Source organism: Pseudomonas sp. Z003-0.4C(8344-21) (assembly GCF_900104975.1).
Lineage (GTDB): Bacteria > Pseudomonadota > Gammaproteobacteria > Pseudomonadales > Pseudomonadaceae > Aquipseudomonas > Aquipseudomonas granadensis.
This window is the reverse complement of the sequence record NZ_LT629756.1, coordinates 5,607,549-5,722,891: the sequence shown is the minus strand read 5'-3', so window position 1 is coordinate 5,722,891 and position 115,343 is coordinate 5,607,549. Positions and strand designations below refer to the sequence as shown.

Here is a 115,343-nt window from a genome sequence, read left to right as displayed (position 1 = left end):
CGCGAGGGTGCGTTGCCGAGCAACGTCAGCGCCGAAGATTCACGTCTGGAGGAGCCGCTGGAACGCGCACGCCTGCGCAAAGTCTTCAGTCAGGGCTTGAACAAGGTGATTGGCCAGGTGCTGCCGCTGGCGCGTACTGCCAAGGGCGATCAATGGCAGAGCGGGCGCTGGTATCTGCGCGAGGAACATTGCCGTCTGGTACCGGGGGACTCGCCGCTCGGCTACCGTCTGCCGCTTGCTTCGCAGCCGTGGGTGAAGGCGGCGGAGTATCCGTTCATTCATCCGCAGGATCCGAATCAGGACTTCCCCGAATTGCCAGACGCCGCGCAGCTCAGCCAGCCCGGCGAGCCAGCGAGCACTGACGAGCGCGCGCCGGGCATCGACGAATCCGCCGACTGGCTGACCCGCACCGCATTCTGCGCCGAGGCGCGTGAAGGGCGTTTGTACCTGTTCATGCCGCCGCTGGAGCGGGTCGAGGATTATCTTGAACTGGTCGCGGCCATTGAGGCCACTGCCGAAGAGCTGCATTGCCCGGTGCTGCTCGAGGGCTATGAGCCGCCGAGCGATCCGCGCCTGAGCAACTTCCGTATCACCCCTGACCCCGGCGTGATCGAAGTCAACGTGCAGCCCTCGGCGACGTGGAGCGAGTTGGTCGAACGCACCGAATTCCTTTACGAGCAGGCGCGGCAAACCCGGCTGACCACCGAGAAATTCATGATCGATGGTCGCCACACCGGCACCGGTGGCGGTAACCATTTCGTGCTCGGTGGCGCGACGCCGGCGGACTCGCCGTTCCTGCGTCGCCCGGACCTGCTGCGCAGCTTGATCAGTTACTGGCACAACCATCCATCGTTGTCGTATCTGTTTTCCGGTTTGTTCATCGGCCCGACCTCTCAGGCGCCGCGGGTCGACGAGGCGCGCAACGATGCGCTGTACGAGCTGGAAATCGCCTTCGCGCAGATGCCCGCACCGGGCGAAGCCTGCGCGCCATGGCTGGTCGATCGTCTGCTGCGCAATTTGCTCATCGACGTCACCGGCAATACCCATCGCGCCGAATTCTGCATCGACAAACTGTATTCGCCGGACGGCGCCACCGGGCGCCTCGGCCTGCTGGAACTGCGCGCCTTTGAAATGCCGCCGCACGCGCGCATGAGCCTGGCGCAGCAATTGTTGCTGCGGGCGCTGGTGGCGCGGTTCTGGCGCGAGCCTTATGCACCGCCGAAACTGGCACGCTGGGGCACAGAATTGCACGACCGTTTCCTGTTGCCGCACTTTATCGAGCAGGACTTTGCCGACGTCGTTGTCGAACTCAACAACGCCGGGTATCCGTTGCGCGCTGAATGGTTCGCTGCGCACCTGGAGTTTCGTTTCCCCAAGGTCGGCGATTATGCAGTCAACGGCATCGAGCTCGAGCTGCGCCAGGCGCTGGAACCCTGGCATGTGCTGGGCGAGGAGGGCGCGGCGGGCGGCGCGGTGCGCTATGTCGATTCATCGCTGGAGCGTTTGCAGGTCAAGCTCAAAGGCCTGCCACCGCAGCGCTATCTGCTGACCTGCAACGGCGTTGCGGTGCCGCTGCACCCGACTGGGCGCGTCGGTGAGTTCGTCGCTGGCGTGCGTTATCGCGCCTGGCAACCGGCCAACTGCCTGCAACCGACGATCCCGGTGCACGCACCGCTGGTGTTCGACCTGCTCGACACCTGGATGAGCCGTTCGCTGGGCGGTTGCCAGTATCACGTTGCTCATCCGGGTGGGCGCAATTACCAGACGTTGCCGGTCAACGCCAACGAAGCGGAGAGCCGGCGCATGGCACGGTTTTTCCGCGTCGGACACACGCCGGGGAAACTTCCGGCACCCCCAGTCGAAATCACTGACGAGCTGCCGATGACCCTCGATTTGCGACGTTTCCATGTCGTGGGCGACGAGTAGATTTTTCGTCTATCCGGGCGTCATGTGCCTGCGTTAGTCTGACCGTTCCTTGCTGTCTGCCGAGCTTTCCATGCCTGACCTGCTAGACCGCTACCCGCTGAATGCGGGCACTTATCACGAACTGCTCGATGGCAGTGGAGCGGTGCGCGCGCATTGGCAGCGGCTGTTCGATCAGTTGCAGCGCAGCACCCCGGCACAGTTGATTCAGCGCCAGGCACTGCTCGCGCGGCAGATTCAGGAAAACGGCGTGACCTATAACGTCTATGCCGACCCAAAAGGCGCGGATCGGCCGTGGGAACTGGATCTGCTGCCACATGTGATTGCGGCGGATGAATGGAGGCAATTGTCCGCCGGCATCGCCCAACGCGCCCGGCTGCTCAACGCGGTACTGGCCGACCTGTACGGCCCGCAGCGGTTGATCAGCGAAGGGCTGCTGCCTGCGGAGCTGGTATTCGGCCACAACAACTTCCTCTGGCCGTGCCAGCACGTCGCAACCCCGGAACAGACCTTTTTGCACTTGTACGCGGTGGACCTGGCGCGAACTCCGGACGGGCGCTGGTGGGTGACGGCTGATCGCACCCAAGCGCCGTCCGGCGCGGGGTATGCGCTGGAAAACCGCACCATCGTCTCGCGCGCATTCCCTGAGTTGTACCGCGATCTCAAGGTGCAGCATCTGGCCGGGTTTTTCCGCACCTTGCAGGAGACCCTCGCGCGGCAGGCGCCGTGTGACGATGACGCGCCGTTAGTGGTGCTGCTCACACCGGGGCGCTTCAACGAAAGCTATTTCGAGCATTTGTACCTGGCGCGCCAGCTCGGCTATCCCCTGGTCGAGGGCGGCGATCTGACGGTGCGCGATGCCACGGTCTACCTGAAAACCCTGAGCGGCCTGCGCCGGGTGCACGCGATCATGCGCCGGCTCGATGATGATTTCTGCGATCCGCTGGAGCTGCGTACGGATTCGGCGCTTGGCGTGCCCGGTCTGCTCGAGGCAGTGCGGCAGGGCCGTGTACTGGTGGCCAATGCGTTGGGCAGCGGGGTGCTGGAGTCGCCGGGATTATTGGGGTTTCTACCCAAGATCAATCAATACCTGTTTGGTGAAGAACTGATATTGCCGTCAATTGCCACGTGGTGGTGCGGCGAAGCGCCGGTGCTCGCGCAGGCGCTGGAAAAACTCCCGGAGCTGCTGATCAAACCGGCGTTTCCCTCACAAAGTTTTGCCCCGGTGTTCGGTCGCGATTTGACTGAAGCGCAACGTCAGGAACTGGCCACGCGCATGCAGGCCCGACCGTATGCCTATGTTGCGCAGGAATTGGCGCAGCTGTCCCAGGCGCCCGTCTGGCAAGCCGACGAAGGCCAGTTGCAGCCGCGTGCCATCGGCATGCGCATGTACGCGGTGGCCAGCGCTGATGACTATCGGGTGCTGCCCGGCGGTTTGACCCGGGTCGCCGCCGAAGCCGATGCCGAGGTGGTGTCGATGCAGCGTGGCGGGGCGAGCAAGGACACCTGGGTGCTTGGTGATCGGCCGCCGAGTGGCGAACAGTGGAAGAGCCAGCGCAACCTCGGCGTTCACGATCTGGTGCGGCGTGATCCGTACCTGCCGTCACGGGTGGTAGAGAATCTGTTCTGGTTTGGTCGCTACTGCGAGCGCTGCGATGACAGCGCGCGTCTGTTGCGGATCATGCTCGCCCGCCATGTCGATGGCGATGACCCGCAAGCGCTGCAGGCCGCCGTTGACCTTGGCGAGCGGCTGTCGCTGCTGCCCGACGAAGGCGAACTGCCGGAACGCCTGCTCGCAGCCTTGCTCGGCGACGACTGGTCATTCAGCCTGCGTTCCAATCTGCAACGCTTGCAGTGGGCGGCGTCGCAGGTGCGCGGCAAGCTTTCGCGGGAGAACTGGCAAGCGCTGGTCGAATTGCAGCGCGAAGCGATGGAGTTGGAGACCGATGCGCCGGACTTTGCCGAATTGCTGGATTTCCTCAACCGTCTGGTGATGTCGCTGGCGGCGCTGTCCGGTTTCGCCCTGGATGACATGACCCGCGATGAGGGCTGGCGGTTTTTGATGATCGGCCGGCGCATCGAGCGTCTGCAGTTTCTCAGCAGCAGCCTCGCCGCATTTTTGCGCGGCGCCGGGGCTTTTGATCAGGCCGGGCTGGAATGGCTGCTGGAACTGGGCAACAGCAGCATCACTTATCGCTCACGCTATCTGGCCGTAGCGCAGTTGATCCCGGTACTCGACTTGCTGCTGCTCGATGAGCAAAACCCGCACGCGGTGTTGTTCCAGTTGAAACTGGTCACACGCACGCTGAAACGCTTGAACGATGATTTCGGCGCGCCACGGGAGGCCGGCCTGGCGGAACTGGTCGAGCGTCTGGCGCGGTTCGATCTGGGCTGCCTGGAAAATCCGTTATTCGGTGAGTCCAGCGTGCGCGCGGCGCTTGAGGGGCTGGCCGATCTGCTGCAGGACATCGCTGAGGCCAGCGGGCAGGTCTCCGATCGCCTGGCGCTGCGGCATTTCGCCCATGTCGATGATGTCAGCCAGCGCACGGTGTCCGTCTGATGAGTGCTCGCTACCAGATCTTCCATGACACCTGTTATCACTACGACAGCCCGGTTTCGCTGGCGCAACAACTGGCGCATCTGTGGCCGCGTGAATGCGCCTGGCAGCGCTGCACTGAACAGCAACTGCTGATCAGTCCGCAGCCTACGTCGCGCCGCGATGAACGGGATGTATTCGGCAATCCGCTGACCCGCCTGGCATTCGAGCGTCCGCATGACCAACTGCAGGTCGGCGCCCGGCTGACCGTCGAGGTGCTGGTGCGACCAGCGCTGGATTTCAACCAGTCGCCTGCCTGGGAACGGACCCGCGACGAGCTGACCTACAGCAGCCAGCCGTTGCCCGCCGATGTGCTCGAAGCGTGCCGTTATCGGTTCCAGTCGCCTTACGTACATTTGAAACGCAGCTTCGTCGAGTTTTCACAGAGCTGTTTTCCGCCGGGCCGGCCGTTGCTGTTGGGCGTGCAGGACTTGATGGAAAAAATCTTCAGCGAATTCACCTTCGATGCCGAGGCGACCCAGGTGGCGACGCCGCTGGTGGAGGTGCTGGAGCGCCGGCGCGGGGTCTGTCAGGACTTTGCGCATTTGATGCTCGCGTGTGTGCGCTCGCGAGGGCTGGCGGCGCGCTACGTCAGCGGTTATTTGCTGACTCAACCGCCACCGGGACAGCCGCGGCTGATCGGCGCCGATGCTTCGCATGCCTGGGTGTCGGTGTTCTGCCCGGTGCTGGGCTGGGTGGATTTCGATCCGACCAACAATGTGCAACCGGCGCTGGAGCACATCACGTTGGCGTGGGGGCGGGATTTCTCGGATGTCTCACCGCTGCGCGGGGTGATTCTGGGGGGGGCAATCATGACCCGGAAGTGAGTGTCACGGTGATGCCGTTGGACTAACGCAGATCAAACTGTAGGAGTGAGCCTGCTCGCGATGGCGGTGTGTCAGCGATGAATATCATGACTGACACACCGCCATCGCGAGCAGGCTCACTCCTACAAGGGAATCGGGGGGTTGCGCGAAGGGGGCTGTGAGGGCCGGCAGCATAACCGCCAGCCCTGTCACAAATCCGCTGGGTTCGATGCACTGATCAAACCCGGTGGGGCTCAGGCGTCGGGCGCCTGGTCTTTCGGTGCATCGGGTGCATCAACATCATCTTGCGTCGCCACTTCACCGTCAGGGTTCAGTGCCGCTTCTTCAGCGGTTTGTTTCTTGCGCTGAAGCTTTTCCTCTTTCTTCTGTTCCTTTGCCAGGTCTCGTTGACGTTTGGCGAAGGAGTAATTGGGTTTGGCCATGGGCGATCCTCTAGGTCGAAGGTGAGGTTGAGCGGCGCATATTCTGCCCTGTATCGGTGCCCGAGGGTTAACCGGGTTTTTGGTCAACCCACTTGGGCGTGACGGTCGGCCGCCATTGATCAAGGGCGTCGAGCAGGGTTTGCGGCGATTCGCTCACTTGCAGCATGTCACGGTGTGGCGCGCGAACGAAGCCTTCGCCGACGATATGGTCGAGAAAATCGGTGAGTTTGCTGTAGAAAGCGTTCACTTCCAGCAGGCCAAGCGGCTTGGGATGGTAGCCGAGCTGGCCCCAGGTCCAGACTTCGAACAGCTCTTCAAGCGTGCCGAGGCCGCCGGGCAAAGCGATGAATGCATCGCTGAGTTCGGCCATTCGGGCCTTGCGCGCATGCATGCCATCGACCACTTCCAGACGCGTCAGGCCTTTGTGACCGATTTCCTTGTCCATCAGGCTTTGCGGAATGATCCCGATCACTTCACCGCCAGCAGCCAGCGCTGCATCGGCAACAATGCCCATCAAACCCACGGCACCGCCACCGTAAACCAGCGTCAGCTGCCGTTCGGCCAGCGCCTGGCCGAGGGCCACGGCGGCTTCGCTGTAAGCCGGATCAGCGCCCGCATTGGCACCGCAAAACACACAAACGGATTTCAGAGACATGCCTTACTCCTGAGTCGATCCGTCACAGGGTAATGGCTGGCACGCCTCGAACCAAGGGCTAAACTTCGCGCTCAGGCGATTCAAACGTGCCGCTGGCGCCACAGGCGTAGGCGGCGAGCAAGCTGCGTAACAGACCGTTGATAAACATGATCGTACTCCGTCTCGGTTGATGGGCCGATCATAGGTGCAGCCGCCTGAATTGGCCGTTAGATTGTGTCCATGAGTGTCATAGCCTGAAAGTTGTATACAATTTTTGACACAAGTCATAGGAACTTGCGAAGATTTCAGGCAGTCTTTCCACCACTAGTGCTTTTGTTAACCCTGCCTTGGAGATTCACCATGTTTTCCAAAGTTGTTGCGGTATCCCTGCTGGCGCTGGCCAGCAGCCAATTGATGGCCGCCGAGTGCAAAACCACCGTTGACTCCACCGATCAGATGTCCTTCAACACCAAGGAAATCGTGATCGACAAGAGCTGCAAAACGTTCACCGTCGAGCTGACTCATTCCGGCAACCTGCCGAAGAACGTCATGGGCCATAACCTGGTGATCAGCAAAGAAGCTGACATGCAGCCAATCGCTACCGACGGCCTGGCAGCGGGTATCGACAAGAACTACCTGAAGGAAGGCGATGCGCGCATCATCGCGCACACCAAGATCATCGGCGCCAAGGAAACCGACTCGCTGACGTTCGACGTGTCGAAAGTGGCTGATGGCGGCTACGGTTTCTTCTGCTCGTTCCCGGGCCACATCTCGATGATGAAAGGCACCATCGTCGTCAAGTAATTCTGTGCGAGCCTGCTCGCGAAGAGGCCATCAGCCTCACTGAATATCGATGGCCAAAGAAAAGCCCGCTGAGGATCACTCCCCAGCGGGCTTTTTCATGCCTTCACAAGATCAAGGCGCAAACGGCATGACCCGCTTGTGGTGCGTCTTGTGGTACGTATCGACAATGATCTTCGCCGCTTCGTCACGTACCGTTTTACCGTGCAGAAACGCGTCGATTTCAGCATAGGTCACGCCATGCGCCGCTTCGTCCGGTTTGCCCGGCGAGAGATCTTCCAGATCCGCCGTCGGCACTTTCTCGACCAGCGACTCCGGTGCACCAAAGCTACGGGCAATTGCGCGAACCTGATTTTTCACCAGACCGCTGAGCGGGGCGAGGTCGCAAGCGCCATCGCCGAACTTGGTGAAGAAACCCATCACCGCTTCGGCCGCATGATCGGTACCAATCACCAAACCGCCAGCCACGCCGGCAATCGTGTACTGCGCAACCATGCGCATGCGCGCCTTGGTGTTGCCCAGCACAAAATCCACTGACGCCGCCGGCTTGCCTTCAAACGCACCCACCTGCGCGGCCAGCGCCTTGACGGCCGGGCCGATGTTCACAGTCTGAATTTCATCCGGGGCGATGCAGTCGAGCGAAGCCTGTGCATCATGCTCGTCGAACTGGGTTTCGTACGGCAGGCGTACGGCGATGAATTTGTAGCCAGTGTCGCCGGTCTTTTCGCGCAGCTCACGCATGGCGCGCTGGGCCAGCAGGCCGGCGGTCAGCGAATCGACACCGCCGCTGATGCCGAGCACCAGGGTCTTGAGCCCGGAATTGACCAGGCAATCCTGAATGAACGTCAGGCGCCGGGCGATTTCGGCCTGCAGAGCCTGATCATCGGCGAATGGCGGTTGCACCTTGAGCTGCTCAGCAATCTCACGCTGTACGGCTTGCATGAATTCACTCCTTGCTAGATAGACTGGAATCGGCAGGAACCTGGAACACGTGTCGCAAATAGGCGACGAAATTCGGGTCTTTGCAGTGGGTCTTGCCTGGCTCGTCGGAGATCTTCGCCACCGGCTGGCCGTTGCAGGCGGTCATTTTAAGCACGATGCTCATCGGTTCGACACCCGGAATGTCGCAGGTGAAGTTGGTACCAATGCCGAAGCTCACATTAATGCGACCGTGCAATGCGCGGAAAATCTCCAGCGATTTTGGCAGCGTCAGACTGTCGGAAAACACCAGGGTCTTGCTCATCGGGTCGATCCCGAGCTTGTGGTAGTGGGCGATGCATTTCTCGCCCCAGGCCACCGGGTCACCGGAATCATGGCGCAAGCCGTCGAACAGCTTGGCGAAGAACAGATCGAAATCGCCGAGGAAGGCATCGGTGGTGATGCAGTCGGTGAGGGCGATGCCGAGCAGGCCGCGGTACTCGCGGACCCAGCAATCGAGCGCAGCGATCTGGCTATCAATCAGGCGCGGACCGAGTTGCTGGTGCGCCATGATCCATTCGTGGGCCATGGTGCCCAGTGGTTTCATGTCCAGCTCGCGCGACAGGTGCACGTTGCTGGTACCGACGAAGCGGCCGGGGAAGTCGTGTTTGAGCACATTGACCACTTCGGCCTGCACGCCATAGGAGAAGCGCCGGCGGGTGCCGAAATCGGCGACTTGCAGCTGCGACAATTCGTCGGGCGAGGCGTTGGCGCTCAGCCAGTCGAACTTGCGGTACAGCTGCTCGCGTGCGCGCTCCAGCGACATGTCGTGATAGCGATGGCGGTTGCGCACTTCGCTGACAATCGCCAACAACGGTACTTCATAGAGGATCACATGCAACCACGGCCCGCGCAGGCGGATGAACAACTCGCCGTTCTCGATGCCGGTCTGCACGTAGCGCAGGTTGAAGCGAAACAGCCCGAGAAAGCGCAGAAAGTCCGGTTTGAGAAAACTGATGCGTTCAAGGAAATTCAGTTGGTCGCCGCTCAGGCTGGTTTCGGCCAGGCGCTCGATCTGAAAGCGGATCTCGGCCAGATACGGGCGCAGGTCCTCGCTGTTACGGCAGCGGAACTCCCATTCGACCTCGACGTTGGGGTAGTTGTGCAGCACCGCCTGCATCATCGTCAGTTTGTAGAAGTCGGTGTCGAGCAGGTTCTGCACGATGCGATCGGCAAACACACTCTCGCTCATAACGGGGTCTCCAGGTGCGCCGCGCCGTGGCGCGGTCTATATCGATGGCGCTAGTGGCGCATATCAACGGTGGGGATTGCCAGCATTTTTTAAGCACATCGCAGAACCCATGTGGGAGAACCCATGTGGGAGCGAGCCTGCTCGCGAAAGCGTCGGGTCAGTCACATCATCTCTAGCTGATAAACCGATTTCGCGAGCAGGCTCACTCCCACAGGGGCACCGGTGGATTTCAGGTTGGACTGTCGATCTGCTCCAGCATCCACTTCACGAAATCGCGCACCTTGGGCACTTCCGCCGCGTGTTCCGGATACGCCAGGTAGTAGGCATCCGTGCTGGGCATGGCATGCGCCCACGGAATGACCAGTTTGCCGTCGGCCAGTTCCTCTTCCACCAGAAACCGCGGCAACAGCGCCACGCCGCAGCCGACTTGCGCTGCGCGGATGCACATATAAAAGGTTTCGAAACGCGGCCCGTGGTAGCTGTGTTCGGTCTGGTAGCCCTGGCTGTCGAACCAGTCGTGCCAGGCTTGCGGGCGCGAGGCATTTTGCAGCAGGACCAGATCGGTCAGTTGCGTCGGATCAGTCAATGGCGCATCTGGCAGGCTGCCCGGTGCGCAGACCGGCACCAACTCCTCGCCGAACAGTTTCAGGCATTCAGTCCCCGGTCGCGCGCCCTGGCCGAAATAGAATGCAAGATCGCTGCGCCCTTGCAGCAGATCGTCCGCTTCCTGCTCGTTGCAGAGGTCCAGATGAATAGACGGATGGCGCAGTCGCCAGCCTTTCAGGCGTGGCACCAGCCAGCGCGCGCCAAAGGTCGACGGAGTGGAGACGCGCAGGACTTCGGTTTCGCCGCCGTAGGAGCGCAGGTAATGCGTCGACATCTCGACCTGGGTGAGGATTTTTCTCACTTCCACCAGGTACAAATCCCCGGCCGGAGTCATCTGCAAGCGCCGACGCACGCGGCGGAACAGCAAATGCTGCAGCAACTCTTCAAGCTGCGCGACCTGTTTGCTCACCGCGCTCTGGGTCAGGTTCAGTTCTTCCGCCGCGCGGGTGAAGCTCAGGTGTCGGGTCACGGCCTCGAAGCACTGCAACGCAGTGATCGAGGGCAAGTGGCGTTTGTTCAGCATGGCCAGTCCTTTTCTTGTCTTTCTATGCTCAGCATGAATAAACGGAATGATATCTGGCGTAAAGGTCGTTTGTTGCCGCCGTGATTGGACGCTACAACTAAAGGCCTGCCCGGTCGTGAAAAGGCGACCGCACACATTCAGTTTTTCGCTTGAGGAGTGACCCATGGTTGCCGCATTGCTTGATCGTCTCGGTGTGAACCCGGCCCTGTATCAGAACGGCAAAGTGCCGGTGCATTCACCGATCGACGGCAGTCGCATCGCGGCGGTGAACTGGGAGGGCGCGGCGGAAGTCGAGCAGCACATCAGTCGCGCCGATCATGCATTCGAACAATGGCGCAAGGTGCCGGCCCCGCGTCGCGGCGAGCTGGTGCGCCAATTTGGCGAAGTGTTGCGCGAATACAAGGCCGACCTCGGTGAGCTGGTGTCGTGGGAAGCAGGCAAGATCACTCAGGAAGGCCTGGGCGAAGTGCAGGAGATGATCGATATCTGCGACTTCGCCGTCGGCCTGTCTCGTCAGTTGTACGGTTTGACCATCGCTTCCGAGCGTCCGGGCCATCACATGCGCGAAACCTGGCATCCGCTGGGCGTGGTCGGGGTGATCAGTGCGTTCAACTTCCCGGTCGCGGTGTGGGCGTGGAATACCACCCTGGCGCTGGTCTGCGGCAATCCGGTGGTATGGAAACCGTCGGAAAAAACCCCGCTGACCGCGCTGGCCTGTCAGGCCTTGTTCGATCGCGTGGTGAAGAATTTCAGCGATGCGCCGGCGAGCCTTTGCCAGGTCATCATCGGTGGTCGCGATGCCGGTGAAGCGCTGGTCGATGACCCGCGTATCGCCTTGATCAGCGCCACCGGCAGCACCCGCATGGGCCGAGAAGTGGCGCCAAAAGTCGCCGCACGGTTTGCTCGCAGCATTCTCGAGCTCGGTGGCAACAACGCGATGATCCTCGGCCCGAGCGCCGATCTGGACATGGCCGTACGCGCCATTCTGTTCAGCGCCGTCGGCACCGCCGGGCAGCGTTGCACCACGTTGCGCCGGCTGATCGCCCATGAGTCGGTGAAAGAAGAAATCGTCACCCGCCTTAAAGCGGCGTATTCGAAAGTGCGCATCGGTCATCCGCTGCAAGGCAATCTGGTCGGCCCGCTGATCGACAAGCACAGCTTCGAAAACATGCAGGACGCGCTCGAGCAAGCGTTGAGCGAGGGCGGTCGGGTGTTCGGCGGCCAGCGTCAACTTGAAGATCAGTTCCCCAACGCCTACTACGTGTCGCCGGCCATCGTCGAAATGCCCGAGCAGAGCGACGTGGTCTGCAGTGAAACCTTCGCGCCAATTCTCTACGTGGTTGGCTACAGCGATTTCGAGGAAGCACTGCGCCTGAACAATGCGGTGCCGCAAGGCTTGTCGTCGTGCATCTTCACCACCGATGTGCGCGAGGCCGAACGATTCATGTCGGCGGTCGGCAGCGATTGCGGCATTGCCAACGTCAACATCGGCCCGAGCGGTGCGGAAATCGGCGGCGCGTTCGGTGGTGAAAAGGAAACCGGTGGCGGCCGCGAATCCGGCTCCGACGCCTGGCGCGCCTACATGCGCCGGCAGACCAATACGGTCAACTACTCGCTGGAGCTGCCATTGGCGCAGGGCATTACATTCGATTAAGCAGCGGCAAGCATCAAGTCCCAAGCTACAAGCAGATCGGCTTGCTGCTTGTAGCTTGAAGCTTGCAGCTGCTCCGACAGGAGCTTGGCAATGCCGTTACGCGAAGAATGTCTGTGGGAAAAGCTCACGCCACACCGCCCGGATCACACCGCGCTCAGGGGCGAGGTCAAGGTCGATGTCTGCGTGATCGGCGCCGGGTTCACCGGGTTGTCGGCGGCGCTGCACTTGCTGGAAAAAGGTAAAAGCGTCTGCATTGTCGAGGCACATCGCGCCGGGCATGGCGGGTCCGGGCGCAACGTCGGGCTGGTCAATGCGGGCCTGTGGATCCCACCGGACGAAATCGAAGCCGGCTTCGGCGAAGCGGTCGGCAGTCAGCTCAACCGCATGCTCGGTGCGGCGCCGGCGCTGGTGTTCAGCCTTGTGGATAAATACCGCATCGACTGTCAGCTGCGCCGCGAAGGCACTTTGCACATGGCGCACAACGCCAAGGGCGAGGCGGACCTGCGCAGTCGCGAGCAACAATGGCAGCGCCGTGGCGCGCCGGTCGAACTGCTGACCGGCAAGGCCTGCGAGCAAGCCACCGGTACGCAGAAAATCGCCGCCGCGCTACTCGACCGTCGTGCCGGCACGCTCAACCCGATGGCGTATGTGACCGGGCTGGCCAACGCCGTACTGAAGCTCGGCGGGCAGATGTTCGATCATTCGCCGGTCACCCGTCTCGAACGCGTCGGCCAGCAATGGTCGGTGCAGACCGGACAAGGCTCGGTGCTCACCGAGCAAGTGGTGATCGCCTCCAATGCCTACACCGAAGGCGACTGGACCGAGCTCAAGCGCAATTTTTTTCCCGGTTATTACTATCAGGTCGCTTCCGTCCCGCTGAGTGAAGACGCCGCACAGGAAATTCTCCCCGGCGGGCAGGGTTCGTGGGACACCCGTCAGGTCCTGAGCAGCATTCGCCGTGACAGGGAAGGGCGTCTGTTGCTGGGCAGCCTCGGCAATGGCAATCAGAAACCGACCTGGTTTCTCAAGGCCTGGGCCGACCGGGTGCAGCAGCATTACTTCCCCAATCTGAAGCCGGTCGAATGGGAATGCACCTGGACCGGGCGCATTGCCTTTACGCCCGATCACCTGATGCGCCTGTTCGAACCGGCACCGGGGCTGGTGGCCGTCACCGGCTACAACGGCCGCGGCGTCACCACCGGCACGGTGGTCGGCAAAGCTTTCGCCGATTATTTGTGCAATGGCGACCCGCAGTCATTGCCGATTCCCTTTGCACCGATGCAGCCCTTGGCCGGCGTCGGCTTGCGCAGTTGCCTGTACGAGGCCGGTTTTTCGCTCTATCACGCGGGCCAGTGCCTGCGCATCGTCATTTGAGTGTTGAAATTTGTTGCCGGAAGCGGCGCTTTTGCATCGAGCGACTAGCCTGTAATGGTGCGGGTTGTAGCAGTCCCGCACCAGCAGTGTGCAGTTCGGTGACGCGGGCTGTTACAGGCTGGTTGCACGTCGTTTGCCGCTGCGGTTGCAATGATGGCGCACAAGGGTTGCGCCTGAAAAAAACAATGGTTTCACCTTCCGCGGTTTAGACGGTTGCACGCCCAATGAAAATGGGAACGAAACAGTCGAAATAACAAGAAAGCAGCGACTTTTTGAAGAATAAAAAACCGCTGGCACGGGCCTTGCTCTGAGCTTTGAGTGAAGTGAAGTCGCAGTGCCAACTAAAAAAAACCTTGGAGCACCACCTCATGTCCCAGACGTTTTACAAGAAAGGCTTTCTGGCCCTCGCAGTAGCTGCTGCGCTGGGTGTTTCTGCGTTTGCTCAAGCTGATATCAAGATCGGTGTAGCGGGTCCAATGACGGGCGCCAACGCGGCGTTTGGCGAGCAGTACATGAAAGGGGCACAGGCAGCGGCTGATGCAGTCAACGCGGCGGGCGGCGTCAACGGCGAGAAAATCGTTCTGGTCAAGGGCGATGACGCCTGTGAGCCGAAGCAGGCCGTGACGGTTGCCAAGGACCTCACCAACCAGAAAGTCGCCGGCGTGGTCGGTCACTTCTGCTCTTCTTCGACCATTCCAGCCTCGGAAATCTACGACGAAGCCGGGATCATCGCGATCACCCCGGGCTCGACCAACCCGCAAGTCACCGAGCGCGGTCTGAGCGCCATGTTCCGCATGTGCGGGCGTGACGACCAGCAGGGCATCGTCGCCGGCGATTACATCGTCGACATGCTCAAAGGCAAGAAAGTCGTCGTGCTGCACGACAAGGACACCTACGGCCAAGGCCTGGCGGATGCCACCAAGGCTCAACTGGAAAAACGCGGCGTCAAACCGGTGCTGTACGAAGGCCTGACCCGTGGCGAGAAAGACTTCAGCACCATCGTCACCAAGATCCGTGGCGCCGGTGCCGATGTCGTCTACTTCGGCGGCCTGCATCCGGAAGCCGGTCCACTGGTTCGCCAGTTGCGTGAACAAGGCCTGAAAGACGTCAAGTTCATGTCCGATGACGGCATCGTGACCGACGAACTGGTGACCACCGCTGGCGGCCCGCAATTCACCGATGGCGTGCTGATGACCTTCGGCGCCGACCCGCGTTTGCTGCCTGACAGCAAGACCGTAGTGGATGCTTTCCGCAAGGCCGGCACCGAGCCTGAGGGCTACACCCTGTACGCCTACGCCTCGGTCCAGACCCTGGCAGCGGCGTTCAACGGTGCGAAGAAAAACGACGGCGAAGCGGCCGCGAAGTGGCTGAAAGCCAACCCGGTGAAAACCGTGATGGGCGAGAAGACCTGGGACGCCAAGGGCGACCTGAAAGTCTCCGACTACGTGGTTTACCAGTGGGACAAGGACGGCAAATACCACCAGCTGGAAAAACAGAAGTAAGGGCTGAGGTGATCAGTCGTCTCACTTGAAACCCTGTGGGAGCGGGCTTGCCCGCGATGGCGTCAGGTCAATCGACACACAAGTTGGCTGATCCACCGCCATCGCTGGCAAGCCAGCTCCCACAAGGTTCAGTGGTGGTCGAACTGTTCACACTCCGACATTGCTCCGACGTAAATCTGTATTTTTCCTAGAAGAACCGCGCGCCCAGGGTGCGCAGGTTCTCACTGCGTGAGATTGCGTTATGGATGGTATTTTCCTGCAGCAACTGGTCAACGGCCTGACCCTCGGGTCGGTCTATGGCCTGATCGCCATCGGCTACACAATGGTCTATGGCATCATCGGCATGATCAACTTCGCCCACGGCGAGGTTTACATGATTTCTGCTTACCTGGCGGCAATCAGTCTGGCTCTGCTGGCTTACTTCGGTATCGAATCCTTCCCGCTGCTGATGCTCGGCACCCTGATCTTCACCATCGTGGTTACGGCGGTGTATGGCTGGGTCATCGAGCGAGTCGCTTACAAACCCCTGCGCAACTCGACTCGATTGGCACCGCTGATCAGCGCCATCGGTATTTCGCTGATTCTGCAAAACTATGCACAGATCGCCCAAGGCGCCAAACAACAGGGCGTGCCTACCCTGCTGACCGGTGCCTGGCGTGTCGAAGTCGGGACCGGCTTCGTGCAACTGACCTACACCAAAGTCTTCATCCTGATCGCCGCGTTTGTCGGCATGGGGCTGCTGACCTACGTGATCAAATACACCAAGCTCGGCCGTATGTGCCGCGCAACCCAGCAAGACCGCAAGATGGCCTCGATCCTCGGGATCAACACCGACCGGGTGATTTCCTACGTGTTCATCATCGGTGCAGCCATGGCCGCACTGGCCGGCGTGCTGATCACCATGAACTACGGCACTTTCGACTTCTATGCCGGCTTCATCATTGGCATCAAGGCGTTTACCGCAGCGGTACTCGGCGGGATCGGTTCGCTGCCCGGCGCGATGCTCGGCGGGATCATCCTCGGCATCTCCGAGTCGTTGTTCTCCGGCCTGGTCAACTCCGACTACAAAGACGTGTTCAGCTTCTCGCTGCTCGTACTTGTTCTGGTCTTCCGACCGCAAGGTCTGTTGGGCCGTCCTCTTGTGTCGAAGGTGTAAGCGATGTCTTCAACAACCACTGAAAAATCCATCGATATCAAAAAAAGCCTGGTCGAAGCGATTCTCGCCGGCCTGATCGCGCTGATCGTGTTCGGACCGATTGTTGGCGTGGTGCTTGACGGCTACAGCTTCAATCTGGAATCGACCCGCGTGGCGTGGATCATTGCCATCGTCATGGCCGGCCGCTTCGCCCTCAGCCTGTTCCTGCAAACCCCCAAGGGCCTGAAAATCCTCGACAGCTTCGAAAGCAGCGGCTCCGGCGTGCACGTGCTGCCGCCGGATTACAAGTCGCGGCTGCGCTGGATCATCCCGCTGATGATTGTGCTGGCGATCATCGTGCCGTTTGTTTCCAACTCCTATCTGCTGGGGGTGGTCATTCTCGGATTGATCTACGTGCTGCTGGGGTTGGGCCTGAACATCGTGGTCGGTCTGGCCGGTCTGCTTGATCTGGGTTACGTGGCGTTCTACGCCATTGGCGCCTACGGTCTGGCGCTGGGTTACCAGTATCTCGGTCTGGGTTTCTGGACGGTGCTGCCACTGGCGGCAATCACCGCGGGCCTTGCCGGTTGCATTCTCGGTTTCCCGGTATTGCGTCTGCACGGCGACTACCTGGCGATCGTGACCCTGGGCTTCGGTGAAATCATTCGTCTGGTGCTGAACAACTGGTTGTCGCTGACCGGCGGCCCGAACGGCATGCCGGCGCCTCTGCCGACGTTCTTCGGTCTGGAGTTCGGCAAGCGCGCGAAGGATGGCGGAGTACCGTTTCACGAGTTCTTCGGCCTGACCTACAACCCGGACGTGAAGTACTACTTCATCTACGCGGTGCTGTTCCTCGTGGTGCTGGCGGTGCTGTACATCAAGCATCGTCTGGTGAAGATGCCGGTCGGCCGTGCCTGGGAAGCGTTGCGCGAAGATGAAATTGCCTGTCGCTCTATGGGCCTCAACCACGTACTGGTCAAACTGTCTGCCTTCACCATCGGTGCGTCGACCGCGGGGCTGGCCGGGGTGTTCTTCGCCACCTATCAAGGCTTCGTCAACCCGACCTCGTTCACCTTCTTCGAATCGGCGCTGATCCTCGCCATCGTCGTGCTCGGCGGCATGGGCTCGACCATCGGTGTGGTGATCGCCGCGTTCGTGCTCACCGTCGCTCCGGAACTGCTGCGTGGCTTCGCTGAATATCGCGTGTTGCTGTTCGGCATCCTGATGGTGCTGATGATGATCTGGCGACCACGCGGGCTGATCCGCATCAGCCGCTCCGGGGTCAAACCACGCAAAGGTGCCATTCACTACGAGAGGGCTGCGCCATGAGTGAAGTCGTACTCTCCGTTGAAAAACTGATGATGCACTTCGGTGGTATCAAGGCCTTGAGCGATGTCAGCCTGAAGGTCAAACGCAACTCGATCTTCGCTTTGATCGGCCCCAACGGTGCCGGCAAAACCACGGTGTTCAACTGCCTGACCGGTTTCTACAAGGCGTCGGGCGGCAAGATCGAACTGAACGTGCGCGGCCAGCAGACCAACGTCATCCAGTTGCTGGGCGAGTCGTTCAAACCGACCGACTTTGTCTCGCCGAAATCTTTCCTCAGTCGCCTGTACTACAAGATGTTCGGCGGCACCCATCTGGTCAACCGTGCCGGTCTGGCGCGGACGTTCCAGAACATTCGCCTGTTCAAGGAAATGTCGGTGCTGGAAAACCTGCTGGTGGCCCAGCACATGTGGGTCAACCGCAACATGCTCGCCGGCATCCTCAACACCAAGGGCTACCGCAAGGCCGAAAGCGATGCGCTGGACTGCGCGTTCTACTGGCTGGAAGTGGTCGATCTGGTCGACTGCGCCAACCGCCTCGCCGGGGAATTGTCCTACGGCCAGCAACGCCGTCTGGAAATCGCCCGGGCCATGTGCACGCGGCCGCAGATCATCTGCCTCGACGAGCCGGCAGCCGGCCTCAACCCTCAGGAAACCGAAGCGCTGAGCGCGATGATCCGGCTGCTGCGCGACGAGCATGATCTGACCGTGGTGCTGATCGAACACGACATGGGCATGGTAATGAGCATTTCCGACCACATCGTGGTACTGGACCACGGCATCGTGATTGCCGAAGGCGGGCCCGACGCGATCCGCAACGACCCGAAAGTGATCGCGGCCTATCTGGGCGCCGATGAAGAGGAAGTGGCATGACCCAACCCATCCTCGAACTGAAAAACCTCGATGTGTTCTACGGCCCGATCCAGGCGCTCAAGGGCGTTTCGCTGCAGATCAACGAAGGCGAAACCGTCAGCCTGATCGGCTCCAACGGCGCCGGCAAATCAACTTTGCTGATGTCGATTTTCGGCCAGCCACGCGCAGCGGGCGGGCAGATTCTCTATCAAGGCGTCGACATTACGCACAAGTCATCGCACTACATCGCTTCCAACGGCATCGCACAATCGCCGGAAGGGCGGCGGGTATTCCCCGACATGACCGTCGAGGAAAACCTGCTGATGGGCACTATCCCGATTGGCGACAAGTACGCCAGAGAGGACATGCAGCGCATGTTCGAGCTGTTTCCACGGCTCGAAGAGCGGCGCACCCAGCGGGCAATGACCATGTCCGGTGGCGAACAGCAGATGCTCGCCATCGCCCGGGCGTTGATGAGTCGGCCGAAGTTGTTGCTGCTCGACGAGCCAAGCCTGGGGCTGGCGCCGATCGTAGTGAAGCAGATCTTCGCAACGCTGCGCGAGCTGGCGAAAACCGGCATGACGATCTTCCTCGTCGAGCAGAACGCCAATCATGCGCTGAAGCTGTCTGACCGCGCCTATGTCATGGTCAACGGCGAAATTCGCCTGTCCGGCACCGGTAAAGAGCTGCTGGTGAATGAGGAGGTGCGTAACGCCTATCTGGGCGGGCACTGATTAATCACAAGTTGTCCACAAACCCCGACATGCGAATGTCGGGGTTTTTTTATCTCTAGAATCCATCACAACCCCTGTGGGAGCTGGCTTGCCAGCGATAGCGGTTCATCATTCAACCTGATGCCGGGCGTGCCGGCCTCATCGCTGGCAAGCCAGCTCCCACAGGTAAAGCAATGCCCCCCAGCAGAATTGTGGAAAACAAATCCACCAAGCTGCCAAAGCGCGACATATAGACGCTGCAAACGCCTGTTTTTCCACGGTTTTGACTTGTCCCCGTTTGCTGTGGAGCTGGCTGTGAATAACGTGGGTGTAGTCGGCTGAAGGCCTTGTATGACGGGGCTTGTAGGCGATTGATCGTTTTTTGATCGGGTGATTTTGAGGGAGCGGCAAGCGCCATTGTCAACCCTTTTATCGTGCCGCGAGCACGGCCTCTCTGCTGCACGCATGCCTGTGGATAAGTCTGTGATTAAACTCTGGAAAGACTTCGCCAAGGGCCGTCAGCACTGGCCTTGCGCAATCACTGCGCTGAGCGCTCTATCGTGAAGAATGCCCTGTCCGGCATAACTGGTACTGCCGGGTCAAGCAAAAAAATTTCTGTTTCGCCCGCAAAGCCTTGTGTGGCGTGGCTTTGCGCATGTCCACTTGCCCCCGGAAACTGTGGAACCGACTGTGGATAACATGCGCGTATATGGCTGCAAGCCACGCTGGCCGCGGCGTCGACAGGTTTGGTTGTTTTTTATACAGCTTGTGGCAGTTGCCCGTAAAAGCGCGGGCGGGCATGCTGCCTGCTGATTTTCTATTCCAAGGGCTGCCGCGGTGGCCGAAGCAAGGAGAACACGATGTCCAACACCCTGTTTATCACCGGCGCGACCTCCGGTTTTGGTGAAGCCTGTGCCCGTCGTTTTGCCGAGGCTGGCTGGAAACTGGTGCTGACCGGCCGTCGTGAAGAACGCCTCAATGTGCTGTGCGCCGAACTGTCGAAGCAGACCGAAGTGCATGGTCTGGTGCTCGATGTGCGTGATCGCAAGGCGATGGAGGCGGCGATCGCCAATCTGCCGCCGTCGTTCGCCACCCTGCGCGGCCTGATCAACAACGCCGGGCTGGCCCTGGGTGTCGACCCGGCGCCGAAGTGCGATCTGGACGATTGGGACACCATGGTCGACACCAACGTCAAAGGCCTGATGTACGCCACCCGTATGTTGCTGCCGCGTCTGATCGGTCATGGCCGCGGCGCTGGCATCATCAACCTTGGCTCCATCGCCGGTAACTACCCATATCCGGGCAGCCACGTGTATGGCGCGACCAAGGCCTTCGTCAAACAGTTCTCGCTGAACCTGCGCTGCGACTTGCAGGGTACCGGCGTGCGGGTCAGCAACATCGAGCCGGGGCTGTGTGAAAGTGAGTTCTCGCTGGTACGTTTCGCCGGCGATCAGGAGCGCTACAACGCGACCTACGCCGGTGCCGAGCCGATCCAGCCGCAGGACATTGCCGAGACAATCTTCTGGGTGATGAACACCCCGGCGCACATCAACATCAACAGCCTGGAGTTGATGCCGGTGAGCCAGACCTGGGCTGGATTTGCCATTGAGCGGAACAAGGCTTGAAACTGCGCCACTGCTGATCGCCAGCAGGCTGGCTCCCACATTGGAATATGTTCACCTGTGGGAGCGAGCCTGTTCGCGAAAGCAATTTATCGGTCAGCGCAGATATTCAGCCAGACCGCTGTAGCAAGTCGCCAAATGATAGGGCGTGGTGGAAGGCATGTCCTTGCGACTGACTTCCCCCTGCTCATCCCGACACTCATACCAGCCGCCGGCATGCAGGAACCGCTGCTGCAACGCCTGCAATTGGCGCAGCACCGCCGCTTCACTGTCCGGGCGCAATGTCAGCGCGCGCAGGTATTCCGCCTGAGCCCAGATCCGCTGAGTCGAATCCCGCGGCCGGCCGTTGCTTTCCAGATCAAGCATGGCGCGCACCGCGCCGCAGGCATCGAGCACACCGTACTGCTCTGTAAAGGCAAATGCGCGATCCAGTGCCCGGTGCAATTTCGAGTCACGTAGCAGCGGCGAGGATTGCAGCAGGAAATACCATTCGAATTGATGGCCCGGCTCGTACCAGTTATCCACAGCGCCGAGCGGCTTTTCCATCAATACGCCATATTGCGGATCGACGAAGTGCTTGTGCATCGCTGTGCATAATTCGAGCAGGTCCTTTTGGGTCTGCGGGTCTTCGCGCACGGCCAGCGTCGCGAGGAACGCTTCGGCCAGATGCATCAGCGGGTTTTGCAGCGGACCGGTTTGCAGCGTCATCCAGTCTCGATCCAGACACGCCTCATACAAACCATCGCCGGTGGCGAAGCGACGGCCGATGATTTCCAGCGCGGCATTCAATGTCGACTCGACCAGCGGATCAGCGGACTTTGCCCAGTAATGCGCGCAGGCGAACAGGATGAAGGCGTGGGTGTAGAGGTCCTTGCGCTGATCGAGCGGCTTGCCCTGGGCATCGATGCTGTAGAACCAGCCGCCGTGCTCGGCATCGTGAAAATGCCGTTGCAGCGAACGGAACAGCGCTGCAGCGCGAACTTCAGCGTTATCCACAACCCCGATCAGGCTGGAAAACAGGTACAGCTGCCGCGCGCAGGCCATGGCCCGATAGCGTTGCACGGGCAGCGGTTGCTGTGCGGCGTCCAGCGCTTCGAAGGGCAACGCCATGTCGGCGTTCCAGCCCGGACCTTGCCAAAGGGGCACGATCACGTTGACGAAGTGCTGTTGCACAGCGCCGAACAGGGCGGTCAATTCAGGCAGGGCGGTGGAGCGGCAAGCGTGGGGCATGAGCGGACGTCGTCACGGGCAAGGGCGATTGCGCGACATGGTAGCAGAGCAGCGGCCTTTAAAGGTTTGGTGTCTGATCGGCCGTCATCGCTGGCAAGCCAGCTCCCACAAGGATATTGGGTGTTCACACAATTGTGGACTTTCCCAATAACCTGTGGGAGCTGGCTTGCCAGCGATGAGGCCGGTTCAGGCGATACAGATTAGCCTGCCAGCAGCCAGGCGCCTGTGATTGCTGAGGCCGCACCCGCCAACCGCACCAGCGGCGCCGCAGCCTGCGGCAACACGCGCACCACGCCATAACCGGCGGCATGCAAAGCGGCCGTGGCGACCACGAAACCCGCTGCATACGCCCACGGACTGCTCATTTCCGGCAGTTCCAGCCCGTGCGCCACGCCATGGAACAACGCAAACAGCGCAGTCGCGGCCACCGCCATGACCAGCGGCGGACGCACCGCCAATGCTACCGCCAGACCCAGCGCCAGCACCGAGGCGGCAATGCCGCTTTCCAGCGCCGGCAACTCCAGCCCTTCAAAGCCGAGCAAACCGCCGAGCAGCATGGTGCCGACAAACGTGCACGGCAGCGCCCAGCGTGCCGCGCCTTGCTGTTGCGCCGCCCACAAACCAACGGCGAGCATTGCCAGCAAATGATCGAGGCCACCGATCGGGTGGCTGATGCCCGCGATCAGACCGCTGTCGCCATGCCCGGGATGGGCAAAGGCCAGCGCCGGGGCCAGCAGCAGCGCAAGCGCGCCAAGAATGCGTTTGAGTGTCATGGATAAGCTTCCTTGTTGATGAGTGAATCAGGCTGCGCTCAGCAGGCCCTGGCGTTCGATGAAGGCGATGATCTGCTCAAGGCCTTGGCCGGTTTTCTGGTTGCTGAAGACGAATGGCTTGCCGTTGCGCATGCGCTGGGTGTCGCTGTCCATCATTTCCAGCGAGGCGCCCACGAGCGGCGCCAGGTCGATCTTGTTGATCACCAGCAGGTCGGACTTGCAGATCCCCGGACCGCCCTTGCGCGGCAGCTTGTCGCCCGCCGAGACGTCAATCACGTAGATGGTCAGGTCGGACAGCTCCGGGCTGAACGTTGCCGAAAGGTTGTCGCCACCGGACTCCACCAGAATCAGATCGAGGCCCGGAAAACGCCGGTTCAGTTGGTCGACCGCTTCGAGGTTGATCGAGGCGTCTTCGCGGATCGCCGTGTGCGGGCAGCCACCGGTTTCCACGCCGATGATCCGCTCCGGGGCGAGGGCTTCGTTGCGCACGAGGAAATCGGCGTCTTCGCGGGTGTAAATGTCGTTGGTCACCACGGCGAGGTTGTAGCGCTCGCGCAGGGCCAGGCACAGCGCCAGGGTCAATGCGGTTTTGCCGGAACCGACCGGGCCGCCGATGCCGACGCGCAGAGGTTGTGTATTCATTTGATGTTTCTCCTAAGAGCGGAAGAGGCGGCTGTACTGGCGCTCATGGGCCATGCACGCCAGTGACAGGCCGAATGCGGCGCTGCCGAGGTGATCAGGATCGATGCGGGTCGCGTCCTGCTGCGCTTGTTGCAGCAGCGGCAGCAGTTCGCTGGTCAGGCGCTGCGCGGCTTGCTGGCCCAGCGGCAGGGTTTTCATCAGCACCGCGAGCTGGTTTTCCAGCCAGCTCCACAGCCACGCGGCGAGGGCATCCTGCGGGCTGATCTGCCAGGCACGCGCGGCCAGTGCCCAGCCGAGGGCCAGATGGGGTTCGGCGCATTGCTCAAGGAAGCAACGCGCGGGTGCGTCGAGCTCCGGCAGGCCGTTGAGCAATTGCTGCAACGAGTAGCCCATCTGCCGGCTCTCCAGATGCAGCTCGCGGGTTTCGCGACTGGCGCGATGGCGTTCGCAAATCTGCAGCAGCTCGGCCCAGTGTTCATCGGCGGCCGCCTGACAATGCGCAAGCAGCAGCGGCGCTTCGAAGCGCGCGAGATTGAGCAGCAACTGATCGCTGATCCAGCGGCGCGCGCTGTCGGGGTTGTTGACCCGGCCGTTGTCCACCGCCATTTCCAGGCCCTGCGAATAGCTGTAACCACCAATCGGCAACTGCGGACTGGCCAGGCGCAGCAGCGCCCAGGCCGGATTCACAGGCGAACGCCGAACTGATGGAGTTTCGGCGCGTAATTGAAGTCTTCGTCGCCATGGCGTGAATGGTGATGGCCGCCGCCGTAGGCGCCGTGTTCCGGTTGGAACGGTGCTTCGATGGCAACGACCTGCGCACCCAGTTGTTCGAGCATGGCCTTGAGCACGTAATCGTCGAGCAGGCGCAACCAGCCATCGCCGACTTGCAGGGCAACATGACGATTGCCCAAGTGATAGGCGGCGCGGGTCAATTCAAACGCGTTGGCGCAGGTGACGTGCAGCAATTGCTCGGGGCGGGCGCAGACCCGCACGATGCGGCCGTCTTCGGCTTGCAGACACTCGCCGTCAAACAGCGGCGGCTGGCCGCGCTCCAAAAACAACCCGACGTCTTCGCCTTCGGCACTGAAACAGCGCAAACGGCTCTTGCTGCGCGCTTCGAAGGTCAGGTGCAACTCGGCGGCCCAGACGGGTTGAGGGTCGATTCTGCGGTGAATCACCAGCATCGGAAATCTTCCAGCAATGGACAATGATCAGGCTAGAGCAAGGGCCGCGCCAATCGGCCGATCTGTAGGAAATGACTGTCGGCGCGTGGCTGATCTTTCAACAGGCGGGAAGTTTCTGGAAGGTTTTGGTGCGTGAAGAATTTGTCATGCACCAAATCAATGCGGCGCTGCTGCACCTTTGTAGGAGTGAGCCTGCTCGCGATAGCGGTGTGTCAGATAGAGATGCTTCGCTTGGCATACCGCTATCGCGAGCAGGCTCACTCCTACATGGAGATGGGGGTGGCTGCGGTTATTCGGTACTGCCCAACCCCTGCCAGTGCTTGAGGCCGATAAAGATGAAGCGCAGCTGCTGGGTGATCTTCGCCTGCGGCGTCAGATGCTCGGGCAAGGCTTCGGCGGGCGGGTCGATGATGTCCGGCAAGGTGGCGAATACTGATTTGACGATCAGGTCGGCCATCACACTCAGACCGGCGATGTCCAGATGTTGGAGTTTGGGCATCAACGCCAGGTCTGCGGCGAGGTCGGCGCTGATGTTCTCGCGCAAGCGGCCAATCGCCTGACGCACCGGCAGCGAGCCGCCGTATTGTTCGCGGGCCAGAAACAGGAATTGCGAGCGATTGGCGCTGACCACGTCGAGAAAGATCCGCACCGAAGCATCGATAATGCCGCCCATGACGAATTCGTTGTGGCGCACCAGGCGGATGGTTTCGCGGAAGGTCTGGCCTACTTCGCTGACCAGCACCAGACCCAGTTCGTCCATATCGGCAAAGTGTCGATAGAAACCGGTAGGTACGATGCCGGCGGTTTTACTGACTTCACGCAGGCTCAGGCTGCCGAAACCGCGGCCGCTTTCCATCAAGTGGCGGGCAGCGTCCATCAGGGCGTTGCGGGTCTGTTGTTTCTGTTCGGCGCGGGGCAGCATCGCAGGGCGTGTTCTTTGGCAGGACAAGCGTCGCACTCTAGCAAATCGGCTTTGCCGGCGTCGAACGGGAGAAGGTGGGGCAGGCGTTGCAGCGGGGCAGAAAAGTCAAAAGCCCAATCCGGGGATTGGGCTTTTTTTCGAGGCCGCCATGGGCTTAGCTCAAGGCACTGTTGCGTTCGATCACACGGTCACCACCGCCTTCGGCGATTGCCTGACCCAGTGGGGTTTTATCGAAACCGTCATCCGCCAGGGTCTGACCTTGTGGAGTGCGGTCGCTACCGTCGGACGCCAGGGTTTGGCCTTGTGGGGTACGGTCGCTACCATCGGACGCCAGGGTCTGACCTTGTGGGGTGCGCTCGCTACCGTCGGAGGCCAAAGCTTGACCTTGTGGGGTGCGATCGGAACCGTCTTGCACCAGGCCTTTTTCTTCCAGACGATCACGGCCGCCTTCAGCCAGGGTCTGGCCTTGGGGAGTGCGGTCGGAACCATCGGCGGCTACGGTCTGGCTGAACACCGAGTGGCTGGATTTTACTTGCGGAGTGGCCTGATCGGCAGCGGGCAGGGCGAAAGCAGTGCTGGCTAGCATCGACAGGGTAAGGCTGAGCAGTAATTGGCGTTTCATGATGGGTTGCTCCTTGGAAGGGCGATAAAGTGGGTACGAGGGCAATGCTACTCTCGATAAGTCGATATAAAAGTTCATAAACGCAATGGTAATAATCAACAGAATTGATTGTTCGCTTCGAGGGCTCTAGATCGGGCCTTTCCGGCCGGCGGTTTTGCACCGAGGTGGGTATTTTCGACTCACTCGCGCCTCGCAAAAGTGCGGGCCGCGGTAACACTGCCCGACCGATCGGTCAGTTTTGCGGGCCTTTTTATGGCTTAAACTGCCTTTCCATTAAACCTGCGGGCCTTTCGCCAGTCACAGACTGCATGAGGGCCGCTTCGGTCTGCCGTTTCAAACTGTACGTCGGGATCCAGGCGTGCGGTCGTGATCAGGAGCTTTGTGCATGACGCGCACTGGAAAAATCTTCAGCTGGACCTTCGCCACTCTCGCACTGCTCTTGGCAGTGCTGATTCTGATCATCGTGTTTTTCGACTGGAACCGGATCAAACCCACCCTCAACAGCAAAGTCTCCGATGAGCTGCACCGCGCGTTTGCCATTAATGGCAACCTGGCGGTGATCTGGCAGCGCGAGCCGGATGAAGGCGGCTGGCGCGCCTGGGTGCCGTGGCCACACGTGGTTGCCGAGGATCTGAGCCTGGGCAACCCGGACTGGTCGAAACAGGCGCAGATGGTCACCCTGAAAAAAGTCGAGCTGCGCATCTCGCCGCTGGCCTTGTTGACGCAGCGCGTGGTGATTCCGCGTATCGACCTGACCGAACCCAATGCCCAGCTGCAACGCCTGGCTGACGGTCGCGCCAACTGGGTGTTCAAGTTTGATCCGAAAGACCCCAACGCCGAACCGTCGAACTGGGTGGTCGACATCGGCGCCATCGGTTTCGACAAGGGCCATGTCACCCTTGATGATCAGACCCTCAAGACCCGCCTCGATGTGCTGATCGATCCGCTCGGCAAGCCCATTCCGTACAGCGACATTGTCGGCGCCAAAGCGGCGAAAACCGCGCAGGACAAGGGCGGTGCGCCACAGGATTATGCCTTTGCCCTGAAGGTCAAAGGCCAGTATCACGGCCAGAACCTGACCGGCCAAGGCAAGATCGGCGGGCTGCTGGCGCTGCAGGATGCGCGCAAGCCCTTCCCGTTGCAGGCGCAGGCGCAGATCGGCGACACCCGCGTCGAACTGGCCGGCACCCTCACCGACCCGCTCAACCTCGGCGCCCTCGACTTGCGCCTGAAACTGGCCGGCGCCAGCCTCGGCAATCTCTACCCGCTGACCGGCGTGACCCTGCCGGACACGCCGCCGTACTCCACCGACGGCCATCTGATCGCCAAGCTGCATGACGAGGCCGGAGCGAAGTTCACGTACGAGAAATTCAACGGCAAGATCGGCGACAGCGACATTCATGGCGACCTGACCTATGTTGCCAGCCAGCCCCGACCAAAACTCAGCGGCGCTTTGCTCTCCAATCAATTGCTGTTCGCCGATCTCGCGCCGCTGATTGGCGCCGATTCCAATACCGAGCAAAAGGCCCGTGGCGGCGCGAGCAAGCAGCCGACCGACAAGGTGCTGCCGGTCGAGGAGTTCAAGACCGATCGCTGGCGCGCGATGGACGCTGACGTCGAATTCACCGGCAAGCGCATCGTGCACAGCGAAAAGCTGCCATTCACCGACCTTTACACCCATTTGAAACTCGACGACGGCGAACTCAGCCTTGAGCCGCTGCGCTTTGGCGTGGCCGGCGGCAATCTGGATGCGCAGATCCGCCTCAATGGTCGCACCGAACCGCTGGAGGGCCGGGCCCGCTTGACCGCGCGCAAGTTCAAGCTCAAGGAGCTGTTCCCGACCTTCGAACCGATGAAGACCAGTTTCGGTGAACTCAACGGTGACGCCGATATCAGCGGACGCGGCAACTCGGTGGCCAAGCTGCTCGGCGGCGCCAACGGCAAGTTGAAGATGTTGATCAACGACGGCGCTATCAGCCGCGAGCTGATGGAGTTGGCCGGGCTCAACGTCGGCAATTACGTAGTCGGCAAGATCTTTGGCGACAAGGAAGTGAAGATCAATTGCGCTGCTGCCGACTTCGATATCAAGACCGGGCTGGCGACCACGCAGCTGTTTGTCTTTGATACCGAGAACGCAATCATCTACATCGACGGCACGGCAAACATGGCCACCGAGCAACTCGACCTGACGGTGACGCCGGAATCCAAGGGCTGGCGCCTGATCTCCCTGCGGTCGCCGCTGTATGTGCGCGGCAAGTTCATCAAGCCGGATGCCGGGGTGAAGGCTGTGCCATTGATGTTGCGTGGCGCGGGCATGGTTGCATTGGGTGTGATCGCTGCTCCGGCGGCCGGGCTGTTGGCGCTGGTCGCACCGAGCGGTGGCGAGCCGAACCAGTGTGCGCCGTTGCTGGAGCAGATGAAGCAGGGCAAGGCGCCGGTTACTGTTAAACCTACCCGGTAATTTTCAGCGCATACAAAGACGCCATCGCGAGCAGGCTCACTCCTACAGGGGAACGCATTTCAACCTGTAGGAGTGAGCCTGCTCGCGATGGCGGTATTGAATGGTTACAGGTCTTTCAGAATGTCCGCCATGTCATCGGCGTGTTCTTCTTCCTGGGCCAGGATGTCTTCGAAAATGCGTCGCGTTGTCGGGTCCTTGTCGCCGAGGTACTGGATGATCTCGCGGTAACTGTCGATGGCGATCCGCTCGGCCACCAAGTCTTCGTAGACCATTTCCTTGAGCGTATTGCCCGCCACGTATTGCGCGTGAGACAGCCGCGACAGTACGTCCGGATTGAACTCCGGTTCACCGCCCAGTTGCACGATGCGTTCGGCCAGGCGATCAGCGTGCTCGGCTTCCTGGACTGCATGCTCGAGGAATTCATCGGCGGCTGCTTTGGCTTTCAGGCCGGTGGCCATGAAGTAGTGACGTTTATAGCGCAAGGTGCACACCAGTTCGGTGGCCAGCGATTCGTTGAGCAGGCGCAGCACTTCTTCGCGGTTGGCGCTGTAGCTCTCGGTGACGGCGCCGTTTTCGACGTGTTGCCGCGCACGTTCGCGCAGGGTTTGTACATCTGACAAATGCAGGTCGTCGCTCATGTGAATCTCTCCTGGAGGCTAATCCGATGGGCGCCACGTTCTGCTGACGCGGTCGCTACCCATGCTGTGAGTGACGCGCGCGGCGAAAAGTTTTACGCGATTTGCGCCGACCGTGGCGTCAACCCGGAGCGCTGCGCTTCTTCACGCAGCCAGGCGAAAAAGGCCCGCACCGGCGGATGCCGCTCGCGGCCCGGCACGCACAAGGCGCTGTAGCCGGCGCCATCGACCTGCACCTCGCCGCGGTACGGCACCAGCACACCGCTGGCGACGCTTTGCGAAACCAGAATATTGCTCGCCAGCACCAGGCCTTGTCCGGCGATCGCCGCTTGCAGGGCGTAATGCTCTTCGTCGTATTCGCGGATGGCCGGTGTCGGGCTCAGCCAGTTCTCGCCAGACTTTGCGCACCACGCCTGCCAGCCATGCGCGTAGAGCTTCGAGTTGTACCAGTGCACGCTGATCAGCGTCGGCGTGCGCCGCGCGGCCAGCGCCACCTGCTCGGGCGAGCCGTAGACGCCGAACGACTCATCGAACAGGCACAGGCCATACAGGTTCGGGTAGTCGTCGAGGCTGTAGCGCAGCACCAGATCGACGCTGGCGTCCTGATGCAGATCGATGACTTCGCAGTGGGTGTCGAGGCGCACATTGATATCCGGATGCTGCGCATAGAAACGCCCGAGCCGCGGCACCAGCCACAGCGCGGCGAACGCCGCAGTGGTCGAGAGCGTCAGGCTGCTGCCGCTGCGTTGCGGGCGCAGGGTATCAACGCATTGCGCCACCTCCAGCAGCGCGCCGTGCAGGCTGCGAAACAGACGTTCGCCACCCTCGGTCAGGCGCACCTGGCGCGGCAGACGCTCGAACAGCGCCACACCAAGCCAATCCTCCAGGGCGCGGACCTGATGAGAAATCGCAGTAGGCGTGACGCAAAGCTCTTCGGCAGCAGCCTTGAAACTCAGCAGCCGGGAGGCTGATTCAAAAGCACGCAGGGCGGTCAGCGGCAACGAGGCGAACATGGGCAACTCCATGGGTGAAATCAATTCATCCCGACTGATTTTTGCTCATTTGAGATGAAGCAGCGGCCAGCTTCAAGCTGCAAGCGTCAAGTGGTTAAATTCTAGTCAGGAGATTTACAGATGAGCAGGATTCTTGTGGTGCACAGCAGTCCACGGGGTGAGCGGTCGACTTCGCGGCGGCTGGCGGAAGGGTTTTTGAGTGCCTGGCAGACGCGTCATTCGGGGGCGCAGGTGACTCGCCGTGAGGTGGGGCGAGCGCTGATTCCGGCGGTCAGCGAGGCGTTTGTGGCGGCGGCGTTCTATCCGGAGCCCGAGGTGCGACCGTTGGTGATGCAGGCGGATCTGGCGTTGAGTGACGCCTTGGTGGGTGAACTGTTCGACCATGATCTGCTGCTGATTTCCACGCCGATGTACAACTTCAATGTGCCCAGCGGCCTCAAGGCCTGGGTCGATCAGATTGTGCGTCTGGGGCTGACCTTCGACCACACGCTGGACAACGGCGTCGCCCAGTACACGCCATTGTTGCAGGGCAAGAAAGCCCTGATCGTCACCAGTCGCGGCGGATTTGGCTTCGGCCCCGGCGGCGAGCTGGAGGCCTTGAACCATGCCGATCCGTGGCTGCGCACGGCACTGGGTTTCATCGGCATCAATGACGTCACGGTTGTCGCCGCCGAAGGCGAGGAGTCTGCCGAGCGCACCTTTGCGGTGTCGGTGGCCGCGGCCGAGCAACGGCTGCTCGACCTGGCCCGGACATTCTGATGGCCTGGCTGTTCTTGCTGATCGCTGCCGGGTTTGAAGTGACGTTCGCCATGGGCCTGCAGTAGGCTGGTGGTCGAGTTGTCATGATCCACGTGGATGCTTGGCGGGCGTTTTGCACATCTTGCATCCACTCACGACTACAAGGATGTCCGCCGATGTCGACACGTTATCCACTGGTGCTGGTGCCGGGCATGCTCGGGTTCGTCCGGCTGGTGTTCTACCCGTATTGGTACGGCATCATCAAGGCGTTGCGCCGCACGGGGGCGACGGTGATTGCCGTGCAGGTGTCGCCGCTCAATTCAACTGAGGTGCGTGGCGAGCAGTTGCTGGCGCGAATCGATGAAATCCTGCGCGAGACCGGTGCGCACAAGGTCAATCTGTTCGGTCACAGCCAAGGGGCGCTGACGGCGCGTTATGCGGCGGCGAAACGCCCGGATCTGGTCGCCTCGGTGACGTCCGTGGCCGGGCCGAACCACGGTTCGGAACTGGCTGACTATCTTGAAACCAACTATCCCGCCGACAGCGCCCGGGGCCGCCTGCTCGAAGCCCTGCTGCGCCTGGTCGGCTGGGTCATGGCCTTGCTCGATACCGGCTACCACGGGCCGAAACTGCCGGTGGATATTCATGCCTCGCACCATTCGCTGACCACGGCGGGCGTAGCGCTGTTCAATCAGCGTTATCCACAGGGCTTGCCGCAAACCTGGGGCGGGCACGGGCCGGAAGAGGTCAACGGTGTGCGTTATTACTCGTGGTCGGGCACGTTGCAGCCGGGCAAGACTGATCGGGGCGGCAATCTGTTCGACGGGACGAATCGCAGCTGTCGGCTGTTTGCGAAAACCTTCGTGCGCGAGCCGGGGCAGTGCGACGGCATGGTCGGACGTTACAGCTCACACTTGGGTACGGTGATTGGCGATGACTATCCGCTGGACCACTTCGACATCGTCAACCAGTCGTTGGGGCTGGTTGGCAAGGGCGCGGATCCGGTAAGGCTGTTTGTCGAGCATGCGGCGCGGCTGGAGGCGGCCGGGTGTTAGCAGGCAGACCGGGTTATCGTTCATCGCGAGCAGGCTCACTCCTGCAGGGAGCGCATTTCAACTGCAGGAGTGAGCTTGCTCGCGATAGGGCCGGATCAGACGACGCCGATTTTGCGCCCCAGCACCGTGGTCCAGCGCTCAGACAACACCACCCCACCCAACGTCAGCAACCCGCCGACCAGGTGATACATCGCCAACTGCTCCTTTAACACCACTGCCGCAATCAACGCGGTAATCAACGGCAGCAAGTTGAAAAACAGCGTCGTGCGGCTCGGCCCCAGACGCTGCACTGCCTGCATCCACGCCAGCGGCGCGAGCATCGATGCCAGCAGGCAAGCGTACAGCACCAGCGGAATGTTCTGCGCGGTCAGCCCGGTTTTCGGCGAAGCGGCGTACAGCGGAAACAACACGACGATCGCCACCAGTACCTGCAAATACAACAGCACCAGCGGTGGCAAACGCAGCTGCCATTTCTTCAGCAGCGTGCTGTAGATCGCGTAGGCCAGCGTGGCGATCAGCATCATCGCATCACCCAGATTCACCCCGTGTTGCAGCAGACTGCCAAGGCTACCGGACGACACCACCACCAGCACTCCGGCGAATGACAGCACCGCGCCAACCAGCGCCCCGGCGGTCAGGCGTTGCCCGAGGCTGATGATCGCCATGGCCAGCGACATCAAGGGCATCAGCGAGAGGATGATGCCCATGTTGGTCGCAGTGGTCAGGGTCGCGGCAAAATAGGCGAGGCTCTGATAGACCGCCATGCCCAGCACGCCGAGGATGAAAATCCTGCCCAGGTTCGGGCGAATCTGCGGCCAGTGCGCAATGACTGTCTTGAGCATGAACGGGGTGAACAGCAGGCCGGCCAGCAGCCAGCGGTAGAAACCGATCTCGGCCGGGAAAATCGCCCCGACCGCCAGTTTGTTGATTACGGTATTGCCGGCCCAGATAAAAATCGCCAGCAGTGGAAACGCGTATTGCATGAGTTGAAACCAGTACGTTAATGAACGGCAATTATCCCTTGTCCGGATGCAGCCCTATACTGCGAACCGGACAAATCGCCACTGCAACCGGACAGCATGAACAGCAAACACATCGATCTGCTGGATTTCAGCGAACTGCCGTCGGCGGTGTACTTTCGCTACGCCGATTTCAATGCTCACGAATTTGCCGCGCCGCATCGACACCCGTGGGGCACGCTGGAATACGCGGCGCACGGTGTGCTGCACATGGATGTCGACGGCAACCGCTTCATGTCACCGCCGCAATACGCCGTGTGGGTGCCGCCGCAGGTCGAACACAGTTTCTATAGCCATCAACCGGTCAACTATCGCGCGGTGTGCCTCGATCCCAAGGTCTGCGCCGAGTTGCCGGCGCGGGCTTGTACTCTGGCGATCAGCGATATTCTCAAGGCGATCCTCAAGGACTTCGCCGCCCGAGATGTGAAGATCCCGCAACTGGATGCCGATCAGCGCCTGGCCCAGGTATTGGTCGATCAACTGCAGCAGGCGCCTGTGCACGAATGCTACCTGCCGTACGCCAGCAGCCCCGGCTTGCTGGCGATTCTCGACATGCTGCAAGCTGAGCCGGGCAATAATCAGCCGCTGGCCCACTGGGCGCTGCAGGTGCATGTCAGCGAGCGCACGCTGGCCCGGCAGTTTGTTCGCGAGCTGGGGATGAGTTTCGGTGAGTGGCGCCAGCGCTTGCGTTACCTCGCCGCCATCGAGGCGCTGGAAACTGCACGGAGCGTGCAGGAAATCGCTTTTGATCTCGGTTACAGCAGCGGCTCGGCGTTCATCGCCATGTTCGCCCGTCAGGCTGGGTGCACGCCGGAGCAATACCGCCGCAGCCACCTGGAAGGCAGGAAGGTGTAACAGGATTTGGCTACACTCCAGCCGAGGCCGCATCCATCGGTGCGGCAACCAGGAGAAAACTCCATGAAGATGTTGCGTGTGCCTTTGTTGATGATCGGTCTGCTCCTGTGTTCCCAGGGTTTCGCCGCCACGGCGCAACAGAACAAGATGACCACCTGCAATGCCGATGCGACCGCCAAGAGCCTGAAGGGTGACGAGCGCAAAACCTTCATGAGCACCTGCCTCAAGGCCACCCCGGCAGCGAACGACGGCAAGGTCCTGACCCCGCAGCAGCAGAAGATGAGTACCTGCAATGCCGACGCGAAAACCAAGGCGCTGACCGGCGATGCGCGGAAGGCGTTCATGAGTGATTGTCTGAAGAAGAAATAAGCGGTGCGATGGGGCGCCCAATAATGTGATCGTCTCCAGATTGACCCTCACCCTGGCCCTCTCCCAAAGGGAGAGGGCCAGGGTGAGGGAAAAATTCGCAAGCCATGCGCGAAAATCCGAAACCCCGCATATCCCTAGTGCTCTCCCCGGATCGCTGGCAGACTGCCCATCCTTTTACGCCGTTCGTTTTGAGGCTGTATGCCAACGTTTTCTCAGCGTCATGTCGTGTTCTGGGTCAGTTGCATCATCATTTTCGGCGGTCTGCTGCTGGTGCTGCCGCTGCGTTTGTTGCCGAGTCTGTTGGCCGGGTTGCTGGTGTTCGAGCTGGTCAACATGCTGACCCCGCAGTTGCAGCGCTTGATCGAGGGCCGGCGTGCGCGTTGGCTGGCGGTGGCCTTGCTGGGCACTCTGGTGGTGAGTGTGCTGGCGTTGATCTTCGCCGGCGCGATCAGTTTTCTGTTGCACGAAGCGGAAAATCCCGGCGCTTCCCTCGATAAGTTCATGGGCGTGGTCGATCGTGCGCGCGGGCAATTGCCGCCGTTCATCGATGCTTATCTACCAGCCAGTGCGGCGGAGTTTCGCGTAGCGATTGGTGAATGGCTGGGCAAACATCTGTCCGACCTGCAACTGGTCGGCAAGGACGCCGCGCACATGTTCGTCACGCTGCTGATAGGCATGGTGCTCGGTGCGATCATTGCGCTGCAACGCATCCCCGACGTGACCAAACGCAAGCCACTGGCTGCGGCACTGTTCGATCGTTTGCACCTGTTGGTGCAGGCGTTTCGCAACATAGTTTTCGCACAAATCAAGATTTCCCTGCTCAACACCTTCTTCACCGGGATCTTTCTTGCGGTGGTTCTGCCGCTGTTCGGGATCAAGCTGCCGCTGACCAAGACCCTGATCGTGCTGACTTTCCTGCTCGGCCTGCTGCCGGTGATCGGCAACCTGATTTCCAACACGCTGATCACCATCGTTGGCCTGTCGCTGTCGATCTGGGTGGCCGTTGCGGCGCTGGGCTATCTGATCGTTATCCACAAGCTCGAATACTTTCTCAACGCGCGCATCGTCGGCGGGCAGATCAGTGCCAAGTCGTGGGAGTTGCTCCTGGCAATGCTGGTGTTCGAAGCCGCATTCGGTTTGCCGGGAGTGGTGGCGGGGCCGATTTATTATGCGTACCTGAAGAGCGAACTGAAGCTCGGAGGAATGGTTTGAAAAGCAGCTTTCAGTTGCAAGCTTCAAGCGGCAAGTAAAAGCAAAGGCAAAAGCTGCAGCGGCTCTTGTTTTTGCTTTTGCTCTTACTTGTAGCTTGCAGCTTAAAGCTTGCAGCTGGCGCTAAACGCCATACCGTTTACGGGCTTCAATCGCCAGGCCGCTGCCGATGCTGCCGAAGATATTGCCTTCGACATGCCGCGCGTTCGGCAGCATCGCCGAGACGCTGTTGCGCAGTGCCGGGATGCCGCTGGAGCCCCCAGTGAAGAACACCGTATCAACCTGATCGACTGCTACGCCGGCGTCATTCAACAACTGCGTAACGCTGCCGCGCACGCGCTCGAGCAAGGCTTCGATCGCGGATTCGAACAGCGTGCGGCTTAGCTCGACGCTCAGCCCCGCTTCAATGCGATCCAGCGGCACATGGCGGCTGTCGGTGTGGGTCAGCTGGATCTTGGTTTCTTCGACTTCCATCGCCAGCCAGTGCCCGGCGCGTTGTTCGATCAGCTTGAACAGACGGTCGATGCCGCCGGTGTCTTCGATGTCGTAGCGCATGCTGCCCAGCGCCAGCGTCGACTTCTGCGAGTACACCGAGTTGATGGTGTGCCAGGTCGCCAGGTTCATGTGGTGGCTGGTCGGCATGTAGGCGCCGCTTTTCATCCGGCTGCCATAGCCGAACAGCGGCATCAGGCCTTGCAGACTCAGCTGTTTGTCGAAGTCGGTACCGCCGATGTGCACGCCGCCTGTGGCGAGGATGTCGTCGTGACGGTTATCAAGCGCGCGCCGCTCGGGCGACAGGCGCACCAGCGAGAAGTCCGATGTACCGCCGCCGATGTCGACGATCAGCACCAGTTCTTCTTTCTCGATAGTCGACTCGTAGTCGAACGCTGCGGCGATCGGTTCGTACTGGAACGACACCTCTTTGAAACCGATCTTGCGAGCGACCTCGACCAGAGTGTCTTCGGCTTCCTGGTCGGCCAGCGGATCGTCATCGACGAAGAACACCGGGCGCCCCAGCACCACTTGCTCGAATTCGCGACCGGCGGCGGTTTCGGCGCGGCTCTTGAGCTGGCCGATGAACAGCCCGAGCAGGTCCTTGAACGGCATCGCCGTGCCGAGCACGCTGGTGTCGTGCTTGATCAGCTTGGAACCGAGCAGGCTTTTCAGCGAGCGCATCAGCCGACCTTCGTAGCCTTCCAGATACTCGTGCAGCGCCAGGCGTCCGTAGACCGGACGGCGTTCCTCGATATTGAAGAAGACCACCGAGGGCAGGGTGATCTTGTCGTCTTCCAGCGCGATCATGGTGTCCATGCCGGGGCGCAGCCAGCCGACGGTGGAGTTGGACGTGCCGAAGTCGATGCCGCAGGCACGGGCTGGAGAGGCGTCTTTCATGTCTTTCGGTTCCGGTCAAAAAAACGGCCGCGCAGTGTATGTCAGTGCGCGCCAGATTCGAAGGCCGGTCATCTGCTATTTCGCATCCCGGTTGCCTTGAAACCTCGCGGTTCGCCCCAAACTTGCTGGCATGGGCCGGCAGATACACCGGCGGTCAGCAGAACCGCCGTCCACTGCCGATAAACTTCTGCGGCGCCACCCGGTCACAATCTTGAGATCGGTCAACCCGGCACGTGCCAATCGGGCGCAGGCTGGCAACGGCGCGAAATCGATAACGGATGGTGATCCTTCAATGGACTTCAAAGACTATTACAAGATACTCGGCGTGGAGCCGACAGCGGACGACAAGGCGATCAAGGCGGCCTATCGCAAGCTGGCGCGCAAATACCACCCCGATGTCAGCAAGGAAAAGGACGCCGAGGCCAAATTCAAAGACGCCTCGGAAGCCTATGAAGCGCTGAAAAGCGCCGACAAGCGCGCCGAATACGACGAACTGCGCCGTTATGGTCAGCACGGTCAGCCCTTCCAGGGGCCACCGGGCTGGCAGAGCCGTGGCGGCTTCGGCGGCGGTGGTGCCGATACCGGCGACTTCTCGGACTTCTTCAGTTCGATCTTCGGCAATCGCGGCCCCGGTTTCGGCGGCGGCGAAGGCCGGCAATCCCGTGGACGGCGAGGGCAGGACGTGGAAATGGAATTGCCGGTATTTCTTGAGGAAACCCTGTCGGACGAGTCGAAGAAAGTCACCTTCCAGGTGCCGCAATACAACGCGCACGGCCAGCACGTCAGCAACACCAGCAAGAGCCTCAACGTGAAGATTCCGGCGGGCGTTGCCGATGGCGAGCGCATCCGCTTGAAGGGCCAGGGCGCGCCGGGCGTCGGTGGCGGGGCGAATGGTGATCTGTATCTGACCATCCGCTTTGCGCCGCACCCCAAGTTCGATGTTGAAGGCGACAACCTGATCATCACCTTGCCGCTGGCACCGTGGGAGCTGGCGCTGGGCACCGAAGTGGCGGTACCGACCCTGACCGGCAAGATCAATCTCAAGGTGCCGGCCGGCAGCCAGAACGGCCAGCGCATGCGTGCCAAGGGGCACGGTTTGAAGAGCAAGAGCGGCGAGCGCGGCTATCTGTTCGTGCAACTCAAGGCTGTGATGCCGAAAGCGGCCGACGATGAGGTCAAGGCGCTGTGGCAGGAACTGGCGAAAAAAGCCGCGTTCAACCCGCGCGAGAACTTCTGAATTCGATGACGGAGTAGCCCATCATGAGCACCCCCCTGAGCGTTCAACTGGACATGGCAGAATTCTGTGAGGCGGCCGATCTGTCGGACGTCTACGTGATCGAGATCGTCGAACACGGCATTCTCGAACCTCAGGGCGGGCCGCCGCGCGAATGGCGCTTCACCGATTACGAACTGGCCCTGGCCAAACGCGCCGCCAAGCTGCGACGCGACCTGGAGCTGGAGTGGGAGGGCGTCGCCCTGGCGCTGGACCTGCTCGAAGAAGTGCGCGAGCTGCGCGCCGAAAACCGCATGTTGCGCCAGCGTCTGGGGCGCTTGCTGGTCGAATAGAGCCGCCATCCACAGTTATTGTGTGCACATGTTTTTCTGGTTTGAACGGGCGGATCGGTCTGCTAGTTTGCGCTGAGGGTCGGCATTGGACGCCGATTCCCGCGGCGCCACTGCATGCCGTGGCGCTGCGCCGTTCTTACAAGGAAACGTACTCATGCCAGTCAAACCCAAACCGCCAACGCCCGGCACGACCCGTGTCGATGTACCCCCTCGCCCGCGCACGCCGGCTGATTCAACGCCGTCCGGAGCAGAAACAACCCGGTTCACGCCTGACCCCGTGACGCGCCGAACACCTGGCGATACGCCTGAAGCTGCCGGCAGCACCGCCGATTCCTCGCAGGCAACGACCTCGAGGGTGCAGGTGCACGTATCGACGTCCGCTACCGCTGAAACCGTCAGCGCCGACCTCTCCGCGTTGCAGCAATACCTGATTCCCGCCTCGATCACCTTGCCCGATGCCGATGCGGAGGGCATCCGCACGTTCAAGGGGCGCAGGTACGCCGACATTCAGGGTGGCGGCACGGTGTTGCTTGCCGTCGATGCGCAAACCGGGCTGCACCGGGCCCGCCTGGCGAGCGAACTGCAAGCCTCGGGGCCGGTGCTGGCACATGACGCAGCCAGCAACCACTGGTATCCATTGCAGGATTTCACCATTTCCACGCCGCAGGCTGTCATGCCGCGCAAGAGCCGTCGCTCGCCTCGCCGCAGTGACGACGAGTTTGAAATGGCCCTGGAGGAATTGCCGCGCACTGATGACGGGGAATCGGAAGAGTTTTTCCTCGCCTCCGAATCCATGCCGATCAAACCCTATACGGCTCAGGAGTTGAGCACGATGCGCAGCGAAACGCGCTATTCGTTTCTCGGTAACCAGTTGGGCACTTACAACCGCGCCAACAATGGCAAATATCCGCTACGTGACGTTGCCGGCAGACCGATCCGCATTCGAAAGTTGCAGACCAAAGTGCGCTTTGAAAACGGCGATCTGTTCACCTCCGAACATATCAAGCCCTACATCAAGTACGAAGGTTATGAAGATGTGGCGATGCTCTACGAAGAAAAGTTGCAGTGGCGAGTGTTTACCGAGGCGGACATGAAAGTCCCCGGTGAAAAGGCCTTGATCGGCCAGTCCATGGTGGTGGCCAACCGGCGCATCGCCAAGGGCGAGGCCATCGGCGTCTACGGCGGTGTCATCACGCCGGCAAGGTTCGTACGGCCTTATGAACAGACGTTCAGCATGCTCGCCGGGATGCGTCTGCAATATGGCCCGGGGCGAATGCTGCCTGATCCGCTGGCGGTCCTGGGCGACAACATCATTTCCCGGATCAACTCCAATTTCGAATACAACGAAGCAGGCAAGCCGATTCGCCAGGCACCGAATGGCTATAACGTAGAAACCGTGCCGTTCGATATCGAGGCGCAACAATGGGTTGGCGATAAACAGGTGACCCGCGACTTTATTCTGAACACGCTGTTCGCTTCGCAGGACATCCCCGCAGGCACCGAGCTGCGTCTGGATTACAACTACAGCGAACAACAGATGTCGTGGGCGTTCCCTGACTGATCAGGCCGCGCTGCCGGGAATGGACGAGCGTCCGTTTCCGACAGCGCAACCGCCATCAGAACAGGAAGTAACGCTGCGCCATTGGCAAGGTTTCCGCCGGCTCACACCACAGCAACACGCCGTCGGCCTTGACCTGATAGGTTTGCGGGTCGACATCGATGTCCGGCAGGTAATCGTTGTGGATCAGGTCGGTTTTCTGCACGTCACGGCAACCTTTGACCACGGCGATTTTCTTTTTCAAACCCAATGCTTCGGGCAATCCGGCGTCTTGCGCCGCCTGACTGATAAAGGTCAGGCTGGTGGCATGCAGCGAGCCACCGTAACTGGCGAACATCGGGCGGTAGTGCACCGGCTGCGGGGTCGGAATCGAGGCGTTGGCATCACCCATCAGGCTCGCGGCAATCGCGCCGCCCTTGAGAATCAGCGTCGGCTTGACACCGAAGAATGCCGGACGCCACAGCACCAGATCAGCCCACTTGCCGACTTCCACCGAGCCGACTTCATGGCTGATGCCATGGGTGATCGCCGGGTTGATGGTGTACTTGGCGATGTAGCGCTTGGCGCGGAAGTTATCGTTGCCTTCGCCGTCCTGCGGCAGCGGGCCGCGCTGTTTTTTCATTTTGTCGGCGGTCTGCCAGGTGCGCGTGATGACTTCGCCGACACGGCCCATGGCCTGGCTGTCGGAGCTGATCATCGAGAATGCGCCGAGGTCATGGAGGATGTCTTCGGCGGCAATCGTTTCGCGGCGGATGCGGCTTTCGGCAAACGCGACGTCTTCGGCAATGCTCGGGTCGAGGTGGTGGCAGACCATCAGCATGTCGAGGTGTTCGTCGATGGTGTTGCGGGTGAACGGGCGGGTCGGGTTGGTCGAACTCGGCAAAACATTGGGGAAACCACAGGCCTTGATGATATCGGGCGCGTGCCCGCCGCCGGCCCCTTCGGTGTGATAGGTGTGGATGGTGCGGCCCTTGAACGCGCCGAGAGTGGTTTCGACAAAGCCGGATTCGTTGAGGGTGTCAGTGTGGATCGCCACCTGCACGTCGAACTGATCGGCGACGCTCAGGCAGTTGTCGATACTCGCCGGGGTGGTGCCCCAGTCTTCGTGCAGCTTGAGGCCGATGGCGCCGGCCTTGACCTGTTCGATCAACGGTTCCGGCAGGCTGGCGTTGCCCTTGCCGGTGAGGCCGATGTTCATCGGGAACGCGTCGGCCGCCTGAAGCATGCGCGCCAGGTGCCAAGGGCCGGATGTGCAGGTGGTGGCGTTGGTGCCGGTGGCCGGGCCGGTGCCGCCGCCAATCATCGTGGTGACGCCGCTCATCAGTGCTTCTTCGATCTGCTGCGGGCAGATGAAATGGATGTGGGTGTCGATGCCGCCAGCGGTGAGGATCATGCCCTCGCCGGCAATCACTTCGGTGCCGGCACCGATGGCGATGGTCACGTCGGGCTGCACGTCGGGGTTGCCGGCCTTGCCGATCGCCGCAATGCGCCCGTCCTTGAGGCCGACATCGGCCTTGACGATGCCCCAGTGGTCGATGATCAGCGCGTTGGTGATCAGCGTGTCGACCACTTCCGCAGCGAGCAACTGGCTTTGGCCCTGACCGTCGCGGATGACCTTGCCGCCACCGAATTTCACTTCTTCGCCGTAGGTGGTGAAGTCTTTCTCGACTTCGATCCACAGCTCGGTGTCGGCCAGGCGCACCTTGTCGCCGACGGTGGGGCCGAACATGTCGGCGTAGGCGCTTCTGGAAATTTTCATGCTGCGTCCTTCAGGAAAATGGTGGTGAGCCATGGACCCTCACCCTAGCCCTCTCCCGGAGGGAGAGGGGACTGATCGCGGTGAGGCGGTTATCGGTGATCGGCTCTCTATCTCGGGAGAGGGGACTGATCGCGGTGATCGGCTCCCTCTCCCTCGGGAGAGGGCTGGGGTGAGGGGCGGCGGTGCACGCCGATGTCAGAGATCACCCATGATGCGTCCGGCAAAGCCGAACACCCGCCGATGCCCGGCGTAATCCACCAGCTCGACTTCGCGGCTCTGCCCCGGCTCGAAACGCACCGCCGTGCCGGCCGGAATGTTCAAGCGCATGCCGCGGCTGGCGGCGCGGTCGAACAGCAGTGCGTCGTTGGTCTCGAAAAAGTGATAGTGCGAGCCGACCTGAATCGGCCGGTCGCCGCTGTTGGCGACTTTCAGGCTGACGGTGCGGCGGCCGACGTTGAGTTCGATGTCGCCGGGCTGGATCTGGTATTGGCCAGGAATCATCACTGGGCTCCTTGCAGAATCTTGTAGTAGAGAGCGGTCGGGCGATACGTGCCGTGGGGGTCGCAGGCGTAGTCGGGGATTTCCCCGGCGCGGCTGTAACCCAGGGCTTGATAGAAATTTTCCGCTGGCGAGCCGGCTTCGGTATCGAGATAGAGCAGGCCGCGCTGGTGTTTGCGCGCTTCGAGCTCCAGCGCCTGCATCAGCTGCTGACCGAGGCCGCGCCGCCGCGCGTGTTCGCGCACCAGCAGTTTCTGCACTTCGGCGCGATTGCGGCCGTTGGCTTTCTGGCACAGGCCCAATTGCACGCTGGCCAGCACTTGCTCGTCCTTGACCACCACCCAGAGCAGCACGCTGCCCTTGTTGACGCTGTCCTGCACCTCATCGAAATAGACGCGCGCCTGCGCTGCATCGAGGTCAGCCATGAAGCCGACGCTGGCGCCATAACCGACGGCGTCGAGCAACAGATCGATCAAGCCCTGGCGGTAATGCGCGAAGCTTTCAGCGTTGACGCGGCGCAACTGGGCGGCGTTCATCGGTGTCACTCCTTGTGAGCGTCAGGCGGCTGCGCGCCAGGGTTGAGAGTCAGTTGCATGAAGGTCAGGTCGAGCCAGCGGCCGAACTTGGTGCCGACCTGCGGCATCTGCCCGGTGATGCTGAAACCGGCGCGTTCGTGCAGACGAATCGAGGCGGCGTTAGCGCTTTCAATTGCGGCGACCATCACATGCTTGCCGCAGGTTTTCGCGCGCTCGATCAGCGCTGTCATCAGTTGCGGGCCGAGGCCGTTGCCGCGCTGATCGCTGCGCACGTAAACCGAGTGTTCGACCGTGTGGCGGAAACCGTCGAAAGGCCGCCAATCGCCGAATGAAGCGTAGCCGAGCACAGCGTCGTCGCTGTCGACGATCACCAGAATCGGATAAGCCTGAGCCTGCCGCGCGCTGAACCACGCCTGGCGATTGCCGAGGTCGACGGCTTGCTCGTTCCAGATCGCCGTGGTGTTGAGCACCGCGTCGTTGTAGATATCGCGGATCGCCGGCAGGTCGGTGTGGAGCGCATCGCGAATGAAGTAGGTCATGGCGCGCCTCAGACGATCGGTTGGTGAACGGTGACCAGTTTGGTGCCGTCGGGGAACGTCGCTTCGACCTGGATTTCCGGGATCATTTCCGGGATGCCTTCCATTACTTGCTCGCGGCTGAGCAGGGTGGTGCCGTAGTGCATCAGCTCGGCGACGGTCTGGCCGTCACGCGCACCTTCGAGCAGCGCGGCGGAGATATAGGCCATGGCTTCCGGGTAATTGAGTTTCACGCCACGGGCCAGGCGCCGCTCGGCAACGAGGCCGGCGGTGAAGATCAGCAGCTTGTCTTTTTCGCGTGGAGTCAGGTCCATGGTTCGGGTTCCATCAGGGCAGATTTGTGTAATGTCCGTGCAGGGCGGGGTGCCAGTCAGAGCGGCCCCTCACCCTAGCCCTCTCCCGAGGGAGAGGGGACTGATCTCGGTTGTTTTCAATGGCCAGTTCAGTCAGCAGTATTGTTCAGGCAGATGAATACATTTCAGACGACTCGGTCTGGCTCCCTCTCCCTCCGGGAGAGGGCGGGGGTGGGGGTCTGGATTTCAGGTGCTCCATATTCTTGGCGCGACAGCCTCACGACCGAGCAACGCAGGTCTGAGCAAGCGCCACAAATCAATCAGCCAGGCACGGGCGAGTAATGCTTCAGAAGCCAGACACCGAGCCACCAACAACCCCGGCAACTGCGTCAGATCCCCACGCACTGTATGGCCCAGCGAACGACAACGCTCCAGCAGTTCAGCATCAATTTCACCGCTCACCAGCAACGTCGCAAACACCGGATGGCCATCCAGACCGATCGGCGAATCGAGCAAGCCATCGGCGCCGACGATGCGCTGGCGTTCATGCCAGAGCAAGCGGCCGTCGCGGCGGATATCCAGATGCGCCTGAAAGTGCCCCAGGTCGAAGCGCTCGCCACTGGCCGGCCTTCCCAGCGCCACGATATCCCAGTAGAACACCCGCGCATCGCCTTCAAGGTCGATGGTTGTGCTCAGTTCAGCCTGCGCGGCGCTGTAGACGATGGTTTCCTGCGGCAGCCATTCCAGTGTCGCCCCGGCTGCCACGTGCAGATCGAGTTGTTGATAAGCCGGCCCTCCGGCGCGGTACCACTTGGCTGCGCCGGGGCTGGTGATCTGCGCCCAGGCGTTGGCTTCGACGCGGGCACTGATGTCGAGGCGATCGCCGCCGGCAATTCCCCCCGGCGGATGGACGATGATGTGCTGGCAGACTTCCGGGCCTTCGGCGTACAGGTGCTTCTGCACGCGCAGTGGGCCGAGGTGCCGGCGCAGGGTCGGCCGCGTGCAGTCGCCGAAACGCGCGTAGGCCAGCTCCAGCTCGGCGTGCCAGCTCGGGGTAAACAGGGCAGGTGAGGCAAGTGAATTCATGGTGTGTGATTATCGTTAGGAAGCTACAGATTAGACCGGCGCGTTAGATCGTGACCAGCCCGCGAACACCTTCGGCCTCCATATTTTCACCGCGACCCTGCTGGACGATCTCGCCCCGCGACATCACCAGATACTGATCGGCCAGTTCCGCAGCGAAATCGTAGAACTGCTCGACCAGCAAAATCGCCATGTCGCCGCGTTCCGCGAGTTTCTTGATCACCGCGCCGATCTCTTTGATCACCGAAGGTTGAATGCCTTCGGTGGGCTCGTCGAGAATCAGCAAACGCGGACGACTGGCCAGTGCGCGACCAATCGCCAGTTGCTGTTGCTGACCACCGGACAGATCACCGCCGCGGCGCTGCTTCATTTGTAGCAGCACCGGGAACAACTCGTAGATGAACCCCGGAACCTCTTTGGCTTCACTGCCGGGAAAGCGCGACAGGCCCATCAGCAGATTTTCTTCAACGGTCAGGCGCCCGAAGATTTCTCGACCCTGTGGCACGTAGGCGATCCCGGCATGCACGCGCTGGTGCGGCTTGAGCGTGGTGATCGGTTTGCCTTCCCAGTTCACCGCGCCTTCCTTGGCCGGCAGCAGGCCCATCAGGCATTTGAGCAGGGTGGTCTTGCCTACGCCGTTACGCCCGAGCAGGCAGGTGACTTCGCCAACCTTCACGTCAAACGAGAGGCCGCGCAGGATGTGGCTACCGCCGTAATACTGATGAAGTTGTTGGACCTGTAGCATCTGAACTCCGTTAGTTGAGCTGCAAGCTTTAAGCTTTAAGCCGCAAGCAAGAGCAGGGCGGTGTACCACTTGGCTTTTACTTGCTGCTTGAAGCTTGCCGCTAGCAGCTGGCCGATTCATCGCCCCAAATAAACTTCAATGACTCGCTCATCGGCCTGCACCTGCTCCAGCGAGCCTTCGGCCAAAACGCTGCCTTGATGCAACACGGTGACATGGTCGGCAATGGAGCCGACAAAGCCCATGTCATGCTCGACCACCATCAGCGAATGCTTGCCGGCCAGTGACTTGAACAGCTCGGCAGTGAACTCGGTTTCGGCGTCGGTCATGCCCGCCACCGGCTCATCGAGCAGGAGCAATTGCGGGTCCTGCATCAGCAGCATGCCGATCTCCAGGAACTGCTTTTGCCCGTGGGACAACAGGCCCGCCGGACGATTGACCGAGGGGGTCAGGCGAATGGTTTCCAGCACTTCGCTGATGCGATCCTTTTGTTCGCCACTGAGGCGCGCACGCAAACTGGCCCACACCGACTTGTCGGTTTTCTGCGCCAGCTCGAGGTTCTCGAACACGCTCAAGGCTTCAAACACCGTCGGTTTCTGAAACTTGCGGCCGATCCCGGCCTGGGCAATTTGCACTTCGCTCATCTGCGTCAAATCCAGCGTTTCACCAAACCACGCCTTGCCGTGGCTCGGCCGGGTCTTGCCGGTGATCACGTCCATCAACGTGGTCTTGCCCGCGCCGTTGGGGCCGATGATGCAGCGCAGCTCGCCGACGCCGATGTACAGGTTGAGATTGTTCAGCGCACGGAAGCCGTCGAAGCTGACGCTGATGTCTTCCAGGGTCAGGATCGTGCCGTGACGGGTGTCGAGGCCCGGGCCGACGCGCTGGCCAAGGCCGATCGAGTCGCGGCTGGTGCCCTCGTCCTTGTTCGGTTCGACCGGGAAGAAGGCCGGCTCGAGCATGAATTCAGCGCTCGCGGTTACTCTCATTGTTCACCTCGTTTCTTCAGCAGGCCGATCACGCCTTTGGGCAGGTACAGCGTCACGACGATGAACAGCGCGCCGAGGAAGAACAGCCAGTATTCCGGGAAAGCCACGGTGAACCAGCTCTTCATGCCGTTGACTACGCCGGCGCCGAGCAGCGGTCCGATCAGTGTGCCGCGTCCGCCAAGAGCGACCCACACCGCCGCCTCGATCGAGTTGGTCGGCGACATTTCGCTCGGGTTGATGATGCCCACCTGCGGCACATACAAGGCCCCGGCCAGACCGCACAACACCGCGCTCAACACCCACACGAACAGCTTGAAACCACGCGGGTCGTAGCCACAGAACATCAGACGGTTTTCCGCATCGCGCAGCGCTGTCAGCACACGGCCGAACTTGCTCTGCGCCAGACGCCAGCCGATGAACAGACTCGCCACCAGCAGCAACACCGTGGTCAAAAACAGCACCGCACGGGTGCCCGGTTCGGTGATGCCGAAACCGAGGATCGTGCGGAAATTGGTGAAACCGTTGTTGCCGCCGAATCCAGTCTCGTTGCGGAAGAACAGAAGCATGCCGGCGAAAGTCAGGGCCTGGGTCATGATCGAGAAATACACGCCTTTGATCCGCGAGCGGAAGGCGAAGAAACCGAATGCCAGCGCCAGCAGACCCGGCGCCAATACCACCAGACACAGCGCCCAGACAAAGCTGCTGGTGCCGGTCCAGTACCACGGCAATTCGCTCCACGACAGAAACGTCATGAACGCCGGCAAGCCATCGCCGGCGGCCTGACGCATCAGGTACATGCCCATCGCATAACCGCCGAGGGCAAAGAACAAACCGTGGCCCAGCGACAACAGCCCGGCGTAACCCCAGACCAGATCCAGCGCCAGCGCGACGATGGCGTAGCAGAGGATTTTGCCGACCAGCGTCAGGGTGTATGCCGAGACCGACAGGGCATTTTCCGCCGGCAATAACGACAGCAGTGGCAAGGCGAGCAGCAGGGCGAGTACCACCGCGCCGACCGCGATCGTGACTTTCGGCCCGGCCTTTTGTGTGGCCGTGACTAACAGAGGCTGGTTCATCAGTCGATCACCCGTCCTTTCAGTGCGAATAGGCCTTGCGGACGTTTCTGAATGAACAGAATGATCAGCGCGAGGATCAGGATCTTGCCGAGCACCGCACCGATCTGCGGTTCGAGAATCTTGTTGGCGATGCCTAAGCCAAATGCCGCGAGCACGCTCCCGGCGAGTTGCCCGACGCCGCCGAGTACCACTACCAGGAACGAGTCGATGATGTAGCTCTGTCCCAGATCCGGGCCGACGTTGCCGATCTGGCTCAGCGCTACACCACCGAGGCCGGCGATGCCCGAGCCGAGGCCGAACGCGAGCATGTCGACACGCCCGGTCGGCACGCCGCAGCAAGCGGCCATGTTGCGGTTCTGGGTGACGGCACGCACGTTCAGGCCCAGTCGGGTCTTGTTCAGCAGCAGCCAGGTCAGCACCACCACGAACAGTGCGAACGCGATTATCACGATGCGGTTGTACGGCAGCACCAGGTTCGGCAGCACTTGAATACCGCCCGACAGCCAGGCCGGGTTGGCGACTTCAACGTTCTGCGCACCGAACACCAGACGCACCAGTTGGATGAGCATCAGGCTGATGCCCCAGGTTGCGAGCAGGGTTTCCAGCGGGCGGCCATAGAGGTGGCGAATCACCGTGCGCTCCAGCGCCATGCCGATCGCCGCCGTGACGAAAAATGCCACCGGCAACGCGATCAAGGGATAGAACTCGATGGCCTGCGGTGCGTAGCGCTGGAACATCAACTGCACCACGTAGGTCGAGTAGGCGCCGAGCATCAGCATTTCGCCGTGGGCCATGTTGATCACCCCGAGCAGGCCGAAGGTGATCGCCAGACCGAGCGCCGCGAGCAGCAGAATCGAGCCGAGGGACATGCCGCTGAATGCCTGACCGAGGACTTCGCCGATCAGCAGTTTGCGTTTGACCTGGGCAAGGCTGGTTTCAGCGGCGGTGCGCACGCCGGCATCGCTTTCCACACCCGGTTCGAGCAGGCCTTCAAGACGTGTGCGCGCCAGCGGATCACCGGTTTCGCCGAGCAGGCGCACGGCGGCCAGACGCACGGCCGGGTCGGTGTCGACCAGTTGCAGATTGGCCAGTGCCAGACTCAGGGCGGCGTGGACACTTTCATCCTTTTCACCAGACAGTTGTTGGTCGAGGAATTTCAGCTGCGCGGGTTTCGCGCTTTTCTGCAATTGCTGCGCAGCGCTCAGACGGATTTTGGCGTCGGCGGCGAGCAATTGATGGCTGGCCATCGCGGTGTCGATCAGACCCCGCAGGCGATTGTTCAGGCGCAGGGTTTTGGTTTGGCCGTCGATGCTCAGTTCGCCTTGTTGCAGGGCACCAAGCAATTCGATACGCGCCGGATCGGGCTGCGCGGCCCAGGCTTCCAGCAGTCTGGCCTGTTGCGTCGGGTTGGCCGCGACGAAGTCTTCGGCGTCGTCGGCGTGGACGGCCATCGGCAGGAAAAGTGCGATAGCTAAAAGCAAGCGGTGTATGGCAGTGAGCATGGGTGGTGTGTCCTTTCTTGCGGTGGCCGATTGAGCGGTGTCCGGCTGTGAATCCGCCCCTCACCCTAACCCTCTCCCAGAGGGAGAGGGGACTTACCGAGTTGTCAGGTCATCCGGCGTCGACCTGACATTCCTGCGTCGAACTCAGGTTCTGAAAGCGATAGAGACCAGCTCCCTTCCCCCTCGCCCCCTTGGGGGAGAGGGTTGGGGTGAGGGGGAAAGGATCTCCGCCCCACGTCAAAACCCAAGTCAGACTCAGTTGCTCTTCACCGCATAATCGGGCTTCTTGTCGTTGCCCTGAATGAACGGGCTCCACGGTTGGGCGCGCACCGGGCCTTCGGTTTGCCATACGACGTTGAACTGACCGTCGCTCTGGATCTCGCCGATCATCACCGGTTTGTGCAGGTGGTGGTTGGTCTTGTCCATGGTCAGGGTGTAACCGGACGGCGCGGCGAAGGTCTGGCCGGCGAGGGCTTCGCGGACCTTGTCGACGTCGGTGGATTTGGCTTTTTCGACGGCCTGCGCCCACATATGGATGCCGACATAAGTAGCTTCCATCGGATCGTTGGTCACCGCTTTGTCGGCGCCCGGCAGGTTGTGTTTCTTCGCGTAGGCTTTCCAGTCTGCGACGAACTTCTGGTTCACCGGGTTCTCGACGGATTCGAAGTAGTTCCACGCCGCGAGGTTGCCCACCAGCGGCTTGGTGTCGATGCCGCGCAGCTCTTCTTCACCGACCGAGAACGCTACAACCGGCACGTCGGTGGCCTTCAGACCCTGGTTGGCCAGCTCTTTATAGAACGGCACGTTGGAGTCGCCATTGACTGTCGAAATGACCGCTGTCTTGCCGCCGGCCGAGAACTTTTTGATGTTGGCAACAATGGTCTGGTAGTCGCTGTGACCGAACGGCGTGTAGACCTCTTCGATGTCCTTGTCAGCCACGCCTTTGGAATGCAGGAACGCGCGCAAAATCTTGTTGGTGGTGCGCGGGTAGACGTAGTCGGTGCCGAGCAGGAAATAGCGCTTGGCGCTGCCGCCTTCTTCGCTCATCAGGTATTCCACCGCCGGGATCGCCTGCTGGTTCGGCGCCGCGCCGGTGTAGAACACGTTCGGCGACATCTCTTCGCCTTCGTATTGCACCGGATAGAAGAGCAGACCGTTGAGTTCTTCGAACACCGGCAGCACCGATTTGCGCGACACCGAAGTCCAGCAGCCGAACACCACAGCGACCTTGTCCTGGGTCAGCAGTTGCCGGCCCTTTTCCGCGAACAGCGGCCAGTTGGACGCCGGGTCGACCACCACCGGCTCGAGCATCTTGCCGTTCACACCGCCCTTGGCGTTGATCTCATCGATGGTCATCAGCGCCATGTCCTTGAGCGACGTTTCGGAGATCGCCATGGTCCCGGACAACGAATGCAGAATCCCGACCTTGATGGTCTCGGCGGCCTGGACAGTCCAGGTCATGCCCATCGCGGCAATGGATGCCGTGAGTGTGAAAGCCTTGATCAAACTGCGACGCTTCATTGTGCGATCTCCATGAACATTGAGTTTTTATGGTTGGCAGATGCGGACGACTGAAGGGTGTTTTGCAAGGGCTGTGCCCGGTCAGGTTTCAGCAAGAAAATGTCGTATCAGAGCGGTTGCTGGAAGGGACGGGCGCACCATCAGGGGACGCTCATGGCGCGTCGGTGCACACGGCTGCGCCAGATTGGGGCGTCGATGTCGATGTCGATATGGATACACAAACGATAAACATATACCGCGGTTGACCCGCCCCGCCGACACACACTCATCCGCTCATCCCGATTTCTGCGCAGGTTTTTTATGAGTGATGTGTCTGGCCGGTCCGGTCGCACCGCAATTTCTCCGGCAGCGTTCAAGCTACCGCCCTTGAGCCCGGCATTTCTGAGCGAAGAAGACGCCGCCTATTGGGTTCATACGCGAGTTCCGCTTAATCCCGACAAGGAGTACGGGAGCGTGGTGCTGCTGCGCCCGGACGGAAAGTTTGTGGCCACCTCACCTGCGGCAGGTGAAGCGACAGGCTTCGACTTTGGCACCATTGTCCAGACCGATGCACTTGGCGCAATGCTCCATCCGTTGGGCTACCGCTGCATCGCCAGCGTCCACAGCCACCCGCCCATCCATGACCAGGTCCGCGTGGGCCATTCGTTATCCGATGAAATGCTGGTCAGGCTGTTCATCGGTTTTTACTCCGAGGGCGATTTCATCGGTGATGCAGTAGCGCGGGATTTTTTCCGCAGCGCTTATCTGTCGGGCCCTGACGGCACCCTGCTCAAGTACGTGTCGAGCGGATCGCCAGAGGAGCGCAATTTCTCCCTCCAGTTGCAATTCGGTGCGCCGTCGGCAACTTCCGATGTCGTCGCTTTGATCCGTACACTGGCGACAGTGGGCGAACTCAAAGTCATTGTTTCGAATGCCGATTGGGGCCACTCGGTGGGACGGGTGCCCAGGGACTGGAAGCCGGGCAAGGCGTTTTCCACCGGTGTGCCGAGCGAGTTGCCACTGCTTACGCGGGTCTGTGTCAACGCCGAGCGCGCCGTGCTCGCGGCATTGAAATCCAGAGGCGCACAGGCTGCCGGTTTGCTGTTGAAAAAGCTCAACGGCAAAGCCTATGTCGCGACCCATGCACGCCCGGCCGGATTGGCTGCCTGGGATGCGCAAAGGATTTTCCCGCTGGACGCCGATGGTCAGCTGCAATTGCCGAAAGGTTACGTACTGGAAGGCTTTTACTGCGTCTCGCACCCTGAGTCCGAGCGGGTGCCGTCGGCGCAAGCCTGGCTCTACGAAAATTTTTTCACGCCTCAGGATATCGCCCTGGCCATCGCAGCCAATGGTCGCAACCAACGATGGTCTGACAAGCGGCAGTTGTCGCTGTACCTTCGGACACGCGATCAGGCGATGTTGCAGTACGTTTTCAGCGCAAGTGCGATTGAAGCGGCGCTGAGCGTCGAGCATGCCGACGGCAGCATTGGCGACAACGGCGTGCAAGCCAGGTTGATGGCGGGCACTCTTCGCCCACGTGTATTCGTCTCGATGCTGGTGCTGGCCGGCAGCCTGAGCGTTGTGCGCGGCAGCGCTTTATGGGCGCAACTGGGGCCGGTGGGCCTGGATTGGCAGCCGTTCGCGCATTTTGACTGGCCGGTGCTGAGCCAGGCTTTTCTCAGCGCCGATGACGCGGCCCGTTACGCGCATGAACAAATCGGCATTCGCCGTGACCGCCAATTCGCCGGGTATGTTTTCCAGCGCAATGACCAGCGTTTTGTCGTGACCGAACCGCGGGAAGGTGACATCGATTCGCTCATTCAGGCTCGGCTCTATCCGGTCGACAACCACGGCCGGACGATTTTCCCTGACGATCATCAACTGCACGCCCGTTACGTCTCCCATGTGGCGTTGTCGCGACTCGATCCGGTGCAGGTCGACTATTACCGCTGGACGCCCCAGGAGGCGCTGCTGAGTCTGCAAATGTTAAACGCCGCAGAAGTACGCCAGGCACTCCAGGACGGGATCACACTGTATTGCTCCGGCGCGCGCAACAGCCTGGTCAGCTTCAAGTCTTCACCGAGCGCGGCGGCCAGGAATCTGGCCAGTCGCCTCGGCACCTCTCGGCAGCCGGGGACATTGGCACGGGAACTGGACACCGGCACTCAACGACCGCAGGCATTCGTCCGTGAGCAAGCGGGGGCCGGCGAATTGTTCAACCTGATCGACGACCCGACATGGGGCTATCGAGGGCGCATTGCAGCGCACTGGAACCTGCCGGTCTCGCCTGTGCCAACGTCCAGCGAACTCCCAACGCCGACACCGGTCACGCACGTACCGACGTTGCCTGCACCGTCCGGTTCCGAGTTTGAGTCGCCGCACAATCGCGAATCGACGCTGCCCCGGCCGCCCTTGCTGTTGCCACTACCCTGGCGGCGTCCGGCGTTCGTCGTTTATGGTGCGGTCTGTGCCTCGGCAGACGAAGCTGCACACAGTCAGTACGCCCGCGACACACGCTTGCAGGACGACAAGCGCGCGTGGTTCGGCTTTATTCTCAAGCACAGGGCGCACGAGCAGTTCATCGCCACTGAACTGCTGCCGGTCAGCGAACGGCGCGACAATCTGTTCGACCTCAATAGCGTGTTCGACTCACTGACCGCCGAGCCTTGGTATCGCTATCCCGAAGGCTTCGAACTGTTTGGCAGCTTCTATTGCCATCAGCGAGTGAAAGATCCATCCGACCGGCCCATGGACTGGCTGGCGCATTATTTCATCACCCCCGATGACTTGATCGTTGCGATGTATTACTCGCCGCGGCGTCCAGTGGTCGCCTCGGACTTGCCCGCAGCGCTGTACATTGCCAGTCGTGAAGGCGCGCTGTTGAAGTACTGCCACGGCAAGACCAGCAAACTGTTTCACGATGACACCTCGCAAACGACGCTCGACAAGCTCAAACGCGATCTCGTTTCCGGTGTCAGGCTGCCGACGGATTTTGTCCAGGTTGTGGCCAGTAGCGGCGAACTGTCGGTGTTGCGCACGAGCCTGTGCTGGGATCGCCAAGGCCTGGTGAAACCGACCTGGCAGCCTTATGCCAACCTCGAGCGCCGGTGGCTCAGCCCGGCATTTCAAAGCGCAGATGACGCAGCGGTGTATGTCCGGTCTCGGTTGCCAAGCGCTGCCGACAAGACCTGGGGCGGGCTGATTCTGCGTCGAGCCGATGGGCTGTACGTGGCCACGCTACCGGTCGAAGTGTCGCGGGAAGATTTTGACAGTACCGAGATCCTCCCGGAGGAGGAGGGCCGTGGCGTCGGCGTGTTTCCTTCCGACTGCAAAATCTCGGCGCGTTACCGATCGCGTGTCGTACGAGAGCTGTCGGTGGCGTTTTCCGCGGTCCAGAAAGAGATCTACCTGAACATGTTGTCGGTCGACACCGTTTATTCGGCGTTCACCCGCCGGCTGAAAAATTGGGACGAATACCTGTTCGCACCGGATGGGGCATTGATTCGTTACCAGGCAGGTGCCTGGCAGCGCTTTCGTGCTGATGTGCTGGCAGCTTTGTCGGACAACCAGAAGGTGCCCGTCACTCTCGACGCCGATCTGATCAAACAACGCATACACAGCGGTGAGTTGAAACCGATTGCCTGGATCGACTCTCTGGCCAGAATCGGCTACTTGCACGTTGTGGTCGGCAGCGAAGTCTGGGGCTCGCCCCGCGCGGTCCAGCAGTGGGTACCTTATGCCCAAGACCTGCAACCCTCGGCCGATTACGTCAAGGCCACGAGTGAACCACCCTGCAGCCCGGTCTTCATACAGGCCGATGCCGCCGCCCGGTATGTGCACGAGGCAATGGTCAGTCGCGACACGCTGACATTCGGGGTCATCCTGAATGCTCGCGAGGGCGTATTCCTCGCCACGTTGCCACTGACCGCGCAACGTTCCGGGTTGGCGCTGGATCGGCTTTTCGTGCAGGGCCAATGGCTGCGCGGCTATGCATGGGACGCGTTGTATCTGCGCGCACCGTTGCCTTCCGTCGGCGTGCGCGCCAATGACGTGCGCCATTCTTTTTTTACTCCCGACGACGTCCAGCAGGCGTGCAGGCGCGCCATCACGCCCCAAGGATACAAGCCGCTCTATTTCTCCTGTGCCGACGGTGCGTTGTTGAAGCTGCAATTGCACGCCTTTGAGCCCGGTGAGTTTTTTGACCGGTTCGGCCAGATCGAATTACGCCCCAACGCCTTCGTATCGCGCGTGCAGGCAGCGGTCGATGAGCGTGCTATGGCCCGAGGCCGCTTCGGGTTCCCCGAATACGTGCAGCGAATGGCCAGGGCCGGTCGGCTTGAGGTCATTGAAACCAGTGAGTGCTGGTCGCGTCATGGGCCGGTGGATGAAGACTGGCAGCCGCGCCTTGCCGACACGCCACCTGAGCAACGCTGGCAAAATCATCCGGTGCCGGCCCTGGGCCCGATCTTCCATCACCTGGACGATGCCGCGCGCTACGCTCACCAGCGTGTCGACAGCGAAACGCTGACCCGAAGCGGCTATGAGGGGGCAATTCTGGCGCGTTCGAAGAGCCAGCGCTTTGTGCCGCTCGAGCCGGTTGCCGTTTTCAACAATGCCGCCAGCCTTGTTGCACAGCTGTTCCGTACCACCAAAGACGCGCAGTCGCGCAACCCGCCACTGAGCCTGTTCGAGGGCTATACCTGTGTCGCCAGCCACCAGTTCAACCTGTCAGCGAGCACCAGGCTGACGGCCGACTTCGAGCAGATCGGAGCTGATTTCCCCAGTTCCGATCGCATGCATGCCCACACCCATGAATTGAAAAATCGGGGGATCGATGTTCAGGCTTATTACTACTCGACACCCGATCAGGCACTACTCAAATACGTACCTGATTATTCAGCCACCGAAAGCGCGCTGTTGCTGTCGGCGCATTCGCTGGTATTCAGGAACGGGCGCTGGATAAGCCGGTTGAGTCCGGCGGAGTTCATTTCGCAGCTCAGGCTGTTGGGCGAACTGCGGGTACTGCTCAGCGGACGCTATTGGCGTCAGACCGGGCGCTTGGGCAGCCGCTGGAAAAACCGCCGGCAGCAGCCCTTGCTTGAGACAACCCTGCGCGCCAGAGACGAGCTGTGAACCGGCGGCGCGGGCAGACGAGACTGCCCGCGCCTATTCGGGCTCAAGGCGCAATATCTGCCGTGCGCTGGCCCAACCGTGCCAGTAACAGCCTGTCGAGCAACCACACCACCACCAGCGATGCCCCCACCAGCGGGAATATCACCGCCAGCGCCAGCATGATCGCCACGCCGGTTTTCCATTTCGGCAGATCATGGCGCAGCGGCGGGACACCGAACCCGCCTTCGGGCCGACGTTTCCACCAGATCACCACGCCGCTGACGGCGCTGAGCAGAATCATCAGGCAGATCAGCAGCACGACGATCTGATTGAAGGTGCCGAACATCTTGCCTTCGTGGAGCATCACGCCGATTTCCGTGGCGCGGGCCACCGTGCCGTAATGCTCGAAACGTACATCGGCGAGGACCTTGCCCGTGTACTGATCGACATGCAGAGTGGCGTCGTTGCGTGGGTCATCGGCGAAAACGGCGATGGTGAATACGCCGGTGGCGGTAGTCGGCAGGGTGATGCTGTAGCCCGGTTCGACTTTGCGTTCAGTGGCGATGTTCTGTACGGCTTGCAGGCTGACGGCCGGTGCGGCAGGCCCGGCATGGGCACCCGCATGCGCCATGTGTTCGGCATGGTCACCGGACATCGGCATCGGCGTGTTTTCCATCGCCCATGGCACGGTCTGGCGCGTGGCGCTGTTGAGGCTGCGCGCTTCAACGTCGGAGGTCGGCACGTTGTTCCACATCGCGGCCGGGAACACGTTCCATACCGCCGCATATTGTTTGCCCCAGAAACCGGTCCAGGTCATACCGCTGAGCAGCATCACCAGCAACAACGTTGCGCCCCAGAACCCGGTGACGGCGTGCAGATCACGCCACAGCACGCGACCGCGGGCGTTCAGCCGCGGCCACAAAATGCCCGCTGCCTGACCGCGCGGCCACCACAGGAACAGCCCCGACACCACCAGCACCACGCCCCAGCCGGCGGCCATTTCGATCAGCCGGTCTCCGACGGTGCCGATCATCAATTCGCCGTGAATGGCGCGGGCGATGGCTTGCAGGTTCTGCTTGGCATCCTGCTCGCCGAGAATGTCGCCGTGGTACGGATCGACGAACACGTTGAGTTCGTGGCCGGCGTTGTTGACCACGAACTGTGCGCTGCGCTCGGCGTTCAGCGGCGGCAGGTACTGGGTGACCTGGCCTTGCGGATAGGCGTTTTTTATCCGTTGCAGCAGGTCGTCGGCCGGCACCGTGTGATGACCTGCGGGAACGTTCAGCAGGCTGCTGTACATCAGCGAGTCGAGTTGCGGTTTGAACAGGTAGATGATGCCGGTCAGGGCCAGCATCACCATGAACGGGGCGACGAACAGACCGGCGTAAAAATGCCAACGCCAGGCCAGGTTGTAGAAATTCGGTTGGGGCTGGTTCATCAGGTTTGCTCCGCTTGGCTTGGATCTTCTGGTTGTCTTTGGCGGTTGCTGTGCAACCGATCGCCAGCAGGCTGGCTCCCACAGGGTTAGTGTTGAACCTGTGGGAGCCAGCCTGCTGGCGCTGCTGTCAGAAACTCATATCGACTTTGGTCCAGAGCGTGCGCCCCGGTTCATTAATGGCTCGCGGATCGTTGGCCGGGTAGCCAAATCCGGCGTTGCCCGCCAGGTTCAAGTGTTCGGCGTACGCCTTGCCGAAAAGGTTGTCGACGCCGCTGCTGACCTTCCAGTGCTTGTTGATCCGGTAGGCACCGTTGACCGAGAACACGCCGAAGCCCGAACTCTTGTCGTAATCCTTGCCGACCACGTTGCCCTTGTTTTCATCGATACGGTGTTGCGCGGCGACCACTCGCCAGAGGGCTCCGGCGCTCCAGTCGTCCTCGCTGTAGGTCAGGCCGAAACGCGCATCCAGCGGCGGCATTTGCGGCAGCGCCGTGCCGTCACTGCTGTTCTTGCCCCAGGCGTAGGCGAGGGTCGCATCGGCTTTCCAGTGGTCGGTGAGCTTGTAGGCCGCGCCGACTTCGCCGCCCATGATTCGCGCGTCAATGTTCTCGGCGCGTGAGGTGCTCATGCCCATCTTCGCCGGGGTGTAATCGAAGAGGATGTAATCGCGCACCACGCCGACGTAACCGGACGCCCAGGCTTCGAGGTCGGCGCTTTTGTAGTTCAGGCCGAAGTCGAACTGGGTGGTCTTTTCCGGTTTGATAGCATCGAATGCATTGACCGAGCCCACCGGGCCGCGGCTTGCGGAAAACAGCTCCCAGTAATCCGGGAAACGCTGCGCGTGGCCCAACCCTGCGTAAAGCGTGGTAGGGCTGTCGGCGAGGTCATGTTCATAACGTATGAAACCGCTGGGCAGGGTGTCGGCGCGCGTATCGTCGGCGGTTGGGTTGGGCCGTGACATCATTCCGGAACCGGTGGTTTGCCGGTAATCCTTGGCCGAGGCGCGGTCGAGCCGGGCGCCGCTGACCAGCCGATCACGCTCGGCGGCGTACCAGGTCATTTCGCTGAACACGCCATAATTATGGAAATCGGCGTCCTTGCTGTACGGCAGCGCCTTGTAGGTGTCGATGCCCATTGCACTGCGCTGACGGTGTTCGTTGGTCTGCGCGTCGAGGCCGGTGATCAGCTGGATATCGGCCCAGCGCCAGGTCGCCTTGATCCGCGCGCCGAGGGTGCGGCGGTCGACGTTCGACGCCATCGGCCCGGCCATCATGCCGGTGCCGGACGGTGTGCGCAGGGTGTAGTTGTCCATCACATGGTCGGCGTAGTTGTAATAGACCTGCGCTTCGAACTTCTCCAACACGTCAGTAATGTTTGATTTCTCGAAGCGCAGGCCGAGGCTTTCCCGCAGAAATTGCGCACCGTCCATCCCTCGTCCGGCATAACGCGCTTCGCCATCGCCCTTGCCGGCGGTGAGCTCGATCAAGGTGTCGGCGTCCGGGGTCCAGCCGAGTGCGATATCGCCGTTCCACTTGTCATAGCGCGAGGCGACGATGTCGTTGTTGCCGTCGCGATAGTCGTCGGAATGCGCGGTGTTGCCGATCACCCGCACGTAACCCAGCGGGCCGCCGGCAGCGGCGTCGATGACCTTGTCGAAGCGCCCGTGGGAGCCGGCCAGAATGCTTGCGTTCAGCCGCGTGCCGAGCTCGCCGAAGCTTTCCGGTTCACGCTCGAACAACACCGTGCCGGCCGAGGCGCCCGGGCCCCAAAGTACGGTTTGCGGACCCTTGATCACCGTGAGCTGATCGTAGGTTTCCGGAGATATGTACGAGGTTGGCGCGTCCATCCGGCCGGGGCAGGCGCCGAGCATCATGCTGCCATTGGTGAGGATGTTCAGGCGCGAGCCGAACATGCCGCGCAGCACCGGATCACCGTTGGTGCCGCCATTGCGCACCAGGGCAAAACCGGGAATGGTTTTCAGGTAATCGCCACCGTCGCTGGCCGGCACCGGTTGGCGCGGGTCCCTGGGGTTGGTGACGATGGTCAGCGGCGAACTGGGTGCGATCGCGGTAATCACCGTCGGGCTCAGTTCTTCGTTGTGGCGGGCGTGTTCATCGGCCAGTGCCAGCGGGGCCAGCAGGACGCCGCAAAGCACGGCGATGGCATGCCTGAAACGAATCGATGATTCGTGCAAAGCGAAAGACACCGGGGCAGCACCCGGGCGGGAAACAGCAACAAACCTGGACATGACAATTTCCATCGAACAGTCGTAAACGACACGGCCGGCAGCCTGAAGCTGTCTTCTCAACCGTGTGCAATCAAAGGTGCGTGTTTACGCGGCGATGGGCGGGGCGCGGGTGCGGGCGCCGGGAAAGAAGGGGAGCCGGGCGTGGCCCAGGCGTGGCGAGGGCGGGGTGAAGGTGTTCAGCGGCGGGACGTTGAACGCGACGAAGTCGCCGCTGCCGGTCAGCGCCGGGCAATTGAACAGCAGGCTGCAGTAGCCGCATTTTTCCCACAGCACATGGTGCGAGGATTGCGGCGGGCAGTGTTCGGCAGCCGGTTGCGCGTCATGGCGGCTGTGATCCATGCCGGGCATGTCCATCGACATGCCCATGCTCATCGGCATCAAGGTCGAGGCGTGTTGATCCATCGGCATCGACTGAGAGACCAGTGGGCCGATGAAGATCATCAACATGGCGAACAGGGCGATCCAGCTGCCGCGGGTCAGGTGTTCAGTCTGACGGCGTTGCCGGGTGGGCCTGCTGCTTGTCGAGCGCATGGGCGAGGTGTGCCGGATGGCTTACTGAGCGTGCGCGTGCGTTTGCGTGGTTTCCGGCGGTTTTTTCTGCACAGCGACTTCGACGGTGACGTCACCGGCCTTCTCGAAATGCAGCGTCATCGGGAAGCGTTTGCCATCGCTGAGCAGGCTGCGATCGCTCGGGTTGAGCAGCATGACGTGGTAGGCCATCGGTGCGAAGGTCACGTTGCCACCCGCCGGAATCGCCACGCTCGGCACCTGCTGCATCTTCATCAGATCGCCCTGCATGACGTGTTCGTGCAGTTGCGCGTCCGGAGCAATCGGCGAGTCGACGCCGAGCAGGCGATCGTCGGTCTTGCCGGCGTTGTGAATGATGAAGTACGCGGCAACCGTCGGTGCATTCGGCGGCAGTTCCTGCGACCACGGATGCGCGATTTCCAGCGCGCCGGCCTTGTATTCGTGGGCATGGGCAAAGCACGCCGGCAACAGCAGCGCAGCGACGACGATGAGTTTGTTCAACATGGCAGTTCTCCAGAACGATTTGAAACGCGGGTTATTGCGCGAACAAATCAGACCAGAGGGGAGGCCCGGGGATTGAGACTTGGCCATTGCTGGCGCGGCGTTGGTGTTTGCAGTGAGGCGGGCGGGACGCTGCGATTGCTCTCAAAGTGGGCGAAATACAACTGCGGCGAGTGCCCCGGCAGCGCGACCAAGGGCGCCGAGCCGGAGCAACACCAGCAATGCTGCATGTTCGAATGGCTGTCGTTTTGCGGGGCCTTTTGATCGCCGGCGCCGATGTCAATCGCCACCATCTTCATCCCGCTGCCGGTGCAGAAACTGCTCCAGAGCAATTGTTCGGCCGGTGAACTGGCCGCCTGCGCCATCGCCCCGCTCATCGGCATGGCGAGCATGTTGAACAGCACTGCAAAGCAGGCGATCCAGGCAATTGCTAGCCGGCGTCGGTTCATGGGACAGATCCGTTGGAGTGGGCGATCAGGCGCGGACTATTTAGCCTGATCAGCGCCGATAAGTAAAAAAGCGTCGTGCGGCTTGGTGTCGCAGTGCTTTTAAAGTCTTACGGCATGCAGTCTCAAGCCAAGAGCCTTCATGACTTTCATGATAGTTGCGAATTCGGGATTGCCAGTGCTGCTCAGCGCTTTATAAAGACTTCGCGGCCCAAACCTGCATCCCGTGCCACTTGTGTCATGCCTTGAGCCCGGGCGAAGTCATTGAGCGCTGCACGGATAAGGACGCCGTCGCCTTCATCGTCGTCAAAACAGGCATCCAGATACGCCGCCAAGTCCTCGGGAGTTTTGAGGTACTCAGCGGCATCAAAACGGGCGAATTCTTCTGACATTGAATGGGTACGCTCTTGGAATCAAAGATGAGCGTAGAGGTGGACGCTGACTGCCAATAGTCAATGATTCGTTAAGTTGTTGTGGGCAGTGTCCGGCGCGGTTGTAGGATTCAGGTCATATGCCACAAGACCAGACGTCTTCGCTGGCAAATCGGATCGTTGCTCCCGTTTATCACCCAGGTCAGATATTCAGTCGAGCCTGGGACATTGTAGGAGTGAGCCTGCTCGCGATAGCGGTGTGTCAGGCAATTAGGTGCTGGTTGTGCTGACGTCATCGCGAGCAGGCTCACTCCTACAATGGTCTGTGTCGCTCACATAATCTGTGTAGACCGGAGCGACGGTGCGACTTATTTAAATACGGCAGCAGGTTGCGAGGGCGGTGAGGATTGCTTCGACCGAGCCAAACTCCCGATCAACCGCCGGCAACCCCGGCCGCTGCAACACCAACACCGGCACCCCACGCTCGCGCGCGACTTCCAGCTTCGGCTCGGTGGCGCTGCTGCCGCTGTTCTTGCTGATCAGCACATCGATCTGCTGGCGCTCGAACAGCGCTCGCTCGTTGTCCAGCAGAAACGGCCCACGGGCGCCAATCACTTCGCAGCGTTCGTTGCCGGGGTAAACGTCGAGGGCGCGCAGGGTCCAGAACTGGTCGGCGGGGATTTCATCGAGGTGCTGCAGTGGTTCACGGCCAAGGGTGAACAGTGGCCGGCGGAACGGTTTGAGCGCAGCGATCAACTCGGCCCAGTCCCTGACATCGCGCCAGTCATCACCGGGCTGTGGCCGCCAGGCCGGGCGACGCAAGGCCCAGCAGGGGATGCCGGTCAGTTGCGCGGCAGTCGCGGCGTTCTGGCTGATTTGCGCGGCATAGGGATGCGTGGCGTCGAGCAGCAAATCCACGCCTTCATCAGTGATGAATCGCGCCAGACCTTCGGCACCGCCATAGCCGCCAACGCGCACCTGACAGGTCAGATCGCTCGGCACCCGGCCGACCCCGGCGAGGCTGTAGATGTGTTCTGGCCCGAGGGTCCGGGCAATCGCCAGCGCTTCAGTCACGCCGCCCAGCAGCAAAATCCGCTTCATGCAAAACCTCCGGCATGCCCGACAATGCCGCCCTGACGATCGATCGCAAACACCTCCACCTGCACCTGCGCGGGGACCACGCTGCGCGCAAAGTTCAGCGCATGCCGGCACACCTCATCACCGAGTGCGACCCCAGCTGCAGCCGCCATGGCCAGCGCCTGCTGACTGGTGTTGGCCGTGCAGATGCCTTGCTGCAACGCGTCGTCTGCGCCGATTGCCGCCGCCCAGTCGGCCAGTTGCGGCAAATCGATGCTCGAGTGCCGCGAATGCAGGTCCATGTGCCCGGCCGCCAGTTTGCTGATCTTGCCGAAACCGCCACACAGGCTGAGTTTGTCTACTGGCACTTTGCGCAAGTGCTTGAGCACCGCACCGACGAAGTCGCCCATTTCGATCAGGGCGATTTCCGGCAGGTCGTAGACCCGGCGCATGGTGTCTTCACTGGCGTTGCCCGTGCAGGCAGCGATGTGCAGGTATCCGTTGGTTTTTGCCACGTCGATGCCCTGATGAATCGAAGCGATGTAGGCCGCGCAGGAAAACGGCCGGACGATGCCGCTGGTGCCGAGGATCGACAGTCCGCCGAGAATGCCCAGGCGCGGGTTCATTGTTTTCAGCGCCAGTTCTGCGCCGCCTTCGACATTCACCGTGACTTCGAACCCGCCGCCGTAGCCGGTTTCTGCAGCGAGCAGGCTCAGGTGATCGCTGATCATTTTGCGCGGCACCGGGTTGATCGCCGGCTCGCCCACCGCCAGCACCAGACCCGGGCGGGTCACGGTGCCGACGCCAGCACCGGCGATGAAGCGCACGCCCGGCTCGGCCAGCAGCCGCACCTGCGAATAAAGCAGTGCGCCGTGGGTCACGTCGGGATCGTCGCCGGCGTCCTTGATCGTGCCGGCTTCGGCGCCGTGCGCATTCAGTCGGCAGAACTCCAGACGCATCTGCACCTCTTTGCCTTTGGGCAGGACAATCTGCACCGCATCGGCCGAGGTGCCGCTGACCAGCAGGCGCGCGGCGGCGAGGCTGGTGGCGGTGGCGCAGCTGCCGGTGGTCAGGCCGCTGCGCAGGGGCGCGGGTTGTTCGGCGGTTTCGTCACGCATCGAGGGGTTTGACCAGGTCGAGCAGGGTGATCGGCAAGGCCTGACGCCAGGTATCGAAGTCGCCCAGCGGCTGGGCCTGTGCGACATGAATGCGCGTCAGCTCGCCGCCGTAGCGCTCGCGCCAGTTCATCAGCGTCAGTTCGCTTTGCAGCGTCACCGCGTTGGCGACCAGACGGCCACCGGGTTTGAGCTGTTGCCAGCAGGTTTCGAACACACCTTCACGCGTCACGCCGCCACCGATGAAAACCGCGTCCGGGCGCTCCAGTCCGTCCAGGGCCTGCGGTGCCTTGCCGCGAATCAGTTGCAGGCCCGGGATCCCCAGCGCATCGCGATTGCGTTCGATCAGTTGCTGGCGACCAGCATCGGCTTCGATGGCCAGTGCGCGGCAACTCGGGTGCGCGCGCATCCATTCAATGCCGATCGAGCCGCTGCCGGCGCCGACGTCCCAGAGCAGTTCACCGGGCGTTGGCGCGAGGCGGGCGAGGGTGATTGCGCGTACGTCGCGTTTGGTCAGTTGACCGTCATGTTCGAATGCCGAATCAGGCAGCCCGGCCAGACGCGACAAGCCCCGCGTACCGGCATCCGCCAGGCACTCGAGCGCGATGACATTGAGATCGGCTATCGGCGCATCGATCCAGGCGCTGGCCATCGCGTCGACGCGCCGCTCGGCGTCGCCGCCCAGATGCTCGAACACGCTCATGCGACTGGCGCCGAAACCCCGCTCGCGCAACAACTGCGCGACCGCCGCCGGGCTCTGGCCGTCGTTGCTCAGCAACAACAGACGCACGCCACTGGACAGATGCGCATTCAGTGTCGCCAACGGTCGGGCCACCAGCGACAACGTCACCACGTCCTGCAACGGCCAGCCGAGGCGCGCGGCCGCCAGCGAACAGGACGACGGTGCGGACAGGATCAGCATCTCGTCGCTCGCCACCTGCCGCGCCAGACTGGCGCCGACGCCGTAGAACATCGGGTCACCGCTGGCCAGCACGCAGACTGCTTCACCACGACGTTCCAGCACGGGCGCGAGGGAAAACGGGCTCGGCCATAATTGCCGCTCGCCTCCAATGCAAACCGGTAGCAGATCCAGCTGGCGCTGGCCGCCGACGATCCGCGAGGCGCCCATCAGGGCACGCCGGGCATGTTTGCCCAGGCCCTTGAAGCCGTCTTCACCGATTCCCACAACCGTCAGCCAAGGGCTCATTCGATCCTCATTTATGCACAGTATTACCGGCCGACATGATAACGCGATGGCTGTGCACTGACTGCATTCTCTTTGCCAGTCGATAGAAATCAAATGTATCGGTTGTTTTTAGAAACTTCGTTTTCTTGTTGTTAGTTTTGCTGAAGCGCCTACGAACAAAGTCAGGCAGATATAACAACCTGGTCAAGGAGGTTTTCCGTGAGTGAGATTAATAAGGTTTTGTCCGATGAAAGTAATAGTGTGGTACAGGATGGCAATCTTTTATCTTTTTTTTCTGAAGTGAGCAGGGAAGACAAGCGCTTCATAAAAAACAGCATGCGCTGGGCAGAGCATAATGCAGACCTGCGCTTCAATAGAAAGCTGGAGTCCGCCAAGTGGTTTGAATTTTATTCGGGCCATCTCTGGTCGGTGGGTTGGGGGCTGGAGCATGAGCCGGTTATTTTCTCTGACAAACGCTTCTCCGGCGATGTTGTCGAGATCTGGGCGAATTCACTTTCCAAGCTATTGAGTCGAGAAAAAGTAAGAGCCATGAAGGCATCATTTCAGTTGCTGGAATTCGACCCGGTGGCTATCGACGTGTTTACCAGCAGTACACGCAAGTTTGGTGATTTCCGGTTTTCTCCGGCGCAGTACAACCGTTACACGGAACTGGAGATAGTGATCAGCAACGTACGTTTTGTGAGTTCAGAGTGGGCCTCGACCTATCTGTTCTGGAATCTGCAGCACAACGGCTCGCAACTGGACATCCAGTCCAGACGTTTCGTTATCAACCGAGCGCAGATCGACAAGTACCGAGAACGTCTGAATGCCGCAGTAGCCGAACTGCGAGTGAGGGAGATTGAATTGGCAGGTTGATACGTTAGTTGCGTGATATCTGCGCCATGGAAACAAGTTGAATGAAGTGTGGTTTGATTGTTCTGTGCTTGGCAGGTAGTTTTATTTTGCGCCATAGGGGTGCGTTGAAATTTAAAAGGGATATAAGTAATGAATATGGAAGTCGAACACGTAATGTGCGCCGCAGAGCGTATTTCCTTGATTGAAGAATGCAATGCGTTTATCGCCGCGCAGCCTGTGCGGAGTGCGCGAACCGCTCGTGTGGGTATTGCACTGCCGATCGATAAGGACGAACTTAATGCGGCCATCATGGGTACCGGTATCGCCGGTTTTGATGCAAGCATGTCCAAGCGCAGTAAGCGGATCGTCAAGAATACTTACATGTATGCCGATCTCGCAGCGTTGTTCAAGTATCCGGCGGCCTCGCAAAAAGAGCAGCGCTACAATGAATTCATGCGTCTTATGAAACTGGCGGGCTGGTTCGCGTTCAGCCAGCCCTATAACCGTTATCAGGCCGAGTCGCAAAAAGTGACGATGGACAATATTGCGCTGTCGATTATTCACGGCGCGGTGGGTGCTGCTGTCGGCCAGGGGCAGGCAGCCCTGAAAGTGCTGTCGACCGTGGCGGACTCGACCATGGAGGCGCTCAAGAATGAGCCGGAAGCGCTGGCACTGTTCGAAAAAAACTCGAAGAAAGCCGAAGGCGGCAACTTCTGCATGACCAGCGCTGTGCAGGATGCCGAGGGCGGGATCACCATGGCGGTTGCGGCAGTACAGTATTTCGCCAGCGCTCAGCAGACCAAAGTGCTGTTCGTGGAGTGGGCGCCGAGCAGTGTCGAGGTTTACAACGGCGCGGCCACCATGGAAATGGATGAAGAAGACTATCTGATCGCCGAGCCCCTGATCGTCAAGGCGCTGACCGCCTTGCGCGAGAAAGCGTTGAGCATCGAATTTGGCCCCAAGGCCTGATTACGCTTAAGGCCAGAGGTGAAAACCTCTGGCTTTTCAGGAGTGGCCAAATGAGCACCGGACTTGGTTGTAATGCATTCGTTTGCGCTGGAACGTTGGTTCTGGTGGCGAACGAGTTGCCAGATGCACAGAAGACTGACGTACTGAATGCGCTGCTTTACGCGCAAACAGTGGCCGACCGCAAGGTAGCAAACATTTCAGCTATCGCTTCGTGGAATCAGGCCAGAAACAGAGCGATGAGCGTGACCGGGGCACTGCTGCTGGGAGAACCGGAGATACATTTTCCAGTGCCCGCGCCGGCCAGTTTCACCTTGCTGACATTGGCGCAGCAGGCCATGCACCGTTTGAATCCGGATATGGTTGTTATTGCCGATGGCTGGCTTCAGGGGTTGCGACTGGAGCAGACACCTGCTGCGCTCCAAGTGCTCGAAAAGCATGTCGTGAAAGAGGAGAAGTGGGTCCGGTTCTTGCTCACGCTCGTCTCTGCGCAAGGTGGCATCAGCACGGTGGTCATCTGCTTTCAGGCAGCCGACCTCAGGGAGGCGTCGGTTTTTCAGCGCCGTTTCTGGGCTGAAGCCTTACTCGGAAACATGTCTATTAGCGCAAGCAAGGCGTTGCTGGAGTCGGAAGACTATGATTTTTCGCGGGCGGCGATACTTTCGTTATTGGGAGAAAGGTGTCTTGAACAAATCGTTGGCTTGACCTGAGCCGCTGTCACTCGAGCCTTCAGCCTGTGCATCTGCCCGTCCCTGTTGCGTTCCGACGGGCAGACTTTTCATGCCGGCGGACAAAGCAGGCATAATACTGCGCCTTCGCTTGCGAAGCGCCTATGCCACGCAACCGGTCAGCCCCTTGAACGAACGTCCGACATCCACCGCTGTACGCCCCTCGGCCTGTCCGGGGTTGCTGCGTATCGTCCAGGCGCTGGATGGCGGGATCTGCCGAATCAAACTCAATGGCGGTTCGATCAGTGCCGATCAGGCCGACGCCGTGGCAGACGCCGCCGAACGCTTTGCCAGCGGTGTGATCGAGGCGACCAATCGCGCCAATCTGCAGATCCGCGGAATCGGCGCGCAGTCGGCGGCATTGATCGACAGCCTGCTCGCCGTCGGTCTCGGTCCACGCACGCCAGTTGGCGACGACGTGCGCAATCTGATGCTCAGTCCCGCCGCCGGGATCGATCGGCAGATGCGCTTCGACACCCGCGCCCTTGCCGAGCGCATCCTCGACACCCTGCAACGCCATTCGCGTTTCCATGAGTTGAGCGCCAAATTCGCCGTGCAACTGGACGGCGGCGAAGCGCTGGCGATGCTCGAGCATGCCCATGACCTGTGGTTGTCGGCGTTTGAGCACGGCGGCGAAACCCGGCTGGCCTTCGGCCTGGCCGGCTGCCCGACGGATCGCGCGCTGGGTGCGGTGGCGGTGGAAAACGGCCACGCATTGGTGGTGGCGGTGCTGGAACTGTTTCTCGAGCTGGCGCGTCCCGAGCAAACGCGTATGCGCCATGTGCTGGAAGAACTTCCCGTGCTGGCGTTCCTTGAGCAGTTGGGAAGCCGCGTGCCGGTCAAAGCCATCAGTGGCTGGAAGCGCCAACCTGCGCAGGACGATCTGCACATCGGCGTGCATGCGCAAAGCATTGCCGGACGGGTTTATATCGGTGCGGTACCGCCACTGGGGCGGCTCAATCCGATGATGCTGCGCGGTGCCGCGCAACTGGCTCGCCAGTTCGGCGACGGCAGCCTGCGCTTGACGCCGTGGCAGACTCTGCTGCTGCCGAATGTCATGGCGGCGGATGCCGGCGAGGTGCTGCGTCGATTGCAGACATTGGGTCTGTTGACCGAGGCCTCTGAGCCGCTGGCGCGGATGATTGCCTGCACCGGTGCCGGCGGTTGCGGCAAAGGCCTGGCCGACACCAAGGGCGACGCCCGACAACTGGCGACGCTACTGCCCACAGCGGTCGATGTACATCTGAGCGGCTGCATGCGTTCCTGCGCGGCGGCACACTGTGCCCCGGCGACGCTGCTGGCCGTCAGTCCCGGTCATTACGATCTCTATTTTCGCGATGCAGCGCTGCCGGGTTTTGGCGCGCTGCACGCCTGCAACCTTACTATTGAAGCGGCCGCGACCTTGCTCGCCGCCCGGAGCCCCCTTGATGCTTGATTACATCCGCGACGGTCAGGAGATTTATCGCAACTCCTTCGCGATCATTCGCCGCGAGGCCAATCTGGCGCGCATCCCGGCCGACCTGGAAAAACTCGCTGTGCGAGTGATCCACGCCTGCGGCATGGTCGAAGCCGTCGACGGTCTGCAATTTTCCGAGGGTGCCGGCAAGGCCGGGCGCGATGCGCTGGCCGCCGGCGCGCCGATCCTGTGTGATGCGCGGATGGTCTCCGAAGGCGTAACCCGTGCCCGCCTGCCGGCCAACAATGACGTGATCTGCACCTTGCGTGACGACAGCGTGGCTGATCTGGCCCGCGAAATGGGCAACACCCGTTCTGCCGCGGCGCTGGAGCTGTGGCGTCCGCACCTTGAGGGCAGCGTAGTGGTGATCGGCAATGCGCCGACTGCACTGTTCTATCTGCTGGAAATGCTCGACGCCGGTGCACCGAAACCGGCGCTGATTCTCGGCTTTCCGGTGGGCTTCGTCGGCGCGGCCGAATCCAAAGCCGCACTCGCTGCCGACAGTCGTGGCGTGCCGTTCGTGATCATGCAGGGCCGCCTCGGCGGCAGCGCCATGGCTGCCGCCGCGGTCAACGCGCTCGCCACGGAGGTGGAATGATGCAGGCCAAGGGACGTTTGATCGGCTTGGGTGTCGGCCCTGGTGATCCGGAACTGATTACCGTCAAAGCCCTGCGCCTGCTGCGCGAATCGCCGGTGGTGGCGTACTTCGTCGCCAAGGGCAAAAAGGGCAACGCGTTCGGCATCATCGAAGCGCATCTGGTCGAAGCGCAGAACCTGCTGCCGCTGGTGTACCCGGTGACCACCGAAGCGCTGCCGGCGCCGCTGTCCTACGAGCAGGTGATCAGCGATTTCTACGACGAAGCGGCCGTGGCGGTCGCCGAGCATCTGGATGCCGGGCGCGATGTGGCAGTGATCTGCGAGGGTGATCCGTTCTTCTACGGCTCCTACATGTATCTGCATGATCGCCTCGCCACTCGTTACGAGGCCGAAGTGGTGCCGGGTGTGTGCTCGATGCTCGGCGGTGCTTCGGTGCTCGGGGCGCCGCTGGTTTACCGCAATCAGAGCCTGTCGGTGCTCTCCGGCGTGTTGCCCCATGAAGAATTGAAGCGACGTCTGGCCGATGCCGACGCGGCGGTGATCATGAAGCTGGGGCGCAACTTTCCCAAGGTGCGTCAGGTGCTCGAAGAACTGGGTCTGGCCGAGCGCGCGCTGTATGTCGAGCGGGCGACCATGGCGAACCAGAAGATCGTGCCGATGGATCAGGTCGAGCCGATGTCCTCGCCATACTTCTCCCTGATCATCGTGCCCGGTGAACGGTGGCAAGGCTGATGACGCAGATCACCCCCGCCATCGTCATTCTCGGCCAAGGCAGTCTGGCCACCGCACGGCGCATTCAGCAGGTGTACCCGGCGTCGCAGATTCACGGTCTCGCCGGGCGCGTCGAAGGTGCTGACTTCGTCTATCAGGAATTCGGCGCGACCCTGCGCGCGCTGTATCAGCAGGCCACGCCGATCATTGCCCTGTGTGCGGCCGGGATTGTCATTCGTACGCTGGCACCGCTGTTGCTGGAAAAGGGCGCCGAGCCGCCCGTACTTGCAGTCGCCGAGGATGGCAGCGCGGTAGTGCCGTTGCTGGGCGGCCTCGGCGGGGTCAACGTCATGGCACGCGACATCGCTGCCGGGTTGCAGGTGGCAGCAGCGATCACTACCAGTGGCGAGTTGCGCTTTGGTACCTGCCTGCTCAATCCACCGAGCGGTTATGCATTGGGCGATCTGGAATCGGGCAAGCGCTTTGTCTCCGACCTGCTCGCCGGCCACAGCGTGCGCGTCGAAGGCGTGGCGCCGTGGCTGGATCAGGCGCAGTTGCCGCAGGACCCACAGGCGCAACGCACGATTCATGTCGGCAGTGCCGAGCGTCCAGCGAGCGCCGATGAATTACTGATTTACCCGCGCAGCGTCGCAGTGGCGGTGCGTGCAGAGACAGCCGACCTGGCGCATGCCGTGCGCAGCGCATTGCAACAGGCGAGCGTCGCCTTGCAATCGCTGGCGTGCCTGTTGGCGGCTGACAGTGAGATGGCATCGGCAACCTTGCGCGAAGCGGCGCTGGAGTTGGGCGTGCCGTTGCGCTTTGTCGCGACTGCAACTGATGTGCAGGCAATCGCGCTGGCTGCCGTACCGCAAGCGCAGCTTCATCTTGTGCAGAATCTGGCCATTGCAGTGGCCGCCGAGCCGCTGGACATCCAGCACATCGGCCGCCCTCGCGGTCGTCTCGCGGTGATCGGCCTCGGTCCCGGTGCTGCTGAATTGATGGTGCCGGCGGTGAAGGCCGAACTGGCCCGCGCCACCGACGTGCTCGGCTACGAAACCTACGTGCGCATGGCTGGCCCCTTCCGCGACGATCAGGTGCAGCATTGCACCGACAACCGCGAAGAGATGCAGCGCGCCCGTCACGCCTTCCGCCTCGCTGCCGAAGGGCGTTCGGTGATCGTCGTGTCCTCGGGTGATCCCGGTGTGTTCGCCATGGCCGCGGCCGTGCTCGAAGCGTTGCACGAATCGAGCGACCCGGCGTGGCACAGCGTCGATCTGGAAATTCTGCCCGGCGTCTCCGCTTCGCTGGCTACTGCCGCGCAAGCCGGTGCGCCACTGGGCCATGACTTCTGCGTGATGTCGCTGTCGGACAACCTCAAGCCGTGGTCGATCATCGAAAAACGTCTGGACCTCGCTGCACAGGCAGATCTGGCGCTGGCGTTCTATAACCCGATTTCCCGTGCGCGCCCCTGGCAGTTGGGCAGGGCGCTGGAGATCGTTGCGCAGCACCGCACCCCGGAAACACCGGTCGTGCTGGGGCGCGATATCGGCCGCCCGGGCCAGACCTTGCGCACCACTACCCTCGGCGCGCTGACGGCGTATCAGGTCGACATGCGCACGATGGTGCTGATCGGTTCCTCCACCACCTGCACGTTTCCCCGTGCCAGCGGTGGTGAATGGGTTTACACACCGCGTTGGTACGGCGAAAAGCCGCTTGCCTGAATTGCACGCCGAGGCAAGTTGTAAGCAACTTGTCTCGGCGTGACATCCGGTCAAAGTTCCTGTCTGAATCTTTCCCTTTGAAACCGGACGATGCTTGCGTCAAGAACGCCGCTTTGGCTGTCTGACCAATGACTGGCGGGCAACTTATCTGTTGCCGGATAGTGCGCGTGAGCAATATGACTGTTATTCGATGTTTCTCCGGTAATTATTTGAGTTTTGTGTTTTTTGAAGTCACTGCAACAGCGGCATAACTTCGTCCAGGTTCACTTTAATGAATCAGGGATGAAGGCTTATGGGTGTCATGGAACAGTATGTCGGCGAAGCGGATCTTATTTCTGCCGAAGATTATTCAGCGCTGCAACGCGCCTTGAAGGAGTTTTCCGCTACTGGCGAATATGCCGAGTTGGCAGCGCTTTACGAGAGTGCCGGCAGGGCCTCGGATTTCACTGAAAAACTGCAAGTCGTAACGCTTTTCCTCGACAACTTCGAGCGCCTGGCCAAGCGCAAGACGGCGCCCATGCCGGTGGCCATTGATCGAATCGAGAATGGGTTGCGCGATTACGCGGCGCGCCTGGCGGCAACGGTGAGCATATTCAGTGACGTACCCGCGCCAGTGCCAAAAACAATGCACTTTGTCTGGGTCGGCGGCAGCCAGGTCGGCGCTATCCAGCGTGATTACATGAATGTCTGGCGCCAGGTCCTGGCCACAGAGGGCTACCAGTTCAATCTCTGGTACGACAGCGATGCCTTGCTGGCTTTCGAAATGAATCGGGTCATCTCCGACAGCGCCCGCGTCGATGCGATGGAGTCGGGTGGTGACACCGTGAGCAAGCCCGGCGAGTTGGCGAAGATGATCGAAGACCGGGCGCGAGTATTGAAGCACGAGATGTTCACGTTTCTGCAACAACCGCAATGGCAAGGCAAAGCCGATCAGGCCCGTATTGAATTGATGGTGCGCGCCTACGGTAAAGACCGGGCAACACTGGAGAACTTTCGGCAGGAATGTTTGCACAGCCATCAGCAAATGGCCGGCAGCGACTTGCAGTTGCGCGATGTCCATCGTGAGTTTTCCGGACATTTTCTAGAGGATGTCTATCAGCGTGAAGTGGCGATGCGCGGCAACTTCGCAGCGGCCAGTGATGTTGTGCGCTTGCAGGCTGAATATCTGGAGGGTGGTCGTTACAGTGACATGGATTACTTGCCACCGCTGGCCGACAAATTGGGTGGCGTGGATATCAGCGGTTACAGCGAAGAACGACGTATTGGCGTACTACAAGTGTTGCTCAATAACGATGAAACCTTGATGCCGGGTCGTGACCGGCATCGCTATGTCGACAGAGTAGAGACTATTGCTGCTGCAGACCGGGAGGCGTTGCAGACGTTTGCTCGCAACAAGCATCCTCCAGGGGAGATCTTCGTCGCCCCGCAGGAGCATTCGGTACCACGGGATGCGATGCGTCTGGGAACGGCTCATGGGGTATCCGTTGCGGGGGAAATGAACGCGCATATGCTCGCCCACGCAGGCAGTGGCATGACCATGGCCTACATGCAGATGATCCGTCTGAATTATGACTGCCTGCTGCAAGTGGAGCGTCGTGCGATCGCCGCCGGTATCGATATGAACGACGCGGGGCGTTTGATCGCGGTTATTCAGAACGTCGTGAATGAAGTGCTCGCGCAAAAGAAATTCCCGTCTTCAACGATCCATTTCGCCGCAGGCAGGCTCATCGAAGCCATCCATTCCTATTATCAGGACGGCATTCGGGTCGGTGCTCGAAGCACGATCACCCTTACCGGACCGGGGGCAGCGGCCGCCGGGCTGACCAAATACATCGAAGAACATTTGCTGCCTGAGCAGATCGACCGCATCCGCAATCATCTGAAACTGGTTGAGGGCTATAACGTTTTTACCGAGGAGGAAATGATCTCCGGCTGGACCGTCAATGACGATGAGGCGCAGTGGCTGGCCAAAGAGCAGGAAAAATGGCGCAGCGGCAAACTCAAGTCGCGTTATACCGGCCAACTGGCGGATCTGCTCAAACCGCAACAGACGCTGACGTTCAAGCAGGGCTGGCCGGTGGTGGGCGGTAAACCGGTATTGCTGACGTCGGTCCTGCAGCAATGGATGGATGACCTCGGCGAGCCCTTTGTCCGGGCCATGCGCGAAAAACTCAGCGGTGAGATCACCTTCACCGATGCTTTTGCCATCGGCTTCGACACGCGGCAGTTGATTGCGGCGCAACCGCAGGGCGAGCTGCCGGTTTCCCACGGCGCCGAAACGTCCAGCAATCTCAACGAACTGTTCAGTCGGATTGCCCATGACGCGCTGCCGCTGCAACAACTCAGTCCGCTGGTGCGGGTCATGCTCGGTGGGATTTTCGGAGCGGACAGTCTGGACGATGCGGGTTTTGCGGGCGTCTGGCAGACCGTGCGTGAGCTTGCCGTGGCAACCGATGGCGACGGCACTTTCGCGCGTTTTGACGCCATCGAAAAAGCCCTTCACCAGCGGCCGGAATTCGCGACGGCACTGACGCGGGGTGAGGCGCATGAAGTGCTGACTGCGCGTGAACTCAAGGTCCAGGCGCTCTTCGAAGCGCTGACGGTGCGGCAATGGAGCGAGCGTATCGGGCAGATCAAGCGCACCGCGCAGCGTGAATACCGCACCCGGATCATTCAGCGCAGTGCGCAGGTGCGGGAAATGTTCATCAGCGCCGGCGCGACCTCGGCCCGGCAATTGTCGCAGGACTTACTCATGCAGGGAGCGAGCGACCCAGGGCGCCGCTGCTATCCGCTGGCATTGTTGGTGGGCGCCGCCGTGGCTGCCGGCGAGTCGGCCGAGCGCACGCTGGTCGGGCATGTCGCGACGGCCAGCATCAGTCCTGAACACACCAGCTCACGGGCTTTGCTCAGCGCGTTGAACGAATTGCGGACGTTGCCGACGAGTGCCATCGGGGAGGCTCGCGGCTTGCAGAGTCTGGATACGCTGATGCAGGCGCTGGAAGCAAAAAGTACACCTGCAGTCCTGTTGCTCGACACCGGCGATCACGCGTTGCTGTTGGCAAAGGTGCAAGTGGGCGACCGGTTCGTCTACCGCTTCTATGACCCCAACTTTGCCATCTATGCGTTCGCCGAAGGTGCCCAGGCGAAGCTCGGCGTGGAGCGTTATCTCAGCGCAGGCGATAGCGCACTGGCCAGGCTCTACGGTCTGGGTGACATGGCCGGTGCACAATTCAATGTGGTCGAGCTGAACACGGATGCCATCGTCACGCGCAAGCTGTCGGCGGGGTTGCCTTTGGACAGCTTTCTGCACTCGCCTTCGAGCGATTCGCGCCGTGCCTCGGTCTGGGCCAGACAAGCACTGGCGCGCCAGCGCTCGCTCAGCGAAAACGCGCGCATGGGCACAAGCCTGGCGCAAGTGGATGCACGGTACTGGGCGCAGGCATTCGGCGAGGCCACGCAGCAATTGCGCAGTGAACACTCGCTCGGGCGCGAATATCTGCCGTTGCTCGACACCCTCAAGCCGCAGGCGGACGGCGCTTTTTCGCTGACCCTGGTCGATGCGCAAAACCCCCGTCAGGCGCGAACGGTCAGTACAATCGACCCGCGATTCAACACGCTCAAAGAGCATCTGCAGCGGTTGGTCAAAGCGGCCAAACCCGCGGCCCCCGCTGAGTCTGACGGCGGCAGTCGCTTGAGCTTTGCCTTTGCGATCCAGACCCTGGTCACCGAAATGCGCCAGCGCGATTACCAGGCTGGCGATCAGTTGCCAACCCTGTCAATTGCCCTGCAAGTGCAGGTCTACGTCAGTTATGCCCAACTGGGTTTCGGCGTGGTCAGCGATACCGTTCAGGTGATCAACCTGGTGCGGCAGGTGGCAGCCAGTGAGCAAGCGCTGCTGTTGCGTCAGTCGTCACTGGTCGGCCGTGTGCTCGGGCCGGCAGCCACTGGTGTCGGCTTTGCGTTCTCGCTGGTCAACATCGGCTTCGACATCTACAACCTTTCGCTGGCGCAGAACCACGAGCAGCGCTCACGTTTTTCCACGTCGCTGGCGTTCAATGTGGCGGCACTGGGGCTGGACATTGCCGCGCTGGCAGTCGGTGGAACGGCCGGCGCGGCGGCAGCCATTCTGTCGGTGCCGTTGCTCGGTATCGGCATCGGTGCCACCGCGATTGCCAGCAATCTGGGGCAAATCGCCGACAAGGCTACGGCGGTCGGCAATCATTTGCGTGCCATCCACAACGCTTACCAGCCAGGCGCTTTTACCTTTGCCGACGGGACGCTGCAGTTCCCGCCCGAAGCCGTCATTACCCAGCTTGATCTGCAAGACCGGCAGGTTCGTTTCGACAGCCAGCGGTTCTATCCATGGGGCGGCGGCCCGCTGGAGCTGCCGCAGTACAACGATGATCCGAAGCAGATCCACCGATCGCTGAACATTCGCCAGGCCTTCGGTCTGGCCGAGAGCGCACCGCTGGATATCCGCGACGATGTTGCGCTGCATACCGTGGTGCTGCCCTGCACGCCGCTTTGCTATTACGGTTACGAATATCAACTGGGGGGCGCCGGCTATGTCTACGAGGCCTTGCCGGGAGAGCAGGTTGAACCGCGTAGCGCCAGTGAACATCCCGACCCGAACTGGTTGTCGTATTTCAATCCGCTCATGGTATTGGGCGATACCCTGAGAATACAGCTCGATGAGCGTATCCACACCCGCTACCCGCAGTTGCGCAACAGTGTGGCAGACAAGCTCGAATACGATGAGCGAGGCAACCGGCGTTTCTATCTGCACAGCACGCCGTCGCTCAAACACATTCTCTACAAGCTGCATCCGGTCTATAAACCGACCACGATTCGTGTGCAGCTCAACGAGCATGTTCGTCAGTTGGCGGTGCCGACGTTGCCGGTGGAATGGCTGCACAAAATTTCCTATGAAATCACCTCCATGCCCGGTCACTGTCAGTTGCGCCTGACTCGCGGTCTGAGCGAGGTGAAATTTAACGGCTTTGGCAAATGGCTGGTGCATGCGCCCTGGGTCAATCTCGAGCAGGTCCGCTTTGCTGATGCAGTGATTGCGGATGACGACGGCCCACGGTTATATCTGGCGGGGCGTCAATTGACGATTGACGGCATCGTGCTGTCGGCTTTCGAGGGGCTGATCGAACTGGCCGGAGGTGAACTGTACGAGCTGGACTGGCAGCACAATGCATTGCGCCTGGTGTCCGTTACCCTTGGCGATACCCACCATTCCCGCGATGTCCTTGCGCGACTAAGCAAACTCGGTGACGAGGATCGTCTGGCCGCCGGCTATCTGAGGCTTGAGCGATTCAACGTGCCGTTCACCCCGGCCAGCCAGCCGCTGAGGACCACGGCTTTTTACGATGGCCCGCGCAGACGCCTGTTATACGCGCGCAACCTGCCTGGCGCGGTCAACGATGGCTTGCTGCTGGGCGCCGCCACGGCAGATGAAGCGTGGTTTTATCATCCCGATCACGCCACCGTCTGGCGCGTCAATGTGCTCAGCGGGCTGGTCGTGCAGCGCTATCGTTTGCTGAGTCTGGAACCCGGCACGAAAATCAGCGCTTTCGCGCAGCTCGCAGACGGCACTCTGCGCGTCTCGCAGCAGTTGGTCGAGCGGAAAAACCTCAACGTGCAAACCACGCTGGAATTTCATCTGGCTGACAAGGACGTGACACTGACCGACATCACGCTAAGGTCGCGCGGGTTGGAAAATTCCCCCCTCAAACCTGAAGAAGGCAGCCGGATCGTGTTTTTCCGTCATCGCCAGAAACAGCCTCGCCCCTATGCCGACGAAACCCCCGGCATGGCTCCGGCCATCAGCACATGGCGCTACGCACCGTATATTCATGCGCAGGCTTATTCCTTCGATCAACTGCTCGAGCGAGCCTGGATCGGCGCGGAAAACGGCCGCTACTTCCGCGCCGACCCGCTCAGTGACGCGGACAGAGTGTTGCTCATGCCGCGATCCGCTGATCCGGCCACGGCACGGCTGTTCTACAGCAAGCAGAGCCAGATGCTCAGCCATGGCATCGAACCGCGTGACAATGTTTTCATGCAGCAAGCGCTGGCGCGGGATGTGGTTGACATCAGACGTGTCGGTGACAGCTATCTCGCCACGTTGAGCGATGGACGACTGTTCGAGATCGACCTCGGTGCCCGTGAGGATAACTGGTTGTCCGAGATAGACAGGGATGTGCTGCAGTTCGTCGGCCTCAGCCAGCGCTGGCTGCAACAACATCCCGACTGGCTGGCCGCACTGCCGGCGCTGGCCAGGCAATACAACAGCGCAGCATTTGCGATCATCGGCTTGCGCGCCCAGGCAGGCCAGCCCTTTCTCGCGGCGTGGTGCGTGGACGAAAAGCTGGTACTGGCGCAAACGCCTGGCATCCGTGAGCTGACGTTACTGGGCCTGACGCCGGACCGGCAAGCCGTCTGGCTGCTGGATTCCGATGCCGGAGCAATCTGGCGGCAGACGCTGGTGTCATTCGAGGAAGCTCGCGCGGCGTTCGGCAACAGCAGCGTCGTGCAGCATCGCCAGGCCTTGCCACAGGCCGAACCGGTCTGGTCATCGTGGACATTCGGCGAAGTCCTGCCGCAGGGCGATGGCCTGCTCGGACGCACCCGCGAAGGCGTGACGCTGCAACTGCAGGATCAACAACCGGCGCGGATTGTCGGCACGGAAAATCGCTGGTCCTGGCGCCTCGGCGAAACGCCCGCACAATTGTGCGAGCGTTTGAAGCAACTGCTGCACGGGCAAGCCCATGCCGCTTTCCTGCCCGTAGAAAATACCGGCAATCGTTACCAATATTACGTGCCAACGCTGAATCGGCTGTTCGATGTGTCCGCCCGGGAGGATGGCCGGTGGGCGACGTTCCTCGGTACGCGCGATACCGATAATCCGCTGTTGCTCGACTCGATCGACGAGCTGGTTTTCAGTGCCGGAACGACCGACAGCGTGTGGTTGCCGGGCAGCCATGCCGAGCGTGATGCGCAGGTCATGACGCTGCAAGTGAGCGATGACCTCACCGAAGTCCAGCCGCTGCTGGTTGACGGTGTGGACACGTTGATCCTGAGCTTCGGTTCGCACACGGAGGGCTACCGGATTTCGGCCGATAGCTGGCAGCGTCTGGATTGCATCGTCGTCGATGTGCGGCGTCCGTCTTCCAGCGAAGCGTCGGAGCCAGGCTTGCTCGCGCTCGACGTGGGGGAATGTGGGCATTGGTTAATGTCGCGGGTCGATGACGAGCTGCTGCTTGCCGATCCGGACAATGGTTGCAGTCTGATCGTGCGCTACGCCCAGGAGCAGAGCGCCTGCGAGTTGGCGCTCAGTGTCTCGGGTCGCCTGTGTCTGGTCGCGCTGGAGCAATGGTTGCTGGCGTTCAAGGCCGCACAGGACAGCGACGGCACCGCTACGCTGGCGGCTGTGATTGAACAGTTGCCTTGACGGGTTGAGCCTGCACACAAAAACGCCGCGAACGTTGCCGTTCGCGGCGTTTTTCTTGTCCTGTGCGTACAGCTGCCAGCGCTCAAGGCACCAGATAGCCTTTGACGCCGGTAAAAATGATCTGCGCTGCCAGCGCGCAAACAAACAGGCCCATCAAGCGGCTGACGATCTGCAAACCCTGATCACCGAGAATTCGCTCGATGCGGTTCGATAGATAAAGCACCACGCCCACCGTGAAACTGGCCAGCGCAATACTCATGATCGCGGTGAGCTTGTCGTCCCAATGCGGTTGGCTGACACCCATGACCAGTAACGCACCGATGGTGCCGGGGCCGACCGTCAGCGGAATGGTTAGCGGCACGATGGTGACGTCCTGCTGTACGTTATCGGCCTGTACTGCCGGCTTGCCCTGCGCCATGCCCAGCGCGGAAATGAACAACACGCTGCCGGCACCGATGCGGAACGCATCAACCGTGATGCCGAACACATCGAAGATCACCCGCCCGAACAGGTACAGCAAGACGCTCGACACCAGCGTCGCCACCGCGACCTTCCAGGCCAGGCGCCGTTGTTCCTTGCGCGAATAACCGCGGGTCAGGCTGATAAAGCAGGACAACACGAAGAATGGGCTGTAAAGCACCAGCATCTTCAGGTAAACGCTGAACAACACATGGAGCATGGGTGCAGGCTCACTGGCGGGGGATCGTAAGGAGTCTATCAGGCACCGCAAAGCCTGTCGGCTTACGAAGGTTGCGTCGAGGTGCGGTTCTGTTGGTCGCGCTGGGCCACCCAATGCTCGATCAACTCGCGCAACTGCGACAGCTCGACGGGTTTGGACATGTGCCCATCCATGCCGGCCTGACGCGCGCGTTCCTTGTGTTCAGCGAGAATATGCGCGGTCAGCGCCACGATCGGCGTGCGAACACGCTGGTTGCTGACTTCCCAGGCGCGCAATTGCTGAGTCGCCGAGAAGCCGTCGAGGATCGGCATCTCGCAGTCCATCAGCACCAGGTCGTAACGCTGGGCCTTCATCGCTTGCAGTGCTTCTTCGCCGTTGGCGGCAGTGTCCGGTTGCAGGTTGAGCTTGCCGAGCATGCCGCGAATCACTTTGGTCGAAATCGTGTTGTCCTCGGCCACGAGGATGCGGAAATCGCTGGGTACTTTCGCCGCCGTGGCCGCTGTGAGCACTTGCGGCTGAAACACAGTCTGGCCTTTGTTGCGCTGGTTCAGCTCGTCGGCCAGGGTGGTTTTCAGGGTGTAGCCTGCCACCGGTTTGGCGAGGATGCGTTTGATCCCCGAGTTGCGTGCAATGATCTTGCTCGGCGCATTGCTGATGCCGGTGAGCATGATCAGCAGGATGTCGTGATTGAGGCTTGGATCTTCCTTGATCTTGGCCGCGAGCTGCATGCCGGTCATGCCCGGCATGTTCTGATCGAGCAGCACCACATCGAAATAGTCACGCAGGTGCGCCTTGGTTCGCAGCAGGGCCAGCGCTTCCTTGCCCGACGGCACGGCGCTGACATTCAAGCCCCAGGCACTGCACTGCTGGACCAGCACTTTGCGGCAGGTGTCGTTGTCATCGACCACCAGCACCCGCGCGCCTTGCAGTGGGCTGTCGAGGTCCGAAGTCGGGTGTTCGAGGCGATCGGGATCCAGCGGCAGTGTCAGCCACAGGGTACTGCCCTGCGTGGCGCCGCTCTTGATGCCGAATTCGCCATTCATCAGGCGGATCAGTTGCCGCGCGATCACCAGCCCCAGATTGCCGCCCAGGCGGTTGGCCGACAGGAAGTGCTTGCTGTGCAGTTCGGCGTGCATCAGCGCGTCGCGTTCTTCCTGCTCCATCGGCTGGCCGCTGTCCTGCACGGCAATGCGCAAACGTGGCTTGTTGCTGCGCTCGTCGAGGGCGACGACGATCAGCACTTCGCCTTCATCGGTTTTCTTCAGGGCGTTTTCCAGCAGGCTCAGCAATGTCTGGCGCAGACGGGTCGGGTCACCGCTGATGACCCGCGGCACTTGCGGCTGAATGAAGCTGATCAGCTCGACGTTCTGCTGTTCGGCCTTGGCGCGGTAGATGCTCAGGCAGTCATCGATCAAGGCGTTGAGGTCGAATTGCACGTCGTCCAGTTCGATCTGTCCGGACTCGAGTTTGGAGATGTCGAGAATCTCGTTGATCAGCGTCAGCAGTTCATTGCCGGCGCTGTGGATGGTCTGCACATAGTCGCGCTGCTTGACCGACAGCGGCGTGCCCAGCAACAGTTCGGTCATGCCCAGTACGCCGTTCATCGGCGTACGGATTTCGTGGCTGATCTTGGCGAGGAACTCGGCTTTGGCGTTGATCTCGGCGTTGCTCGCGGCCAGATCGCGACTGACGCTGAAACGGCTCTCGGTGATGCTTCGCTGACGCTCGCCCAGGGCGACGCTCATCAGCAAGCCGCTGATGCAGATGAACACCATCAGAATCATGATCAGGCCTTGCGGCGATACCAGTGTCAGCCCCAGCAGCGCCGGCAGAATGATCAGCGTGCCGATGTTGAACACCACCATCGCCGCAACAAACAGCCGCGCCGGGCGGTAGCCTTTCTGCCAGTGGTAGAAGCCGACGAACAACATGCTCAGACCGGCCAGCGCCACCAGCGCATACGTGATGATGTTCAAAGGCAGGGTGTTGACGAACAACAGAAGCAGGCTGCACGTGACGATGAGCAGGATGTCGCCAAGCAGCAGTTTGTTCAGCGGGTGCGGCCCGAGCGGGGCGAAGTAACGGTAGGCGAACATCAAACCGGCCGGCGCGGTCAGCAGCAGCGCCAGGTACGCGCCAGGGGTCTGCACCGCATGCCAGTTCGGCAGCCACGGACCTGCCAGATTGAGCAGCAGCAACAGGCTCAGCCCCAGCAAACCCTCGCAGACCGCCAGCCACAGGCTGCTGCGCGAACGCGAATAGGCGTAGCGCACCAGATTGTGCAACAGCAGCATGGCCAGACAGCCGAAAAGCATGCCGAACAGTAGCGTCTGATGGTGGTCGGCCGCACTCGTCACCGCCGATTGCAGCGTCACGTGAGGGCGCAATTGATGATCGGAAACCATGCGCAGGTAAACGTCGAGCGATTTTTCGCTCTGCGGCAGCGGCAGCATGAAGTCGCTGCTCGGCAGCGGTCGTTCGGCCTGAGGCTGGTCGGTGCCGGTGTTGCGTTGCTCGATCAGCCTGTCGCCATCGAGCACATACAGATTGAGCTGCGAAAGGTCCGGGGCAAAAATGCGCAGCACCTGTTCATGCTTTCCCGGCGCCAGCCTGAAACGCAGCCACAAGGCGCCATCGGGCGCGGCCGCAGTGAGGCGGTCGAGTTCGATGGGGCTGAATTGATTGGTGTAGCGGGCAGAGCGGATATCGCTCAGTTGCAGGTTGCCTTGATCGTCAAGCAATACCGACCAGCCACTGCCTTGACCGGCGAGGGCCGGAAGCATGCAGAGCAAGGTCAGCAGCGTGACGGTGAAGCTTATGGCAATCCTGAGCCAGCGCACGGCGAAATCCCTTCGTAGGTTGATGCCAGAATATAACGACGCGCGGCGGCAGAACAGCCCGGCGAGGAAGGACATTCCACGCCGGGCATGACTCAGCTTATTGCTGGGTTTCGCCACGTTCACGGGCAATGGCACGGTAGCCGATGTCCTTGCGATAGAAGCAGCCTTCCCAGTCGATGGCCGCAGCCAGCTTGTACGCCTGCTGCTGCGCTTCACCCACGGTTGCACCCATGGCCGTTGCGCACAGCACACGACCACCGGCGGTGACGACGGCGCCGTCTTTCAGTGCGGTACCGGCGTGGAACACTTTACCTTCCAGGCTTGCCGCTGCTTCCAGGCCGTTGATCGGCGCACCCTTGGCGTAGTCACCCGGGTAGCCACCGGCGGCCAGCACGATACCGACGCTAGGACGCGGATCCCACTGCGCTTCAACCTTGTCCAGCGCTTGCGCCAGTGCGGCTTCGACCAGCAACACCAGGCTCGATTGCAGACGCAGCATCACCGGTTGGGTTTCCGGATCGCCGAAGCGGCAGTTGAACTCGATGACTTTCGGATGACCGGCCTTGTCGATCATCAGACCGGCATAGAGGAAACCCGTGTAAACGTTGCCTTCGTCGGCCATGCCTCGCACGGTCGGCCAGATCACCTGGTCCATCACGCGCTGGTGCACGTCGGCGGTGACCACCGGGGCAGGGGAGTAAGCACCCATGCCGCCGGTGTTCGGGCCGCTGTCGCCGTCGCCGACGCGTTTGTGGTCCTGGCTGGTGGCCATCGGCAGGACATTCTTGCCGTCGACCATGACGATGAACGAGGCTTCTTCGCCGTCGAGGAATTCCTCGATGACCACCCGCGAACCGGCGTCGCCGAACGCGTTGCCGGCGAGCATGTCGCGCACGGCGTCTTCGGCTTCAGCCAGGGTCATGGCGACGATGACGCCTTTACCGGCCGCCAGGCCATCGGCCTTGATCACGATCGGCGCGCCTTTTTCACGCAGATAAGCCAGCGCTGGCTCGATCTCGGTGAAGTTCTGGTAGTCGGCGGTCGGGATCTTGTGGCGCGCGAGGAAATCCTTGGTGAAGGCTTTCGAGCCTTCGAGCTGCGCAGCACCGGCGGTCGGGCCGAAGCAATCCAGGCCGCGGGAGCGGAACAGATCGACAACGCCGGCGACCAGCGGCACTTCCGGGCCGACGATGGTCAGGGAAACGTTTTTCTCGGCAAAATCGGCCAGTTGCTCAAGCGCCAGCACGTCGATGGCGACGTTCTCGCACTTGGCTTCGATTGCCGTACCGGCATTGCCCGGCGCGACGAAAACCTTCTGCACGCGCGGATCCTGAGCCACTTTCCAGGCCAGAGCGTGTTCACGGCCACCGCTGCCAATGATCAAAACGTTCAAAGAAAGACTCCTTCGGAGAAAGCTGCAAGCTATAAGCTGCAAGCAAGAGCGAATGTGTGGCTCTTAACTACAGCTTATGGCTCTGAATTAATAAGGCTGCATCTGCAAGAAAGAGCGACACATGCCTGCTCTTTCTTGCAGCTTGCAGCTTGAGACTTGTAGCTGCCGTATTTCAGTGACGGAAGTGGCGCATGCCGGTGAACACCATCGCAATGCCCGCTTCATCAGCAGCGGCAATCACTTCGGCATCACGCATCGAACCACCCGGCTGGATCACCGCAGTGATGCCGACCTTGGCCGCGTTGTCCAGGCCGTCGCGGAACGGGAAGAACGCGTCCGAGGCCATCACCGAACCGGCGACCCGCAAACCGGCGTGCTCAGCCTTGATCGCGGCGATACGTGCCGAATTTACGCGGCTCATCTGGCCGGCGCCGACACCGATGGTCTGACGGTTCTTCGCGTAGACGATGGCGTTGGACTTGACGTACTTGGCGACTTTCCAGGCGAAGATCAGGTCGTGAATTTCCTGCTCGGTCGGGGCGCGCTTGGTCACAACCTTCAGGTCATCGGCGCTGATCATGCCGATATCGCGGCTCTGCACCAGCAGGCCACCGTTGACGCGCTTGTAGTCCCACGCGGCGGCGCGGTCTGCCGACCACTCGCCGCAGGCCAGCAGGCGCACGTTGGCTTTGGCAGCGACGATGGCGCGGGCTTCTGCGCTCACGCTCGGAGCGATGATCACTTCAACGAACTGACGCTCGACGATCGCCTTGGCGGTCTCGGCATCCAGTTCACGGTTGAACGCGATGATGCCGCCGAATGCAGACTCGGTGTCAGTCGCGTAAGCCAGTTCGTAGGCCTGACGGATACCGCCTTCGGCGTCCGGGCTTACGGCAACGCCACACGGGTTGGCGTGCTTGACGATCACGCAGGCTGGCTTGACGAAGCTCTTCACGCATTCCAGCGCGGCGTCGGTGTCGGCCACGTTGTTGTACGACAGCTCTTTGCCCTGCAGTTGGGTCGCGGTGGCGATGCCGACTTCGGCAGGCCTGGCCTCAACGTAAAACGCCGCGCTCTGGTGCGGGTTCTCGCCGTAGCGCATTTCCTGGGCCTTGGTGAACTGGCTGTTGAAGGTGCGCGGGAATTCGCTGCGGCCTTCAGTGCTGAGGGTTTCAGCCGCCTGATTCACCGTGCCCATGTAGTTGGCGATCATGCCGTCGTAGGCGGCGGTGTGTTCGAAAGCCTTGAGCATCAGGTCGAAACGCTGCGCGTAGGTCAGGCCGCCGGCCTTCAGGCTTTCCAGCACGCTGGTGTAATCGCTGGCATTCACCACGATCGCCACGTCTTTGTGGTTTTTCGCCGCCGAACGGACCATGGTCGGGCCGCCGATGTCGATGTTCTCGATGGCGGTCGGCAGGTCGCAGCCTGGCTTGTTGATGGTGGCTTCGAACGGGTACAGGTTGACCGCGACCAGATCGATCGGCTGGATGCCGTGTTCGCTCATGATCGCGTCGTCAATACCGCGACGACCGAGAATGCCGCCGTGGATTTTCGGGTGCAGGGTTTTCACCCGACCGTCCATCATCTCGGCGAAACCGGTGTAATCCGCGACTTCCACTGCGGCAACGCCGTTGTCACGCAGCAGCTTGAACGTTCCGCCGGTGGAGAGGATCTCGACGCCGAGAGCTTCCAGCTCTTTGGCGAATTCGAGGATCCCGGTCTTGTCGGAAACGCTGATCAAGGCGCGGCGGATCGGCAGGCGGGTAGTCTGGTCGGTCATCTCAATTTCCATCAAAAGCAAAGGAAGTCAGCAAAAAAGGCGACCGTTTTTTACGCGGGCGCCTTTCTGGTTTGATTGAATGCTTACAGCAGATCGTACTGCTTGAGTTTCTTGCGCAGCGTGCCGCGGTTAAGTCCCAGCAGCTCACTGGCCTTGGTCTGGTTGCCCTTGACGTAGTTCATCACGCTTTCGAGCAGGGGAGCCTCGACTTCGGAGAGCACCAGGTTGTACACATCCGTGACGGACGCGCCCTCAAGGTGGGCGAAATAATTGTGCAGCGCCTTCTCGACACTCCCGCGAAGGGTCTGGCCTTCTTCGCTCGGCGTGTTGAGGTGCTGTTTCAAATTCACGTTGTCGCTCACGGGTGTTGTTCCACTCACTAAAGTCTCGGTCATCATCGTCATGCGGCCACCCCTTCTTCGTCCCCTGTCAGGCTCTTGTAACGCTCGGCGAAGAACTCCCGAACGTTGGCGCATTGTGTTTCCGTACCATCCAAACGATTGAAACGGGCGCGAAACTCCCTGGCGCCCGGCAAGGTTGCGAGATACCAGCCCACATGCTTGCGCGCAATACGCACGCCCATCACGTCCCCATAGAAGGCGTGAAGGGCGGCCAGATGCTCCAGCAGAATGCGTTCCACCTCGATCAGCTTCGGTGCCGGCAATTTCTCGCCGGTACGCAGGAAGTGCTCGATCTCGCGAAAAATCCATGGCCGTCCTTGAGCGGCACGACCCACCAACAGGCCATCGGCACCGGTCGCATCAAGCACGTAACGGGCCTTCTCTGGCGAATCGATATCGCCATTGGCGAAGACCGGAATCGACACCGCCTGCTTGATCAAGGCAATCGTGTCGTACTCGGCTTCCCCGGTGTACAGATCGGCGCGCGTGCGGCCATGCACGGCCAGCGCAGTGATCCCGGCCTGTTCGGCGATTTTCGCCACGGTCAGGCCGTTCTTGTTCTCGCGATCCCAGCCGGTGCGGATCTTCAGGGTGACCGGTACATCCACCGCAGCCACCACGGCCTGCAGGATCTCGGTCACCAGTGCTTCGTCCTTCAGCAACGCGGAGCCGGCGGCCTTGTTGCAGACCTTCTTCGCCGGGCAACCCATGTTGATGTCGATAATCTGAGCGCCCAGCTCGACGTTGGCCCGGGCCGCCTCCGCCAGCATCTGCGCATCACCACCGGCGATCTGCACCGAGCGTGGCTCGGGATCACCTTCGTGGATCATGCGCATGCGCGACTTGCGGGTGTTCCACAGGCTCATGTCGCTGGTAACCATTTCCGAGACTACAAGCCCTGCGCCCAGACGCTTGCACAGCTGACGAAAGGGCTGATCGGTGACGCCCGCCATCGGGGCAAGAATCAAGCCGTTCTGCAATGTGTATGGGCCGATGCGTACCGCCGACATAGGACTTCCCTGAGGTGGGGCCGGATCATGAGAGTTCGAAAAAGGGTGGGCATGATACCCGCTCTCGATGACTGGTTAAAGGCTGAATTGAACAAAATCTGAACAGTAATTTTGTTATCGCCGCTGGTTTGGTCGTGCACGGCGAAGTCAGAAAACCGCCGTCAATCCACAAACCTCGCGGGCTTCACTCGGGTGAGTGGAAACTCAGGCTGTAATTCACCGCTTTCGGGCCCGGATCGAGAATGTCCAGTGCAATGTGGATCGGCGTCTGCGGCGGCATCTCTGGCAGGCCTTCAAGATCGCCCTTGAGATATTCGCCGGGTTTGAAGCGACGACTGGCGATCAGATGACCATTGAGATCGGCAAAGCGCAGTTCCAGCAGCGGGAACGGCTGGGAAAACGTCGCCCGGTTGTAGATGATCGCATCGACCACCAGTGCACCGTTGAATTCCGGATGGCTGCGCACCACCAGATTGCTGCTCTTGATTCTGGCGATGTCGACCTTGGACGGCACCGTGCAGCCGATCTGCGGGCAGATTTGCTGGAACCACGGGCGGTATTGATCCTGCCGGGCCAGTTCGTCGAAATGATAGGCGATGTACTGCGCCGCCAGACAACCCGCCGCGATCAGTACCAGCAGCAGCCAGAGCAGGCGTCGGCCCCAGGGCGAGCGGCGTTTTTGCCAGTCGAGTTGCAGCGGATCGTCGGTCAGGTCTTGCAGGACTTCGGCACGTACGCCGGGTTCTGCGCGTTCGCGCTTTTTGCGCAGCGGCGCGATCGACGGCAAATCGTCATCATCGCTGTCGTCGCTGGCCGACAGCCGTTCACGGCGGGCATTCGGGTCGATCGGGTCGTGCAGGCGCAACTGCGGAATGCGCGGCTCGTCATCCAGATCCACCGGTTCCAGCGACAGCGAGGGTTCGGTGCGTTCGGGTTCGAGGGTTTCGATGGCTTCGATGTCCGGCTCGCCATCCGGCTTCGATGTGCGCTCATCGGCCGGTTCGCTGAACAGGCTGCCCGGCCATGCCGCGTCATCCGGTTCGGGGCTGTCGCGGCGTGCACTCAGAGATTCCTCGCGAGTGCGCCCCGGTTCGGTGACCGGCTGAATTTCGCGTTGCTCGAGACGGGCCAGTTCCTGATCCAGGTCGAGGCTGTCGAGATCCAGTTCCGAAGCGTTCCACTGCTTTTGGCTGATCGCGCGTGGCGCTGGTGTTTCACCGACGACAGGTGATGGTGCTTCAGCCTGCGCCGGCGCGATGGGCGTCAGTGCATCCTTGCCGGCGTGTTGTTCAAGCAACTGTTTGGCGGCGTTGAACACTTGCAGGCAGGAGCCGCAGCGAACCACCCCGCGGGCCACGCTCAATTGAGCATGGCTGACGCGGAAACTGGTTTGGCAATGCGGGCACTGAGTGACGAAGCTGTCGGTCATGCGGCGATCCGGTTTATGCAGGCGCTCATATTAGCGCCGACGGCCAGTGATGCGCACCCAGCCGTCGCGATTGGCAATCGGGTCGAGATCGAAGTCCTGTGCATAAGCGGCGGCGACTTCGTCACCTTGTTCGGCGAGGATGCCCGACAGCGCCAGACGCCCGCCGGGCTTGACCAGGCCAGACAGTTGCGGTGCCAGCGAAACCAGCGGGCCGGCGAGGATATTGGCGACCAGCACATCGGCTTTGACCTGCGGCAGGTCTTGCGGCAGGTACAGCGGGAACAGTTCGTCGGCGATGTGGTTGCGCCCGGCATTGTCGCGCGAAGCTTCCAGCGCCTGTACGTCGATGTCGGTGCCGACCGCTTGTTTCGCGCCCAGCAGCAGCGCCGCGATCGCCAGAATCCCTGAGCCGCAACCGAAGTCGAGCACGTCGCAGTCTTTCAGATCCTGGCCGTCTAGCCATTCCAGACACAGTGCGGTGGTCGGGTGCGTGCCGGTGCCGAACGCCAGGCCCGGGTCCAGCAGCAGGTTGACCGCGTCAGGTTCCGGTGCGGCGTGCCAGCTCGGCACGATCCACAGGCGCTGACCGAAGCGCATCGGCTGGAAGCCGTCCATCCAACTGCGCTCCCAATCCTGATCTTCGATCACTTCACTGTGGTGCTCGGGCAGCGGGCTGCCGGTCAGCAACTCCAGATGAGCCAGAACCGGTTCCGGTTCAGTGCCACCCTCGAACAGCGCCAGCAAATGCGTGTGCGACCACAGCGGGGTGGTGTTGAGTTCCGGCTCGAAGATCGGCTGGTCTTCAGCGTCCATGAACGTCACCGACACAGCGCCCACCTCAAGGAACGCGTCCTCGTAGGTTTCGGCTTGTTCCGGGGTGATGGCGAGACGGACTTGCAGCCAGGGCATGGCGGTTACCTTTGAAATCTGTGGGGCAGCCCGAAGCTGCAAAAGCGCGCAGTTTACGCCAGGTCGCCAGCAAAGTGGACAAGCCGGTCTGCTGTTACACATTCGCGGGCGCGATATACCGGTGTATCGCCTGAGCGCGCTGGTCGGCAAATACAGTGGAGGCTCATTTCTACGCAACGACGGGCCGGGAATATGGCGACTCAACAAGGGATTGTAGAAGAAACCGCAGCCACCGCTGCGTCTGCAGGGACGGTGCAGGAGGTTTTGCTGCGGATTACGCGTTGGCAGGTGTTGATCGACAAGCGCCTGAGCAGCCAGATGAGTTTGCTCGAGGCCATGGAAGATTTCGCATTGACCGAACTGCGCAGTCATTACTCTGACGGCAATATCGATCCGGGTTTTGTACAGGTCCTGCTTGATGCGATTGTGCAGAAAATGATCGATGGCAAGCCTCTTATGTACCTGGCGATCCGCGACGCTCCGTATCGCTGGCCGGGTGGTGCCGATCAGGGACTGCCTGCCAGCCATCGTGAAGGGGTCATTCAGACAGTGGATAGCGTTGCCGAGCATTTCCTTGTTCAGTACAAAAACTACCTGCAAGAGCATTGGCAAACCAAGGGGCAGGAGGCGGCGTTCGATCACCTCGTCGTGCGCAAGCTGCAGCGGTTTATCGACGATATCGACGCGTTGTTCAACGCAGACCGGCTCGCGAACCTGACGCTGGATCGATTGCGCAGGCAAATCGAAAAGATTGAGGACCGAAACGCTCGCCGGTATCGGTTGACCGCGCTGGCAACCGGTGCGGAAAAGAAAATTCTTCAAGCGCAGTCATACGCGAGTTTGCCGCACTGGCTGCGAGTCCTGAACGAACCGGACCGCGCCAGATTGCGCCAGTATCAGCAACAGACGTCACTGGCCCAGGCCGCGCTTGATGACCTGCTGGAAGGCTATGGATCGCTGCGCGCCTTCGCCCGTCAACAAGCAATCGATTACATTCTGCTCAAGCTCGACATCGAAGTAGAACCGGACCGCATCGAGGTGCGCTTGAAATGGCGCTCGGCGGTTGGCGAGCCGACGCAGAACCGCAGCCTGAGCGAATTGCTCGCGGCGGGGCCGATCGGTAAGGATTTCGCTGCGGTGCTGGACGTTACCAGTGGTCCCGCGCAACGTAATCAGCCTCTGACGCCGACATTGGTTGCCGACATGCTGGCAGAGCTGGACTGTCCGGCGGATTACCTGCAAGTTCTGGCCCGGCAGTACAAGCGCGAAGACGTGCAGCAAGCCTCGTTCGACTGGCTTGTCGCGCGGCTCAAACAAAGCGCGTTCGTTGCGCGTTGCGCTGGGCATTTGACCGTGGCCGACCATGACCGTCTCGGTCAGGCGTGGGCGACAGATGACACAGAAAAAACTCTGCGATTCGCTGCGCTGACGTTGCCCAACGGCATGCAGTGTGCTGACCTGCTGGTGTGTTATCGCCAGGAGACTGCGCAAAAGGTAGAGGATCTCTTGCTGTACGCGCCGAACAAGCCAGACGGCCAGGAGTGGGTGCGCTTGCGTTCGCTGGCGGCGTTGACCGGAGAAGTCTGGAGCTGGACGCAGAGCGAATCCGGGCGCGAATACCTGTTGCAGCAACTTTCGCCAACGGCACATCGCACGGCGCGCGATTACCTGTTAGCCGTGTCGGCGAGCCCGCCTCTCTGGGGAATGACCAGCGACATCCGTCGTGGCCCGACCTCGTTCGCCGAATGCATCAAGGCCGTGGTCGAAATGGGCCTGGCAAAAAACCTGCAGCGTGTCGAGGAAGACAACTCGCTGCGCTGGTACACAACGCTTGGTCTCGAGGCACGCCGGCGCATCAGTAGCCTGAATCAGGAGCTGGTAATGCATCAGCAGGCTTTCAATGAATTACTGGGCGGTTTCGAAGTTTTCGTCGACTTCGCCAGGCGCACGGTTGCCGCAGCGATTGCGCCGTATTTGCGCAGCAAGAATGTGCTTGAGCCGGTCGACCCAGCGACCGTGTTGATCGATTACAGCCCCGGCATTGCCGACCGCAGGAAGCAGCCGTCAGCCAGTCTGCTCGATCTGGCGATCTACGGCTACGATGACAACGCTGGCATCGAACATCCGAAAAGAGGTGTGCGCTCGTCAGTTGGTCAGGATTTGAGTCAGGTGCGCAGTGCCGATCTGGCGCGGTACATGCGTGGGGCCTGGCTGGGTGAACAGTACGCGAAAGAGATTCGTGGCCAATACCTGGACGCTCGCGATGAAGCCTACGAGTTGCGTCGGTTCGGCTACCGCAATGTGCTGTTGTCGAAAATGGATCGTGACCTGCGCATTGCCAGAAGTCAGGCGCGCTTGAGCGATGCGGTGTATTCGGCGCTGGTCCGTCAGGTCTCGCTGCTCAGCCAACCGTCAACGTCGGGAGCGCATGTGCCGGGTGCCGACATTGCTGCGAGCGACGGCGTGTTCAAGTTCACCGTGCGCCATAACGTCGTGCTGGGGGTATACGTTTTTATCTGTTGCCAGCCCGAACCGTCCCGGTGGCTATACACGCCGGATGCTCCCGACGGTCTGACGGTGCGCCCGTATCTGTCACTGGAGGGCGAGGTCGCCGGTACATTGCATGACTATCTGATGGCGCGCTGCCCCGTCGCTGCGCGCAATACCGTGTCACGCTCATTGCGCGCGATAGCGGCAAAGAAACAGCGCGTCGATACGCTGTACGAAGCGCAGCGAGTGATTGACGCGCGCAATGAGTTCAACGCTTACATCGAGCGCACGGTCACGGACGTGGAGGACATCACCACCAGCCGTGCGGAAATGATCGAAAGACAAGTGGTGAAGGGACTGATGTTCGGCGCGGCGCCGTTTTGTATGGTGTTTCCGCCGTTTGCCTTGCTGCTGGATGTTGTATTCATCGCGATCAGCGCCGGCCAGGCAGTCGCGGCACACCTGGAGGGCGATGTTGATGGCGCGCTCGGTCATTGGCTGGAAGCATCCTGGGGCGCGCTGTTTGCCATGGTGGGTGTCGGCAGCGCGGTCAAGTTGCTCGCCGGCACGGCCAGAAGCCTGAGACGCACGACGAGGCCGGTCTCATTGTTGGCCGAACGCCTTGAGACGCTGGCGCCGATTCGCAAGGAAACGCTGCCGGCGGTCCGGGAGGTGCGTTTTCGCGCCGGGCAGGCCGTTGGCAAGGCGCCCGAACAGTTGCAGCGGGTCACTGAAGAAACGGTGTTTTTCGGTACCTGGCGCAGTCCGCCAAGCGCCGGGCAGCCTCAACCAAGCTATTACATCCGCAATAAAGGCAAGTATTTCCAGGTCCGGGAAAATCCGCATTTCGGTGGGCTCAGCCTGATTGATGCCCGTCGCCCCGCGGCCATTTATCAGCGGCCCATACGTTTGACAGCCAGCGGTAAGTGGACCCATGACCGTGTCGGGCTGCGCGGCGGCAATGATCGGGTGCGCAATCTTGGCCATGTGAACAATCTTCGCAACGCGTTTCCCGGGCGTCTCGAGCCGGTGCTCAACCGGGGCGCAATGCAGGGTGAGGCTGTGGTCGCGAAGTTCGTTGCCGGGTCGAAGGACAATTATCTGTTTTCGCTGAACGCGCAGACCTGTGTCATCGCCTCGATGTACAACCCGCTGACGAAGGTTGGCGCGGTCGTCCATTTCGATCACAACATTCGCTCGCTGATCGAACGCACCGTTCGGGACGTGATGAAACGATTGGGAGGCTCGACCAAGGATGTTCGCGCTACGCTGGTCGGCGGCGACTGGTTGACTGGCACGGATATCGGCGGATCGGTCAGGCGCGTATTGCGCCAGCAAGGGCTGCGACCGACCTGGGATTACTGGTCCTATTCCTCTTGTCTTGGCAACAATTACGCCGTGTCGTTGAATCTGCACAACGGTGTATCGACCGTGTTCAAGACATCCGCCAGTCAGGTTGAGCGGTTGTATACGCCGGTTTTGCAGCGGGCGCGGTATGCCGACGATGCGGTTTCGACGCGCGCGACAAGCTTCATGCAGCGGGTGCGCAGCAGGCCGTTGTATCAGAACGCCTCGGGCGATGTAGTCGATCAGGCCGGCCGCCGGGCTACCGCTGCGATGATCGAGGAGCAGGCTTTCTCGACGGTGTTGATGAACTGATGTTTTTGTTGCGGGCATAAAAAAACCCGATCACAGGGATCGGGTTTTTCACGCCAATGCAGTCTTACGATTGCTTGGCCAGCTTGTGCTCAAGGTAGTGAATGTTCACACCGCCTTTGCAGAAGCCTTCGTCGCGGACCAGATCACGGTGCAGCGGGATGTTGGTCTTGATCCCGTCGACCACGATTTCGTCCAGGGCATTGCGCATGCGCGCCATGGCTTCTTCGCGGGTCGCGCCGTAAGTGATCAGCTTACCGATCAGCGAGTCGTAGTTCGGCGGAACGGCATAACCGCTGTACAGGTGCGAATCGACGCGTACGCCGTTGCCGCCCGGGGCGTGGAAATGCTTGACCGTACCCGGGCTCGGCATGAAGGTTTTCGGGTCTTCGGCGTTGATCCGGCACTCCAGCGAGTGACCGCGAATCACCACGTCATCCTGAGTGAACGACAGCTTGTTGCCAGCGGCGATGCTGAGCATCTCCTTGACGATGTCGAGACCGGTGACCATCTCCGAAACCGGGTGCTCCACCTGAACACGGGTGTTCATTTCGATGAAGTAGAAGCGACCGTTTTCGTAGAGGAACTCGAAAGTGCCGGCGCCGCGGTAACCGATGTCGATGCACGCCTTGACGCAACGAGCCAGGACTTCCTGACGCGCTTTCTCGTCGATGCCCGGTGCCGGCGCTTCTTCGAGGACCTTCTGGTGACGACGCTGCAGCGAGCAATCGCGGTCGCCCAAATGGATGGCGTGGCCCTGGCCGTCGGACAACACTTGCACTTCGACGTGGCGCGGGTTGGTGAGGAATTTTTCCAGATAGACCATCGGGTTGCCGAACGCCGCGCCTGCTTCGGTGCGGGTCAGTTTGGCGAAGGCGATCAGGTCTTCTTCCTTGTGCACCACACGCATGCCGCGACCACCACCGCCGCCAGCGGCCTTGATGATCACCGGGTAGCCGACTTCGCGACCGATGCGCAGTGCCGTTTCTTCGTCTTCCGGCAGTGGGCCGTCGGAACCTGGAACGGTAGGAACGCCTGCTTCGATCATTGCGTGCTTGGCCGAGACCTTGTCACCCATCAGGCGAATGGTTTCGGCTTTCGGGCCGATGAAGGCGAAGCCGGAGTTCTCGACCTGCTCGGCAAAATCGGCGTTTTCCGCGAGGAAACCGTAGCCTGGGTGGATGGCGGTAGCGCCAGTCACTTCAGCGGCGGCGATGATGGCCGGGATGTGCAGGTAAGACTGAGAGGCAGACGCCGGGCCGATGCAGACGGATTCGTCTGCCAGACCCAGGTGCATCAGCTCTTTGTCGGCCTTGGAGTAAACGGCGACGGTCTTGATGCCCATCTCTTTGCAGGCACGCAGAATCCGCAGGGCGATCTCACCGCGGTTCGCGATCAGAACTTTTTCCAACTTCGCAGTCATCAAAGGCTCTCCGCAGTTCAAACGATGGTGAACAGCGGTTGGTCGTACTCAACCGGCTGGCCGTCTTCGACGAGGATGGACTCGATCACACCGCTGGTTTCAGCTTCGATGTGGTTCATCATCTTCATGGCTTCGACGATGCACAGGGTGTCGCCTTTCTTCACGGTCTGGCCGACTTCAACGAAGGCTGGCGACGCTGGCGAAGATTTGCGATAGAACGTGCCGACCATCGGCGAACGGGCAACGGTGCCGTTCAGCGCCGGGGCAGCAGCGGCAACCGGGGCGGCAGCAGCGACTGGAGCGGCGGCAGGTGCAGCGGCCGGAGCCTGCATCGGGGCCGGCGCGTAGTATTGCTGAGCCGGGGTCTTGCTGTGACGGCTGATGCGTACGGACTCTTCGCCTTCCTTGATCTCGAGCTCGTCGATGCCGGACTCTTCCAGCAATTCGATCAGTTTCTTAACTTTACGGATATCCATGAATCATCAACTCCCAAGGGTCGGTCAGGGGCGTTTAACGCTTGTTGTTCAAGTCGTTGCCTGTGTTTCAAGCTGTTCTAGCGCGGCCTCCAGGGCCAGTCGGTAACCGCTGGCGCCAAGGCCGCAGATCACTCCCACCGCTACATCGGAGAAGTAGGAGTGATGGCGGAAAGGTTCGCGTTTGTGCACGTTGGACAAATGCACTTCGATGAATGGGATGCTCACTCCCAGCAGCGCGTCACGTAATGCGACACTTGTGTGCGTAAAAGCCGCCGGATTGATCAGAATGAAATCGACACCTTCGCCGCGGGCGGCGTGGATGCGCTCGATCAATTCGTACTCGGCGTTGCTTTGCAGATACAGCAGATGATGGCCGGCTTCTCGGGCGCGGCGCTCCAGATCCTGGTTGATCTGCGCCAGCGTCGTCGAACCGTAAGTGCCGGGTTCGCGGGTGCCGAGCAGGTTCAGATTGGGGCCGTGCAGCACCAGTAGGGTCGCCATCTGCGGAGTCCTTGTCATGAATGAGCAATCGTCAGAACCCGGCGACTATGCCGCAAAGCCTTTGTGACTGTCCAGTTCCATGCAATAGCCAGCACGATGGCCGATGTTTGCGCGAAGTATGTGACTAATGTGTCGAATCCGGTCATTCAGTGGCGGCTGGGCTGACGCCATCGCGAGCAGGCTCACTCCTACAGGGGGGACGCGATCCAATGTAGGAGTGAGCCTGCTCGCGATAGCGATTTGTCAGACGCGAAAGGCCTTAACGGCGGTATGCAGTTGCCCGCCCAATACCAGCAAGTTCTCGCCTTGTTCGCGACCACGACCGATGCGCAGCAGATTTTCCCCACCCAGCTGATGAATTCGCTCGCTGTGATCGCGGATTTCGCTGACTGCGCCGCTCTGCTGTGCGGTGACGTCGGCAATGCGAATCGCAGTGTCGGAAATGGTCTGGATTGCCCCGACAATCTTGTCCAGTGCACCGTCGGCCGCTTGCGCCTGATTGGCGGTGGCCTCGGCGTGTTCGACCTGGGCACGCATGCCTTCGACCGATTGCCGGGCGGCGGTTTGCAGGCCGGCAATCAGCGTCTGGATCTCTGCCGTGGCGCCAGCCGTGCGTTGCGCCAGCGAGCGTACTTCTTCGGCGACCACCGCGAAACCGCGACCCATTTCCCCGGCGCGCGCCGCTTCAATCGCCGCGTTCAGGGCGAGCAGGTTAGTCTGGTCGGCAATCGAGCGAATCACCGTCAGCACGCCGCCGATGGTGGCCGACTCTTCGGCCAGGTGCTCGATCATCTGCGCGTTGCCTTGCACTTCACCGACCAGCGCATGCAGCCCGGTGAGGCTCTGGCCGATCACCGTCTGACCATGCTCAACGGCAAGGCCCGCGTGGCGGCTGGCGTCCGCTGCCTGCTGCGCATCGCCGGCGACCTGTTGAATGGTCGCCTCCAGTTCGCCCAGCGAATCGCGGATCAATGCGGTGTCGCCAGCCTGATGCTCAGCGCCGCTGTGCAGGTCACTGCTCAGCTCGGCCAAGGTGCGGCTGCTGCCCGCCACTTGCTCGGCATTGCCGCGAATGGTCCCGACCAGATCCACCAGATACGCACGCAAGCGATTGAGCGAGGCTTCGATGTCATGCAGTTCGCGGTTGGTCTTGCCCAAGCGGATGTCACTGCTGAAATCGCCCTCGGCCCAGGTCGACAGCGCCGGGGCGAGATTGGTCAGGGTGCGCGCCAGGCGACGCTGCAAGGTGTCGATCAGCAGCGCGATCAGCAGAATCAGGCCGATCATCACGCCTTGCATCAAGCGAACTTCGCCCTGGATCTGCCCGTGCTGGGCGCGCACCGCCGGTTCCAGAGCCGCGATGGCTTGTTGCACCGCAGCGATTTTCTGATGGGTCGCGACACTCAAATCAGTGCGTTTCTGAATTTGCTCACGGGTGCGCTCAAGCTCCGCCGGATAACGACCGAGCAGGCTGTTGAGTTCCCGTTTGAGGCCGACACCAGCGTCTTCGGCGACGGTTTTTTCGCTGTTCTCGATGCCCATCATCGCGGCGAAGTCGTCGCTGCCGGAGGCGCTCTGGCTGACCACGCCGAGCAGGGACAGGGCGTCGATGGCTTGCGCCTGGGCGCGGATGTTGCTGACTTCGCGCTCGACATCCGCAGCCAGTTCGCTGCGTCCGCTGCTGACCAGTTTGTCGCGTGCCAGCGAGAGCTTGCCCAGATGCTGTGACGCCACCAGCAGCGGCGTCAGGTAGCTCGCGTTGCCGTTGGCGTACGTGCTCAGTTGTTCGAGGCTGGCGCTCAATTCGCGCTCGGCTTGTAGCAGCAAGGCCTGCGGATCACCGGCCAGTTTGCCGGCGGCGAGCAGGTCAGTCTTGCTGAACTCGGCCAGCCCGGACAGGCTCGGGCGCAGCGAATCGGCCAGCGTCGGTGGTAGATCAGCCAGTTGCGTTTGCAAGTCGTCGATGGCCTGGCTGGCGCTGCTCAACCGCAAGGCGTCGCCGCTGGCGAGGTAATCCTCGACGTTGCGTGCGACTTCGTTCTGAAATTGCTGGGACAGGCCCAGATATCGCTCCATCAGCAGATAGGGACGTTCGAGGGCTTTTTGCGACCACCACAGCGTGGCGCCGAGTGCCAGGCACACAGCGACCAGCAGCAGCGTATTGAGATTGGTGAGCAACTTCAGGCGCATGACGGCTACCAACGGCAGAAATGGTAAGCGCCTGAATTTATTGCGGTTCTGTTACAGGGTTATGACCGAATCAGTGGATTCCGATGAAAAAGTGGCACTTTGCTTTGAGTGTCGTGCGGTCTGCACCCGATTGCGTCCGGCACCCTTGGCACGGTACAGCGCTTCGTCGGCCTGACTGGCCATCATCAGGCTGTCGCAGTCGTCGTGCATTTCCACCACGCCGGCGCTGAAGGTGCACCACAAGTCCTGCGGCTGCGCCGGATAGTGAATTTCGGCGAAGCGCTGGCGGATCTCATCGAGCACATTGTGTGCGGCTTCGATGTCTGTGTCGGGCATGACGATGGCGAACTCTTCACCGCCGTAACGGCCAATGAAATCGGTCTTGCGCAGGCGCTGCTTGAGAAACAGCGCCAGGCTCTTGATCACCCTGTCGCCCATCGGGTGGCCGTGGCTGTCGTTGACCCGTTTGAAGTGGTCGATGTCGAGCATGGCAAAACTCAGCGGCTTGTTCTCGCGGCGGGCGCGGAACGAGCAGTCCTCAAGCAATTGCAGGATGTGCGTGTGGTTGTACAGGCCAGTCAGGCTGTCGCGCACCATCCGCGCTTTCAGATTGCGCGCGCGGGCAGCACGGTTGCGCACCGTCGTAATCAGGTGGCGTGGCTTGATCGGCTTGGTCAGGAAGTCATCGCCGCCTTCGCTCATGGCGTCGAGCTGCTTGTCCAGATCGTCCTCGGCCGACAGATAAATGATCGGCACACTGACATAGCGGTCGTTGTGACGGATCACCTTGGCCAGTTCGGTGCCGGTGCAGGCCGGCATGTACATGTCGAGGATGATCAGGTCGGGCTGGAAGTCCGCCAGTTCGGCCATCGCCTGGATCGGCTCGATCAAGGTGCGCGTGACGATCCCGGCGCTGTTGAGCAGGCGCTCGGTGTGCAAGGCCTGGGCGCGCGAGTCATCGATGATCAGTACTTTATAGGGTTCGTACTGCGCAACGCAGGTGAGCACTTCGATTTTTTCCAGCAGGCTCGACGCTTCGAGGGTGCCGGTGAGAAATTCCTGGCCGCCGGCGCGCACGGCGGCTAGGCGGGTCGGGGTGTCGGTTTCATGCAGGCTGAAAAACAGCAGCGGCAACGGCTCGTCGAGACCGACCTGGGCTTCAGCGGCAAGTTTCAGGCCGACGCCGGGCCCGCTGAAGTCCACGTCCATGACAATCGCCGCCGGCAGGCGCTCGACCATCGATGAGCGAAACGCCGAAACGCTGTCCAGCGCCTGCGCGCTCAAACCGAAAAACTCCAGTTGTTTGGCCAGCCGTTCAGCGCGGTCATAATCTTGCAGCAGCACATAGATCGGCTTGCGCAGCGGCGGCAGAAAGGTTTGCTCGAGCTGATCGCCATGCCGCAGGCCGGTGCGCGACAGGCGCTGCATCAACCGGTTGAGGTCGGTGATCAGCCCGCTGCTGAGGCGCCCGCGATTGGCGTCCACCGCTTCCAGCGACTGGCTGATATGCCGCGCCAGTTGCGTGTGCTCAGGCTGTTCGAAACGCTCGGCAAAACGCAGCAGGCGCAGGTTGGCCTCGCTCAGTTCGGCGAGGTCGACGGTTGACCATTCGCTGCGCTGCAGGCGCTGCCATATCTCGAGAATCTGACGCGCCTGATGAATTACCCGCTGGGCAAAGTGGTGCTTGAGACGCTCACGGCTGGGGTCTTCTGGCTCGGTCATATCCTGACTACTAGTTAGGCTGCATGCTGAGATCGACTGGTGGCTCTATGCTAGCACCTCTTTTCCCTTAGACGAGTGTCGTACGTCAATAATCTGATGTGCGACACCATTCAGTTTCTGACCGGTTGGTTTCGTGCCCGGCCTGCCGGGCGCATGCTGCGCCGTGTGCGGGCGTCGCCGATGTTGACCCAGAGCGCTTTCCAGCGGTGGTGCTCGCCTTGTGCGTCGTACAAGTGTGAGCTATGACTCAGGGATTCCCCTAGGGCAAGCGTCACTCGCCCGCATCATTTGCGGCTTATCGCAACCGGCCAGTGCTAGGCCTTGGCACGTTGTTGTATGGTTGTGGTCGAACCGTTGAACTCAAGTGATTGAAAGGATATCGCCATGCTGGACTGGAAAAACCGCGCGGGCAGCGCGCCTGAACGTGCCGCCGAGCCCAAGTCGGCCACCCGCAGCTACGTGAGCGGGCTGTTGTTCAGCCGCGCGCTGGCCACACTGGTCGGCCTTTATCTGCTGGTGACCATTGGACTTGGCTGGTACTGGAGCCAGGAGCCGGCGCTGTTTCCGGTGGCGCAAAATGCCCAGGTCGCGGCCGAGAAAGAAGGCAAGCAAATGGTCGTCGGCTACACCACGGTCGAAACCCTGAAGACCGTCGCCGGCACCTTGCTCGACAAGCCGGGCGGCTACATTTCCAACGACCGTTTCCCGCCGGGCCTGTGGATGGACAATACGCCGAGCTGGGAATACGGCGTTCTGGTGCAGGTGCGTGACCTGACCCGTGCCCTGCGCAAGGATTTTGCCCGTTCGCAATCGCAGTCGGCCGAAGACGCCGATCTGGCCAAGGCCGAACCGCGTTTCAACTTCGACAATAAAAGCTGGGTGCTGCCGTCCAGCGAGTCGGAATATCAGGAAGGCATCAATTCCCTGAGCCGCTACCAGTCGCGCCTGTCCGATCCGAACCAGAAAAACGCATTGTTCTACGCGCGCGCCGACAACCTCAATAACTGGCTGGGCGATGTCGGCACCCGTCTCGGGTCGCTGTCGCAACGGCTGTCGGCCAGCGTCGGTCGGGTCAAACTCAATACCGCGCTGAAAACCGAAGTACCCGCGGTTGGCGAAGTACCGCAGGTCGACGAGGAGGTCGTCGAGACACCGTGGATGCAGATCGACAACGTGTTCTACGAAGCACGCGGTCAGGCCTGGGCGCTGTCGCACCTGCTGCGCGCGATCGAAGTCGATTTTGCCGATGTGCTGGCGAAGAAGAACGCGACGGTCAGCGTGCGTCAGATCATTCGCGAGCTGGAAGCCTCGCAGGAACCGGTATGGAGTCCTATGATTCTCAATGGCAGCGGCTTCGGAGTACTGGCCAACCACTCGCTGGTGATGGCCAACTATATTTCCCGGGCCAACGCTGCGGTGATCGATTTGCGTCAACTGCTCAATCAGGGCTGATCAATGAGCCACAACGCCAGGGAGGCAGCCCATCGCGCCGCTTCCGATGCTGAACGGATCGCCTGGGTCGACGAGCACGACAACCTGCTCGGCGCCCTGGTGCGCTCCGATTTGCGCGAGCGCGGGCTGATTGGCCGTGGCACCTACATCATGCTGTTCAATTCCGCCGGTGAGCTGTGCGTGCACCGGCGCACGTTGAGCAAGGCGATCTATCCCGGATATTGGGACGTCGCCGCGGGCGGCATGGTCCAGGCGGATGAAAGCTATGCCGAGTCGGCGGCTCGCGAGCTGGAGGAGGAGCTGGGCGTCAGCGGCGTCGAGCTCACCGCCCACGATCATTTCTACTTCGAAGACACCGGCAACCGTCTCTGGTGTTCGGCGTTTTCCGCTGTCTGGGACGGTCCGCTGAAACTGCAGCCGGAAGAAGTCCTTGAAGCGCGCTTCATTCCCGTCGATCAGGTCATGCAGGAAATCTTGCACAAGCCTTATTGCCCGGACTCTTTGGCCGCTTTGCAGCGCTATCTCAAGGCGCAGCAAAGCAACGTCGCAAAGAACACATGAATTGGCGCCGATTGGCACTTAGCAATCGCGATTTTTGCCGTTACACTGCGCGACCTTTTCAAGCTGCGCCGAGTCGTTTTCATAAACATTCGTTGCAGTAGCGCTGCCCCTGCCTGAGTGGGGCTTCGCGGTCGCGGACCTTGCCCAGGGTCGCGATCAGTCTTTGTCCTCCCGAGAGGATTGCCGGTGGCCAAAAAAGCCGCATCCTTCGCCGCCCTGGGCGGCCTGGTATTTTCTACCGACGCAGGTCGTCACTGTCCGGAATGCAGCAAACCGGTGGACGCCTGTATCTGCAAACAAACCGTGATCCCGGCCGGTGACGGCATTGCCCGCGTGCGTCGCGAAAGCAAGGGCCGTGGCGGCAAGACGGTGACCACCATCACCGGCGTGCCGTTGGCCGAAGACGCCCTCAAAGAGTTGGCGACGACGTTGAAAAAACGTTGCGGCACCGGCGGGGCGCTGAAGGACGGCGTCATCGAAATCCAGGGTGATCATGTCGAGCTACTCCTGGCTGAGCTGATCAAGCACGGTTTCAAGGCGAAGAAGTCCGGCGGCTAGCAGCCTCTGTGAAACCCTCCGGCGGCTTGATCCGGTTCTGCAGCGTTGCAGATCCGGCATCGTCGCCATGGTTTTCACAGAGCCTGTTCATGACCGGTTTCTAAACTCCACGCAGTCAGTGCGGTCTACCGCCGCACTGACGAACCGTCATTTTCATTCTTTAGACTGCGCCGGCCTGAACGACAGGCGACGCACTCTGACTTCTTTATAGGGGACTTCGATGTCCGTACGACGCACACGTAAAGACGATGGCAGCCAATGGACAGTTGCGGACAGCCGCAGCGTTTACGGGATTCGCCATTGGGGGGCCGGGTATTTCGCGATCAATGAAGCCGGTCGCGTCGAAGTACGTCCGAACGGTCCAAGCAGCTCGCCCATCGACCTGTTCGAGCAAGTCGACCAACTGCGCAAGAGCGGTTTGTCCTTGCCGTTGCTGGTACGTTTCCCCGACATCCTGCAAGACCGTGTCCGTCAGTTGACCGGCGCTTTCGATTCGAACATCGAACGCCTGGAATACCAGAGCAAATACACCGCGCTTTACCCGATCAAGGTCAACCAGCAAGAAGCGGTGATCGAGAACATCATCGCCACCCAGAATGTCTCCATCGGTCTGGAAGCCGGCTCCAAGCCTGAGCTGCTGGCGGTGCTGGCGCTGGCGCCGAAGGGCGGCACCATCGTCTGCAACGGTTACAAGGACCGTGAGTTCATCCGCCTCGCGCTGATGGGCCAGAAACTCGGCCACAACGTATTCATCGTCATCGAGAAAGAATCCGAAGTCGGCCTGGTGATCGAAGAAGCCGCCTCGCTCAAGGTCAAGCCACAGGTTGGCTTGCGCGTGCGTCTGTCTTCGCTGGCCTCCTCGAAGTGGGCGGACACCGGTGGCGAAAAATCCAAGTTCGGTCTGTCCGCGGCGCAACTGCTGTCGGTGGTCGAGCGTTTCCGCGCCGCCGGGCTGGATCAGGGCATTCGCCTGCTGCACTTCCACATGGGCTCGCAGATCGCCAACCTGGCCGACTACCAGCACGGCTTCAAGGAAGCGATCCGTTATTACGGCGAGTTGCGCAACCTCGGTCTGCCGGTCGATCACATCGACGTCGGCGGTGGCCTGGGTGTCGATTACGACGGTACCCACTCGCGTAACGCCAGTTCGATCAACTACGACATGGACGATTACGCCGGTGTCGTGGTCGGCATGCTCAAGGAGTTCTGCGATGCACAGAGCCTGCCGCATCCACACATCTTCTCCGAAAGCGGCCGATCGCTGACTGCTCACCACGCCATGCTGGTGGTGCAGGTAACCGACGTCGAGAAGCACAACGACGAAATCCCGCTGATCGAGAACAAGGAAAGCCTGCCGGAAACCGTGCAGTGGCTCGTTGACCTGCTCGGCCCGACCGACATCGAAATGGTCACCGAAACCTACTGGCGCGCCACTCACTACATGAGCGACGTTGCCGCGCAGTACGCCGACGGCAAGCTGACCCTGGCGGAAAAAGCCCTGGCCGAGCAGTGCTACTTCGCCGTGTGCCGGCGCCTGCACAACTCGCTTAAAGCGCGTCAGCGTTCGCACCGTCAGGTGCTCGACGAGCTCAACGACAAACTGGCCGACAAGTACATCTGCAACTTCTCGGTGTTCCAGAGCCTGCCCGACACCTGGGCGATCGATCAGGTGCTGCCGATCATCCCGCTGCACCGTCTCGACGAGGAGCCGCTGCGCCGCGCGGTGCTGCAGGACCTGACCTGTGACTCCGACGGCAAGATCAACCAGTACGTCGATGAGCAGAGCATCGAAACCAGTCTGCCGGTGCACGCCTTGAATGAAGGCGAAGATTACCTGCTGGGCGTGTTCCTGGTCGGCGCCTATCAGGAAATTCTCGGCGACATGCACAACCTGTTCGGCGACACCGATTCGGTGAACATCTACCAGAACGCCGATGGCAGCGTGTACCACGCCGGCATCGAGACCCACGACACTATCGAAGACATGCTGCGTTACGTGCACTTGTCGCCGGAAGAGCTGATGACGCATTACCGCGACAAGTGCGCCAGTGCACGCATCAGCGCCAGCGAGCGCACGCAATTTCTCGATGCCTTGCGTCTGGGCCTGACCCGCTCCTCCTACCTGTCTTCCTGAGGCCAGGTGGCGATCTCGCCGGGTTGTCTGAAACTTTCCCGCAAGCTGCGGAAAATTCGGATGATCCGGTGGGATGTCTCCCAAAATCTGCGCGAAATGCTTGCCGGTCCCGGCCAGCAAAGTCATCCGGTCTGCTTTTCGCGTAGGTCATTTCCTAAGTTGTACTTCAGCTCTCTACTCGGCCATGGCTCTCGGCGAGAATCGCCGGCCGCCCCTCCTGTAGAGATCCGCCCATGTTCGATCCAGTCAACGAGTCGTCGTTTCGTCTCGATGTAGCGGGCCTGTCCGACCCTTTCGAAGTCCTGGCCTTCACCGGTACTGAAGCTCTCAGCGAAGCCTTCACGTTCGAGATCGATGTATTGATCGACGATCCGCACCTGGACCTCGCCGGCCTGCTGCATCGTTCGGCTTTCCTCTGTTTCGGGCCGTCGGGGGAGGGCGTGCACGGGCAATTGCAAAGTCTTGTCCAGCATGAGCATGACCCCGGCCTGCGCTTGAGCCGGGTGCGGCTGGGGCCGAAACTCGCCTGTCTGGCCCTGCGCCTGAGTCAGCGTATCTTTAGTGGCCGATCGGTGCCGCAGATCCTCGAACAAGTGCTCAGGGAACACGGCATCGTCGGCAACCAGCGCCGCTTCGAACTGCGCCGCGACTACCCGACCCGCACGTTCTGCACGCAATACCGCGAATCGGATCTGCAACTGCTGCAGCGTATGTGCGCGCAGGCGCAAATCCACTATTACTTCGAACACCAGCGCGACCGGCATTGTCTGGTGTTCACCGATGACCCGGCGCAGATGCCACTGGCCGGTGCAGCGCGGTATCAGTGTGAAGACGACGAGCAGCACGCTGCACCGGCACTGCGCCAATGGCGATTGCACAAGGCGTTGCAGTCCGGACAGTCAGGGCTGCAAACCGTGGAGCACGCCGAGGGTCATAGCGACCTGGCCGCGTTGCGCAGTGGGCATTGGCTGCGTCTGGCCGGCCATCCCTTCGCCGAATGCAATCGCCAATGGTTACTGACGCGCATTGAGCATCGCGCCGATCCTGCCCTCGAACCGCCTTATACCAACCGCGTATTCGGCGCGGTGCAGTTGCCGAGTCCAGCACTCAGTACAGCCTCGCGCGTGCGCATGCACAGCCTGCAACGGGCCTGGGTGGTGACGGTCGATGAGCCACAGCCCGATCATCAGCGACCGGTAGCCGTGCAGTTCGACTGGCTCTATCAGGGTGAAGGCGCTGCGCCGAGCCACTGTTGGCTGCCTCTGGCACCCTCGCTGGCGCAGTCGTCCATGCCCGCGCTGAACGATGGCGTCGAAGTGGTGGTGAGCTTTTTCGAGGGCGACCCGGATCAACCGATGATCAGCGGTGTGCTGCAGCCATCGCTCGCCGCGGTGGAGGATGACGCTGACCCACCGCCGCTGCCTGACAGCCTGGAAAGTCATGGGCTGCTGCAACTGCTGATGAGCGCTGAGCCATTGCTGTTGCTCTGCCTGATCCCGGGAGGCGGAAGTTTCAGTCATTGTGCGCAGGCGGTGTGCAGTTGTCGGCTGGTCACGGCGCTTGAACAGAGCGGCGCAACATGACGGGCGCCCAGCCCCAGACGCAGTGGCTGTTGCTCGACAGCCTGGATGCCCCGCAGGCCTTGCCAGTGTTGCGCCAGGCGTTCAGCGCCGTGCGCCGATTCAGTCTGTTCGACGGCACCGAGTTCGAACCGGTCAGTGGGCACGGGCCGCTGCTGATCGATCTGAACGAATGCCCGGCCCTGACCGCATTGTGTCACCGCGACCCGAATACGTGGCGCGGGCTGTTGCTCACCAGCGAGGTGTCGGCGCAACAGCTGCTTGGCCATTTGCAGCGCATGCTCACCGTGTCGTTCGGCCTCAGCCACCGCGCCTTGCTCAGCTATTACAACCGGCAGACCGCGAGCTATTTCTTCGATGCCTGCGACGCTGCCGAACTGAGCCGCTGGCTTGGGCCGATCCGCCAGTTGCGCTGGTTCGGCGGCACCTGGGCCGACCGGGCGATCGGCAGCCAGGGCTGGCAACAGTTGCGCAATCCGGGGCTGGCCGTCGAGCCACTGAACATCGAAGAAAACCTGACCCGGCGCCAGCGCGAGCGCCTGCAAACCTGCCTGCTCGAACAGCACATCTGGCGCTGGAGCCAATCGCTGGGAACCGAATACGCCACCATGGCCTCCCATGTCCAGCAAGGCCTGGCGCTGGGCTTCAGCGACCGCAGCGTGCTCGATGGCTGGTTGTGGCTACGCTTGTTGCATCCGCGGGCGGCGCTGGTGCCACCGCCGGTGGGGCTGACCCAGCAACAACGGCTTGACCATGTGCGGCGCCAGTGGCGCGGTGATCAGCCCTGAGACGAGGTTCTGCGCAGATGGCAGGTTTATTCCGGCAAGGGCTTGGCGCAATGCTCGGCAGCCTGTGGCTGCTCGCGCTGTGCGCGTGTTCGCCGGTGCAAGTGCTCAATGCATTGACGCCGGACAGCAGCTACAGCAAAACCGCAGGCATCGCTTATGGCGACGATTCGCGACAGAAGCTCGATGTTTATGTGCCGCGTACGGCATTGCCGGATGCGCCAGTGGTGGTGTTTTTCTATGGTGGCAGCTGGAACAGCGGCTCACGGAGTGACTACGCTTTTGTCGGCGAAGCGCTGGCATCAAAAGGCATCGTCGCGGTGGTGGCGGATTACCGTTTGTACCCACAGGTGCGTTATCCGCTGTTTCTGCAGGACGGGGCCCGCGCCGTGGCGTGGGTTCGCACGCATATCGGTGAGTTTTCCGGTAACCCGCAAAACCTCTATCTGATGGGGCATAGCTCGGGCGCCTACAACGCGGCGATGCTCGCGCTGGACGGCGAGTGGCTGGCGGCGGTGGGCCTGGCGCCCACGGATTTGCGCGGCTGGATCGGGCTGGCCGGGCCGTATGATTTTCTGCCAATCAAGAACCCTGCCGTGCGCCCGGTGTTCTTCTGGCCGGATTCACCGCCTCAGTCGCAGCCGATCAACCACGTCAGTCGCGGTGCGCCGCCTGCGTTGCTGATTGCGGCCCGTGAAGATGATCTGGTCAACCCGACGCGCAACACCGGCGGCCTCGCCGACAAGCTGCGCGCCGCCGGTGTTCCGGCGCAGGATCTGTATTACGCGCGACCCAACCACATCACTTTGGTCGCGAGCCTGTCACGGCCGTTGCGGCGCCTGGCGCCGGTGCTCGATCAGGTGGTCGGCTTTGTCCGCCATACGCCGACTCAGTGAACGCCGCCGTTGAACCAGCCATCGTTGCGCTTGAGCCACCAGCCCTGCGCGCCGAGGGTGAGGCTGCGCAGCACCATGAACAGCAGGAAAGATATCCACAGCCCGTGATTGCCCAGACCCTGCAACGCCCAGGCGAACGGCACAAGCAGCACAACCGTGATCAGCATACCGTTGCGCATTTCCCGCGCGCGGGTCGCGCCAATGAACAGGCCGTCGAGCAAATAGCTCCACACCGCAATCAGCGGCAGCACGGCGAGGTACGGCAGGTAGATGAACGCGGTGTCGCGCACGCTCTGAATGTCGGTCTGCATCTCGATGAACAGGTGCCCGCCGAGCAGAAACAGCACGGCAAAACCGAGGCTGGCGATCAGCGACCAGCCCCCGGCGATCACCAGTGAACGCCGCAGGGCGAGCCGGTCGCGGGCGCCGATGGCGTGGCCGCACAAGGCTTCGACGGCATGGGCGAGGCCGTCGAGTGCATGAGCGGTCAGCAGCAAGCCATTGAGCAGCAGCGCATTGGCCGCCACGGTCGCATCGCCCAGTCGCGCGCCTTGCACGGTGATCATGAAAAACACCGATTGCAGCGCCAGGCTGCGAATGAAGATGTCGCGGTTGACTGCCAGCAACGGGCGCCAGCTCTGCCAGCGTTTCAATGCGGGCCAGACGATGTGCCCCGGATACGCGCGCAGCGCCTTGCGCGTCAGCAACAGGCCGAGCAGGGCGCCGCTCCATTCAGCAATCACCGAGGCCCGCGCCGAACCGACCACACCCCAGTCCAGGCCCATGACGAACCACAGATTAAGCACGATGTTAATCAGATTGGTGGTCAGTAGAATCGCCAGCGGCGCCCGAGCATTCTGCGTGCCGAGGAACCAGCCGACCAGCGCATAACTGGCGAGCGCCGCGGGCAGGCCGAACAGCCGCGTATGGAAGAATTCGCGAGTGAGTTGCTCCAGCTCTGCCGAAGGTTGCATGAAGTGCAGCGCGACCCCGCTCAACGGCACGCCCAACGTGCCAAGCAGCAGCGCCAGGCCCATCGCCAACAGCAATCCCTGCAACAGGATCTGCCGCAACGCCGCGCCATCGCTGCGCCCGGCGGCCTGCGCGGCAAACCCGGTGGTGCCCATGCGCAGAAAGCCCATGGCCCAGGCCAGAAGCGTATAAAGGCTGGCGCCCACCGCCACCGCGCCCAGTTGATGAGCGTGCGGCAAATGGCCGATGACGGTGCTGTCGACCAGCGCCACCAGCGGCACGGAAATATTGGACAAAATCATCGGCGCGGCAAGCGCCCAGACCTTGCGGTGGGTCAGGCGGTCGCGCCAGTCGGCAATCAGAGTGGACATGCAGGCTCCTTCGGGGAGCCGCATTGTAGCGATTCATGAGACCTGAAACGCGATCCCGTGTAGGAGCGAGCCTGCTCGCGAAGGCGTCAGTTCAGGCGAATCATTGGTGACTGACCCACCGTTATCGCGAGCAGGCTCGCTCCTACAGGCGTTGTGCTTTCAATGAATAATCCAGCTGAGCAACCACAACCCCAGCAACAGCCAGATGATCCCGGCAATGATCGACGCGTTCATGAACGCGCGAATGGCCGACCACAACAGCATCAAACCGACGATCAAGGCAATGATGCTGATGATCGAGGTATCCATCCCCAGCGTGCGGGAGAGCCCCTCGACGAAGTTGCCTCCGGCGTTGCTCAGCAGGTTGAACAGGCCGCTGAGCCCATCGACGATAAAGCGGATTACCGAACCGAGCACCTGCCCGAGCCATTCGAAAAAGCTTTCTACCTGCATGTGTGCGTCCTGATGAAAGAGCTGAGCCTTGGGCCACAACGGTAGTGGCCGAGTTCCCTGCATCATAGAAGGTTTACCACAATCCTGTAGGAGTGAGCCTGCTCGCGATGGCGTCGTGTCAGGCAAATCAATTTCAAAGACACGACGCCATCGCGAGCAGGCTCACTCCTACAAAGATCAAGAGCGCCGCGCTTGCCTTCAGCCGTTATCCCCCCGAAGCTATACGCCTTCAGGAGAGCCCGATGAACCTTGTTGAACTGACCGAACGCCTGCACGCCATTCGCGACCGCAATGACTGGCGACAATTTCACAGCCCGAAGAACCTGGCGATGGCTGCCAGCGTCGAGATGTCCGAGCTGGTGGAAATCTTCCAGTGGCTGACTGAAGACCAGTCGCGCCAGTTGCCCGCCGACCAGCTTGCCCACGCCGGGCAGGAAATCGGCGATATCGTCCTGTACCTGTTGTTGCTGTGCAGCGAGCTGGGGTTGGACATGAATGAAGTGGTGCGCGCCAAGCTCGCCGACAGCGAACGGCGGTTCAGTTGATGGGCGACCGGCATTTCGATCAGTTGGCGACGCGTTTCGCCGAAAAAATCTACGGCGGCGCCAAAGGCGCGATTCGCCTCGCGGTGTTGCAGGCCGATCTGGCCGAAGCGCTGCCCGACCGTCCGTTGCGCGTGCTCGACATCGGTGGCGGGCTCGGCCATATGTCGCTGTGGCTGGCCGAACGCGGGCACGACGTCACGTTTACCGAACCGGCCGAGCCGATGCTCGAAGGCGCCCGCCAGCGTTTCGCCGATGCCGGGCAACGCGCCACTTTTATCCAGGCACCATGGCAAGCGCTGCCCGACCAGCTCAGCGAACCGTTCGATCTGGTGATCTGCCACGCCGTGCTCGAATGGCTTGCCGAACCTCACGCCATTCTGCCGGTGCTGCATCAACTGACCCGGCCCAGTGGCTGGCTGTCGCTGGCGTTCTACAACCGCGACGCGCTGATCTACCGCAACCTGCTCAAAGGCCATTTCAAGAAAATGCGCAAGAACGTCATGGCTGGCGAAAAGCAGAGCCTGACCCCGCAGCAGCCGCTCGATCCGCGCGAGTTGGCAACGCAACTCGACGGTCTGTGGCAGGTCGAAAGCCAAAGTGGCGTAAGGGTTTTTCACGATTACATGCCGGTGGAGTTCCAGGCCCGCGCCGACCTTGCGGACTTGCTCGAGATGGAACTCGCCCACCGCCGTCATCCAAGCTTCGCCGGGCTTGGGCGGTACTTGCACTGGATCTGCCGGCCGATCTGATCGGAGCGCGTCATGAAAGCTCAATCCGGGTTGTTGCTCATGTGTCTGGGGTTGGCCGCCTGTCAGGGCAGCAACCCATACGTGGCTCAATCGCGGCCATTGCCGCCGGCACCACCGCAAGCCGCCAGCACCTTCGACCGCAGTGCCTATCCGGCGCCGCCGCGTGATTACGCGCGCTACCGCAGTTGGGCCTGGCGCAACGGCCAACTGCCGCCGGGCACGGTGTGGGCGGACTCGGCGCAAGTCGCCGAAGCGGTCAGCAATGCTCTGGATCAGCGAGGTCTGCGCCCGTTGCGCGACAACCGCCCGGCGGATGTGCTGGTCAGCGCGAACTTGCGCATGGAAACCCGCTTGCGTCAGGTCCGCGACGACTACGGTTATTACGGTGGGTATGGCGGCTACGATCGCTACGGGCGTGGTTACGGCATGTACAACAGCGTGCCGATCGTGCGCACGTATCAAGAGCAGGTCGTGGTGGTCCAGGTCGATCTGTTCGACGCCGGCAACGGTCAGCCGGTGTGGAGTGCCAGCGCCGAAACCGCCGCCACCGGTAATCAGATCGAGCGCAGCGATGCGATTCGCGAGGCTGTGGAAAAGGCCTTGGCGGCGTATCCTCCAGGTTAACTTCGCAGCATTCGCAATTCCCGCAGGTTCATGTCTTCATCCGGAGAAAAACCATGTTCCGCCGTCTCGCTCTACTCGCCATGGCCGCATTGCTCAGCGCTTGCGCGGCTAACCAGGTCAATCACGATTTCGACGCCAGCCGCGACTTCGCCGCCTATCGCAGCTGGAGCTGGAAAGACCCCGCCCTGCAATATCGCCCTGACGATCCGCGGATCAAGAGCGACCTGACCGAGCAACGTATCCGCCAGGCGGTGGCCGATCAACTTGATCAGCGCGGTTTGCGCCCGGCGCCTGCGGGCGCCAGGGCTGATTTGAACGTGCAGACCTACTTGATCGTCGAGGACCGCCAACAACAAGTGACGACCAACTATGGCGGCGGTTGGGGTGGTCCGTGGAACGGCTACTGGGGCGCGCCGATGTACAACGAAACGCGCAACATCACCTACAAGGTCGCGACCGTCCAGGTCGATCTGCTCGACGGCAAGGACGGCAAACTGGTGTGGCGCGGCAGCGACGAGCAGATGCTCACCAGCCGACCGAACCCGGAAGACCGCAGCAGTGCAATTCGCGAAACGGTGACGCGGATTCTGAGCAACTATCCGCCGCGTTGACCCAAGATCGACATTCCCAATGTGGGAGCCAGCCTGCTGGCGATGACGGCGGCACATCCTGCAGCGATGTGCCAGATCCACCGCCATCGCCAGCAGGCTGGCTCCCACAATGTTTTAGGGCGCAGCGCAAAGTGCGCAGCCTCCAGCCCCGTCTACACTCACAAGCACCCACAGGAGGTCACGGCAAAGGAGTGCGCCATGTCGCCTCGTTCGCGATTCAACGGCCCGGCCCGGCAACGCGGGGCGATCGGGTTGATGGCGGCGGCCACGCTCAGCCTGGCGGTGGTAATGCTGTTGCTGGTGGTCGACAGCGGCCGCTTGTATATGGAGCAACGCAAGTTGCAGCGCGTGGTCGACAACGCTGCGCTTGAAGCGGTCAGCCGTGGCGGCACTTGCCTGCCGGGCCTGAGCGCGGCCAATTACGCCGGGCAAAGCGCGCTGCGCAATGGCTACATCGTCGACGCCAGCAACACCCTCGCCACCACCTGCGGCACCCTGCTCACGACAGCGACCGGGCTGCGCACCTTCAGCGTGGATGCCACGCAAGCGGTCGCGGTGAAAGTCGCCGCCAGTCGCACCGTCACCAGCAGTTTTGCCGGTGGCGTGCAGGCGTTGTTCAGCGCCAACCCGGTCAGCCTCAATACCACGCTGAATGCCTCGGCAGTGGCCGCCAAGCCGCAGCCGACCGTGGCCCAGCTGAATATCCGCAGTAACCTGGCAACGATTGACACGGCGCAATCGAACATTCTCAACCCGCTGTTTTCCGGCCTGTTGGGCGGTAACGTCAACCTCACTGCGCTGGGCTGGGAAGGCTTGCTCAACACCGATATCAACCTGCTGAAATACCTCGATCAGTTGGCGATCAATCTCAACGTCACCGCCGGTGATTACACGCAATTACTCAATACCCAAACCAGCGTCACGCAACTGATTCAGGCGGCGGCGACGGTGGTGCAACTCGGCGGCGCGACTGCCCAGGTGACTACCGCACTGGGCCAGTTACAGGTGGCGGCGATCAACGCGGCACCGGTCAGACTCGGCGACATTCTGCAATTGCAGACCGGCACCACGGCGGCGGGGCTGGACGCCAATCTGCAACTGCTGCAACTGGTTCAAGGCGTGGTGCAACTGGCCAATAGCAAGAGCGCGGTGGCGGCGACGTTGCCGGTCAGCGTGCTGGGGCTGGCGAATGTCACGGTGCGGGTCAAGGTGATCGAGCCGCCGCAGCTTTCCGCGATTGGCGATCCGGCACGCGCCAGGCTCAATCCGCTGGGAGCTGACAGGATTTATGTGCGCACGGCGCAGGTGCGTACGATGCTTTCGGTGAATCTTCCGGTGCTCTCCGGTGTGACTGGACTGACCAATGCGGTGCTGGGACTCGTTGGCGGATTGACCCCGACACTCAACGCGCTGCTGAGTCTGAATCTGGTTGGCACGCTTAATTCAGCGCTGTGCCTGCTGGGCGCGGGTTGTGAGCAACTTGATCCACTATTGCTGCCATCGCCACGGATCGACATCAGCCTCGACGCCGGCGGCGCGAAAAGTTATGTAACTGATTACAGCTGCCCGACAGGCACCAGCGGCACCAAGAGCCTGACCGCGCATACCGTCACCTCGCTGGCCGACCTCAAACTCGGCAAGATCGACCCGATCAACGCTTTTTCTTCCGCCGCCCAGCCGACCGTCGCGCCCTTGCCATTGATCGATCTGGGCATCGTCACCTGTCACAAGATCCTCTTGCTCGGCACCTGTAATCCCGCCACTCACGTTCCATTTGGGGCAGGGGGCATCGGCATCAAGCTCGACACCAGCGTCGCGCAGAACTCGCAAGACCTGGTGTTCTCCAGCAGCACGCCGTTCGCCGCGCCGGCCAACCTGAAAATGCCGCCGAGTGTGCTCCCCGCTGTGCCGACCAGCAACATCGTCGGCAGCCTGTCGAATACGCTGGCGGGGATCAATCTGATTGTCTACAAACCAGTGGGCAGCAACCCGCTGGGTGCGATCATTACCGGCGTCGCTTCGTTGATCAGCGATGTCACCAACCGTTTGTTGCCAGTCGTGACCAGCACCATCAGCCCATTGCTCGATCCCTTGCTCAACAACCTGCTCAAAGGCCTGGGCATCAACCTGATGGACGTCAAGGTCGGCGCCAACATGACCTGCGGCCAGACCGGCAAGGCCTATCTGGTGATCTAGGCGTCGCTGACAATCGGCAATTCTATGCAGAACCGCGCGCCCTCCACCGAGTTGCGCACGCTCAAGCGGCCACCCATGTTGTCGATGATGCCGTAGCTCACCGAGAGCCCCAGCCCGGTGCCGACGCCGATCGGCTTGGTGGTGAAAAACGGTTCGAAAATGCGTTCGAGCAAACGCGCATCGATGCCGCCGCCGTTGTCCTCGACCCACAGCCGCACATGCTGCTCATCGCGTTCGACATACACCGAGATCCACGGCTTGAACGCTGATTCCTTCTCGTGCTTGCTGAGCAATGCGTCACGCGCGTTGACCATCAGGTTGATCAGCACTTGCTCCAGTTGATCGACGTAGCCGCGCACCTGAACCTCGAACGTGGTCTCGCTGATGCGCAGGTCCACGCCTTTGCCACGCATGCCTTCGGCCAGTAGCGATAACGTACCTTCGATGGCGTAAGCGGGGTTGAACAGTTGTTGCTCGATTTCCGAGCGCCGGCCAAACACGCGCATGTGATCGACCACTTTCGCCGCGCGCTGCACTTGCGCGTCGATGCGGTTGAGCTTGTCGGTCAGGTAGTCGATCTGCACGTCACCGTTGCCCAGGCGTTTTAGTACGTTGACGATGGCCATGCGCATCACGTTCAGCGGCTGGTTGATTTCATGGGCCAGGCCGGTGGCCATTTCGCCGAGGGTGGCCATTTTTGCGCTTTGCGTGAGTTGCTGTTGCGAGCGGCGCAGCTCGGTGTTGTCGCGGCCCACCGCTTGCACCTCGATCAAGCGACCCTGTGCGTCGAACACGCCGCGATCGGACCACACCCACCAGGCGTGTTCGCGGCCGGGCAGTTGCAGGCTGATCTCAGCGGTGCTTACCGGTTGCTCCGGGGTCAGCGCAGCGAGACGTTGAATGAACGCGCTGCGCTGCTCGTCGGACATCCAGCTGCCGAGATCGACCCCCGGCAGTGCCTGCGGCGCGCATTCCAGATACGTCGCCAACGGGCGGTTGCCGAAGG

93 protein-coding genes and 2 pseudogenes (2 of these 95 cut by a window edge) are annotated in these 115,343 nt (G+C 61.2%); 43 read left to right on the top strand and 52 right to left on the bottom strand.

Annotated features, from left to right (window positions below; all coding sequences use genetic code 11):
• From BLU24_RS25810 to BLU24_RS25800, 3 genes and pseudogenes are all read left to right on the top strand, one after another.
• Nucleotides 1-1,926 carry the 3' portion of a transglutaminase family protein gene (locus tag BLU24_RS25810; protein WP_093105344.1) on the top strand. 1,368 nt of this gene lie to the left of the window's left edge, so the window shows 1,926 of its 3,294 coding nt (coding positions 1,369-3,294); the start codon falls outside the window, past its left edge; its stop codon occupies nt 1,924-1,926.
• Between the two features lie 70 nt (nt 1,927-1,996).
• On the top strand, nt 1,997-4,483 hold the full coding sequence (locus tag BLU24_RS25805; protein WP_093105341.1) for a circularly permuted type 2 ATP-grasp protein: 2,487 nt from the start codon (nt 1,997-1,999) through the stop codon (nt 4,481-4,483).
• Nucleotides 4,483-5,372: pseudogene (locus BLU24_RS25800) on the top strand (transglutaminase family protein). The gene BLU24_RS25805 and the pseudogene BLU24_RS25800 overlap by 1 nt, the downstream one beginning before the upstream one ends.
• A gap of 207 nt (nt 5,373-5,579) precedes the next feature.
• On the opposite strand, the gene BLU24_RS25795 reads toward BLU24_RS25800, so the two are convergent.
• Both BLU24_RS25795 and BLU24_RS25790 read right to left on the bottom strand, forming a co-directional pair.
• Nucleotides 5,580-5,768 (bottom strand): hypothetical protein, encoded by a 189-nt coding sequence (locus tag BLU24_RS25795; RefSeq protein ID WP_090280813.1) that lies wholly within the window; start codon nt 5,766-5,768, stop codon nt 5,580-5,582.
• Between the two features lie 67 nt (nt 5,769-5,835).
• Nucleotides 5,836-6,423 (bottom strand): TIGR00730 family Rossman fold protein, encoded by a 588-nt coding sequence (locus tag BLU24_RS25790; protein WP_090280816.1) that lies wholly within the window; start codon nt 6,421-6,423, stop codon nt 5,836-5,838.
• A gap of 339 nt (nt 6,424-6,762) precedes the next feature.
• On the opposite strand from BLU24_RS25790, the gene azu reads away from it, so the two are divergent.
• Nucleotides 6,763-7,206, top strand: coding sequence for an azurin (gene azu / locus BLU24_RS25785; protein ID WP_093105336.1), 444 nt, complete (start codon nt 6,763-6,765; stop codon nt 7,204-7,206).
• A 111-nt stretch (nt 7,207-7,317) separates the two neighbouring features.
• Here azu and nadE read toward each other — a convergent pair whose 3' ends face one another.
• From nadE to BLU24_RS25770, 3 genes are all read right to left on the bottom strand, one after another.
• The gene (nadE, locus tag BLU24_RS25780) at nt 7,318-8,145 is read right to left on the bottom strand and encodes an ammonia-dependent NAD(+) synthetase (protein ID WP_093105332.1); all 828 of its coding nucleotides are present in this window, start codon (nt 8,143-8,145) and stop codon (nt 7,318-7,320) included.
• A 4-nt stretch (nt 8,146-8,149) separates the two neighbouring features.
• On the bottom strand, nt 8,150-9,373 hold the full coding sequence (pncB, locus tag BLU24_RS25775; protein ID WP_090280826.1) for a nicotinate phosphoribosyltransferase: 1,224 nt from the start codon (nt 9,371-9,373) through the stop codon (nt 8,150-8,152).
• Between the two features lie 229 nt (nt 9,374-9,602).
• The gene (locus BLU24_RS25770) at nt 9,603-10,502 is read right to left on the bottom strand and encodes a LysR family transcriptional regulator (protein ID WP_093105329.1); all 900 of its coding nucleotides are present in this window, start codon (nt 10,500-10,502) and stop codon (nt 9,603-9,605) included.
• 163 nt (nt 10,503-10,665) lie between these two features.
• Here BLU24_RS25770 and amaB point away from each other — a divergent pair, with 163 nt between their 5' ends.
• The 8 genes from amaB (at nt 10,666) to BLU24_RS25725 (ending at nt 20,682) form a co-directional block, all read left to right on the top strand.
• Nucleotides 10,666-12,156, top strand: coding sequence for an L-piperidine-6-carboxylate dehydrogenase (gene amaB / locus BLU24_RS25765; protein WP_093105324.1), 1,491 nt, complete (start codon nt 10,666-10,668; stop codon nt 12,154-12,156).
• Between the two features lie 90 nt (nt 12,157-12,246).
• Nucleotides 12,247-13,530, top strand: a complete 1,284-nt coding sequence (amaA, locus tag BLU24_RS25760; protein ID WP_093105321.1) for an L-pipecolate oxidase — start codon at nt 12,247-12,249, stop codon at nt 13,528-13,530.
• A gap of 368 nt (nt 13,531-13,898) precedes the next feature.
• Nucleotides 13,899-15,032, top strand: coding sequence for a branched-chain amino acid ABC transporter substrate-binding protein (locus BLU24_RS25755; RefSeq protein WP_090280841.1), 1,134 nt, complete (start codon nt 13,899-13,901; stop codon nt 15,030-15,032).
• A 241-nt stretch (nt 15,033-15,273) separates the two neighbouring features.
• Nucleotides 15,274-16,188, top strand: a complete 915-nt coding sequence (locus BLU24_RS25750) for an ABC transporter permease subunit (RefSeq protein WP_016771918.1) — start codon at nt 15,274-15,276, stop codon at nt 16,186-16,188.
• Nucleotides 16,189-16,191: 3 nt separating this feature from the next.
• Nucleotides 16,192-17,496: a high-affinity branched-chain amino acid ABC transporter permease LivM gene (livM, locus tag BLU24_RS25745; protein WP_093105318.1), complete on the top strand. Its 1,305-nt coding sequence runs from the start codon at nt 16,192-16,194 to the stop codon at nt 17,494-17,496.
• Complete coding sequence (locus BLU24_RS25740; RefSeq protein ID WP_093105315.1) at nt 17,493-18,365, top strand: ABC transporter ATP-binding protein; 873 nt, start codon at nt 17,493-17,495, stop codon at nt 18,363-18,365. Before livM ends, BLU24_RS25740 begins: the two co-directional genes overlap by 4 nt.
• A complete protein-coding gene (locus tag BLU24_RS25735; protein ID WP_093105312.1) occupies nt 18,362-19,078 on the top strand; it encodes an ABC transporter ATP-binding protein in 717 nt (238 codons plus the stop codon). Before BLU24_RS25740 ends, BLU24_RS25735 begins: the two co-directional genes overlap by 4 nt.
• An 839-nt stretch (nt 19,079-19,917) precedes the next feature.
• On the top strand, nt 19,918-20,682 hold the full coding sequence (locus BLU24_RS25725; RefSeq protein ID WP_093105309.1) for an SDR family oxidoreductase: 765 nt from the start codon (nt 19,918-19,920) through the stop codon (nt 20,680-20,682).
• Nucleotides 20,683-20,775: 93 nt separating this feature from the next.
• Here BLU24_RS25725 and BLU24_RS25720 read toward each other — a convergent pair whose 3' ends face one another.
• From BLU24_RS25720 to BLU24_RS25690, 7 genes are all read right to left on the bottom strand, one after another.
• Complete coding sequence (locus BLU24_RS25720; RefSeq protein ID WP_093105306.1) at nt 20,776-21,909, bottom strand: AGE family epimerase/isomerase; 1,134 nt, start codon at nt 21,907-21,909, stop codon at nt 20,776-20,778.
• A 200-nt stretch (nt 21,910-22,109) separates the two neighbouring features.
• The gene (locus BLU24_RS25715; RefSeq protein WP_093105303.1) at nt 22,110-22,682 is read right to left on the bottom strand and encodes a HupE/UreJ family protein; all 573 of its coding nucleotides are present in this window, start codon (nt 22,680-22,682) and stop codon (nt 22,110-22,112) included.
• A gap of 27 nt (nt 22,683-22,709) precedes the next feature.
• Nucleotides 22,710-23,324 carry an urease accessory protein UreG gene (ureG, locus tag BLU24_RS25710; RefSeq protein ID WP_090280868.1) on the bottom strand — a complete coding sequence of 205 codons (615 nt, stop codon included), beginning with the start codon at nt 23,322-23,324 and terminating at the stop codon, nt 22,710-22,712.
• A gap of 12 nt (nt 23,325-23,336) precedes the next feature.
• Nucleotides 23,337-24,011: an urease accessory protein UreF gene (locus BLU24_RS25705; protein WP_093105300.1), complete on the bottom strand. Its 675-nt coding sequence runs from the start codon at nt 24,009-24,011 to the stop codon at nt 23,337-23,339.
• The gene (gene ureE, locus BLU24_RS25700; protein WP_090280878.1) at nt 24,008-24,508 is read right to left on the bottom strand and encodes an urease accessory protein UreE; all 501 of its coding nucleotides are present in this window, start codon (nt 24,506-24,508) and stop codon (nt 24,008-24,010) included. Before ureE ends, BLU24_RS25705 begins: the two co-directional genes overlap by 4 nt.
• A 289-nt stretch (nt 24,509-24,797) precedes the next feature.
• A complete protein-coding gene (locus BLU24_RS25695; RefSeq protein ID WP_093105297.1) occupies nt 24,798-25,430 on the bottom strand; it encodes a TetR family transcriptional regulator in 633 nt (210 codons plus the stop codon).
• 154 nt (nt 25,431-25,584) lie between these two features.
• Nucleotides 25,585-26,052 (bottom strand): hypothetical protein, encoded by a 468-nt coding sequence (locus tag BLU24_RS25690; RefSeq protein WP_093105294.1) that lies wholly within the window; start codon nt 26,050-26,052, stop codon nt 25,585-25,587.
• 385 nt (nt 26,053-26,437) lie between these two features.
• On the opposite strand from BLU24_RS25690, the gene BLU24_RS25685 reads away from it, so the two are divergent.
• Nucleotides 26,438-28,513, top strand: coding sequence for an AsmA family protein (locus BLU24_RS25685; protein ID WP_093105291.1), 2,076 nt, complete (start codon nt 26,438-26,440; stop codon nt 28,511-28,513).
• 104 nt (nt 28,514-28,617) lie between these two features.
• Here the strand turns inward: BLU24_RS25685 and BLU24_RS25680 are convergent, their stop codons facing one another.
• A complete protein-coding gene (locus tag BLU24_RS25680; protein ID WP_090280893.1) occupies nt 28,618-29,151 on the bottom strand; it encodes a ferritin-like domain-containing protein in 534 nt (177 codons plus the stop codon).
• Between the two features lie 92 nt (nt 29,152-29,243).
• The gene (locus BLU24_RS25675) at nt 29,244-30,173 is read right to left on the bottom strand and encodes a LysR substrate-binding domain-containing protein (RefSeq protein WP_172833299.1); all 930 of its coding nucleotides are present in this window, start codon (nt 30,171-30,173) and stop codon (nt 29,244-29,246) included.
• Between the two features lie 108 nt (nt 30,174-30,281).
• On the opposite strand from BLU24_RS25675, the gene BLU24_RS25670 reads away from it, so the two are divergent.
• A complete protein-coding gene (locus BLU24_RS25670; protein WP_093105281.1) occupies nt 30,282-30,920 on the top strand; it encodes an FMN-dependent NADH-azoreductase in 639 nt (212 codons plus the stop codon).
• 155 nt (nt 30,921-31,075) lie between these two features.
• Nucleotides 31,076-31,954 carry an esterase/lipase family protein gene (locus tag BLU24_RS25665; RefSeq protein WP_093105276.1) on the top strand — a complete coding sequence of 293 codons (879 nt, stop codon included), beginning with the start codon at nt 31,076-31,078 and terminating at the stop codon, nt 31,952-31,954.
• A 95-nt stretch (nt 31,955-32,049) separates the two neighbouring features.
• Here BLU24_RS25665 and BLU24_RS25660 read toward each other — a convergent pair whose 3' ends face one another.
• Nucleotides 32,050-32,937 carry a DMT family transporter gene (locus BLU24_RS25660; RefSeq protein ID WP_093105272.1) on the bottom strand — a complete coding sequence of 296 codons (888 nt, stop codon included), beginning with the start codon at nt 32,935-32,937 and terminating at the stop codon, nt 32,050-32,052.
• A gap of 96 nt (nt 32,938-33,033) precedes the next feature.
• On the opposite strand from BLU24_RS25660, the gene BLU24_RS25655 reads away from it, so the two are divergent.
• From BLU24_RS25655 to BLU24_RS25645, 3 genes are all read left to right on the top strand, one after another.
• Entirely contained in the window at nt 33,034-33,828 is a 795-nt protein-coding gene (locus BLU24_RS25655) for an AraC family transcriptional regulator (protein ID WP_093105267.1), read from the top strand.
• A 63-nt stretch (nt 33,829-33,891) separates the two neighbouring features.
• Nucleotides 33,892-34,197: a PsiF family protein gene (locus tag BLU24_RS25650; protein WP_090280913.1), complete on the top strand. Its 306-nt coding sequence runs from the start codon at nt 33,892-33,894 to the stop codon at nt 34,195-34,197.
• Nucleotides 34,198-34,395: 198 nt separating this feature from the next.
• Nucleotides 34,396-35,409 carry an AI-2E family transporter gene (locus BLU24_RS25645; RefSeq protein ID WP_093105265.1) on the top strand — a complete coding sequence of 338 codons (1,014 nt, stop codon included), beginning with the start codon at nt 34,396-34,398 and terminating at the stop codon, nt 35,407-35,409.
• A 120-nt stretch (nt 35,410-35,529) separates the two neighbouring features.
• Here the strand turns inward: BLU24_RS25645 and BLU24_RS25640 are convergent, their stop codons facing one another.
• Complete coding sequence (locus BLU24_RS25640) at nt 35,530-36,798, bottom strand: Hsp70 family protein (RefSeq protein WP_093105262.1); 1,269 nt, start codon at nt 36,796-36,798, stop codon at nt 35,530-35,532.
• A 292-nt stretch (nt 36,799-37,090) separates the two neighbouring features.
• Between BLU24_RS25640 and BLU24_RS25635 the strand changes: the two genes are divergently transcribed.
• The 3 genes from BLU24_RS25635 (at nt 37,091) to BLU24_RS25625 (ending at nt 39,925) form a co-directional block, all read left to right on the top strand.
• Nucleotides 37,091-38,035: a DnaJ C-terminal domain-containing protein gene (locus BLU24_RS25635; protein ID WP_093105259.1), complete on the top strand. Its 945-nt coding sequence runs from the start codon at nt 37,091-37,093 to the stop codon at nt 38,033-38,035.
• A gap of 23 nt (nt 38,036-38,058) precedes the next feature.
• Nucleotides 38,059-38,364 carry a chaperone modulator CbpM gene (locus BLU24_RS25630; protein WP_093105256.1) on the top strand — a complete coding sequence of 102 codons (306 nt, stop codon included), beginning with the start codon at nt 38,059-38,061 and terminating at the stop codon, nt 38,362-38,364.
• Nucleotides 38,365-38,518: 154 nt separating this feature from the next.
• Entirely contained in the window at nt 38,519-39,925 is a 1,407-nt protein-coding gene (locus BLU24_RS25625) for an SET domain-containing protein (RefSeq protein WP_093105253.1), read from the top strand.
• A gap of 55 nt (nt 39,926-39,980) precedes the next feature.
• Here BLU24_RS25625 and ureC read toward each other — a convergent pair whose 3' ends face one another.
• From ureC to urtA, 11 genes are all read right to left on the bottom strand, one after another.
• Nucleotides 39,981-41,681, bottom strand: coding sequence for an urease subunit alpha (gene ureC / locus BLU24_RS25620; RefSeq protein ID WP_093105250.1), 1,701 nt, complete (start codon nt 41,679-41,681; stop codon nt 39,981-39,983).
• 195 nt (nt 41,682-41,876) lie between these two features.
• Nucleotides 41,877-42,182, bottom strand: coding sequence for an urease subunit beta (locus tag BLU24_RS25615; RefSeq protein WP_090280934.1), 306 nt, complete (start codon nt 42,180-42,182; stop codon nt 41,877-41,879).
• The gene (locus tag BLU24_RS25610) at nt 42,182-42,715 is read right to left on the bottom strand and encodes a GNAT family N-acetyltransferase (protein WP_093105247.1); all 534 of its coding nucleotides are present in this window, start codon (nt 42,713-42,715) and stop codon (nt 42,182-42,184) included. The genes BLU24_RS25615 and BLU24_RS25610 overlap by 1 nt, the downstream gene beginning before the upstream one ends.
• 5 nt (nt 42,716-42,720) lie before the next feature.
• On the bottom strand, nt 42,721-43,254 hold the full coding sequence (locus BLU24_RS25605) for a GNAT family N-acetyltransferase (RefSeq protein ID WP_093105244.1): 534 nt from the start codon (nt 43,252-43,254) through the stop codon (nt 42,721-42,723).
• 8 nt (nt 43,255-43,262) lie between these two features.
• Entirely contained in the window at nt 43,263-43,565 is a 303-nt protein-coding gene (ureA, locus tag BLU24_RS25600; RefSeq protein ID WP_003221215.1) for an urease subunit gamma, read from the bottom strand.
• Nucleotides 43,566-43,790: 225 nt separating this feature from the next.
• Nucleotides 43,791-44,630, bottom strand: coding sequence for an urease accessory protein UreD (locus tag BLU24_RS25595; protein WP_093105241.1), 840 nt, complete (start codon nt 44,628-44,630; stop codon nt 43,791-43,793).
• A gap of 43 nt (nt 44,631-44,673) precedes the next feature.
• Nucleotides 44,674-45,372 carry an urea ABC transporter ATP-binding subunit UrtE gene (gene urtE / locus BLU24_RS25590; protein WP_093105238.1) on the bottom strand — a complete coding sequence of 233 codons (699 nt, stop codon included), beginning with the start codon at nt 45,370-45,372 and terminating at the stop codon, nt 44,674-44,676.
• Between the two features lie 116 nt (nt 45,373-45,488).
• Nucleotides 45,489-46,358 carry an urea ABC transporter ATP-binding protein UrtD gene (gene urtD, locus BLU24_RS25585; protein WP_093105235.1) on the bottom strand — a complete coding sequence of 290 codons (870 nt, stop codon included), beginning with the start codon at nt 46,356-46,358 and terminating at the stop codon, nt 45,489-45,491.
• Nucleotides 46,355-47,434 (bottom strand): urea ABC transporter permease subunit UrtC, encoded by a 1,080-nt coding sequence (urtC, locus tag BLU24_RS25580; protein ID WP_093105232.1) that lies wholly within the window; start codon nt 47,432-47,434, stop codon nt 46,355-46,357. The genes urtD and urtC overlap by 4 nt, the downstream gene beginning before the upstream one ends.
• Entirely contained in the window at nt 47,434-48,936 is a 1,503-nt protein-coding gene (urtB, locus tag BLU24_RS25575; RefSeq protein ID WP_093105229.1) for an urea ABC transporter permease subunit UrtB, read from the bottom strand. Before urtB ends, urtC begins: the two co-directional genes overlap by 1 nt.
• 255 nt (nt 48,937-49,191) lie before the next feature.
• Nucleotides 49,192-50,457, bottom strand: coding sequence for an urea ABC transporter substrate-binding protein (gene urtA, locus BLU24_RS25570; protein WP_090280971.1), 1,266 nt, complete (start codon nt 50,455-50,457; stop codon nt 49,192-49,194).
• 300 nt (nt 50,458-50,757) lie between these two features.
• On the opposite strand from urtA, the gene BLU24_RS25565 reads away from it, so the two are divergent.
• Entirely contained in the window at nt 50,758-55,569 is a 4,812-nt protein-coding gene (locus BLU24_RS25565; RefSeq protein WP_093105226.1) for a DUF4329 domain-containing protein, read from the top strand.
• Nucleotides 55,570-55,612: 43 nt separating this feature from the next.
• On the opposite strand, the gene BLU24_RS25560 is transcribed toward BLU24_RS25565, so the two are convergent.
• The 9 genes and pseudogenes from BLU24_RS25560 to cbiE all read right to left on the bottom strand — a co-directional run bounded on the left by BLU24_RS25560 (nt 55,613) and on the right by cbiE (nt 64,479).
• Complete coding sequence (locus tag BLU24_RS25560; RefSeq protein WP_093105223.1) at nt 55,613-56,986, bottom strand: PepSY-associated TM helix domain-containing protein; 1,374 nt, start codon at nt 56,984-56,986, stop codon at nt 55,613-55,615.
• Nucleotides 56,987-57,113: 127 nt separating this feature from the next.
• On the bottom strand, nt 57,114-59,234 hold the full coding sequence (locus BLU24_RS25555) for a TonB-dependent copper receptor (RefSeq protein ID WP_093105220.1): 2,121 nt from the start codon (nt 59,232-59,234) through the stop codon (nt 57,114-57,116).
• 84 nt (nt 59,235-59,318) lie between these two features.
• Nucleotides 59,319-59,765 carry a DUF2946 domain-containing protein gene (locus tag BLU24_RS25550; RefSeq protein WP_093105217.1) on the bottom strand — a complete coding sequence of 149 codons (447 nt, stop codon included), beginning with the start codon at nt 59,763-59,765 and terminating at the stop codon, nt 59,319-59,321.
• A gap of 21 nt (nt 59,766-59,786) precedes the next feature.
• On the bottom strand, nt 59,787-60,266 hold the full coding sequence (locus BLU24_RS25545; protein ID WP_090280988.1) for a copper chaperone PCu(A)C: 480 nt from the start codon (nt 60,264-60,266) through the stop codon (nt 59,787-59,789).
• A 47-nt stretch (nt 60,267-60,313) separates the two neighbouring features.
• Nucleotides 60,314-60,712, bottom strand: coding sequence for a DUF2946 domain-containing protein (locus BLU24_RS25540; protein ID WP_093105214.1), 399 nt, complete (start codon nt 60,710-60,712; stop codon nt 60,314-60,316).
• A gap of 99 nt (nt 60,713-60,811) precedes the next feature.
• Nucleotides 60,812-61,101: pseudogene (locus BLU24_RS25535) on the bottom strand (addiction module antidote protein).
• Nucleotides 61,102-61,452: 351 nt separating this feature from the next.
• The gene (locus BLU24_RS25530; protein WP_093105211.1) at nt 61,453-62,181 is read right to left on the bottom strand and encodes a cobalt-precorrin-6A reductase; all 729 of its coding nucleotides are present in this window, start codon (nt 62,179-62,181) and stop codon (nt 61,453-61,455) included.
• Nucleotides 62,178-63,275 (bottom strand): cobalt-precorrin-5B (C(1))-methyltransferase, encoded by a 1,098-nt coding sequence (locus BLU24_RS25525; protein WP_093105208.1) that lies wholly within the window; start codon nt 63,273-63,275, stop codon nt 62,178-62,180. Before BLU24_RS25525 ends, BLU24_RS25530 begins: the two co-directional genes overlap by 4 nt.
• Nucleotides 63,268-64,479, bottom strand: coding sequence for a precorrin-6y C5,15-methyltransferase (decarboxylating) subunit CbiE (cbiE, locus tag BLU24_RS25520; RefSeq protein ID WP_093105205.1), 1,212 nt, complete (start codon nt 64,477-64,479; stop codon nt 63,268-63,270). The genes BLU24_RS25525 and cbiE overlap by 8 nt, the downstream gene beginning before the upstream one ends.
• Nucleotides 64,480-64,677: 198 nt before the next feature.
• On the opposite strand from cbiE, the gene BLU24_RS25515 reads away from it, so the two are divergent.
• From BLU24_RS25515 to BLU24_RS25480, 8 genes are all read left to right on the top strand, one after another.
• Nucleotides 64,678-65,334: a hypothetical protein gene (locus tag BLU24_RS25515; RefSeq protein ID WP_093105202.1), complete on the top strand. Its 657-nt coding sequence runs from the start codon at nt 64,678-64,680 to the stop codon at nt 65,332-65,334.
• Between the two features lie 129 nt (nt 65,335-65,463).
• Nucleotides 65,464-66,282 carry a hypothetical protein gene (locus tag BLU24_RS25510; protein WP_093105199.1) on the top strand — a complete coding sequence of 273 codons (819 nt, stop codon included), beginning with the start codon at nt 65,464-65,466 and terminating at the stop codon, nt 66,280-66,282.
• 50 nt (nt 66,283-66,332) lie between these two features.
• Nucleotides 66,333-66,989, top strand: coding sequence for a hypothetical protein (locus BLU24_RS25505; protein WP_093105194.1), 657 nt, complete (start codon nt 66,333-66,335; stop codon nt 66,987-66,989).
• 70 nt (nt 66,990-67,059) lie between these two features.
• On the top strand, nt 67,060-68,442 hold the full coding sequence (gene cobG / locus BLU24_RS25500) for a precorrin-3B synthase (RefSeq protein WP_093105189.1): 1,383 nt from the start codon (nt 67,060-67,062) through the stop codon (nt 68,440-68,442).
• Nucleotides 68,435-69,061 carry a precorrin-8X methylmutase gene (locus BLU24_RS25495; RefSeq protein ID WP_090281023.1) on the top strand — a complete coding sequence of 209 codons (627 nt, stop codon included), beginning with the start codon at nt 68,435-68,437 and terminating at the stop codon, nt 69,059-69,061. Before cobG ends, BLU24_RS25495 begins: the two co-directional genes overlap by 8 nt.
• The gene (locus BLU24_RS25490; protein ID WP_418951632.1) at nt 69,058-69,792 is read left to right on the top strand and encodes a precorrin-2 C(20)-methyltransferase; all 735 of its coding nucleotides are present in this window, start codon (nt 69,058-69,060) and stop codon (nt 69,790-69,792) included. The genes BLU24_RS25495 and BLU24_RS25490 overlap by 4 nt, the downstream gene beginning before the upstream one ends.
• Nucleotides 69,792-71,492: a precorrin-3B C(17)-methyltransferase gene (gene cobJ, locus BLU24_RS25485; RefSeq protein ID WP_093105184.1), complete on the top strand. Its 1,701-nt coding sequence runs from the start codon at nt 69,792-69,794 to the stop codon at nt 71,490-71,492. Before BLU24_RS25490 ends, cobJ begins: the two co-directional genes overlap by 1 nt.
• Before the next feature lie 292 nt (nt 71,493-71,784).
• Nucleotides 71,785-78,951 carry a TcdA/TcdB pore-forming domain-containing protein gene (locus BLU24_RS25480; protein WP_093105180.1) on the top strand — a complete coding sequence of 2,389 codons (7,167 nt, stop codon included), beginning with the start codon at nt 71,785-71,787 and terminating at the stop codon, nt 78,949-78,951.
• A gap of 82 nt (nt 78,952-79,033) precedes the next feature.
• Here BLU24_RS25480 and BLU24_RS25475 read toward each other — a convergent pair whose 3' ends face one another.
• The 8 genes from BLU24_RS25475 to prmA form a co-directional block, all read right to left on the bottom strand.
• Nucleotides 79,034-79,630: a MarC family protein gene (locus BLU24_RS25475; protein WP_025111770.1), complete on the bottom strand. Its 597-nt coding sequence runs from the start codon at nt 79,628-79,630 to the stop codon at nt 79,034-79,036.
• Between the two features lie 62 nt (nt 79,631-79,692).
• Nucleotides 79,693-82,470 (bottom strand): hybrid sensor histidine kinase/response regulator, encoded by a 2,778-nt coding sequence (locus tag BLU24_RS25470; protein ID WP_093105176.1) that lies wholly within the window; start codon nt 82,468-82,470, stop codon nt 79,693-79,695.
• Between the two features lie 97 nt (nt 82,471-82,567).
• Complete coding sequence (gene purD, locus BLU24_RS25465; protein ID WP_093105171.1) at nt 82,568-83,863, bottom strand: phosphoribosylamine--glycine ligase; 1,296 nt, start codon at nt 83,861-83,863, stop codon at nt 82,568-82,570.
• Nucleotides 83,864-84,035: 172 nt separating this feature from the next.
• Nucleotides 84,036-85,643, bottom strand: coding sequence for a bifunctional phosphoribosylaminoimidazolecarboxamide formyltransferase/IMP cyclohydrolase (gene purH / locus BLU24_RS25460; protein WP_093105166.1), 1,608 nt, complete (start codon nt 85,641-85,643; stop codon nt 84,036-84,038).
• A gap of 83 nt (nt 85,644-85,726) precedes the next feature.
• Entirely contained in the window at nt 85,727-86,047 is a 321-nt protein-coding gene (gene fis, locus BLU24_RS25455; protein WP_002555375.1) for a DNA-binding transcriptional regulator Fis, read from the bottom strand.
• On the bottom strand, nt 86,044-87,054 hold the full coding sequence (dusB, locus tag BLU24_RS25450) for a tRNA dihydrouridine synthase DusB (RefSeq protein WP_093105162.1): 1,011 nt from the start codon (nt 87,052-87,054) through the stop codon (nt 86,044-86,046). The genes fis and dusB overlap by 4 nt, the downstream gene beginning before the upstream one ends.
• A 184-nt stretch (nt 87,055-87,238) precedes the next feature.
• Nucleotides 87,239-88,483 (bottom strand): DUF3426 domain-containing protein, encoded by a 1,245-nt coding sequence (locus BLU24_RS25445; protein WP_093105157.1) that lies wholly within the window; start codon nt 88,481-88,483, stop codon nt 87,239-87,241.
• A 30-nt stretch (nt 88,484-88,513) separates the two neighbouring features.
• Nucleotides 88,514-89,392, bottom strand: coding sequence for a 50S ribosomal protein L11 methyltransferase (gene prmA, locus BLU24_RS25440; protein WP_093105152.1), 879 nt, complete (start codon nt 89,390-89,392; stop codon nt 88,514-88,516).
• A 192-nt stretch (nt 89,393-89,584) separates the two neighbouring features.
• Here prmA and BLU24_RS25435 point away from each other — a divergent pair, with 192 nt between their 5' ends.
• A complete protein-coding gene (locus BLU24_RS25435; RefSeq protein ID WP_157720873.1) occupies nt 89,585-93,541 on the top strand; it encodes a type III effector 1 in 3,957 nt (1,318 codons plus the stop codon).
• A 64-nt stretch (nt 93,542-93,605) separates the two neighbouring features.
• Here BLU24_RS25435 and accC read toward each other — a convergent pair whose 3' ends face one another.
• From accC to gcbA, 5 genes are all read right to left on the bottom strand, one after another.
• Nucleotides 93,606-94,961 carry an acetyl-CoA carboxylase biotin carboxylase subunit gene (gene accC, locus BLU24_RS25430; RefSeq protein ID WP_093105142.1) on the bottom strand — a complete coding sequence of 452 codons (1,356 nt, stop codon included), beginning with the start codon at nt 94,959-94,961 and terminating at the stop codon, nt 93,606-93,608.
• 17 nt (nt 94,962-94,978) lie between these two features.
• Nucleotides 94,979-95,437 carry an acetyl-CoA carboxylase biotin carboxyl carrier protein gene (gene accB / locus BLU24_RS25425; protein ID WP_093105137.1) on the bottom strand — a complete coding sequence of 153 codons (459 nt, stop codon included), beginning with the start codon at nt 95,435-95,437 and terminating at the stop codon, nt 94,979-94,981.
• Between the two features lie 48 nt (nt 95,438-95,485).
• Nucleotides 95,486-95,938, bottom strand: coding sequence for a type II 3-dehydroquinate dehydratase (gene aroQ / locus BLU24_RS25420; RefSeq protein ID WP_090281057.1), 453 nt, complete (start codon nt 95,936-95,938; stop codon nt 95,486-95,488).
• A 243-nt stretch (nt 95,939-96,181) separates the two neighbouring features.
• Nucleotides 96,182-97,225, bottom strand: a complete 1,044-nt coding sequence (locus tag BLU24_RS28310) for a methyl-accepting chemotaxis protein (protein WP_418951633.1) — start codon at nt 97,223-97,225, stop codon at nt 96,182-96,184.
• A 954-nt stretch (nt 97,226-98,179) separates the two neighbouring features.
• Complete coding sequence (gene gcbA / locus BLU24_RS25410) at nt 98,180-99,850, bottom strand: diguanylate cyclase GcbA (protein ID WP_093105129.1); 1,671 nt, start codon at nt 99,848-99,850, stop codon at nt 98,180-98,182.
• A 384-nt stretch (nt 99,851-100,234) separates the two neighbouring features.
• On the opposite strand from gcbA, the gene BLU24_RS25405 reads away from it, so the two are divergent.
• The 7 genes from BLU24_RS25405 to BLU24_RS25375 all read left to right on the top strand — a co-directional run bounded on the left by BLU24_RS25405 (nt 100,235) and on the right by BLU24_RS25375 (nt 107,816).
• Entirely contained in the window at nt 100,235-101,302 is a 1,068-nt protein-coding gene (locus tag BLU24_RS25405; protein ID WP_090281066.1) for a DUF2333 family protein, read from the top strand.
• A 3-nt stretch (nt 101,303-101,305) separates the two neighbouring features.
• Entirely contained in the window at nt 101,306-101,863 is a 558-nt protein-coding gene (locus tag BLU24_RS25400) for an NUDIX hydrolase (protein ID WP_093105126.1), read from the top strand.
• A gap of 186 nt (nt 101,864-102,049) precedes the next feature.
• Nucleotides 102,050-102,421 (top strand): translation initiation factor Sui1, encoded by a 372-nt coding sequence (locus tag BLU24_RS25395; RefSeq protein ID WP_041068080.1) that lies wholly within the window; start codon nt 102,050-102,052, stop codon nt 102,419-102,421.
• A gap of 220 nt (nt 102,422-102,641) precedes the next feature.
• Nucleotides 102,642-104,555 carry an arginine decarboxylase gene (gene speA / locus BLU24_RS25390; RefSeq protein WP_090281072.1) on the top strand — a complete coding sequence of 638 codons (1,914 nt, stop codon included), beginning with the start codon at nt 102,642-102,644 and terminating at the stop codon, nt 104,553-104,555.
• Between the two features lie 233 nt (nt 104,556-104,788).
• On the top strand, nt 104,789-106,138 hold the full coding sequence (locus tag BLU24_RS25385) for a type VI secretion system Vgr family protein (RefSeq protein ID WP_093105123.1): 1,350 nt from the start codon (nt 104,789-104,791) through the stop codon (nt 106,136-106,138).
• Nucleotides 106,135-106,923, top strand: a complete 789-nt coding sequence (locus BLU24_RS25380) for a DUF4123 domain-containing protein (protein ID WP_093105120.1) — start codon at nt 106,135-106,137, stop codon at nt 106,921-106,923. The genes BLU24_RS25385 and BLU24_RS25380 overlap by 4 nt, the downstream gene beginning before the upstream one ends.
• A gap of 17 nt (nt 106,924-106,940) precedes the next feature.
• Nucleotides 106,941-107,816 (top strand): alpha/beta hydrolase, encoded by an 876-nt coding sequence (locus tag BLU24_RS25375; RefSeq protein ID WP_093105117.1) that lies wholly within the window; start codon nt 106,941-106,943, stop codon nt 107,814-107,816.
• Here BLU24_RS25375 and BLU24_RS25370 read toward each other — a convergent pair.
• Nucleotides 107,810-109,159, bottom strand: a complete 1,350-nt coding sequence (locus BLU24_RS25370) for an MATE family efflux transporter (protein ID WP_093105114.1) — start codon at nt 109,157-109,159, stop codon at nt 107,810-107,812. The genes BLU24_RS25375 and BLU24_RS25370 overlap by 7 nt on opposite strands.
• Nucleotides 109,160-109,318: 159 nt before the next feature.
• Nucleotides 109,319-109,612, bottom strand: a complete 294-nt coding sequence (locus tag BLU24_RS25365; RefSeq protein WP_093105111.1) for a hypothetical protein — start codon at nt 109,610-109,612, stop codon at nt 109,319-109,321.
• Between the two features lie 242 nt (nt 109,613-109,854).
• Here BLU24_RS25365 and BLU24_RS25360 point away from each other — a divergent pair, with 242 nt between their 5' ends.
• The 5 genes from BLU24_RS25360 (at nt 109,855) to BLU24_RS25340 (ending at nt 114,337) form a co-directional block, all read left to right on the top strand.
• Nucleotides 109,855-110,157: a MazG-like family protein gene (locus BLU24_RS25360; protein WP_093105108.1), complete on the top strand. Its 303-nt coding sequence runs from the start codon at nt 109,855-109,857 to the stop codon at nt 110,155-110,157.
• Nucleotides 110,157-110,906 (top strand): methyltransferase, encoded by a 750-nt coding sequence (locus BLU24_RS25355; RefSeq protein ID WP_090281095.1) that lies wholly within the window; start codon nt 110,157-110,159, stop codon nt 110,904-110,906. Before BLU24_RS25360 ends, BLU24_RS25355 begins: the two co-directional genes overlap by 1 nt.
• Nucleotides 110,907-110,918: 12 nt before the next feature.
• A complete protein-coding gene (locus BLU24_RS25350; RefSeq protein ID WP_093105105.1) occupies nt 110,919-111,530 on the top strand; it encodes a DUF4136 domain-containing protein in 612 nt (203 codons plus the stop codon).
• Nucleotides 111,531-111,583: 53 nt separating this feature from the next.
• Nucleotides 111,584-112,141 carry a DUF4136 domain-containing protein gene (locus BLU24_RS25345; RefSeq protein ID WP_093105102.1) on the top strand — a complete coding sequence of 186 codons (558 nt, stop codon included), beginning with the start codon at nt 111,584-111,586 and terminating at the stop codon, nt 112,139-112,141.
• A 198-nt stretch (nt 112,142-112,339) separates the two neighbouring features.
• The gene (locus tag BLU24_RS25340) at nt 112,340-114,337 is read left to right on the top strand and encodes a pilus assembly protein TadG-related protein (RefSeq protein WP_093105099.1); all 1,998 of its coding nucleotides are present in this window, start codon (nt 112,340-112,342) and stop codon (nt 114,335-114,337) included.
• Here BLU24_RS25340 and BLU24_RS25335 read toward each other — a convergent pair.
• Nucleotides 114,334-115,343 carry the end of a PAS domain-containing sensor histidine kinase gene (locus tag BLU24_RS25335; protein WP_093105096.1) on the bottom strand. 1,744 nt of this gene lie beyond the right edge of the window, so only the last 1,010 of its 2,754 coding nucleotides appear in the window; the start codon falls outside the window, past its right edge — the gene reads right to left on this strand; its stop codon occupies nt 114,334-114,336. The genes BLU24_RS25340 and BLU24_RS25335 overlap by 4 nt on opposite strands.

What these genes read in the sequence shown, in the direction of transcription:
- BLU24_RS25805 (WP_093105341.1), top strand. Translation starts at nt 1,997, where the DNA reads ATGCCTGACCTGCTAGACCGCTACCCGCTGAATGCGGGCACTTATCAC.
- BLU24_RS25795 (WP_090280813.1), bottom strand. Translation starts at nt 5,768, where the DNA reads ATGGCCAAACCCAATTACTCCTTCGCCAAACGTCAACGAGACCTGGCA.
- BLU24_RS25790 (WP_090280816.1), bottom strand. Translation starts at nt 6,423, where the DNA reads ATGTCTCTGAAATCCGTTTGTGTGTTTTGCGGTGCCAATGCGGGCGCT.
- azu (WP_093105336.1), top strand. Translation starts at nt 6,763, where the DNA reads ATGTTTTCCAAAGTTGTTGCGGTATCCCTGCTGGCGCTGGCCAGCAGC.
- nadE (WP_093105332.1), bottom strand. Translation starts at nt 8,145, where the DNA reads ATGCAAGCCGTACAGCGTGAGATTGCTGAGCAGCTCAAGGTGCAACCG.
- pncB (WP_090280826.1), bottom strand. Translation starts at nt 9,373, where the DNA reads ATGAGCGAGAGTGTGTTTGCCGATCGCATCGTGCAGAACCTGCTCGAC.
- BLU24_RS25770 (WP_093105329.1), bottom strand. Translation starts at nt 10,502, where the DNA reads ATGCTGAACAAACGCCACTTGCCCTCGATCACTGCGTTGCAGTGCTTC.
- amaB (WP_093105324.1), top strand. Translation starts at nt 10,666, where the DNA reads ATGGTTGCCGCATTGCTTGATCGTCTCGGTGTGAACCCGGCCCTGTAT.
- amaA (WP_093105321.1), top strand. Translation starts at nt 12,247, where the DNA reads ATGCCGTTACGCGAAGAATGTCTGTGGGAAAAGCTCACGCCACACCGC.
- BLU24_RS25755 (WP_090280841.1), top strand. Translation starts at nt 13,899, where the DNA reads ATGTCCCAGACGTTTTACAAGAAAGGCTTTCTGGCCCTCGCAGTAGCT.
- BLU24_RS25750 (WP_016771918.1), top strand. Translation starts at nt 15,274, where the DNA reads ATGGATGGTATTTTCCTGCAGCAACTGGTCAACGGCCTGACCCTCGGG.
- livM (WP_093105318.1), top strand. Translation starts at nt 16,192, where the DNA reads ATGTCTTCAACAACCACTGAAAAATCCATCGATATCAAAAAAAGCCTG.
- BLU24_RS25740 (WP_093105315.1), top strand. Translation starts at nt 17,493, where the DNA reads ATGAGTGAAGTCGTACTCTCCGTTGAAAAACTGATGATGCACTTCGGT.
- BLU24_RS25735 (WP_093105312.1), top strand. Translation starts at nt 18,362, where the DNA reads ATGACCCAACCCATCCTCGAACTGAAAAACCTCGATGTGTTCTACGGC.
- BLU24_RS25725 (WP_093105309.1), top strand. Translation starts at nt 19,918, where the DNA reads ATGTCCAACACCCTGTTTATCACCGGCGCGACCTCCGGTTTTGGTGAA.
- BLU24_RS25720 (WP_093105306.1), bottom strand. Translation starts at nt 21,909, where the DNA reads ATGCCCCACGCTTGCCGCTCCACCGCCCTGCCTGAATTGACCGCCCTG.
- BLU24_RS25715 (WP_093105303.1), bottom strand. Translation starts at nt 22,682, where the DNA reads ATGACACTCAAACGCATTCTTGGCGCGCTTGCGCTGCTGCTGGCCCCG.
- ureG (WP_090280868.1), bottom strand. Translation starts at nt 23,324, where the DNA reads ATGAATACACAACCTCTGCGCGTCGGCATCGGCGGCCCGGTCGGTTCC.
- ureE (WP_090280878.1), bottom strand. Translation starts at nt 24,508, where the DNA reads ATGCTGGTGATTCACCGCAGAATCGACCCTCAACCCGTCTGGGCCGCC.
- BLU24_RS25695 (WP_093105297.1), bottom strand. Translation starts at nt 25,430, where the DNA reads ATGCTGCCCCGCGCCGAACAGAAACAACAGACCCGCAACGCCCTGATG.
- BLU24_RS25690 (WP_093105294.1), bottom strand. Translation starts at nt 26,052, where the DNA reads ATGAAACGCCAATTACTGCTCAGCCTTACCCTGTCGATGCTAGCCAGC.
- BLU24_RS25685 (WP_093105291.1), top strand. Translation starts at nt 26,438, where the DNA reads ATGACGCGCACTGGAAAAATCTTCAGCTGGACCTTCGCCACTCTCGCA.
- BLU24_RS25680 (WP_090280893.1), bottom strand. Translation starts at nt 29,151, where the DNA reads ATGAGCGACGACCTGCATTTGTCAGATGTACAAACCCTGCGCGAACGT.
- BLU24_RS25675 (WP_172833299.1), bottom strand. Translation starts at nt 30,173, where the DNA reads ATGGAGTTGCCCATGTTCGCCTCGTTGCCGCTGACCGCCCTGCGTGCT.
- BLU24_RS25670 (WP_093105281.1), top strand. Translation starts at nt 30,282, where the DNA reads ATGAGCAGGATTCTTGTGGTGCACAGCAGTCCACGGGGTGAGCGGTCG.
- BLU24_RS25665 (WP_093105276.1), top strand. Translation starts at nt 31,076, where the DNA reads ATGTCGACACGTTATCCACTGGTGCTGGTGCCGGGCATGCTCGGGTTC.
- BLU24_RS25660 (WP_093105272.1), bottom strand. Translation starts at nt 32,937, where the DNA reads ATGCAATACGCGTTTCCACTGCTGGCGATTTTTATCTGGGCCGGCAAT.
- BLU24_RS25655 (WP_093105267.1), top strand. Translation starts at nt 33,034, where the DNA reads ATGAACAGCAAACACATCGATCTGCTGGATTTCAGCGAACTGCCGTCG.
- BLU24_RS25650 (WP_090280913.1), top strand. Translation starts at nt 33,892, where the DNA reads ATGAAGATGTTGCGTGTGCCTTTGTTGATGATCGGTCTGCTCCTGTGT.
- BLU24_RS25645 (WP_093105265.1), top strand. Translation starts at nt 34,396, where the DNA reads ATGCCAACGTTTTCTCAGCGTCATGTCGTGTTCTGGGTCAGTTGCATC.
- BLU24_RS25640 (WP_093105262.1), bottom strand. Translation starts at nt 36,798, where the DNA reads ATGAAAGACGCCTCTCCAGCCCGTGCCTGCGGCATCGACTTCGGCACG.
- BLU24_RS25635 (WP_093105259.1), top strand. Translation starts at nt 37,091, where the DNA reads ATGGACTTCAAAGACTATTACAAGATACTCGGCGTGGAGCCGACAGCG.
- BLU24_RS25630 (WP_093105256.1), top strand. Translation starts at nt 38,059, where the DNA reads ATGAGCACCCCCCTGAGCGTTCAACTGGACATGGCAGAATTCTGTGAG.
- BLU24_RS25625 (WP_093105253.1), top strand. Translation starts at nt 38,519, where the DNA reads ATGCCAGTCAAACCCAAACCGCCAACGCCCGGCACGACCCGTGTCGAT.
- ureC (WP_093105250.1), bottom strand. Translation starts at nt 41,681, where the DNA reads ATGAAAATTTCCAGAAGCGCCTACGCCGACATGTTCGGCCCCACCGTC.
- BLU24_RS25615 (WP_090280934.1), bottom strand. Translation starts at nt 42,182, where the DNA reads ATGATTCCTGGCCAATACCAGATCCAGCCCGGCGACATCGAACTCAAC.
- BLU24_RS25610 (WP_093105247.1), bottom strand. Translation starts at nt 42,715, where the DNA reads ATGAACGCCGCCCAGTTGCGCCGCGTCAACGCTGAAAGCTTCGCGCAT.
- BLU24_RS25605 (WP_093105244.1), bottom strand. Translation starts at nt 43,254, where the DNA reads ATGACCTACTTCATTCGCGATGCGCTCCACACCGACCTGCCGGCGATC.
- ureA (WP_003221215.1), bottom strand. Translation starts at nt 43,565, where the DNA reads ATGGACCTGACTCCACGCGAAAAAGACAAGCTGCTGATCTTCACCGCC.
- BLU24_RS25595 (WP_093105241.1), bottom strand. Translation starts at nt 44,630, where the DNA reads ATGAATTCACTTGCCTCACCTGCCCTGTTTACCCCGAGCTGGCACGCC.
- urtE (WP_093105238.1), bottom strand. Translation starts at nt 45,372, where the DNA reads ATGCTACAGGTCCAACAACTTCATCAGTATTACGGCGGTAGCCACATC.
- urtD (WP_093105235.1), bottom strand. Translation starts at nt 46,358, where the DNA reads ATGAGAGTAACCGCGAGCGCTGAATTCATGCTCGAGCCGGCCTTCTTC.
- urtC (WP_093105232.1), bottom strand. Translation starts at nt 47,434, where the DNA reads ATGAACCAGCCTCTGTTAGTCACGGCCACACAAAAGGCCGGGCCGAAA.
- urtB (WP_093105229.1), bottom strand. Translation starts at nt 48,936, where the DNA reads ATGCTCACTGCCATACACCGCTTGCTTTTAGCTATCGCACTTTTCCTG.
- urtA (WP_090280971.1), bottom strand. Translation starts at nt 50,457, where the DNA reads ATGAAGCGTCGCAGTTTGATCAAGGCTTTCACACTCACGGCATCCATT.
- BLU24_RS25565 (WP_093105226.1), top strand. Translation starts at nt 50,758, where the DNA reads ATGAGTGATGTGTCTGGCCGGTCCGGTCGCACCGCAATTTCTCCGGCA.
- BLU24_RS25560 (WP_093105223.1), bottom strand. Translation starts at nt 56,986, where the DNA reads ATGAACCAGCCCCAACCGAATTTCTACAACCTGGCCTGGCGTTGGCAT.
- BLU24_RS25555 (WP_093105220.1), bottom strand. Translation starts at nt 59,234, where the DNA reads ATGTCCAGGTTTGTTGCTGTTTCCCGCCCGGGTGCTGCCCCGGTGTCT.
- BLU24_RS25550 (WP_093105217.1), bottom strand. Translation starts at nt 59,765, where the DNA reads ATGCGCTCGACAAGCAGCAGGCCCACCCGGCAACGCCGTCAGACTGAA.
- BLU24_RS25545 (WP_090280988.1), bottom strand. Translation starts at nt 60,266, where the DNA reads ATGTTGAACAAACTCATCGTCGTCGCTGCGCTGCTGTTGCCGGCGTGC.
- BLU24_RS25540 (WP_093105214.1), bottom strand. Translation starts at nt 60,712, where the DNA reads ATGAACCGACGCCGGCTAGCAATTGCCTGGATCGCCTGCTTTGCAGTG.
- BLU24_RS25530 (WP_093105211.1), bottom strand. Translation starts at nt 62,181, where the DNA reads ATGAAGCGGATTTTGCTGCTGGGCGGCGTGACTGAAGCGCTGGCGATT.
- BLU24_RS25525 (WP_093105208.1), bottom strand. Translation starts at nt 63,275, where the DNA reads ATGCGTGACGAAACCGCCGAACAACCCGCGCCCCTGCGCAGCGGCCTG.
- cbiE (WP_093105205.1), bottom strand. Translation starts at nt 64,479, where the DNA reads ATGAGCCCTTGGCTGACGGTTGTGGGAATCGGTGAAGACGGCTTCAAG.
- BLU24_RS25510 (WP_093105199.1), top strand. Translation starts at nt 65,464, where the DNA reads ATGAATATGGAAGTCGAACACGTAATGTGCGCCGCAGAGCGTATTTCC.
- BLU24_RS25505 (WP_093105194.1), top strand. Translation starts at nt 66,333, where the DNA reads ATGAGCACCGGACTTGGTTGTAATGCATTCGTTTGCGCTGGAACGTTG.
- cobG (WP_093105189.1), top strand. Translation starts at nt 67,060, where the DNA reads ATGCCGGCGGACAAAGCAGGCATAATACTGCGCCTTCGCTTGCGAAGC.
- BLU24_RS25495 (WP_090281023.1), top strand. Translation starts at nt 68,435, where the DNA reads ATGCTTGATTACATCCGCGACGGTCAGGAGATTTATCGCAACTCCTTC.
- BLU24_RS25490 (WP_418951632.1), top strand. Translation starts at nt 69,058, where the DNA reads ATGATGCAGGCCAAGGGACGTTTGATCGGCTTGGGTGTCGGCCCTGGT.
- cobJ (WP_093105184.1), top strand. Translation starts at nt 69,792, where the DNA reads ATGACGCAGATCACCCCCGCCATCGTCATTCTCGGCCAAGGCAGTCTG.
- BLU24_RS25480 (WP_093105180.1), top strand. Translation starts at nt 71,785, where the DNA reads ATGGGTGTCATGGAACAGTATGTCGGCGAAGCGGATCTTATTTCTGCC.
- BLU24_RS25475 (WP_025111770.1), bottom strand. Translation starts at nt 79,630, where the DNA reads ATGCTCCATGTGTTGTTCAGCGTTTACCTGAAGATGCTGGTGCTTTAC.
- purH (WP_093105166.1), bottom strand. Translation starts at nt 85,643, where the DNA reads ATGACCGACCAGACTACCCGCCTGCCGATCCGCCGCGCCTTGATCAGC.
- fis (WP_002555375.1), bottom strand. Translation starts at nt 86,047, where the DNA reads ATGACGATGATGACCGAGACTTTAGTGAGTGGAACAACACCCGTGAGC.
- dusB (WP_093105162.1), bottom strand. Translation starts at nt 87,054, where the DNA reads ATGTCGGCGGTACGCATCGGCCCATACACATTGCAGAACGGCTTGATT.
- BLU24_RS25445 (WP_093105157.1), bottom strand. Translation starts at nt 88,483, where the DNA reads ATGACCGACAGCTTCGTCACTCAGTGCCCGCATTGCCAAACCAGTTTC.
- prmA (WP_093105152.1), bottom strand. Translation starts at nt 89,392, where the DNA reads ATGCCCTGGCTGCAAGTCCGTCTCGCCATCACCCCGGAACAAGCCGAA.
- BLU24_RS25435 (WP_157720873.1), top strand. Translation starts at nt 89,585, where the DNA reads ATGGCGACTCAACAAGGGATTGTAGAAGAAACCGCAGCCACCGCTGCG.
- accC (WP_093105142.1), bottom strand. Translation starts at nt 94,961, where the DNA reads ATGACTGCGAAGTTGGAAAAAGTTCTGATCGCGAACCGCGGTGAGATC.
- accB (WP_093105137.1), bottom strand. Translation starts at nt 95,437, where the DNA reads ATGGATATCCGTAAAGTTAAGAAACTGATCGAATTGCTGGAAGAGTCC.
- aroQ (WP_090281057.1), bottom strand. Translation starts at nt 95,938, where the DNA reads ATGGCGACCCTACTGGTGCTGCACGGCCCCAATCTGAACCTGCTCGGC.
- BLU24_RS28310 (WP_418951633.1), bottom strand. Translation starts at nt 97,225, where the DNA reads ATGATCGGCCTGATTCTGCTGATCGCGCTGCTGATCGACACCTTGCAG.
- gcbA (WP_093105129.1), bottom strand. Translation starts at nt 99,850, where the DNA reads ATGACCGAGCCAGAAGACCCCAGCCGTGAGCGTCTCAAGCACCACTTT.
- BLU24_RS25405 (WP_090281066.1), top strand. Translation starts at nt 100,235, where the DNA reads ATGCTGGACTGGAAAAACCGCGCGGGCAGCGCGCCTGAACGTGCCGCC.
- BLU24_RS25400 (WP_093105126.1), top strand. Translation starts at nt 101,306, where the DNA reads ATGAGCCACAACGCCAGGGAGGCAGCCCATCGCGCCGCTTCCGATGCT.
- speA (WP_090281072.1), top strand. Translation starts at nt 102,642, where the DNA reads ATGTCCGTACGACGCACACGTAAAGACGATGGCAGCCAATGGACAGTT.
- BLU24_RS25385 (WP_093105123.1), top strand. Translation starts at nt 104,789, where the DNA reads ATGTTCGATCCAGTCAACGAGTCGTCGTTTCGTCTCGATGTAGCGGGC.
- BLU24_RS25380 (WP_093105120.1), top strand. Translation starts at nt 106,135, where the DNA reads ATGACGGGCGCCCAGCCCCAGACGCAGTGGCTGTTGCTCGACAGCCTG.
- BLU24_RS25375 (WP_093105117.1), top strand. Translation starts at nt 106,941, where the DNA reads ATGGCAGGTTTATTCCGGCAAGGGCTTGGCGCAATGCTCGGCAGCCTG.
- BLU24_RS25370 (WP_093105114.1), bottom strand. Translation starts at nt 109,159, where the DNA reads ATGTCCACTCTGATTGCCGACTGGCGCGACCGCCTGACCCACCGCAAG.
- BLU24_RS25365 (WP_093105111.1), bottom strand. Translation starts at nt 109,612, where the DNA reads ATGCAGGTAGAAAGCTTTTTCGAATGGCTCGGGCAGGTGCTCGGTTCG.
- BLU24_RS25360 (WP_093105108.1), top strand. Translation starts at nt 109,855, where the DNA reads ATGAACCTTGTTGAACTGACCGAACGCCTGCACGCCATTCGCGACCGC.
- BLU24_RS25355 (WP_090281095.1), top strand. Translation starts at nt 110,157, where the DNA reads ATGGGCGACCGGCATTTCGATCAGTTGGCGACGCGTTTCGCCGAAAAA.
- BLU24_RS25350 (WP_093105105.1), top strand. Translation starts at nt 110,919, where the DNA reads ATGAAAGCTCAATCCGGGTTGTTGCTCATGTGTCTGGGGTTGGCCGCC.
- BLU24_RS25345 (WP_093105102.1), top strand. Translation starts at nt 111,584, where the DNA reads ATGTTCCGCCGTCTCGCTCTACTCGCCATGGCCGCATTGCTCAGCGCT.
- BLU24_RS25340 (WP_093105099.1), top strand. Translation starts at nt 112,340, where the DNA reads ATGTCGCCTCGTTCGCGATTCAACGGCCCGGCCCGGCAACGCGGGGCG.